This is a genomic window from Bradyrhizobium sp. SZCCHNS3002 (assembly GCF_032377435.1).
Classification (GTDB): domain Bacteria; phylum Pseudomonadota; class Alphaproteobacteria; order Rhizobiales; family Xanthobacteraceae; genus Bradyrhizobium.
Genome location: NZ_JAUHHY010000006.1, coordinates 338,994 through 448,073 on the forward strand (window position 1 = coordinate 338,994; position 109,080 = coordinate 448,073).

General features: G+C 66.3%; 92 protein-coding genes (1 of these 92 cut by a window edge). 51 read left to right on the top strand and 41 right to left on the bottom strand.

Features of this window, described 5'->3' with window-relative positions; genetic code table 11:
• Positions 1 to 994, bottom strand: partial view of an alpha/beta hydrolase gene (locus QW845_RS15650; protein WP_315802452.1) — the 5' portion only. The gene continues 533 nt to the left of window position 1, outside the view; only the first 994 of its 1,527 coding nucleotides appear in the window; its start codon is at positions 992 to 994; the stop codon falls past the left edge of the window.
• Positions 995 to 1,159: 165 nt separating this feature from the next.
• Between QW845_RS15650 and QW845_RS15655 the strand changes: the two genes are divergently transcribed.
• From QW845_RS15655 to QW845_RS15665, 3 genes are all read left to right on the top strand, one after another.
• Positions 1,160 to 1,879 (top strand): RibD family protein, encoded by a 720-nt coding sequence (locus tag QW845_RS15655; RefSeq protein WP_315802453.1) that lies wholly within the window; start codon positions 1,160 to 1,162, stop codon positions 1,877 to 1,879.
• The gene (locus QW845_RS15660) at positions 1,872 to 3,149 is read left to right on the top strand and encodes an NAD(P)/FAD-dependent oxidoreductase (RefSeq protein ID WP_315802454.1); all 1,278 of its coding nucleotides are present in this window, start codon (positions 1,872 to 1,874) and stop codon (positions 3,147 to 3,149) included. The genes QW845_RS15655 and QW845_RS15660 overlap by 8 nt, the downstream gene beginning before the upstream one ends.
• A 74-nt stretch (positions 3,150 to 3,223) precedes the next feature.
• The gene (locus QW845_RS15665; protein WP_315802455.1) at positions 3,224 to 3,610 is read left to right on the top strand and encodes a VOC family protein; all 387 of its coding nucleotides are present in this window, start codon (positions 3,224 to 3,226) and stop codon (positions 3,608 to 3,610) included.
• A gap of 24 nt (positions 3,611 to 3,634) precedes the next feature.
• Here the strand turns inward: QW845_RS15665 and QW845_RS15670 are convergent, their stop codons facing one another.
• Entirely contained in the window at positions 3,635 to 4,567 is a 933-nt protein-coding gene (locus tag QW845_RS15670; RefSeq protein WP_315802456.1) for a LysR family transcriptional regulator, read from the bottom strand.
• Between the two features lie 123 nt (positions 4,568 to 4,690).
• Between QW845_RS15670 and QW845_RS15675 the strand changes: the two genes are divergently transcribed.
• Both QW845_RS15675 and QW845_RS15680 read left to right on the top strand, forming a co-directional pair.
• The gene (locus QW845_RS15675; RefSeq protein WP_315782786.1) at positions 4,691 to 5,044 is read left to right on the top strand and encodes a protocatechuate 4,5-dioxygenase subunit alpha; all 354 of its coding nucleotides are present in this window, start codon (positions 4,691 to 4,693) and stop codon (positions 5,042 to 5,044) included.
• 5 nt (positions 5,045 to 5,049) lie between these two features.
• Positions 5,050 to 5,886, top strand: coding sequence for a class III extradiol dioxygenase family protein (locus QW845_RS15680; protein ID WP_315802457.1), 837 nt, complete (start codon positions 5,050 to 5,052; stop codon positions 5,884 to 5,886).
• Between the two features lie 412 nt (positions 5,887 to 6,298).
• Here the strand turns inward: QW845_RS15680 and QW845_RS15685 are convergent, their stop codons facing one another.
• The 7 genes from QW845_RS15685 to QW845_RS15715 all read right to left on the bottom strand — a co-directional run bounded on the left by QW845_RS15685 (position 6,299) and on the right by QW845_RS15715 (position 16,710).
• Entirely contained in the window at positions 6,299 to 6,988 is a 690-nt protein-coding gene (locus QW845_RS15685; RefSeq protein WP_315802458.1) for a PadR family transcriptional regulator, read from the bottom strand.
• Between the two features lie 122 nt (positions 6,989 to 7,110).
• Positions 7,111 to 10,188: an efflux RND transporter permease subunit gene (locus tag QW845_RS15690; protein ID WP_315802459.1), complete on the bottom strand. Its 3,078-nt coding sequence runs from the start codon at positions 10,186 to 10,188 to the stop codon at positions 7,111 to 7,113.
• Between the two features lie 34 nt (positions 10,189 to 10,222).
• Positions 10,223 to 11,338: an efflux RND transporter periplasmic adaptor subunit gene (locus QW845_RS15695; protein WP_315802460.1), complete on the bottom strand. Its 1,116-nt coding sequence runs from the start codon at positions 11,336 to 11,338 to the stop codon at positions 10,223 to 10,225.
• Complete coding sequence (locus tag QW845_RS15700) at positions 11,338 to 12,918, bottom strand: efflux transporter outer membrane subunit (RefSeq protein WP_315802461.1); 1,581 nt, start codon at positions 12,916 to 12,918, stop codon at positions 11,338 to 11,340. The genes QW845_RS15695 and QW845_RS15700 overlap by 1 nt, the downstream gene beginning before the upstream one ends.
• Positions 12,919 to 13,213: 295 nt before the next feature.
• Entirely contained in the window at positions 13,214 to 14,134 is a 921-nt protein-coding gene (locus QW845_RS15705; RefSeq protein WP_315802462.1) for a PepSY-associated TM helix domain-containing protein, read from the bottom strand.
• Positions 14,135 to 14,378: 244 nt separating this feature from the next.
• Positions 14,379 to 15,692, bottom strand: a complete 1,314-nt coding sequence (gene dctA / locus QW845_RS15710) for a C4-dicarboxylate transporter DctA (protein ID WP_315802463.1) — start codon at positions 15,690 to 15,692, stop codon at positions 14,379 to 14,381.
• A gap of 46 nt (positions 15,693 to 15,738) precedes the next feature.
• The gene (locus QW845_RS15715; RefSeq protein ID WP_315802464.1) at positions 15,739 to 16,710 is read right to left on the bottom strand and encodes an amidohydrolase family protein; all 972 of its coding nucleotides are present in this window, start codon (positions 16,708 to 16,710) and stop codon (positions 15,739 to 15,741) included.
• Positions 16,711 to 17,277: 567 nt separating this feature from the next.
• Here QW845_RS15715 and QW845_RS15720 point away from each other — a divergent pair.
• The 3 genes from QW845_RS15720 to QW845_RS15730 all read left to right on the top strand — a co-directional run bounded on the left by QW845_RS15720 (position 17,278) and on the right by QW845_RS15730 (position 21,960).
• A complete protein-coding gene (locus QW845_RS15720; RefSeq protein WP_315802465.1) occupies positions 17,278 to 18,510 on the top strand; it encodes an acetyl-CoA C-acetyltransferase in 1,233 nt (410 codons plus the stop codon).
• A gap of 252 nt (positions 18,511 to 18,762) precedes the next feature.
• Positions 18,763 to 20,550 carry a chloride channel protein gene (locus tag QW845_RS15725; RefSeq protein ID WP_315802466.1) on the top strand — a complete coding sequence of 596 codons (1,788 nt, stop codon included), beginning with the start codon at positions 18,763 to 18,765 and terminating at the stop codon, positions 20,548 to 20,550.
• A gap of 81 nt (positions 20,551 to 20,631) precedes the next feature.
• The gene (locus tag QW845_RS15730; RefSeq protein ID WP_315802467.1) at positions 20,632 to 21,960 is read left to right on the top strand and encodes a sorbosone dehydrogenase family protein; all 1,329 of its coding nucleotides are present in this window, start codon (positions 20,632 to 20,634) and stop codon (positions 21,958 to 21,960) included.
• A 43-nt stretch (positions 21,961 to 22,003) separates the two neighbouring features.
• On the opposite strand, the gene QW845_RS15735 is transcribed toward QW845_RS15730, so the two are convergent.
• Positions 22,004 to 22,771 (bottom strand): thermonuclease family protein, encoded by a 768-nt coding sequence (locus tag QW845_RS15735; RefSeq protein WP_315802468.1) that lies wholly within the window; start codon positions 22,769 to 22,771, stop codon positions 22,004 to 22,006.
• 347 nt (positions 22,772 to 23,118) lie between these two features.
• On the opposite strand from QW845_RS15735, the gene QW845_RS15740 reads away from it, so the two are divergent.
• From QW845_RS15740 to QW845_RS15750, 3 genes are all read left to right on the top strand, one after another.
• The gene (locus QW845_RS15740) at positions 23,119 to 24,150 is read left to right on the top strand and encodes a S1C family serine protease (RefSeq protein WP_315802469.1); all 1,032 of its coding nucleotides are present in this window, start codon (positions 23,119 to 23,121) and stop codon (positions 24,148 to 24,150) included.
• A gap of 1,264 nt (positions 24,151 to 25,414) precedes the next feature.
• Positions 25,415 to 26,101, top strand: a complete 687-nt coding sequence (locus tag QW845_RS15745) for an isochorismatase family cysteine hydrolase (RefSeq protein ID WP_315802470.1) — start codon at positions 25,415 to 25,417, stop codon at positions 26,099 to 26,101.
• A gap of 72 nt (positions 26,102 to 26,173) precedes the next feature.
• Positions 26,174 to 27,829, top strand: a complete 1,656-nt coding sequence (locus QW845_RS15750; RefSeq protein ID WP_315802471.1) for a regulator — start codon at positions 26,174 to 26,176, stop codon at positions 27,827 to 27,829.
• Between the two features lie 244 nt (positions 27,830 to 28,073).
• Here the strand turns inward: QW845_RS15750 and QW845_RS15755 are convergent, their stop codons facing one another.
• From QW845_RS15755 to QW845_RS15765, 3 genes are all read right to left on the bottom strand, one after another.
• Positions 28,074 to 28,565 carry a TlpA disulfide reductase family protein gene (locus QW845_RS15755; RefSeq protein WP_315802548.1) on the bottom strand — a complete coding sequence of 164 codons (492 nt, stop codon included), beginning with the start codon at positions 28,563 to 28,565 and terminating at the stop codon, positions 28,074 to 28,076.
• A 112-nt stretch (positions 28,566 to 28,677) separates the two neighbouring features.
• Positions 28,678 to 29,142: a hypothetical protein gene (locus QW845_RS15760; RefSeq protein WP_315802472.1), complete on the bottom strand. Its 465-nt coding sequence runs from the start codon at positions 29,140 to 29,142 to the stop codon at positions 28,678 to 28,680.
• Between the two features lie 64 nt (positions 29,143 to 29,206).
• Positions 29,207 to 29,644: a DoxX family protein gene (locus QW845_RS15765; RefSeq protein WP_315802549.1), complete on the bottom strand. Its 438-nt coding sequence runs from the start codon at positions 29,642 to 29,644 to the stop codon at positions 29,207 to 29,209.
• 109 nt (positions 29,645 to 29,753) lie between these two features.
• Here QW845_RS15765 and QW845_RS15770 point away from each other — a divergent pair, with 109 nt between their 5' ends.
• Positions 29,754 to 30,713 (top strand): LysR family transcriptional regulator, encoded by a 960-nt coding sequence (locus QW845_RS15770; protein ID WP_315802473.1) that lies wholly within the window; start codon positions 29,754 to 29,756, stop codon positions 30,711 to 30,713.
• A gap of 332 nt (positions 30,714 to 31,045) precedes the next feature.
• Here QW845_RS15770 and soxA read toward each other — a convergent pair whose 3' ends face one another.
• From soxA to QW845_RS15815, 9 genes are all read right to left on the bottom strand, one after another.
• Positions 31,046 to 31,798: a sulfur oxidation c-type cytochrome SoxA gene (gene soxA / locus QW845_RS15775; RefSeq protein WP_409997917.1), complete on the bottom strand. Its 753-nt coding sequence runs from the start codon at positions 31,796 to 31,798 to the stop codon at positions 31,046 to 31,048.
• 23 nt (positions 31,799 to 31,821) lie between these two features.
• Complete coding sequence (soxZ, locus tag QW845_RS15780) at positions 31,822 to 32,142, bottom strand: thiosulfate oxidation carrier complex protein SoxZ (protein WP_315802475.1); 321 nt, start codon at positions 32,140 to 32,142, stop codon at positions 31,822 to 31,824.
• A complete protein-coding gene (locus tag QW845_RS15785; RefSeq protein WP_409997918.1) occupies positions 32,142 to 32,621 on the bottom strand; it encodes a SoxY-related AACIE arm protein in 480 nt (159 codons plus the stop codon). The genes soxZ and QW845_RS15785 overlap by 1 nt, the downstream gene beginning before the upstream one ends.
• 15 nt (positions 32,622 to 32,636) lie before the next feature.
• A complete protein-coding gene (soxX, locus tag QW845_RS15790) occupies positions 32,637 to 33,083 on the bottom strand; it encodes a sulfur oxidation c-type cytochrome SoxX (RefSeq protein WP_315802477.1) in 447 nt (148 codons plus the stop codon).
• Positions 33,067 to 34,335, bottom strand: a complete 1,269-nt coding sequence (locus tag QW845_RS15795; protein WP_409997919.1) for an FCSD flavin-binding domain-containing protein — start codon at positions 34,333 to 34,335, stop codon at positions 33,067 to 33,069. Before QW845_RS15795 ends, soxX begins: the two co-directional genes overlap by 17 nt.
• A gap of 61 nt (positions 34,336 to 34,396) precedes the next feature.
• Positions 34,397 to 36,580, bottom strand: a complete 2,184-nt coding sequence (locus QW845_RS15800; protein WP_315802479.1) for a xanthine dehydrogenase family protein molybdopterin-binding subunit — start codon at positions 36,578 to 36,580, stop codon at positions 34,397 to 34,399.
• 10 nt (positions 36,581 to 36,590) lie between these two features.
• Entirely contained in the window at positions 36,591 to 37,040 is a 450-nt protein-coding gene (locus QW845_RS15805) for a (2Fe-2S)-binding protein (RefSeq protein WP_315802480.1), read from the bottom strand.
• 136 nt (positions 37,041 to 37,176) lie between these two features.
• Entirely contained in the window at positions 37,177 to 38,577 is a 1,401-nt protein-coding gene (locus QW845_RS15810) for an MFS transporter (protein WP_315802481.1), read from the bottom strand.
• 129 nt (positions 38,578 to 38,706) lie between these two features.
• Entirely contained in the window at positions 38,707 to 39,339 is a 633-nt protein-coding gene (locus QW845_RS15815; protein ID WP_315802482.1) for a GntR family transcriptional regulator, read from the bottom strand.
• Between the two features lie 120 nt (positions 39,340 to 39,459).
• Here QW845_RS15815 and bioB point away from each other — a divergent pair, with 120 nt between their 5' ends.
• The 4 genes from bioB to QW845_RS15835 all read left to right on the top strand — a co-directional run bounded on the left by bioB (position 39,460) and on the right by QW845_RS15835 (position 43,646).
• Positions 39,460 to 40,509 carry a biotin synthase BioB gene (gene bioB, locus QW845_RS15820; protein WP_315802483.1) on the top strand — a complete coding sequence of 350 codons (1,050 nt, stop codon included), beginning with the start codon at positions 39,460 to 39,462 and terminating at the stop codon, positions 40,507 to 40,509.
• Between the two features lie 100 nt (positions 40,510 to 40,609).
• Positions 40,610 to 41,755 carry an 8-amino-7-oxononanoate synthase gene (locus tag QW845_RS15825; protein WP_409997926.1) on the top strand — a complete coding sequence of 382 codons (1,146 nt, stop codon included), beginning with the start codon at positions 40,610 to 40,612 and terminating at the stop codon, positions 41,753 to 41,755.
• Entirely contained in the window at positions 41,752 to 42,384 is a 633-nt protein-coding gene (gene bioD, locus QW845_RS15830; RefSeq protein WP_315802485.1) for a dethiobiotin synthase, read from the top strand. The genes QW845_RS15825 and bioD overlap by 4 nt, the downstream gene beginning before the upstream one ends.
• On the top strand, positions 42,381 to 43,646 hold the full coding sequence (locus QW845_RS15835; protein WP_315802486.1) for an adenosylmethionine--8-amino-7-oxononanoate transaminase: 1,266 nt from the start codon (positions 42,381 to 42,383) through the stop codon (positions 43,644 to 43,646). The genes bioD and QW845_RS15835 overlap by 4 nt, the downstream gene beginning before the upstream one ends.
• Before the next feature lie 107 nt (positions 43,647 to 43,753).
• On the opposite strand, the gene QW845_RS15840 is transcribed toward QW845_RS15835, so the two are convergent.
• On the bottom strand, positions 43,754 to 44,824 hold the full coding sequence (locus QW845_RS15840; RefSeq protein WP_315802487.1) for a glycosyltransferase family 4 protein: 1,071 nt from the start codon (positions 44,822 to 44,824) through the stop codon (positions 43,754 to 43,756).
• 292 nt (positions 44,825 to 45,116) lie between these two features.
• On the opposite strand from QW845_RS15840, the gene QW845_RS15845 reads away from it, so the two are divergent.
• The 4 genes from QW845_RS15845 (at position 45,117) to QW845_RS15860 (ending at position 51,083) form a co-directional block, all read left to right on the top strand.
• The gene (locus QW845_RS15845; protein ID WP_315802488.1) at positions 45,117 to 46,880 is read left to right on the top strand and encodes an ABC transporter ATP-binding protein; all 1,764 of its coding nucleotides are present in this window, start codon (positions 45,117 to 45,119) and stop codon (positions 46,878 to 46,880) included.
• A gap of 72 nt (positions 46,881 to 46,952) precedes the next feature.
• Positions 46,953 to 49,154 (top strand): amylo-alpha-1,6-glucosidase, encoded by a 2,202-nt coding sequence (locus QW845_RS15850; protein ID WP_315802489.1) that lies wholly within the window; start codon positions 46,953 to 46,955, stop codon positions 49,152 to 49,154.
• 47 nt (positions 49,155 to 49,201) lie between these two features.
• Positions 49,202 to 49,660, top strand: a complete 459-nt coding sequence (locus QW845_RS15855; RefSeq protein WP_315802550.1) for a PRC-barrel domain-containing protein — start codon at positions 49,202 to 49,204, stop codon at positions 49,658 to 49,660.
• 97 nt (positions 49,661 to 49,757) lie between these two features.
• Positions 49,758 to 51,083 carry an MFS transporter gene (locus QW845_RS15860; RefSeq protein ID WP_315802490.1) on the top strand — a complete coding sequence of 442 codons (1,326 nt, stop codon included), beginning with the start codon at positions 49,758 to 49,760 and terminating at the stop codon, positions 51,081 to 51,083.
• A gap of 14 nt (positions 51,084 to 51,097) precedes the next feature.
• On the opposite strand, the gene QW845_RS15865 is transcribed toward QW845_RS15860, so the two are convergent.
• The 4 genes from QW845_RS15865 to fixL form a co-directional block, all read right to left on the bottom strand.
• A complete protein-coding gene (locus QW845_RS15865; protein ID WP_315802551.1) occupies positions 51,098 to 51,805 on the bottom strand; it encodes a helix-turn-helix domain-containing protein in 708 nt (235 codons plus the stop codon).
• Positions 51,806 to 51,917: 112 nt separating this feature from the next.
• Positions 51,918 to 52,322, bottom strand: a complete 405-nt coding sequence (locus QW845_RS15870) for a response regulator (RefSeq protein ID WP_315802491.1) — start codon at positions 52,320 to 52,322, stop codon at positions 51,918 to 51,920.
• 77 nt (positions 52,323 to 52,399) lie between these two features.
• A complete protein-coding gene (fixJ, locus tag QW845_RS15875) occupies positions 52,400 to 53,017 on the bottom strand; it encodes a response regulator FixJ (protein WP_315802492.1) in 618 nt (205 codons plus the stop codon).
• The gene (fixL, locus tag QW845_RS15880) at positions 53,010 to 54,533 is read right to left on the bottom strand and encodes a sensor protein FixL (protein ID WP_409997920.1); all 1,524 of its coding nucleotides are present in this window, start codon (positions 54,531 to 54,533) and stop codon (positions 53,010 to 53,012) included. Before fixL ends, fixJ begins: the two co-directional genes overlap by 8 nt.
• A 301-nt stretch (positions 54,534 to 54,834) precedes the next feature.
• Here fixL and QW845_RS15885 point away from each other — a divergent pair, with 301 nt between their 5' ends.
• From QW845_RS15885 to ccoS, 10 genes are all read left to right on the top strand, one after another.
• Positions 54,835 to 55,668 carry a universal stress protein gene (locus tag QW845_RS15885; protein ID WP_315802493.1) on the top strand — a complete coding sequence of 278 codons (834 nt, stop codon included), beginning with the start codon at positions 54,835 to 54,837 and terminating at the stop codon, positions 55,666 to 55,668.
• Positions 55,669 to 55,705: 37 nt separating this feature from the next.
• Positions 55,706 to 56,131, top strand: a complete 426-nt coding sequence (locus tag QW845_RS15890) for an HPP family protein (protein WP_315802494.1) — start codon at positions 55,706 to 55,708, stop codon at positions 56,129 to 56,131.
• Between the two features lie 271 nt (positions 56,132 to 56,402).
• Positions 56,403 to 58,049 carry a cytochrome-c oxidase, cbb3-type subunit I gene (gene ccoN, locus QW845_RS15895; protein WP_315802495.1) on the top strand — a complete coding sequence of 549 codons (1,647 nt, stop codon included), beginning with the start codon at positions 56,403 to 56,405 and terminating at the stop codon, positions 58,047 to 58,049.
• 11 nt (positions 58,050 to 58,060) lie between these two features.
• On the top strand, positions 58,061 to 58,795 hold the full coding sequence (gene ccoO / locus QW845_RS15900; RefSeq protein WP_315802496.1) for a cytochrome-c oxidase, cbb3-type subunit II: 735 nt from the start codon (positions 58,061 to 58,063) through the stop codon (positions 58,793 to 58,795).
• A gap of 18 nt (positions 58,796 to 58,813) precedes the next feature.
• Complete coding sequence (locus tag QW845_RS15905) at positions 58,814 to 58,978, top strand: cbb3-type cytochrome c oxidase subunit 3 (protein ID WP_315802497.1); 165 nt, start codon at positions 58,814 to 58,816, stop codon at positions 58,976 to 58,978.
• Between the two features lie 6 nt (positions 58,979 to 58,984).
• Positions 58,985 to 59,857: a cytochrome-c oxidase, cbb3-type subunit III gene (ccoP, locus tag QW845_RS15910; RefSeq protein WP_315802498.1), complete on the top strand. Its 873-nt coding sequence runs from the start codon at positions 58,985 to 58,987 to the stop codon at positions 59,855 to 59,857.
• A 111-nt stretch (positions 59,858 to 59,968) separates the two neighbouring features.
• Positions 59,969 to 61,450 carry a cytochrome c oxidase accessory protein CcoG gene (ccoG, locus tag QW845_RS15915; protein WP_315802499.1) on the top strand — a complete coding sequence of 494 codons (1,482 nt, stop codon included), beginning with the start codon at positions 59,969 to 59,971 and terminating at the stop codon, positions 61,448 to 61,450.
• 17 nt (positions 61,451 to 61,467) lie between these two features.
• Entirely contained in the window at positions 61,468 to 61,968 is a 501-nt protein-coding gene (locus tag QW845_RS15920) for a FixH family protein (protein WP_315802500.1), read from the top strand.
• Positions 61,969 to 61,981: 13 nt separating this feature from the next.
• Positions 61,982 to 64,183 carry a cation-translocating P-type ATPase gene (locus QW845_RS15925; protein ID WP_315802501.1) on the top strand — a complete coding sequence of 734 codons (2,202 nt, stop codon included), beginning with the start codon at positions 61,982 to 61,984 and terminating at the stop codon, positions 64,181 to 64,183.
• Positions 64,174 to 64,359 (top strand): cbb3-type cytochrome oxidase assembly protein CcoS, encoded by a 186-nt coding sequence (ccoS, locus tag QW845_RS15930; protein ID WP_315802502.1) that lies wholly within the window; start codon positions 64,174 to 64,176, stop codon positions 64,357 to 64,359. The genes QW845_RS15925 and ccoS overlap by 10 nt, the downstream gene beginning before the upstream one ends.
• Here ccoS and QW845_RS15935 read toward each other — a convergent pair.
• Both QW845_RS15935 and QW845_RS15940 read right to left on the bottom strand, forming a co-directional pair.
• Positions 64,329 to 65,558, bottom strand: a complete 1,230-nt coding sequence (locus tag QW845_RS15935; RefSeq protein ID WP_315802503.1) for an MFS transporter — start codon at positions 65,556 to 65,558, stop codon at positions 64,329 to 64,331. The genes ccoS and QW845_RS15935 overlap by 31 nt on opposite strands.
• A 92-nt stretch (positions 65,559 to 65,650) precedes the next feature.
• Complete coding sequence (locus QW845_RS15940; RefSeq protein WP_315802504.1) at positions 65,651 to 66,142, bottom strand: cupin domain-containing protein; 492 nt, start codon at positions 66,140 to 66,142, stop codon at positions 65,651 to 65,653.
• Between the two features lie 238 nt (positions 66,143 to 66,380).
• Here QW845_RS15940 and QW845_RS15945 point away from each other — a divergent pair, with 238 nt between their 5' ends.
• Entirely contained in the window at positions 66,381 to 66,662 is a 282-nt protein-coding gene (locus QW845_RS15945) for a hypothetical protein (RefSeq protein WP_315802505.1), read from the top strand.
• A gap of 85 nt (positions 66,663 to 66,747) precedes the next feature.
• Positions 66,748 to 67,467 carry a peroxiredoxin-like family protein gene (locus tag QW845_RS15950; protein ID WP_315802506.1) on the top strand — a complete coding sequence of 240 codons (720 nt, stop codon included), beginning with the start codon at positions 66,748 to 66,750 and terminating at the stop codon, positions 67,465 to 67,467.
• Here the strand turns inward: QW845_RS15950 and QW845_RS15955 are convergent.
• The gene (locus tag QW845_RS15955) at positions 67,455 to 68,351 is read right to left on the bottom strand and encodes a LysR family transcriptional regulator (protein ID WP_315802507.1); all 897 of its coding nucleotides are present in this window, start codon (positions 68,349 to 68,351) and stop codon (positions 67,455 to 67,457) included. The two genes, QW845_RS15950 and QW845_RS15955, sit on opposite strands and share 13 nt — an antisense overlap.
• A 184-nt stretch (positions 68,352 to 68,535) precedes the next feature.
• Between QW845_RS15955 and QW845_RS15960 the strand changes: the two genes are divergently transcribed.
• The 3 genes from QW845_RS15960 to QW845_RS15970 all read left to right on the top strand — a co-directional run bounded on the left by QW845_RS15960 (position 68,536) and on the right by QW845_RS15970 (position 72,936).
• Positions 68,536 to 69,357 (top strand): 3-hydroxybutyrate dehydrogenase, encoded by an 822-nt coding sequence (locus QW845_RS15960; protein ID WP_315802508.1) that lies wholly within the window; start codon positions 68,536 to 68,538, stop codon positions 69,355 to 69,357.
• A 62-nt stretch (positions 69,358 to 69,419) separates the two neighbouring features.
• Positions 69,420 to 70,574, top strand: a complete 1,155-nt coding sequence (locus QW845_RS15965; protein ID WP_315802509.1) for a patatin-like phospholipase family protein — start codon at positions 69,420 to 69,422, stop codon at positions 70,572 to 70,574.
• A gap of 238 nt (positions 70,575 to 70,812) precedes the next feature.
• Positions 70,813 to 72,936 carry a HAMP domain-containing methyl-accepting chemotaxis protein gene (locus QW845_RS15970; RefSeq protein WP_315802510.1) on the top strand — a complete coding sequence of 708 codons (2,124 nt, stop codon included), beginning with the start codon at positions 70,813 to 70,815 and terminating at the stop codon, positions 72,934 to 72,936.
• Between the two features lie 166 nt (positions 72,937 to 73,102).
• Here the strand turns inward: QW845_RS15970 and glgA are convergent, their stop codons facing one another.
• The gene (gene glgA, locus QW845_RS15975; protein ID WP_315802511.1) at positions 73,103 to 74,518 is read right to left on the bottom strand and encodes a glycogen synthase GlgA; all 1,416 of its coding nucleotides are present in this window, start codon (positions 74,516 to 74,518) and stop codon (positions 73,103 to 73,105) included.
• 339 nt (positions 74,519 to 74,857) lie between these two features.
• Here glgA and QW845_RS15980 point away from each other — a divergent pair, with 339 nt between their 5' ends.
• The 3 genes from QW845_RS15980 to QW845_RS15990 all read left to right on the top strand — a co-directional run bounded on the left by QW845_RS15980 (position 74,858) and on the right by QW845_RS15990 (position 78,444).
• Positions 74,858 to 75,925, top strand: a complete 1,068-nt coding sequence (locus tag QW845_RS15980) for a CaiB/BaiF CoA transferase family protein (RefSeq protein ID WP_409997927.1) — start codon at positions 74,858 to 74,860, stop codon at positions 75,923 to 75,925.
• Between the two features lie 231 nt (positions 75,926 to 76,156).
• Entirely contained in the window at positions 76,157 to 77,224 is a 1,068-nt protein-coding gene (locus tag QW845_RS15985) for an alcohol dehydrogenase (RefSeq protein WP_315802512.1), read from the top strand.
• Between the two features lie 140 nt (positions 77,225 to 77,364).
• A complete protein-coding gene (locus QW845_RS15990) occupies positions 77,365 to 78,444 on the top strand; it encodes an isocitrate/isopropylmalate dehydrogenase family protein (RefSeq protein ID WP_315802513.1) in 1,080 nt (359 codons plus the stop codon).
• On the opposite strand, the gene QW845_RS15995 is transcribed toward QW845_RS15990, so the two are convergent.
• The 3 genes from QW845_RS15995 to QW845_RS16005 form a co-directional block, all read right to left on the bottom strand.
• Positions 78,441 to 79,262 (bottom strand): enoyl-CoA hydratase, encoded by an 822-nt coding sequence (locus QW845_RS15995; RefSeq protein ID WP_315802514.1) that lies wholly within the window; start codon positions 79,260 to 79,262, stop codon positions 78,441 to 78,443. The two genes, QW845_RS15990 and QW845_RS15995, sit on opposite strands and share 4 nt — an antisense overlap.
• Positions 79,263 to 79,700: 438 nt before the next feature.
• Positions 79,701 to 80,096, bottom strand: coding sequence for a helix-turn-helix domain-containing protein (locus QW845_RS16000; RefSeq protein ID WP_015668220.1), 396 nt, complete (start codon positions 80,094 to 80,096; stop codon positions 79,701 to 79,703).
• Positions 80,097 to 80,103: 7 nt separating this feature from the next.
• A complete protein-coding gene (locus tag QW845_RS16005; protein ID WP_315802515.1) occupies positions 80,104 to 81,324 on the bottom strand; it encodes a LysR family transcriptional regulator in 1,221 nt (406 codons plus the stop codon).
• Positions 81,325 to 81,836: 512 nt separating this feature from the next.
• Between QW845_RS16005 and QW845_RS16010 the strand changes: the two genes are divergently transcribed.
• Positions 81,837 to 82,082, top strand: coding sequence for a hypothetical protein (locus tag QW845_RS16010; RefSeq protein WP_315802553.1), 246 nt, complete (start codon positions 81,837 to 81,839; stop codon positions 82,080 to 82,082).
• A 301-nt stretch (positions 82,083 to 82,383) separates the two neighbouring features.
• Positions 82,384 to 83,118 carry a cytochrome c biogenesis CcdA family protein gene (locus tag QW845_RS16015; protein WP_315802516.1) on the top strand — a complete coding sequence of 245 codons (735 nt, stop codon included), beginning with the start codon at positions 82,384 to 82,386 and terminating at the stop codon, positions 83,116 to 83,118.
• A gap of 6 nt (positions 83,119 to 83,124) precedes the next feature.
• Here the strand turns inward: QW845_RS16015 and QW845_RS16020 are convergent, their stop codons facing one another.
• Positions 83,125 to 84,642 (bottom strand): HWE histidine kinase domain-containing protein, encoded by a 1,518-nt coding sequence (locus tag QW845_RS16020; RefSeq protein WP_315802517.1) that lies wholly within the window; start codon positions 84,640 to 84,642, stop codon positions 83,125 to 83,127.
• Positions 84,643 to 84,886: 244 nt separating this feature from the next.
• Positions 84,887 to 86,161 carry a serine hydrolase domain-containing protein gene (locus QW845_RS16025; RefSeq protein WP_315802518.1) on the bottom strand — a complete coding sequence of 425 codons (1,275 nt, stop codon included), beginning with the start codon at positions 86,159 to 86,161 and terminating at the stop codon, positions 84,887 to 84,889.
• A 152-nt stretch (positions 86,162 to 86,313) separates the two neighbouring features.
• On the opposite strand from QW845_RS16025, the gene QW845_RS16030 reads away from it, so the two are divergent.
• A complete protein-coding gene (locus tag QW845_RS16030; RefSeq protein WP_315802519.1) occupies positions 86,314 to 87,228 on the top strand; it encodes an intradiol ring-cleavage dioxygenase in 915 nt (304 codons plus the stop codon).
• Between the two features lie 24 nt (positions 87,229 to 87,252).
• Here the strand turns inward: QW845_RS16030 and QW845_RS16035 are convergent, their stop codons facing one another.
• Both QW845_RS16035 and QW845_RS16040 read right to left on the bottom strand, forming a co-directional pair.
• Positions 87,253 to 88,983, bottom strand: a complete 1,731-nt coding sequence (locus QW845_RS16035) for a bifunctional protein-serine/threonine kinase/phosphatase (RefSeq protein ID WP_315802520.1) — start codon at positions 88,981 to 88,983, stop codon at positions 87,253 to 87,255.
• A gap of 66 nt (positions 88,984 to 89,049) precedes the next feature.
• A complete protein-coding gene (locus tag QW845_RS16040; RefSeq protein WP_315802521.1) occupies positions 89,050 to 89,883 on the bottom strand; it encodes a formate/nitrite transporter family protein in 834 nt (277 codons plus the stop codon).
• 679 nt (positions 89,884 to 90,562) lie between these two features.
• On the opposite strand from QW845_RS16040, the gene QW845_RS16045 reads away from it, so the two are divergent.
• The 10 genes from QW845_RS16045 to QW845_RS16090 all read left to right on the top strand — a co-directional run bounded on the left by QW845_RS16045 (position 90,563) and on the right by QW845_RS16090 (position 104,768).
• Complete coding sequence (locus QW845_RS16045; RefSeq protein ID WP_315802522.1) at positions 90,563 to 91,879, top strand: CmpA/NrtA family ABC transporter substrate-binding protein; 1,317 nt, start codon at positions 90,563 to 90,565, stop codon at positions 91,877 to 91,879.
• Between the two features lie 64 nt (positions 91,880 to 91,943).
• Complete coding sequence (ntrB, locus tag QW845_RS16050) at positions 91,944 to 92,852, top strand: nitrate ABC transporter permease (RefSeq protein ID WP_315802523.1); 909 nt, start codon at positions 91,944 to 91,946, stop codon at positions 92,850 to 92,852.
• Positions 92,853 to 92,862: 10 nt separating this feature from the next.
• On the top strand, positions 92,863 to 93,657 hold the full coding sequence (locus tag QW845_RS16055; protein WP_315802554.1) for an ABC transporter ATP-binding protein: 795 nt from the start codon (positions 92,863 to 92,865) through the stop codon (positions 93,655 to 93,657).
• A gap of 83 nt (positions 93,658 to 93,740) precedes the next feature.
• Positions 93,741 to 94,166 (top strand): globin family protein, encoded by a 426-nt coding sequence (locus QW845_RS16060; RefSeq protein WP_315802524.1) that lies wholly within the window; start codon positions 93,741 to 93,743, stop codon positions 94,164 to 94,166.
• A 5-nt stretch (positions 94,167 to 94,171) separates the two neighbouring features.
• Positions 94,172 to 95,386, top strand: a complete 1,215-nt coding sequence (locus QW845_RS16065) for an NAD(P)/FAD-dependent oxidoreductase (RefSeq protein ID WP_409997921.1) — start codon at positions 94,172 to 94,174, stop codon at positions 95,384 to 95,386.
• Between the two features lie 18 nt (positions 95,387 to 95,404).
• A complete protein-coding gene (locus tag QW845_RS16070; RefSeq protein WP_315802525.1) occupies positions 95,405 to 98,098 on the top strand; it encodes a molybdopterin-dependent oxidoreductase in 2,694 nt (897 codons plus the stop codon).
• 184 nt (positions 98,099 to 98,282) lie between these two features.
• Positions 98,283 to 99,122, top strand: coding sequence for an aldo/keto reductase (locus tag QW845_RS16075; protein WP_315802526.1), 840 nt, complete (start codon positions 98,283 to 98,285; stop codon positions 99,120 to 99,122).
• Positions 99,123 to 99,319: 197 nt separating this feature from the next.
• Positions 99,320 to 100,273, top strand: a complete 954-nt coding sequence (locus QW845_RS16080) for a DMT family transporter (protein WP_315802556.1) — start codon at positions 99,320 to 99,322, stop codon at positions 100,271 to 100,273.
• 267 nt (positions 100,274 to 100,540) lie between these two features.
• Positions 100,541 to 103,522: an autotransporter domain-containing protein gene (locus QW845_RS16085; protein ID WP_315802527.1), complete on the top strand. Its 2,982-nt coding sequence runs from the start codon at positions 100,541 to 100,543 to the stop codon at positions 103,520 to 103,522.
• Positions 103,523 to 103,595: 73 nt separating this feature from the next.
• The gene (locus QW845_RS16090; RefSeq protein ID WP_315802528.1) at positions 103,596 to 104,768 is read left to right on the top strand and encodes a fumarylacetoacetate hydrolase family protein; all 1,173 of its coding nucleotides are present in this window, start codon (positions 103,596 to 103,598) and stop codon (positions 104,766 to 104,768) included.
• Positions 104,769 to 105,242: 474 nt separating this feature from the next.
• Here the strand turns inward: QW845_RS16090 and QW845_RS16095 are convergent, their stop codons facing one another.
• The 3 genes from QW845_RS16095 to QW845_RS16105 all read right to left on the bottom strand — a co-directional run bounded on the left by QW845_RS16095 (position 105,243) and on the right by QW845_RS16105 (position 108,849).
• On the bottom strand, positions 105,243 to 106,505 hold the full coding sequence (locus QW845_RS16095; protein WP_315802529.1) for a 2Fe-2S iron-sulfur cluster-binding protein: 1,263 nt from the start codon (positions 106,503 to 106,505) through the stop codon (positions 105,243 to 105,245).
• A gap of 55 nt (positions 106,506 to 106,560) precedes the next feature.
• Positions 106,561 to 107,664 carry a ferredoxin gene (locus tag QW845_RS16100; RefSeq protein WP_315802530.1) on the bottom strand — a complete coding sequence of 368 codons (1,104 nt, stop codon included), beginning with the start codon at positions 107,662 to 107,664 and terminating at the stop codon, positions 106,561 to 106,563.
• Between the two features lie 777 nt (positions 107,665 to 108,441).
• Positions 108,442 to 108,849, bottom strand: a complete 408-nt coding sequence (locus QW845_RS16105; protein ID WP_315802531.1) for a hypothetical protein — start codon at positions 108,847 to 108,849, stop codon at positions 108,442 to 108,444.
• Between the last annotated feature and the right edge of the window lie 231 nt (positions 108,850 to 109,080).

Here is a 109,080-nt window from a genome sequence, read left to right on the forward strand (position 1 = left end):
GGAAATGCGTGTCGACGAATCGCAGCACGACTGGAGTGACTGCCGCGGGCACGAGCGTGGCGATCGCAAGCTGACGCGGCGGAATCGAAGGCGGCGGCGCATCGCCCTTCGGCAGCAGCGCGGCCAACGGCCAGGCCAACAGTACGATGCCGGCCAGCAGCAGCGCGATCGGGCCGCCGGTCGCCGCCACCGGCCCGCTGCTGGTGCGCCCGAACACGCGATCCAGCCAGTCGCGCGCCTCGCGCAGCGCGGTCGTCGAATACAGCACGCTCACGTGTTCGACTCCGGGCGCGACGACGGCGCGGCGTCCGCCGTTGTCCGCGGGATCGCCCACGGTGTCGCCCTCGCGCGCGGCGGGATCGGCGAGCCGGAGGTTACGCAGCGCGTCCCTGCGCAGGGCCGTCTCCCATTCGCCGGTGATGATCAGCAGATTGCGCGGCGCGCTCGGCGTGACGGCCTCGGAAAACATCGAGATCGCCACCGTTGCCCTGATCCGTGGGTCGGCCAGGGCCTGGCGTACGATGATGTCGGAAGCCATCGAGTGCCCGAGCAGGGCCACCCGGCCGTCATTGCCCGGCAGGGACAGCGCGGCGTCGGTGACGCGGCCGATCTCGCTCATCAGCTTCCTCGTCGTGCCGTCGATGCGGGTGACGTCGCCCGACATCGGCGTCGGATTGCGGCCATGCCCCTCGAAATCGAACGAGACCGCGACATAGCCGGCGCGCGCCAAGGTCAGCGCATAGGCTTCCATGAATTGGCGCGAGCCCGCAAAGCCGTGGGCAATGACGACGACGGGCGACGCAGCCGCTCCGTCGCGCCGATAGACGGTGACGGGAGTGGAGCCCGCCTGCAGCGGGGTGATCGAGATGCCCATGCGCTCGGCTTCGAGGCGCCAGAGTCCGGCGACGCAGAGCGCGAGGCCGGCAAGCGCTGCAGCCAGCAGGGCTGCCCCGCGCAAACCGATGGCGTCCCGTCTGCGCGTCGCAGCGTCCATGATCGGCTCCGTTTGCAGCCGAAACTAGCGCAGGAATGTGCGCCATAACAACGACGGCGCAGGCGAGCGGCGTGGCCGCGATCGAACGAAACGCACGCCGCTTCGTTGACAACGCCGCCGCACCGATATTCGGTGACCCCCGTTTGGCGGCGACAAGGAGGATGCATGAAACCGGAAGTCATCTGCCTGATGGCGTCGAGCGTCGACGGCCGCACGTTGCCGAGCCGCTGGCGTCCGAAGGGATCGGGCGATCTGTTCGAGCAGGTGCATGACCAGCTCGGCGGCGACGCCTGGCTGATCGGCCGCGTCACCGGCCAGGAATTCGCCAAGGGCTCGGCCTATCCCGCCGAGACCACCGAGCGCTTCCCGCGCACCCATTGGATCGCGCGGCGCGGCGCCAAGGCCTACGGCATCGTGCTCGATCCCCATGGCAAGATCTGCTGGGGCCGCTCCGACATCGGCGGCGATCCGATCGTCGTCGTGCTGACCGAGGCCGTGTCCGATGCGCATCTCGCGGGACTGCGCGGCGAAGGCGTGTCCTACGTCTTCGCCGGCCAGTCGAAGCTCGATCTCGAGCTCGTGCTCGACATCGTCGCGCACGAGCTCGGCGTGAAACGGCTGCTGCTCGAAGGCGGCGGCGGCGCCAACGGCGCGTTCCTGCGCGCCGGTCTGGTCGACGAGTTCAACCTCGTTCTGTGTCCGGCGGTGGATGGCGCCAAGGGGGCGCCCAGCGTGTTCGATTCGACGGAAGCCGAGTCCGGCATGCGCGCGCCGATCACGGCGATGACGCTCGAAAGCAGCACGGCGCTGGAGGGCGGCGCGCTGTGGCTGCGCTACAAGATCACCAACGGCTCGGCCATGCCGGCCCAGGCGAGTCATGGCTGAGCGGCCAATGCACATCATCATCGTCGGTGCCGGTGCCGCAGGCCTGATGGCGGCGCGCGAGCTGGCCCGCGCCGGCCAGCGGGTGACGCTGCTGGAAGCGCGTGACCGCTGCGGCGGACGCATCCATCCGCTGCCCGCGAGCAGGTTCGGATATCGCGCGGATGCCGGTGCCGAATTCATCCATGGCGAGGCGCCGGTCACCCACGCGCTGATGGCCGAGGCGGGGCTGGCCTCGACGCCGGTCGATGGCGCGCGCTGGTACGTGACGGACGGCGCGTTCTCGCGCGACGATCCCGCCGATCGGCAGATGCGCCAGTTGCACCGCGTGGCGCGGCAACTCGACGAGGACATGACCGTGACGGCGCTGCTCGACCGGCATTTCGCCGGTGCGGAGTTCGTCGCCCTGCGCAAATCCGTGCTCGGGATGGTGCAGGGCTATGACGCCGCCGATCCTGGCCGTGCCAGCGTGTTCGCGCTGCGCGACGAATGGATGGGCGGCGAGCGCGGCGCTCAGGCGCGCATCGTCGGCGGCTACGCGGCGCTGCTCGATCATCTCCTGGCGGAGTGCCGGGCGCATGGCGTGGCGATGCAGCTCGAGGCGGTGGTGCGCGCGGTGGAGAGCGCCGATGATGGTGTCGTCGTGCGCTGCGCCGACGGCCGCGCGCAGCGCGGCGATCGCGTCATCCTGACCGTGCCGCTGCCGCTGCTGCGAACCATCGCGCTGCCGCCTTCCATGCGTCCGCAATTGGCCGCCGCCGAAACCATCGGCTTCGGCAACGTCATCAAGCTGCTGCTGCGCTTCGAGCGGCGGTGGTGGCGCGAGGCCCGGACCGAGGATCTTTCGGACATGCTGTTCGTGCTGTCCGATGCCGACGTGCCGGTGTGGTGGACGCAGCATCCGAACGATGACGCGGTGCTGACCGGCTGGCTCGCCGGGCCGCCGGCCGCTGCCTTCGCTGCGTGCGACGAGGACGCGCTGATCGAAAGAGGGCTTTCGGCGCTCGCGGACATCTTCTCACGGCCCGTGGGCTCCCTGAAGCGGCAGCTCGTCGCGTCGCATGTCACGGATTGGGCGAAGGATCCGTTCGCGCGCGGCGCCTATTCCTACGCGACGCTGACCTCGCGCGAGGCGCAGGATACGCTTTCGCGCCGGGATGGCGGACGGGGGCTGATCTCCGGCGAGGCGTTGTATCGCGGCCGCGACATGGGAACGGTCGAGGCGGCGCTGGCGAGTGGGCAACGGACGGCGCGGCGCATCCTCGCGATGTGAGCGTGCCGCGTGCATCGTTGCGCCGTCCTGCCGGCGGAGCTAGCATTCGGCCGTCATCATCGATGAGGATCGCCATGCTCGACCACGTCGGCTTCCCCGTTTCCGACTTTGCCCGCGCCAAGGCGTTCTATGCGGCGGCGCTGGCGCCGCTCGGCTACGTCCTGATGATGGAGATCACCGACGCGCAGACCGGCGGCCACGGTGATCACGCCGGCTTCGGCGACGGCCGTCCGGATTTCTGGATCGGCACCGGCGGGACGGCCGCGACCTCGACGCATGTCGCGTTCCACGCCAAGGATCGCGCCACGGTCGATGCGTTCTATCGGGCGGCGATCGCGGCAGGCGGACGCGACAACGGGGCACCCGGGCTGCGGCCGCATTATCACGAGAACTATTACGGCGCGTTCGTGCGCGACGCCGACGGCAACAACATCGAGGCGGTGTGCCATACGCCGGGGTGAGGGCCGCTCACCTCTCGGGATGAGTCACGCCATGATGGGCATGTGCTCGGCCGCAGCGGCGAGGCTCGGCGCGACCACGATCTCGAGCTGCTGGCGCAGCCAGCGGTGCATCGGATCCTCGTGGTGGCGCAGGTGCCAGACCATGTACATCGGCATCGCCGGGCAGGGGACCGGCACCGGCGCGACCGCGAGGCCGCGCAGCATGTAGGCGCGCAGCAGGCTCGGCAGGGTCGCGATCATGCGGCTGCCGCGCAGGAACGGCCCGATGCCGCCGAAGCCGGGAACCTGCGCCGCGAAGCGCCGGACGATGCCGCGCTCGGCGAGGACCTCGTCGATGTCGAGCCGGCGTCGCGGCTCGTACAGCACGGTGGCATGGTCGCTGGCGAGATAGTCTTCCAGGCTTTCCGGCGGCTCGCGCTGGCCCGCATCGTAGAACACGCGATAGCTGTCCTCGAACAGCCGCTTCTGCAGGATGTCGCTGCCCTCGGGCGGGCGCGGCGTGATGATGAGCTGGCAGTGCTCTTCGCGCAGCATTTCCGGCACCGGTGCGCCTGAAGGGATCACCCGCAGGCTGAGGCCCGGCGCCTGCGCGCGGGCGTAGCGGAGCAGGGACGGCAGCAGCAGGTCGCGCTGCAGATCATTGGCCGCGATCGTCACCTGCGCGGAGATCTTCGCCGGTTCGAACGCAGCGGTATGCGAGAAGCTCCGGAGATCGTCGAGCAGCGCGCGGGCGCGCAACGCCAGGAGCTGCGCATGCGCGGTCGGCACGATGCCGCGGCCGGACTTCACGAACAACGGGTCGCCGGTGATCGCGCGCAGCTTGTCGAGCAGATGGCTGACGGCCGACTGCGTGACGCCGAGCCGCTGCGCGGCGCGCGTCACCGAGCCTTCCTCGATGACGGCGAGCAGCAGCTGCAGCAGATGGCCGTCGAGGTCCAAATGATCGAATTGGCTCATGGATCAGATCGGTCGCGCGGCCTTTATCGGCGGTGTCATCAGACGATACTGGCGGGCACGAACGGCGCCGCGTTTGATCCAGATCAAGCGCGGCCGTCCGAAACACGAACAGGGGAGGCTAAGATGTCCGCCACATCAGCCCGGCAGCCCGTGCCCGGCACCACCATCTTCGACGGCGAGCAGGCGCGCAAAGGCTACGCGCTCAACAAGATGTGCTACTCGTTCAACGATGCCGCCAACCGCAAGGCCTTCGTCGCCGACGAGGACGGCTATTGCGCCAAATATGGCCTCAATGCACAGCAGCGCGCGGCGATCAAGAACCGCAACGTGCTGGAGCTGATCGAGGCCGGCGGCAACGCCTACTACCTCGCCAAGTTCGCCGGCATTTTCGGGCTCGACATGCAGGACATCGGCGCGCAGCAGACCGGGCTGACGAAAGAGCAGTTCAAGGCCAAGCTTCTGGCGGCGAGGGGGTAATCGTCATGGCAAAGATCGTCGGTTGCATCACCACCTCCCACGTTCCGGCCATCGGCGGCGCAATCGCCAAGGGTCTGCAGCAGGATCCGTATTGGAAGCCGTTCTTCGACGGCTTCCCGCATGTGCGCGAATGGCTCGCCAAGGTGAAGCCGGATGTCGTCGTGCTCGTCTACAACGACCATGGCCTCAACTTCTTCCTCGACAAGATGCCGACCTTCGCGGTCGGCGCGGCCGACAGCTACAGCAATGCCGACGAGGGCTGGGGCATTCCGCAGACCGCGCCGTTCAAGGGCGACAGCGAATTGTCGTGGCACCTGATCGAGCATCTGGTGAAGGAGGATTTCGACCTCACGACCTGCCAGGAGATGGTGGTCGATCACGCCTTCACCCTGCCGATGGCGCTGTGCTGGCCGGATCAGAAATGGCCGGTGCGGGTGGTGCCGGTCGTCGTCAACACGGTGCAGGCGCCGCTGCCATCGGCTGCACGCTGCTACAAGCTCGGTCAGGCGCTGGCGCGGGCGATCGAATCCTGGCCTGGGGATGAGCGCGTCGTCGTGATGGGCACCGGCGGCCTGTCGCACCAGCTCGACGGCGAGCGGGCCGGCTTCATCAACAAGGATTTCGATGAGAAGTTCATGGCCAGCATGATCGACGATCCCTCGTGGGCGACGAAGTATTCGACCACCGAGCTGGTCGAGCTGTCGGGCACCCAGGGCGTCGAGTTGCTGAACTGGATGGTGGCGCGCGGCACCTTGCCGGAGAAGGTCCGCAAGGAGCATTCCAACTATCACATCCCGATCTCCAACACGGCGACGGGACTGATGGTGCTGGAGCCGGTGTAGCGGCTCTTGCGGGATCCTGGTGCGGACGGTGATGACCGAGAGCCGTTCCGCCAATGACCATCACGCGGTACGGGTCCCGGCGCAAGGCCGGGACGACAGCAGTGTGTTTGGCTCGACTAGGCCGCATCAACGGTGTCGTCCCGGCGAACGCCGGGACCCATACCGCGGATGCTATCGAGGAACGTCGCTATCAGTCGCCTGTCTCATCGCGACCCGATGTTAGCAGTCTTGGCTAAAGGCCGGGACGACAGCAGATGTTTTGGATGAGGGGAGTATGGTTTCTCAACCGACGCTTCCCGCGTGGCTGCCCCTCTCCCCGTGAAGAACGGGGAGAGGGAGCGCACCGTCTGCGCGGCGCGAGCACGGATATCAATTCCGGCTGCTACGCCTCCGCTCCTGGCTGATGTTGATGTCAGCTCGCCGCGCCGTCGTCGTCGCCCTGGATCTCGGCGATGGCGCGGGTGAGGATGTCGCTGACGCGCTTGGCCTCGTCCTCGCTCCAGCCGGGGCGGTGCATCTTGAGCGCCATCTTCAGCGTCTGCACGCTCTGCAGCACCTGCTCCGGCGGACGCATGCCGCCCATGGTGCGGGCCATGATGCGCAGCCGGCTGAGCAGACCTTCGATCGCCGCCTCGTCGTCCTTCAGCGCCTGGCGTCCGGCGTCGGTGATCGCGAACAGCTTCTTGCCACCCTCGCTTGAGGCGGCTTCGATCTGGCCCATGTCCTCGAGCAGATTGAGGATCGGATAGACCGAGCCCGGGCTCGGCGAATAGGCGCCGCCGACCAGCTGCTCGACCGCCTTGATCAGCTCGTAGCCATGGCGCGGCTTCTCGCCGATCAGCCACAGCAGCAGGCTGCGCAGGTCGCCCGGGCCGAAGAAGCGCCCGCCGCCACGTCCGAATTCCTCGCGCCCGCCACGGCGACCGTCCCGTTCGAACAGGCCGGGACCGCGATGGCGGCCGAATCCGGGGCCGCGCCCGCTGAGCCGGATGTCCTCGCAGGTCTCGCCGAAGCCATGCCGCTCATGCCGTCCGCGTTGCGCCCAACCGCGCTCTTCGTCGTCGCGGCGAGAAGGTCCGAATTTCCAATGATGATGTCTCATACGATATGATCTCCCGTTCGTACAAACGATATATCGTTTACGTATATCGTTTGTCAATGCCGGGCTGCTCGATTGTCGGGTCTTCGTCTAAGCTTCTGATATTTCGTTGTTTTGTAAGCCGTTTAAGGAGCGGCTGTCGCCCCGGCAGCCTGGGCCGGCGTCTCGTGCGCCGTACCCCGATGGGCGATCAGCGCATAGGCGACGGGGACCACGAACAGCGTGAACAGGGTGCCGATGGCGAGCCCAGTGGCGATCACCAGCCCCATGTTGAAGCGCGACACCGCGCCGGCGCCGCTCGCGGCGATCAGCGGGATCACGCCGAGCACCATTGCCGCCGTGGTCATCAGGATCGGGCGCAGGCGGACGGTGGCCGCGTCGATGATCGCCTCGGTGCGGCCCTTGCCGTGTTCGCGCAGCTCGTTGGCGACCTCCACCATCAGGATGCCGTGCTTGCTGACGAGGCCCATCAAGGTGACGAGGCCGACCTGGGTGTAGATGTTGATGCTGGCGCCGCCGATGCCGAGGCTGATGAAGATCAGCGCGCCCGCCAGCGACATCGGTACCGACACCAGGATGATGACCGGATCGACGAAGCTGTTGAACAGCGCGGCGAGCGCCAGGAAGATGATGATCAGCGCGAACACGAAGGTCGTGACGAAACCGCCGGACTCCTGCTCGAGCTGCCGCGACGCGCCGCCATAGTCGATCGAGTAGCCCGATGGCAGCGACGTCGCGATCTCCTTCAGGGTGGCGAGCGCGTCACCCATCGCGATGCCCGGCATCGCCACGCCGGAGATGGTCGCCGCGTTGATCTGCTGGAAGTGGTTGAGCGACTCGGGGATCGTCTTGCGCTCGAGCCGGGCCACCGTCGACAGCGGCACCATGGCGTTGCCGCTGGTGCGGATCGAATAGTCGAGCAGCTGCGTGTCGGTCAGGCGGTCGTTCTGCCGGACCTGCGGGATCACCTTGTAGGAGCGGCCCTCCAGGCTGAAATAGTCGAGATAGTTGCCGCCGAGCATGGTCGCGAGCGCGCCGCCGAGATCGCTCATCTTGAGGCCGAGATCGGCGGCCTTGTCGCGGTCGAACACCACGGTGGTCTGCGGCTTGTCGATCTTCAGGTCGCTGTCGAGGAAGATGAATCTGCCGCTCGCCAGCGCCTTGGTCATGAAATCGCGCGACACGTCGTTGAGCTCGTTGAAGGACCCCGTGGTGCCGATCACGAACTGGACCGGCAGGCCGTTGCTGCCCGGCAATGGCGAGGGCTGGAAAGCGACGGAACGGGCGCCGGCGATGCTGTTCAAGAGCTGCTGGAATTCCGGCTGCAGGGTCTTGGTCGTCGCCTTGCGCTGATCCCACGGCTTCAGCACCCAGCCGCCGATCGCCTGCGTCGGGGTGTCGATCTGGAATACGGTGCGTGTCTCCGGCCGCTGCGCGATCAGGCCGTAAAGCTGCTGGCCGTAGAACTGGCGCTGCTCGAGCGTGGCCGAGGGCGCGGAATTCGTCAACGACAACACGATGCCCTGATCCTCGTCCGGCGCGAGCTCGCTGGTGGAGCTGACATAGAGCCAGGGGATCATCGCGAGCAGCAGCAGCGCGAACACCACCACCACCGGCTTGGTCGCGAACACACTTTCCAGCCCGCGGCGGTAGCCGTGGGCGAGACGTTCGAGCACGCGGTCGATGGTGCGGACCAGCCGAGCCTCCAGCGTCGTGGCATCGCGCTCGGTCCGGCGCAGCAGCCAGGCGCAATTCATCGGCGACAAGGTCAGAGCGATCACCGCGGAGACGGTGACGGCGCCGGCGAGGGTGAAGGCGAATTCGGTGAACAGCGCGCCGGTGAGGCCGCCCTGGAAGCCGACGGGAACATAGACCGCGATCAGCACCACGGTCATCGCGATGATCGGGCTCGCCAGCGCCCGCGCCGACTGGATCGCCGCCTCGACCGGCGGCACGCCCTCGTCGATCAGGCGGTGCACGCTCTCGACCACGATGATCGCGTCGTCGACGACGAGGCCGATCGCGAGCACCAGGGCCAGCAGGGTCAGCAGGTTGATGGAGAAGCCCATCAGCAGCATCAGGCCGAAGGTGCCGATCAACGACAGCGGAATGGCGATCACCGGGATCAGCACCGAACGCCATGAGCCTAAGAACATGAAAACCACGACGATCACGATCCCGATGGCCTCCACCAGCGTGTGGATCACCTCGTCGATCGACGAGTTCACGAAGTCGGTGGAGTCGTAGAGGATCTCGCTGGTGATGCCGTTCGGCAATTGCCGCTGCAGCTCCGGATAGACAGCCTTCACGCCGTTGATGACGTCGAGCAGGTTCGCGGTCGGCGCCACCTGGACGCCGATATAGACCGCGGTCTTGCCGTTGAAACGCGTCGCGCTGTCGTAGTCGTCATTGCCGAGCGTGACATTGGCGACGTCGCGCAGGCGGATGATGGCGCCATTGACCTGCTTGACGACGAGGTTGCGGTATTGCTCCAGCGAATGCAGGTTGGTCGCGGCGGCGAGGTCGACCTGCACGAGGCGGCCCTTGGTGGTGCCGAGCCCGGAGATGTAGTCGTTGCCCGACAGCGCCGTCGACACGTCGGTCGCCGTCAGGCCATAGGCCGCGAGCTTGTCGGGATCGAGCCAGGCGCGCAGCGCGAACTTCTTGGCGCCGAGCAATTCGGCGGTCTGCACGCCGGAGACCGCCTGCAGCTTCGGCTGAACCACGCGCGTCAGATAGTCGGTGATCTGGTTCGGCGCCAGCACGTCGCTGGCGAAGCCGATATACATCGCGTCGATGGTCTGTCCGACCTTCAGGGTCAGGGTCGGCTGCTGCGTGCCGGTCGGCAACTGGTTCAGCACCGAGTTCACCTTGGCGTTGATCTCGGTCATCGCCTTGCCGGAATCGTAGTTGAGCCGCAGGTTCACCGTGATGGTGCTGCTGCCGGTGACGCTGGTCGACGTCATGTAGTCGATGCCGTTGGCCTGGGCGATCGCATTCTCCAGCGGCGTGGTGATGAAGCCGGCGATGATATCGCTATCGGCGCCGGCATAGGCCGTGCTGACCGTGACGATGGCGTTCTGCGTGCGCGGATATTGCAGGATGGCGAGCGTCGTCATCGAACGCAGGCCGAGCACGAGGATCAGCGCGCTGACCACGAGCGCCAGCACCGGCCGACGGATGAAGATGTCTGTGAAGCGCATGGGCGGGCTCTGAAGGTCGGAGGCTTTTCGCGAATTACTGATCGACGACGTCAGGCGCGGCCTCGGCGACCGGGACGTGCGAGTTGTCGATTCTCACCGGGCTGCCGTTGCGCAGCTTGATCTGGCCCGCGATCACCACCGTCTCGCCCGGCTTGATGCCGTCGGTGATCGCGATCCGGTCGCCCTTGGCCGGCTTGCTCTTGACGAAGGTCTGCCGCGCTCTGCCCTGGCCGTCCTTGAGATCGTCGACGACATAGACGAGGTCGCCATAGGGATTGCTGACGACAGCCGTCAGCGGCAGGGTGACGAGCTGCTCGGGCTGTCCGGTCGCGATCTCGACCTTGGCGAACATGCCCGGCAGCAGCCGCGCCGCCGCGTTGTGCAGCGTGGCGCGGACCTGGACGTTGCGGCTGGTGGAATCGACCTTGGCGTTGATGGCCGAGATCTGGCCGGCGAAACGCTCGGCAGGGAAGGCATCGACCACGATGGTGATGTCCTGGCCGATGCGGATGTCGGCGAGCGATTGTTGCGGCAGATAGAAGTCGACGAAGATGGGATCGAGGCTCTGCAAGGTCACGATGGTGGTGCCCGCGCTGAGAAATTGTCCGAGATCGACGGCGCGGATGCCGAGGCGGCCGGCGAACGGCGCCTTCAGGGTCTTCTGCTCGACGACCGCCTTCTGCTGCGCGACCAGGGCCTGCGCGTTCTTCAGGTTGGCGCGGTCGCTGTCGAGCGTCGCCTGGCTGACGGCGTTGAACTTGATCTGCTCCTCGTCGCGCTTGACGACGATGGCGTTGTTCTCGGCGGTCGCCTGCAGCGATTGCAGCTTGGCGACGTCGTCGGTGGCGACCAGTTGCAGCAGGGACTGGCCGGATTCGACGGCATCACCCGAATTGAACTGGATGCTCTGTACGATGCCCGAGACCTGCAGTGACAGATCGGCGCCGTTAACGGCGCGCAGCGAGCCGACTGCGGTGAGATTGGAGCGCCACGGCGCGGTCGCCGCGACCGTGGTCGAGATCGTCTGCGGCGGGTTCGCCATGGCGCCGATCGCCTTGGCGATCATGATGCCCTTGAAGGTCTGGAAGCCGTACAGGCCGCCGAACAGAGCGGCCATGGCGGCCAGCACGATGACCATGCGCTTCTTCATTACATTGCTTCCTGGGTCGTACGATTGGGACCGGCGAAATAGCCGGGATTGGCGCGCGGCAGCGCCGCCGGTGTCTCGTCCTGCCGATTCCACCAGCCGCCGCCGAGCGCCTGGAACAGCGCCGCGGTGTCGGTGAAGCGCGTGGCCTGCGACTTGATGCGGGAGACCCGGGCGTTGAGATAGGATTGCTGCGCGGTGATGACGTTGGCGTAGGGAACGGCGCCGGTCTTGAACTGCTCGACCGACATTGCAAGGCTGTCGGCCGTGGCCTTCTCGGCGGCGGCCTGCGCCTTCAGCGCCTCGGCGTCGTACTGGATGGCGCGCAGCGAATCCGCGACGTTCTGGAACGCCGTGATGACCGTGCTCTTGTAGAGCGACAGGTCCTGCTCGAAGGTGGCGACGTCGGCCTCCTTGGTGTGGTACAGCGTGCCGCCGTCGATCAGCTTCTGGCTGACGCTCGAGGCGGCATCCCATACCAGCGTCGTCGGCGAGAACAGCCGCTCCGGCCCGCTCGCGCCGTAGCTGCCGGACAGCGTCACCTGCGGCAGCAGGTTGGCGATCCCGACGCCGACGGTCGCAGTCGCCTGGTGCAGGGTCGCCTCGGCCTGCCGGATGTCGGGACGCTGCCGGACGAGCGACGAGGGCAGGGAGACCGGCAGCTTGCGCGGCAGCTTCAGCTCCGCGAGCGTCACGTGCTCGCCGCGGTCCTGGCTCGGCAGCCGGCCGAGATAGGCCATCAGTTGATTGCGCTGTTGCGCCAGTTGCTTCTGCAGTGGTGCCAACGTCGCCTTGGCCTGCGCCAGCGTTGCCTCCTGCGCCAGCACGTCGGATTTGGAGATCGCGCCGACGTCGAACTGGCGCTGGATGCGGCCGAGCTGATCGGTCTCGGCCCTGATGATCTCCTCGGTCGCCGCGATCTGGTCGCGCAGCGAGGCGTCGGTGATCGCGGCGGTCACCACATTGGCGGTCAGCGCGAGATACGTCGCCTCCATCTTGAACCCCTGGTAGTCGGCCTGGGCCTGCAGCGCCTCGACCTGGCGCCGCGTACCGCCCCATAGGTCGAGCGCGTAGCTGACGCTGACGGAGCTACCGTAGAGCGTGTAGAGCGACGTCTGGCCAGGCCATTGTCCCTGCTGCGTGCTGGAGGCCTGCGTACGCTCGGCCGACCCGCTCGCGCTCAGCTGCGGAAACAGCGCGCCCTGCTGCGACAGCGCGTTCTCGCGCGCAGCACGCAGCGCCAATTGTGCGGCCTCGATGTCCGGGTGGTTGCGAATCGCCTCCTCGACGAAGGCGTTCATCTGCCGGGAATGAAACAGCGCCCACCAAGTGCCGGGCAGATCGCCTCCGGGCGCGAAGCTCTGCACATTGCCGCCCGGTGTCGAGGCGTTGGCGGTCGCGGCGAGCCGACGTTCGGCCACATAACCGGTTGCGGCCGGCGCGTCGGGAGACATGAAGTCCGGACCGACGGCGCAGGACGCGAGCAGCATGCTCCAGCCGAGCAGGCCGAGCCGCAAGGGCAATGCGCTGCGTCTTGGGACTGGTCCCGAACAGCCGTGAAACAATTGGACATCATCAGACATGAAACTAAACCGTTTCGTTTTCTGCTGGTGACGATGCGTGGCAGTACCGATCTGGTCAAGTCACGTTGATGACAGGACGGGCTTGCTCACACCTTGACGTCTCGCGCACGGTCCGTGCGGCGTCGGTGCCCGCCTGCGCCGGACGCGCATGACAGTTCTGAGACGAACGCCGAGAACGCCGCTGCCCGTCCCGTACCAGGCCGCGGCGACGAACCGGGCCGCGCAGATCGCGCAGAAGGTCGTAATTGGAAGCCGGCCCGCAGGGCGGGCCGGCTCCATGCGATGATCGCAATCGTCAGGACGGCATCGAGGATGCCACGGCGGTCTTCGCCGGCACGTCGCGCGCGCGGCTCGGGCGCCGCAGCCGGCGCTGCGTCCAGATCAACACGCCGGTGACCAGCAGCGCGAACAACGCGACCGAGATCAGAATGTTGGCCGCGCTTCCGATCAGAGACCAGTTGCCTTCGTGCAGCAGGCGCGGCCAGTTGCGCGGCAATGCGGAGAGCCCGTCGGACGTGACCGCATAGGCCCTGAGCTCATCGTCCTCGATGATCCTCGCCATCATCCGCCCGCCGCGATTGCCGATCGAGTTCACCGACGACAGGTCGTGGTCCCTGGAGACGATGCTGACGGCCTCAGGCAGCGAGATGCGCTTGGCCGCTGCGGGCGGCGCGCTGCCTGCGAAGGTGAGGCCGAGCTCGAGGCAGAGTCCGGTGAGCGGGCTGAGCAAAATCAGCGGCAGCGTGAACCAGGCCGTGCCCTTGTGCCAGCCGGACAGCGTGTTGCGTAGCCGCGGCAGTCCCATCAGGATGCCGATGATCATGATGCCGACCATGGCGACGGTCGAGATCAGGGTGAGGCCGGGGATTCCGATCAGATGCTCGTGGGTCCTGCGCGCCCACGAGAAGACGCTGGCCATCGCCGGCCTCTCGACCGCGGCGCCGGTCGTCATGTCGACCTCGGTGCCTGGCGCCCCCTGCAAGGTCAGGTGCTGCATGGAGGCGTCGATTGACAGGCCGCGTGCCTTGCCGTCGGGATCGTACTGCTTGATCAGCGCGACCACGCGCGCCGGATCGACGCTGTGCGGCTTGACGGCGGCGACCTGTGCCATCGGCTCGAAGGAGAGGATCATCCCGGTCACGATGATGACAAGCAATGGCAGCGCGAAGACGAGGCTGATCCAACGGTGAAGTTTGAGCAGAAGCTGCTTGTTCATGATCGTCTCCGATTGATCGTCTCGCGCACGGTGTCATGCGGGACCGGTGGTCCTCAGGCGCTTGCTCCGTGAACGTTTCTGATCGTTCTTGCTGGACGACGCGGGGATATCGACACGTCGTCCGCTGCGCTTCATTAGCTGAGCACAGCAGCGAGACGAAAGAAGACAACTATTAATTTTAGGTCATGCGCCGTTTGATCGGCGTCAATGCGGCGAGACTCGCTTCACGTCTGCTTCAATGATTTCAATTTGCATCAGATGCCGTCATGACGCCATCGAGCACCTCGCGCAGGCGCGTCGCGTCCAAGCCATTCTCCCACCTCGCGATGACGATGGTGGCGACCGCGTTACCTATCAGGTTCGTCGGCGTCAGCCCCTGCGACATCAGCCGGTGAATGCCGAGCACCAAGGCGACACTGGCGACCGGAATCGTTCCGGTCGCGGCCAGCGTTGCGGCCAGCACGACGAAAGCGGCGCCGGCGATGCCGGCTGCGCCCTTCGATGTCACCAGCAGGATCAGCAGCAGCCCGATCTGGTGACTGACGTCGAGATGCGTGTTGGTCGCCTGCGCCAGGAACACCGCGGCGGTGGCGAGGTAGAGGCAGGTGCCGTCGAGATTGAACGAATAGCCGGTGGGGATGACGAGACCGACGATGCTGCGTTCGCAGCCGGCGGCTTCGAGCTTCGCCAGCATGCGCGGCAGCACGGTCTCCGATGACGTGGTGGCGATGCAGACCAGCACCTCGTCCCTGAGGTAGCGGATCAGCTTCCACAGGCTGAAGCCGGTGAAGGCGGCGATCGGTCCGAGCACGGCGGCGATGAAGATCAGGCAGGTCAGGTAGAAGCTGCCGAGCAGCAGGCCGAGCTTGGCGAGCGAGCCGATGCCGAACTTGCCGACGGTGAAGGCGATTGCCCCGAAGGCGCCGAGCGGCGCTGCCCACATCACGATCCGGACGACGCCGAAGATCATCTGCCCGGCGACCTCGATCACGTCCGTCACCGGCTTGGCGCGATCGCCGAGCCAGATCAGCGCAAAGCCTGACATCACCGAGATGAACAGCACCTGCAGGATATTGCCCTCGGCAAAGGCGCCAACGAAGGTCTGCGGGATGATGTTGAGCAGGAACGGCACGAAGCCGACCGCAGCGGTCTGCTTGACATAGGGCTCGACCGTTGCGGAGTTGATCGTTGCCGGGTCGACGTTCATGCCGACGCCGGGTTGAAACAGGTTCACCGCGGTCAAGCCGATGATCAGCGCCAGCGTCGTGATGGCCTCGAAATAGATCAGCGCCTTGATCGCGACGCGGCCGACCTTGGCCATGTCGGCCATGTGGGCGATGCCGTTGACCACCGTGCAGAAGATGATCGGCGCGATCAGCATCCGGATCGCCTTGATGAAGGCGTCGCCGAGCGGCTGCATCTGGGCGCCGAGATCCGGCTTGATGGCACCGAGCAGGATGCCCGCTACCATCGCGATCATGACCTGGACCCAAAGCTCCTTCCACCAGCCTCGGCGGGCGCCTGGCTTGCTGTCGGCGGTGAGGGTCGTGGCGGTCATGATCGGTCCTGTCGCTGAAAGGTTCGAAGTCGCAGCTGGCGGTGACTCAGCTCTTGGGCTCGAACTTGAACAGCCGTTCGGGATTGCTGACAAGCAGCTTTCGCTGCATGGCCGGATCCGGGGCGTAGAGTGGGATCAGATCGACCAGATCGCCGTCATTGGGCATGATCTTGACGTTCGGATGCGGCCAGTCGGTGCCCCAGATGACGCGATCCGGCGCGTTGTCGATCAGCTTGCGGGCGAACGGGACCGCGTCGTGGAATGGGGGGCCGGAGGCCGAAGCGCGCTCGGGACCGGTGATCTTGATCCAGCACTTGTCGTCGCTCGCCTGCAGGTCGAGCAGCGCCTTGAACCCGGCATCGTCGATCCCCTTGGCGGCGCTGATCGTGCCCATGTGGTCGATCACATAGGTGACCGGCAGCGCCTTCAGGATCGGCACGAATTCCTGGATCGTTCCGGCCTCGAGATAGATGTCGACGTGCCAGCCGATCGCCGCGACGCGGTCCACCAGGCTGCGGAAGACGTTCATGTCGCCGACGCCGCCGAGGCGGCGGAGGAAGGCGAACCGGCAGGCGCAGATGCCGGCCTTGCCGAGCGCCGCGAGGTCGGCATCGGACATCGCCGCATTGATGTTGGCGACGCCCTTGTAGTTGCCGTTGCTCTGCGCGATCGCATCGGTCACGACCCGATTGTCGGTGCCGTGGACGGTGGCGTTGACGATGACGGCGCGCTCGACGCCGATCTTGGCGTGCAGCGCCCGGAACATCTCCAGCGATGCGTCGGGCGGCGTGTAGGGGCGGGTGGGCGAGAACGGATAGGTCGCGGCCGGTCCGAAGATATGGGTGTGGGTATCGACGCTGCCCGGTGGCGCCCTGAAGCTTGGGGTCTTCGGTGCCGGATCCGGTCCGGCGATGTTGGGGATCTTGGCCTCTTCGGCGGAGAGTTGCGCAGGGACCGCGCCGAGCACGCTCGCCGCTCCCAGTCCGGCCATGGTGGCCAGCAGGTCTCGTCTCAACATCAGAGCGTCCTCCTCGGGATGGCCGCGGTCACGGCAGGCGTCGCCTGCCAGGAGCCGGCATCGTTCGTGTTTGCTATCGTCACGCCACAATGGCGAGGTCAGGCGACCTCTCAACGTGGCGTCGTGATCATGAGTGCTCCGGATCCGGAGCCGGCGGATCGCTGTGATCCCGGTCGTTCCCGATCGAGGATCTTGCAGCCTCTGCGGCACGACAAGAAGCATTGGGTGAACGGACAGTTCGCTTGCTTGGACAATGCTCCGCAGTCCAACTGCCAACGTTGCCGAGACCCTCCGTTCGAGCTGCGTTGCAGCGCGGCTGGGCGAGGTCGGCTGCTCTTCAACCAGTCTGCGAGAAGGCCGCGTGAGCGCGCAGATCCGCGGAATTGTTCGTGCGACGGAAAGGTGAGTTGCATCAACGCCATGGCGTGCGTTTTGGTCATGCGCCGGCAGCTTCAAGCGCCGTTGTGAAGACCGCATGCGCAATGCTATGCGACAACAAAGAGAGCGTGCGGCCGCCGAGACGCTGCGCGCTGTCAGCGCACAGCAACATCGGGCAAAGGAAACACCATGGTCGACGCGCTCATCATCGATGCCTGCAGGACGCCGCGCGGTATCGGCAAGGCCGGCAAGGGCGCGCTCGCCGGGCTGCATCCGCAGCATCTCGGCGCCACCGTGCTGCGTGCGCTGGCCGAGCGCACCGGCATCGACACCGGCGATGTCGACGACATCATCTGGGGCTGCTCGTCGCAGCGCGGCCCGCAGAGCGGCGACCTCGGCCGCATGTCGGCGCTCGATGCCGGCTACGACATCCGCGCCTCCGGCGTCACGCTCGACCGCTTCTGCGGCTCCGGCATCACCAGCGTCAACATCGCCGCCGCCTCGATCATGGCAGGGCAGGAGGATCTCGTCGTCGCCGGCGGCTGCGAGATGATGTCGATGGAGGGCCGGCGCGGCGAGGGGCCGCTGATGATGGATGCCGGCAATCTGCATCTGCGCGCGCTGCACCCGCAGTCGCACCAGGGCGTCTGTGCCGACGCCATCGCCACCATGGAAGGCATCACCCGCGCCGATGTCGACGCGCTCGGGCTGGAGAGCCAGAAGCGCGCGGCGGCGGCGATCGCTGCCGGCCACTTCAAGAAGAGCCTGGTGCTGGTACGTCGCGAGGACGGCAGCCTCGCGCTCGACCACGAAGAATATCCCAGGCCGCAGACCACGGCGGAGGCGCTCGCCGGGCTGAAGCCGGCGTTTCCGGCGATCGCCGACTACGCGCTTGACGAGAAGGGCACGACCTATCGCAACCTGATCCTGCAGCGCTATCCCGACCTCGAGATCGACTTCGTCCATCACGCCGGCAACTCCTCGGGCGTGGTCGACGGTGCGGCAGCGATCCTGCTGGCGTCGCCGTCTTATGCCAAGGCTCATGGTCTGAAGCCGCGGGCACGCGTCGTGGCGATGGCCAACATGGGCGACGACCCGACCCTGATGCTGAACGCCCCGGTGCCGGCGACGCGCAAGGTGCTGGCCAAGGCCGGGCTCAAGCTTGATGACATCGACCTGTTCGAGATCAACGAGGCGTTCGCCGTCGTCGCCGAGAAGTACATCCGCGACCTCAAGCTCGATCGCGCCAAGGTCAATGTGAACGGCGGCTCGATCGCGCTCGGACATCCGATCGGCGCCACCGGCTCCATCCTGATCGGGACGCTGCTCGACGAACTCGAGCGGCGCGATCTCAAGCGCGGCCTGGTCACGATGTGCGCGGCCGGTGGCATGGCACCCGCGATCATCATCGAGCGGGTCTGAACGGTCGATCTCCTCGATTTGAGTTGCACGCGCCCGTTGCGGAGTCTCCCGTGGCGGGCGCCGTCGTTTTAAACTTGGGCTGCTTGTGACCTCAGCGGTGCCGCGCGGAGGCGTAGGATCGCGCGGGCCGCGGCGGTTCCACTTTCCGGACCGGTCAACCACGTTTCGACTGGACAGGAATTCGCGCTTGTTCCGCTAGTTGCGACGGGTTATTGCCACGGCGAGGCCTCATCGTAGAAGAAATGGCTCTCCGTGCTGTCGACGCTGTCGCATATCATCGATCGCAAGGCTTCGAACCGGGTGGTCACGCGGCTGCGGGCCCTGCTGCGCAGCAACGAGTTCTACCTGATACCGCTGGCGCTGGTGATCGGCGTCGCGACGGGTGCGATCGTGACGGTGATGAGCCTGATCGCGCAGGTCGCGCATGTGGTCATCTATGGCATTCCGATCGATGTCCGGCTCAGCGCTCATACCTGGGTCAACCCGGCGGTCGCGCTGATCGCACCCGCCTGCGGCGGCCTCGCGCTCGGGATCATGGAATGGCTGCGGCGGCGCTGGAAGATCGCGGCCGCGGTCGACCCCGTCGAGGCCAATGCGCTGCGCGGCGGACGGCTGTCGATGCGGGACAGCATCGTGGTGAGCGGCCAGACCCTGGTTTCCAACGGCTCCGGCGCGTCGGTCGGGCTTGAGGCCGGCTACACCCAGATCGGCGCCGGCGTCGCCTCGCTTCTCGGGCAGTATCTCACACTCCGCCGCAACGATCTGCGCCTCATCCTCGGCTGCGGTGCGGCGGCAGCCATTGCGGCCGCCTTCGGCGCGCCGATCACCGGCGCGTTCTATGCCTGTGAGCTGATCGTCGGCGTCTACTCCGTGGGCAGCGCGGCGCCGATTCTGGCGGCGTCGCTGGCAGGTGCGCTGACCTCGCAATATCTCGCCGGCGCGCCGTATTCGCTGGAGATCGCCAAGGTCGGCGCGGTCGGCTTCGAGCAATACATCGCGCTGTTCGTGCTGGCGCTCCTCGTCGCCGGCATCGGCATCGTGGTGATGCGCGCCTCGCCGGCGGTCGAGCGGCTGTTCGTCCGCATCCCGGTCTGGCTGCGCCCGGTGATCGGCGGGGTCTGTGTCGGCGCCATGGCGATCGTGACGCCGCAGGTGCTGGCGGCTGGCCACGGCGCGATGCTGCTCGATCTGCATCGCGAGATGGCGGTCGGCATGATCGCCACCATCATCGTGCTCAAGCTCGCCGCCTGCCTGATCTCGCTGGCCTCGGGCTTCCGCGGCGGTCTGTTCTTCGCCTCGCTGTTCGTCGGCAGCCTGCTCGGCAAGCTGTTTGCGGGACTGCTCGCGCTGGCCGGCCTCGGGCTCGCGATCGACCCGCTGGTGGCGATGCTCACCGGCATGGCGACGCTCGGTGTCGCCATCGTCGGCGGGCCGCTGACGATGTCGTTCCTGGTGCTGGAAATGACCCGCAGCGTCGACGTCACGGCCGTCGTGCTGGGCGCCTGCATCGTGACGTCGGTGTGCGTCCGCGTCCTGTTCGGCCACTCGTTCTCGACCTGGCGACTGCATCTGCGCGGCGAGACCATCCGCAGCGCCAATGACGTCGGTTGGCTGCGCAACCTCACGGTCGAGCGGCTGATGCGCTCCGACGTCGCCAAGGTGCCGACCACGACCAGCATCGCGGCCTGTCGGCGCGAGTTCGCGCTGGGCACGCGCCAGGCGGTGGTGGTGGTGAACAACAGCGACGATTATTGCGGGCTGGTCTCCTTGCCCGATTTGTTCTCGGGCGAACTGGACTCCATTGCCGACGAGATCCAGGTGGTCGAGCTCGCTAAATATTTCGACGTCGCGCTGTTGCCCGAAATGAACGTCAAGACGGCGATGAAGATCTTCGACGATTCCGGCGCGGAAGAGCTGGCGGTGCTGGAATCGGAGAACAGCCGCAAGGTGATCGGCTTCCTGACCGAGTCCTTCGCGCGCCGACGTTATGTCGAGGAGATCGACCAGGCGACGCGCGGTGTGCTCGGGGCGCTGTCGTGATCGCGTCCCATCGCGGCGACACGTGATCGCCGGTCCTCGATCGGGGTAGACTGCCGGCCGTTCGAGACGCGCGAGGACTGCATGACGAGACTGATGAGCACGGCTGTCGTGGCGACCTTGAGCGCGTTGGCGGCGACCGCCGCCGCAGCCGAACCTGCTGTGCTGAAAGGCAAGGACGCGTTCGGCAGCTGGCAGGGTGATGCACCGGGCACGATCAGGCTGATCCGCCCTGAAGACCTGCCCAAGCCGGGGGCGACGGCGTCCGCCGCGAACGTGTCCCGCGTGGTGCAACGACCGGCCTCCGCCGTGCCGAAGGTCGTCGACGGTTTCAAGGTCGCGCTGTTCGCCGAGGGGCTGAACGGGCCGCGCATCCTCCGCACCGCGCCGAATGGCGACATCTTCGTCGCCGAGACCCGGGCCGGGCGCGTCCGCGTGCTGCGCCCGAGCGAGGACGGCAGCAAGGTCGCCTCCAGCGAGATCTTTGCCGACCGTCTCGGCCATCCCTTCGGCATCGCGTTCTATCCGAGCCGCGATCCGCAATGGGTCTATGTCGCAAGCACCGAGCGCGTCATGCGCTTTCCCTATCGGGCTGGCGACATGAAGGCGTCGGCCGCGGCCCAGACGATCGCCGATCTGCCGGCCGGCTACGGCCATTCGACGCGCGATATCGTCTTCACCAGGGACGACAAGCGCATGCTGGTGTCGGTCGGCTCCGCCGGCAATGTCGGCGAAGCGCTGGGAGAGCCAGCCGGCGGAATCAGTGCCTGGATCAAGGCGCATCCGCTCGGCGCGGGCTGGGGCGGAGAGACCGACCGTGCCGGCGTGCTGGCATTCGATCCCGACGGCCAGAACCGCAGCCTGTTCGCCACCGGCATCCGCAACTGCGTCGGCCTCGCCATCCAGCCGGCAACCGGAGCGCCGTGGTGCTCGACCAACGAGCGCGACGGGCTCGGCGACGATCTGGTGCCGGATTATGTCACGCGGGTGAAGGAGGGCGGCTTCTATGGCTGGCCCTGGTACTACATCGGCGACAACCCCGACCCGCGCCATGCCGGCGAGCGCCCCGACCTGAAGGGCAGGATCACCGTGCCCGACGTGCTGCTGCAGCCGCATTCGGCCTCGCTCGGTCTGACGTTCTACGACGGAAATCTGTTTCCGCCGGAGTATCGCGGCGATGCCTTCGCCGCCGAGCACGGCTCGTGGAACCGGTCGAAGCGCACCGGCTACAAGGTGATCCGGATCAGGCTCAAGGACGGCGCGCCCACCGGCGAATACGAGGATTTCGTCACCGGATTCGTCGTCAACGATCGCGAGGTCTGGGGGCGGCCGGTCGGCGTCACCGTGGCGCGCGACGGCAGCCTGCTCATCTCCGAAGACGGCAACGGCACGATCTGGCGCGTCAGCCGCTGATGGACCAGCTGATGCGGCATTGAGAAGCACGAGCGGGCCGTCCTCACTTCTTCGGTGCGCGGCAGTTGAACGCACGGCGGAAGCCGGCGGCGCGTGCGTCGTCCTCCGAGCAGAACCAGCGGTCGGGCTCGGTGGTCGCGGGATAGCTCGGGCAGCCCTGCAGATGGTAGATGCCGATGTTGCCGGTCACGCGGGCGCGCACCGCGAACTTGCCCTTGATGCTGCAGCCCGGCGGCGCGCTCGGCGCGTCCGGGAACAGCACCGCACGGATCTCGCGGTCGCGGTCGGCGCGGCAGGCGGCGCCGAGCAGGGCGCCGTCCTTCTTGTCGGCGCGGAACTCCGAGGGCGCGACGAAGCATCCCTTCCACAGCCCGCGCACCGCCTCCTTGGCCGCGGCGACATCGTCCTTGGCGCGATACTTGATCGCCGGATCCGCGCTCATGGCGTAGCCCGCGCGCGCGACCTGTTGGTTGAGGCTGACCTTGTCGCCGTCGATGGTGCAGAGGCCGATCCTGCGGGTCTTGAGCGGCTTGTCGGGACCGAGATCGTCGCAGCGCACCGAGCGCCCGCCGATCAGCTTGCCGAGCTGCTCGCGCGCCTCGACGCCGCAGCTCCAGGAATCGGCGTGATCGTCGATGCAGAGCTGGTCGACCTCCGGCGCATCGATGCCGTCGAGCCGGAACACAGTGTCGCCGAGCTGGATCGTGTCGCCGCTGCGCACCGTGGCGCTCGCCGCCAGCGATGCGCCGGTCATGCCGGCTCCCAGCACAATGGCCCCACACAACGACAACAGCCGGTCTCGCAGCCGCATGTTTTCTCCCGCAATCAATTGCATCAAATATCCGCGTCCAGTCCTATCACATCGCTCGTGAGTCACGGCAAGTGCGGCTTGGGATCCGGCGTCTCGGCCTCATGGTTCGAGACGCACCGCCATCTGGACCGACTGCTTGGCTCATTTTGGCGTGCGGCGCTTCTCACCATGAGGGTTTGAGATATTGCCGCGCAGCCGGTCCTCGTCCTGAGGAGCCTGCCGGAGGCGGGCGTCTCGAACGACGGCCGCAAGTGCGGATCAGCTCGCCCGCCTTGCGAACGGGACAGACCGCCACCTTGCGCCGGGGCAGGCTGCTACCCATCTGAGCGGCCGAAGGAAATCTTGCCATGTTGGACTTTACCTCCGATCTCGCCGGCGACGCGCTGTCGCCGGCGCAAGCGTCGTCTGCTGCCCCGGCCGATGACCGGGCGCTGCTCGACGCCTATTCCAATGCCGTCATCGACGTCACCGAGCGCGTCGGCCCTGCGGTCGTGCGTGTCGAGACTGGCCCCAAAGCCGGCTCCCGCGCCGAGCGCGGCGGCCTCGGCTCGGGCATCGTGATCTCGCCCGACGGGCTGGTGCTGACCAACAGCCATGTGGTCGGCTCGTCGAAGGCCATCCGGCTGCGCGACGTCGAGGGCGTCGTCACCGATGCGCAGGTGCTGGGCGTCGATCCCGACACCGATCTCGCTTTGCTGCGCGCCAATCACGCGCGCGACCTGCGCTACGCCGCGCTCGGCAACTCCAAGAGCCTGCGGCGCGGCCAGCTCGTGGTCGCGATCGGCAACCCGCTCGGCTTCGAATCGACCGTGACGGCCGGCGTGGTGTCGGCGCTGGGGCGCTCGATTCGCTCGGTCTCGGGCCGGATGATCGAGGACGTCATCCAGACCGATGCGGCGCTCAACCCCGGCAATTCCGGCGGGGCGCTGGTGTCCTCGGCCGCGGAGGTGATCGGCATCAACACCGCCATCATCCAGGGGGCGCAAGGCATCTGCTTTGCGGTCGCGAGCAACACCGCGCAGTTCGTGCTGTCGGAAATCATCCGCCACGGCTATGTCCGCCGCGCCTATATCGGCGTCTCCGGGCAGACCGCGCCGGTGCCGCGGCGTCACGCGCTGCTCGCCGGCGTCGAGAACAAGATGGGCGCGCTCTTGATGCAGATCGAGCCGGATGGCCCGGCGGCGCGTGCCGGCCTGCTGCCGGGCGATGTCGTGATCAGCCTCGACGGCGCCGACATCAACGGCGTCGACGACCTGATCCGCGTGCTCGACCGCGATCGCATCGGCCGCACCGTCGCGATGGATGTGCTGCGGCTGGGAAGGCTGCGCGGCATCGACATCCACCCGGTGGAGCGCAAGCCGGCGAGGCAGGCGTCCTAGTTTGCGTGAGAGCAGAGCTGTCTCGACAGCCACCGCTGTCGTCCCGGCGAACGCCGGGACCCATACCCCCGGGGAGCGGTTTGAGGCAGGCTGGTCATTGGCATTGTGCTCATCACGACTGCTGCGGCGTATGGGTCCCGGATCGGCGCCATGCCGCGCTGGCGCGCGTCATGGCTTGTCCGGGACGACAGCGGAGGGTGAGGCGACTGCATGCGAGCAAAGGACGGCGGTGGAGTTTGTAGTCCGTAGTCTGTAGGTGGGCAAAGCGGACGCCCGCAGGGCGGTCGCGTGCCCACTGTGCATCAGCGTGCTCGACAGCTATGGTGGGCACGGCGTGGGAAGGAGCTTCGCTGGCAACGCAGGTCCAGGGCGCGCCTTTGCCCACCCTACGGCAGCGTCGCTTGTGGTCGGTTTCACAGTCTCAAACAGCACGGACATGACATCGCAATCTCGCGGCGCGTCGCGCCCGAGGCATGCATTGAAACTGTCCCTCGCAAATCATGCAGAGGGCGCAGGGAATGCCGGGTGAAGGCCTCACCCATGGCCCGCCTGCGAAAAAAATGCAGGCGGCAGGTACCACAGGCAAAGCCGAACACTCCGGCATTCCCTGCGCGACGGTCTTCACGCTTATACGCAGTCTCCCTGGTGCGCCGGGCTTGTTGGCCACCATGCCGCGACAATGCTTGCGCATTGCGCGGGTGACACCAGCGTCGGGGTGTCAGGACGCTGCGACTTCACGTCCGCAAGCCATCGTTCGTCCGCGCCCTCGAAAGAGGACGCTGCGATCTCTCGCGGCCATCGCTTCCCCGCCTCGCGTGTCGTGACGATCGCGCGCTACGCCCCTCTGCGATGAGGCGGGATGCGCATAGACAATCATGATTTCCGAAAAATAGCAAGAAGATTATTTTTATCGGAAGGTGATGTGACGTTCTCCCGCCGTCGTCCCGGGCTTGACCCGACATTTGTCGGTTTGGCGCGATCGGTGGCATGCTGCGCACAGGCGGGACGAGGTGAAGCTCAATCTCCTTCCTTGGCGCAAGGCGATGCAGCATGGCGATCATTGCATGCAATGATCGCTCATGAAATGGGCTGAGTTCGCGCCGAACGAGCCTGCCCAGCAACCGGGCAATGTCGGCCATCTTCTCAACCCCTTGAATTAGTTCGTGCTTCGCCAGGGCCGTCGCGCCTCGCCGCATTGTACACAATGGCACACCGCTTGCTTCATCAGTTGCGAGACATTCTCGCGGGGAGGCAGGCGGCTGACATGGCGAACTCATCTGCAGCGGCAACCGCGACGATCATCGCCGAGCCGGAGCCGATCACGCTCGATCTGTCCAAGACCGCGCTGGTCATCATCGACATGCAGCGCGACTTCATGGAGCCGGGCGGGTTCGGCGAGACACTGGGCAATGACGTGTCGCAGCTTGCCCGCGCGGTCGAGCCGATCGCGAATGTGCTGGCGGCGGCACGCGAGGCCGGCATGCTGGTCATTCACACCCGTGAGGGCCACGAGCCGGATTTGTCGGATGCGCCGCCGGCCAAGGTCGAGCGCGGCGCGCCGTCGCTTCGCATCGGCGATCCCGGTCCGATGGGGCGCATCCTCATCCGCGGCGAGGCCGGGCACGACATCATTCCCGCGCTCTATCCCGTCGATGGCGAGGTCGTGATCGACAAGCCGGGGAAGGGTGCCTTCTACGCGACCGAGTTGGGCGAGGTGCTGAAGCTCCATGGCATCGCCAATCTGCTGGTGTGCGGCGTCACCACCGAGGTCTGCGTCAACACCACCGTACGCGAGGCCAATGACCGCGGCTATCGCTGCGTCGTCATCTCCGATGGCTGCGCGTCCTACTTCCCGGAATTCCACGAGATCGGGCTGAAGATGATCAAGGCCCAGGGCGGCATCTTCGGCTGGGTCGCGGACTCGGCCGCGGTGCTGAAGGCCATGATCTGAGAGACGAGCTGAAAGATCTGAGACGGATGAGTTTGATCATGTAGTCGCTGCAGGCAACAGGGGAGCAAGGCGATGAGCGGAAGCGGGACGGCAAGCTCGACAAGTGCGGATTTCAAACCGGTGCTCTGGACACAAGGGGACTGGAACGCGTTCTTCGGTTTCGGCACCAACATCCTCGTCAACATGCTCGTCCTCACCGGGCTGTTGCGTTTCGTGCTGAAGATGCCGGACAGCCTGGTGTTCGGCCGCATCCTGCCGGCGCTCGGCCTGATGATGTGCCTGTCGACCTTGTACTACGCGTTCCTCGCCTATCGGCTGGCGCAGAAGACCGGACGCAGCGACGTCTGCGCGCTACCCTCGGGCGTCAGCGTCCCGCACATGTTCATCGTGACCTTCGTGATCATGCTGCCGGTCACCTTGAAGACCGGCGATCCCCTGAAGGGCTGGTCGGCCGGCCTCGTCTGGGTGTTCTTCCAGAGCTTCATCCTGATGATCGGCGGTTTCGTCGCGCCCTATATCCGCAAGATCACGCCGAGGGCGGCGCTGCTCGGCACGCTCGCCGGCGTCTCGGTCACCTTCATCTCGATGCGGCCGGCGCTCGAGATGTACATGACGCCGCAGATCGGGCTGGTGTGCTTCGCGATCATCCTGGTCAGCTGGTTCGGCGGCGTGAAATATCCGAAAGGCCTGCCGGCCGGTCTCGTGGCGATCGCGGTCGGCATGGTCATCGCCTGGGGCTCCAACCTGTTCGGCCTCGGCCTCGGCGGGCTCAGCGTGAAGGGCGTCGGCGATGCCTTCGCCAACTTTGGCTTCTCGGTGCCGCTGCCGGCGTTCGGCACGGTGTTCTCCGGCTTCGAATATCTCGGCGTGATCCTGGTGACCGCGATCCCGTTCGGCATCTACGACCTCGTCGAGGCCATGGACAATGTCGAGAGCGCGGAAGCCGCGGGCGACGAGTATCCGACGACGCGCGTGCTGACCGCCGACGGCGTCGTCAGCCTGATCGGCTGCATGATGGGCAATCCCTTCATCAACGCCGTCTACATCGGCCATCCCGGCTGGAAGGCGATGGGCGGCCGCATCGGCTACTCCGCGGCGACCGGGCTGATGGTGATCGTGCTGTCCTGGCTCGGCATCATCTCGGTGCTGCTGGCGCTGGTGCCGGTGGTCGCGATCTCGCCGATCCTGCTCTACATCGGCATGCTGATCGGCGCGCAGGCGTTCCAGACGACGCCGGTCAAGCACGCGCCGGCGATCGTGCTCGCGTTCACGCCGCATCTCGCCGCCTGGGCCAAGCTGCAGATCGACACCATGCTGGCCTCGACGGTGACGGCGGCGCAGGCTGTCGGCGGGCTCGCTGCCGACAAGGTGGACGCGGTGAAGACCGCCGCGATCGCCGCGCTGCCGCAGCAGGGCGTGCTGTATCACGGCCTGGAAGTGATGGGTGGCGGCTCGATCCTCGCCGGCCTCGTGCTGGGCGCCATCGGTGTGTTCGTCATCGAGCGCGACTTCACCAAGGCGGCGGCGTTCGCGCTCGCCGGTGCGGTCATGACCTATTTCGGCTTCATGCATGGTGAGGCTGTCGGCATCGGCGGCGGCTTCGGTGTGACGCCGGCGGTGGCGCTGGCCTATGTCGTGGTCGCGGGCGGGCTGTTCTGGCTGGGACGGCTCGGCATGTCCGAGAGCTACGTGCCGCATGCCGACATGCAAGCGGCGCCGGCGGAGTAGGCCGACTGCGGCACGAAAGCCAAGTTGGTTCAGACGGTCATTCCGGGGCAATCGTCAACTCGACGTCGCGAAGCGGCGGCGGGTTGGCGATTGAACCCGGAATCTCGAGCTTGTTGAAAGCCGACGCAAGACAACATCGAGATTCCGGGTTCACGGCCTGTCGGCCTTGCCCCGGAATGACGTTGTGGTGAGGCAAATGCCTGCACCGTCTCACCAGTCCGGCCGCCGGATCTGTCTTCGACCGTCACGTGGCCGGCTGATCGAGATAGTAGCGCAGCAGCGCCTCACCGGGCTCGGACAGCCACTCTGCCGCACCGGTCACATCGCCTTCGATCAAGCCGCTTATCCCGATCAGATAGGTGATCGGCATCGCCGGCGTGGCGAAGACGGAGGCGTCGGCATTGGCTGGATTGGTCGCCTGCGCATGCGGGTCGGCGAAGGACAGACGGGGCATCGCGACCGTTTCCGCGTATCGGCGGATGGTCTTGATGTCGCGGCGGTCGGTGCAGATGGTCCAGACGTCGAGCGCCGGCATCCGGACGCGGTCCAGTGCGGCGAGCGTCGGCAGGTCGGTCTTGCAGGCCGCGCACCACGTCGCCCACAGGTTCACCAGCGTGACATGGCCTGGCTTCGGCGCGAGCGTCACGTCCTTGCCGCTCAAGTCCTGCAGCTTCAACGGCGGCAGCGGATTGCGCGGCCGCTCGACGATGAACTGGCTGCGGCCGCTGCGGAACAGCGGCGGCCTCGGATCATCAGCCGCGGCGCGGACGCGCGGCGAGGATACAAGGAGGGCGGTGGCGGCTCCCAGCAGCGCTGTGCGGCGCGTGAGGGCGCTGAAGGAAACAGTCTCAGCCATGGATGTAGGCCCAGCCCTTGCGCTGCAACTCGACGACGCGGCCGATGCCGAATGGCACGAGCTTCGCGCCCTCGATCAGCTCGATCATCAGATTCTCCTTGCTCTCGGCGATCGCCTTCGACGAGGCGCACATGCTGAAGCCGATATGCGGATACATCTGGCGCAGTGCGGCGATCGGCTCCTTCAACGGAGATTTGTCGGCGCGGAAGACATCGATGCCGCTGCCGTTGGCGACGACCTCGATGATGGGCGTCTGTCCGAGGCTGGCGAAATGCCGCGTGAGATTCCCCGAATAGCTGATGGCGTGGCCCATCACGTGCGGATCATTGCGATCGATCAGGATGACGATGCCGGCGCGATGCTGGGCGACGGCCGGCACGGCGGGGGTTGGAGTGCCGAGGGCCGTCGCGCCAGCGACGAAGCCGCGACGGGAGAGATCTTGAACGGGTTCGCTCATCGCTGCTTTCTCGTCGCAAGGGAAACCGTCGGCCGTGGCGATTCCAAGGCCGGTGGTTGCCGGGTCAGTTGCGCGGCCGGATCGGCGCCTTGTTGTTGCGGCCCCACAGCACGAACAGCGACAAGGCGAGCAGCAGGATATTGAGCGGGGTGACGGCGGCCTCGCCGCGGGAAAGATGAAAGGCGAGGGCGAACACCTGGAGCGTGGCGCAGCCGAGCGCGGCGAGGACGGTCAGGCGCGGCATGATGCGGGTTAGCGACGGCAGGATGATGCCGAGCGCGCCGGCGAGATCGACCAGCCCGATCGCGCGCACGAAAACCTCGGAATACTCACCTGCCCACGGCATCATCGCCGCAAGCTGCGGGATCGGCGTGAACAGCTTGGTCAGGCCGGCTCCGCCAAAGGCCACGAAGATCAGGGCCTGTGCGGTCCACAGGCCGATGCGCAGCGCGAGCGAGGGCCGAAGCGGGGTGAGATCGGTGGTCGATGCAGTGGTGGACACGATGGAAGTCTCCAAACGAGTGGGGGCTGGTCGGCGCAGGTTGATGATTTCTTCTGGATTGATCATTATGCCTCCCGTTGAGAAATCATTTCTTGCTGGTTGATGATCAATGGACTCCCTCGTCAGCATCCGGGTGTTCTGCCAGGTCGCCGAGCTCAAGAGCTTCGCTGCGGCGGCCGAGCGGCTGAGCCTGTCACCCGCCATGGTCTCCAAGCACGTCATGGAGCTGGAGCGGCGGCTGTCGACCCGGCTGCTCAACCGCACCAGCCGCCGCGTCGGGCTGACCGAAGCCGGTGTGGTCTATTTCGAGCAGGTGCGTCAGCTGCTGGAGCAGCTCGACGACGTCGAGGCTGATGTCAGCGAGGCCACCGTGCTGCCGCGCGGCACGTTGAAGCTCAGCGCCTCCGTGTGGTTTGCGAATTCGCTGTTCGCCGACGTGCTCGCCGCCTATCGCTCGCGCTATCCGGAGGTCGTGCTCGATGTCGACCTCAGCGGCCGGCTCGTCAATCTCATCGACGAGGGTTTCGATCTCGCGCTCCGCACCTCGGCCTCGCCCGGTGACGGACTGATCGCCCGTCCGCTACCCTCGATCCTGATGCAGTTCGTCGCTGCGCCACGCTATCTCGCCGCGGCGGGCCGGCCGACGGCGCTGGCCGATCTCAATGGCCATGCGTTCCTGAGATATGCGCTGATCCCCACGCGCGCGATGACGCTGCCTGGTCCCGACGGCGAGGTCATGCCGGCTTTCAAGGACGTGCTGATCAGCGGCAACGAAACGCTGCTTCACCATGCCGCCGTCGCTGGCATGGGCATTGCCGTGTTGCCGCGCTGGCTGATCATGGATGATCTCGCGACAGGCCGGCTCGAGACGGTGCTGCCGGAGGCGTTGACGCTCAAGGCGCCGCTGATGGCGGTCTATCCGAGCCGCAAATATCTCTCGGCCAAGGTCCGCACCTTCATCGACTTCATCGCCGCCGATCCACGCCTGAAGCAGGTCTCGGAAGGGCCGCCGCCTGCGATCGATACGATCAGGGCGCGCGGGCGGAAGCGGCGGAAGACAGGGGCGTGATGCGCGTGGCGGCCTTGGCAGCTCGCGATCTGAGCTGGGGTGTGCTCATCGCTGGCTATCAATTTCTACAAGTTCGACTCGATGTACAGCAGCATGATGTTGTTGAGCTCTCGCGGCAGTGAAGGTGCACCTCGCCCCGCCAGGGCGAAGCGAAGCTTCGCTAGGGCGGGGAGAGGTCGGATTGCATCGAAGATGCAATCCGGGTGACGGGGACAGGTCTCTCCACGAACACTTCCCGTGCGTCTGCTCACCCCAACCCTCTCAGCGCGAGCAAAGCTCGTTGCGGCCCCGTGACGAATGGGAAGAGGGAGCGCACCGATGGTGCCCCACGTTCACGGTCGCACGGCCGGCGCGTCCATCGTCATGCCGCGTGCCCGCGACATCAGATAGAGCTCGAGTGCGATCACGTCCGGCGCGTCGAAGTCGAAGGCTTGCGCGCGCACGCCGGTCATGCAGCCGCGGAGGCGGCGCTGCAGCGAGCCCATGCCCTGCCATTCCAGGCGATAGATCGGATAGCCGGTCGGCTGTCCCTGTGTGATCGATGAGCCCGCGAGATGCCTGTCCCAATTATCGTCGTGGCAGTTGGCGCAGGCGAGATTGAGCTGGCCCTGGCGCTGAAAGAACAAGTCGCGGCCGCGTGCGATCGAGGACGCCAGCCGCGGGTCGTTACCGGCGGTGATCGGCATCCCGCGCGATTGCTTCGCGATCAGCGCCGTCAGCGCCAGCAGCTCGCGGCTCTCTGCTGCGAACGGCGCGGCCTCCTGATGCTGCCTGCGGCAGAGATTGACGCGCTGGCCGAGATCGACCGGCACACCGCTCGCGGCATTGAAGGCGGGATAGCGCGCAGCGACGCCCTTCATGCTGACATCGACCGCGCCGTGACAATCGCCGCACGCCTTGTTGGCCGTGCCTGCCTTCGTCGTCCACAGCGCCTCGCCGTCGAGCACCGACAGCATCGCTGGATTGGCGGTGTCGTCGTCCTGCATCGCCTTGGTGTCCGACGACATGAAGTCATAGCCGGAGCGGCGCGCGGACTCTGCAATCTCGCCGGCCAGCACGGGCAAGGTCAGGGCGATCATCGTCATGACAGTGAGAAGCGCCGGCCGCATCAGTCGACCGTGATCGTCGCCGCGGCGGTAGCGACGAAGCCGTTGTCGCCGATCCACTCGAAGGCGAAGCGGCCGCTCTCGGTCGCCGTGGTGAAGAACGACAGGAACGGATTGGCGGCGATGGCCGGATAGAGGTCGGCGCGGAAGATCTCGGCGCCATTGAACCTGCAGGTGAAGCTCGTGATGATGTCACGGGGGATGGCCTCGCCTGCGGCCGTATGGCGATAGCCCGGCTCCATGACGTGGCTCATCAGCGTCTTGATCTCGATGACGGCGCCGCGCCTGGCCTTGGCGGGAACGTTGACGAGGGCGGCAGGCATCACGGCATCTCCTCGGTGCAGGCGGCCAAGGTCACGATGACGTCGACGCTCGCCGACCAGAACGTGCCGTCGGACAGTTTCGCGATCGCCACCACCTTCTGGGTGTCGGCGAGCCGGATGCGCGTCGTGACCTGGGCGCGGCCGGCGCTCGCCGTCAGGTGGAAACTGGCGACGTTGGGCTGCGGGTTCTTCTCGTTGAAGACGTGGATGCTCTTGACGAAATTGTCAGGCGTCATCGGGTGATCGACGCTGACCGTCATGGGCACGGTGTTGCCGTTCTCCACCAGCGGCGGGATGTCGAGCCGGACCTTGCCGACCGTCACCTTGGCCTCGCCGACGAGGTTGCGGATGGCGGACGCCAGCATCGCCGGCGTCGCCTGCGCCGGCCGGACCGTGATCAGCGGCAGCGCGCTGGCCGCGGTGAGCGTTCCCGCCAGTTGCAGCAAATGGCGGCGCGAGATGTGGGATCGTTCGAACATGCCGGTCATATGGGCTCACTCGCGCAAGGTCGCGAGATAGGCGACGATGTCTTCGATCTGCTCCGCCGACAGGATCGGCTTGTCGCGCCAGGCGGAACCGACGCGCGTCAGTCCGTCAATGCGATAATAGGACGGCATGATCGTTGCCGGATTGAGCCTGGAGGCATCGACCAGCCGCAAGCGGAGCTGCGGCATCGTCGAACGGCTGCCGGCGCCGGCAAGGCTGGGCGCGAGATCGCCCTGGAAGCGCGCTTCCGGGAACGGGCCGGAATGGCAGAGGATGCAGGTCGAGCTGCGTGCGAGAACGAGCGCACGGCCGCGCGCGGCGTCGCCGGGCTGGCCGGTGAGCGATTGCGCGATGCCGTCGCCGCTGATCGTATACGGCGCGAGCTGCTGCGCGGCGGCGGTCGCGGGCAGGGCGATGATGAGGATCGCGATGAACCGGCTAGCCGAACGCATCATGGGTCAGCGCCTTGAACCAGGCCGTTGTCGCCTCTGCCTCGTTGGCACGCGCCGCAGGTGGGGCATCGAGGGGGCTGGTCCTGCTGCCCTCCACCTCGGCGAACAGGTCTCCCTTCGGCTGATACACGCCCGACAACGAGAACGCGTAGTCCGGCGCGACGAGGCTGTAGCAGACGCCGGTCAGCGGCGGCGGCTCGATCCGACGTGCGATCAGGTCGCGCGCGATCACGGCCGCACAGGCTTTCCCCTGCGCCTGCGCCGCGCCGGCTGATTTCGGTATGCCGCCGCCGAGACAGGCGTCCCCGATGACGTGGACGTCGGGGACGAGCGTCGAGGCGAAGGTCGCGGCGTCGATCGGGCACCAGCCGGTGCGGTCGGCGGCGCCGGCGATCACGGCGATGCGGCCGGCCTTCTGCGGCGGGATGATGTTGGCGACATCCGGATTGTAGTTGCCGAACTCGGTGATCACGGTGCGCGTGCCGACTTCGACGCCGGTGACGCGGCCTCCTTGCGACAACGGGATGCGCTCGATCATCCCTGGGTAGAGCTCCTGCCAAGCCTGCTCGAACAGCTTCTGCTGCGAGAAAGTATCCTTGGCGTCGAGGATCAGCACCTTCGACTTCGGCTTGTGGGCCTTGAGGTAATGCGCGATCAGGCTGGCGCGCTCGTAGGGCGCCGGCGGGCAGCGCGACGGATTAGCGGGGACGGCGATCGCCACCGTGCCGCCATCCGGCATCGCCTCGATCTGCTTGCGCAGCAGCAGCGTCTGTTCGCCGGGCTTGTAGGCATGCGGCATGACCGTCGAGGCAGCCTCGTCGTAGCCTTGCAGGGCCGTGAAATCGAGATCGATGCCGGGTGCCAGCACCAGGCGGTCATAGGCCAGCGTGGCGCCGTCGGCGAGCGCCACCTTGTGTGCAGCCGCATCGATGGCGGTGGCCGCCTGTAGCACGACGCGCACGCCTTCGGCGGCGACCTTGTCGTAGCCGAACTGCTGCGCTGTGATATCGCGCAGGCCGGCAATGACCTCGTTGCTCAGGGGGCACGAGGTGAATGTCTTGTTGGTCTCCACAAGCGTGACGTCAAGCTTCGCGCCGGCCTGGCGCAGGGCGCGGGCGCAGCTCGCGCCACCAAAACCGCCGCCGATGATGATCACGCGCGCCGTCGTCTGCGCGCGCAGCACCGCCGGCGCGGCGAGCAGGGCTGCGCCCGCCGCGATCAGGCCGCCGACCTCTCTGCGGGTGCGCTGGCTCACTCTCATCCATTCAGAATAGCATGGCGGCGGCCATGGTTCCCAACGGCTGCCGCCACGCGGATCATGCGAAGGTGATGTTCTGGTCGCGCAGTGGCACCGAGCGGATGCGCTTTCCCGTAGCGGCAAAATACGCATTCAGCACCGCCGGCGCGGCGACGCCGATGGTCGGCTCGCCGACGCCGCCCCAGAAGCCGCCGCTCGGGATCATGATCGCGTCCACCTTCGGCATCTCGGCGATGCGCATCGAGTTGTAGGTGTCGAAATTGGTCTCGACGATGCGCCCGTCCTTCACGGTGCAGCCGCCGTAGAACAGCGCCGACAGGCCGTAGACGAACGAGCCGGCGATCTGCCGCTCCACCTGCGCCGGGTTGACGACATAGCCCGGATCGGTCGAGGCGACGATACGGTGGATCTTGATCTTGCTGCCGTCGATCACCGAGATCTCGGCGGCGCCCGCGACGTAGCTGCCATAGCCGTGCAGCTGAGCGAGGCCACGGTACACGCCGTCCGGCGCCGGGGTGCCCCAGCCGATCTTCTCCGCGACGGCGTTCAGCACCGCGAGATGCTTGGGATGGTCGGCCATCAGCTTGCGGCGGAACTCCAGCGGGTCCTGGCCGGCCGCATCGGCGAGCTCGTCCATGAAGCATTCGAGATAGATCGCGTTCTGGTTCACGTTGACGCCGCGCCAGAAGCCCGGATTGATGTGCGGGTTGCGCATCGAATGCTCGATCAGCAGGTTCGGCACGGAGTAGCCGATCGTCGCCTCGCCCGATGGCGCCAGCCCCTGGAAGGTCGCGGGATCCTTGCCGTTGACCAGCGCGTCGGGCCGCAGGCTGAACAGGATCGACTGGCCGGAGATGCGCATGTGCAGCGCCGTCAGATTGTTGTCGGCGTCGAAGCCGCCGGTCAGCTTGCACTGCGTGATCGGGTGATAGCGGCCATGCGTCATGTCCTCCTCGCGCGACCACAACAGCTTGATCGGGGTGCCCGGCATCTCCTTGGCGATCTTCACCGCCTGGCGGACATAGTCGGTCTGGCCGCGCCGGCCGAAGCCGCCGCCGAGGATCAGCTTGTGCACCTCGCATTTGTCGGCGGGCAGCCCTGAGGCTTCCAGCACTGCGGCGAACGCCGCCTCGCCGTTCTGCGTGCCGCACCACACCTCGCATCGCTCGGGCGTGTAGAGCGCGGTGGCGTTCATCGGCTCCATGGTGGCGTGGTTCTGATAGGGATAGTTGTAGGTAGCCTCGACCTTCTTCACCGCGCTTGCCAGCGCCGCCTTGGCGTCGCCGTTCTCGTTGCCGACGAAGGCGGGGCCGGACTCCAATCCTTCCGCGAGCCATTTGGCGATCGAGGCCGAGGAGACCTTGGCGTTCTCGCCTTCGTCCCACAAGATCGGCAGCGCATCGAGCGCGGTCTTGGCGTGCCACCAGGTGTCGGCGACCACGGCCACGGCGGTGCCGTCGATCGCGACCACCTTCTTGACACCCTTCATGCCGGCGATCTTGGCCTCGTCATAGCTCTTCAGCTTGCCGCCGGTGACCGGACAGTCCTTGATCGCGGCGTTGAGCATGTTCGGCAGCTTCATGTCGGCGCCGTAGATCATCGCGCCGGTGACCTTGTCGGCGGTATCGAGCCGTCTCACGCCCTTGCCGATCAGGGTCCAGTCCTTCGGATCCTTCAGCTTCACGTCGGCTGGCGGCGTCAGCTTCGCGGCGGCCTCGGCCACCTTGCCGTAGGTCGTGGTCCGGCCCGAGGCCTTGTGGGTGATGACGCTATTCGCAGCCGTGCATTCGGCCACCGGCACCTTCCACTCGTCGGCGGCGGCCTGGATCAGCATCATCCGCGCGGCGGCGCCGCCCTTGCGGACGTAGTCCTGCGACGCGCGGATGCCGCGGCTGCCGCCGGTGGAGAAATCGCCCCACACGCGCTTGCGGGCGACGTTCTGGCCCGGCGTCGGATATTCGGTCGTGACCTTGCTCCAGTCGCAAGCCAATTCCTCGGCGACGAGCTGGGCGAGACCGGTCAGCGAGCCCTGGCCCATTTCCGAGCGGGCGATGCGGATCACCACGGTGTCGTCGGGGCGGATCACGACCCAGGCGTTGACCTCGGGCGAGCCATCCGCGGCGCGCACGATCTGCGGCCCGCCGAAGGGAAGGTCGAGGCCGAGGGCGAGGCCGCCGCCGAGCGCGGCGGTGCCGATGACGAAGGACCGGCGGTCGAGGCGCGGCGTCACATGCTGGTTCATGCCGTCCTCCTCAGGCGTTGGCGGCGGCGTGGATCGCCTCGCGCACCTGCGCGAAGGTTCCACAACGGCAGATGTTGGTGATGGCGTCGTTGATGTCCTGATCGCTCGGCTTCGGATTGTCCTTGAGCAGTGCCGCGACGGCCATGATCATGCCGCTCTGGCAGTAGCCGCATTGCGGAACGTCGTTCTCCACCCAGGCCTGCTGCACCTTGTGCAGGCCGGTGTCGCTCGCGAGCCCCTCGATGGTGGTGATCTGCTTGCCCAGGGCCTCGGAGACGGTGACGCCACAGGAGCGCACGGCCGCGCCGTCGAGATGCACGGTGCAGGCGCCGCATTGTGCAATGCCGCAGCCATATTTGGTGCCGGTCAGTCCGGCGTTCTCGCGGATCGCCCACAGCAGCGGCGTGTCGGGCTCGACGTCCAGAGTATAGGATTGTCCGTTGATCGTGAGGTTTGCCATCGCAGATCCCTTTCGTTCAACGCGCCAGTTGAACAGAGGGCGGCACTGTGGCGCGAACGTTTGCATCCTTCAAATCAAGAATATGCGTTTGCCGCGCGCAGGATTTGTGATGGGCCCGGCTTGTAGTTGCGTCGGCTCATGGGCCGCGCGGCGGAGCGACGGCAAGCCGCAGGAAGCTCATCACGCTGCCGAGCGCGGCGAAACCGGCGCCGAGGGCCAAGGCAAGGGTGGCTCCTTGGTGCCCCGCAAGGCTGAAGCACAAGGCGGCGAGCGCCGCGCCGGTGGTCTGGCCGGTCAACCGGGCCGTGGCGACGATGCCGCTGGCGCCGCCGCTGCGGTGCGGCGGGGCGCTTGACATGATGGCCTTCATATTCGGCGCCTGGAAGAAGCCGAACCCGATGCCGCAGATCAGCATGCGCCAGACGATGTTCGCGATGCTCGGGTTCTCCGGCAACATGGCGAGCAGCGCCATGCCGGAGCCGAGCATCACCAGGCCGATGCCGCCGAGCAGGCCGGCGGGAAAACGGTCCGACAGCCGGCCGGCGATCGGCGCCATGATCGTGACTGCGAGCGGCCAGGGCGTCATGAAGAACCCGGTCTCGACCTGCGAGCGCTGGAGAATGTCCTCGAAATAGAACGGCAGCGACACGAAGCCGAGGCCCTGCACCGAGAACGAGCACACTGCGGTCGCGGCCGACAGCGCGAACACCCCGCGGCGGAACAGGTCGATCGGCAGCATCGGCGCCGGGTGGTCGGCCTGGCGGCGGGCCAGGATGACGCCGAGCACGAGCGCTGCGACCAGTTCGGCGACCACCATGGCCGGCGTCGCGCCGTGCGCGGCGCTGCCGATGCCGGTGATGAACAGGCCGAGGCAGAGCGCAGCGAGGGCGGCGCCGAGAAAGTCGAAGTCGTGCTCGGCGCGCGGCGTCCGCGGCAGCATCCTCATGCCGATCGCGATCGCGATCAGGCCGAACGGCAGGTTGATCGCGAACAGCCACGGCCAAGAGCCGAGCGAGAGAATGGCGGATGCGATCGTCGGGCCGAAGGTGAAGGAAATGCCGACGACGAGCGCGTTGTGGCCGAGGCCGCGTCCCAGCATCTTGCCGGGATAGACGTAGCGCACCAGCGCGGTGTTGACGCTCATGATGCCGCTGGCGCCGAGGCCCTGCAGCGCGCGGGCGATCACCAGCGTTGGCAGCGACCACGCCAGCGCGCAGCCGACCGAGGCCAGCGTGAACAGCAGGAGGCCGCCGAGATAGATGCGCTGATGGCCGACGATCTCGCCGAGCGCGCCGAGCGGCAATAGCGTGGCCACCAGTGCGATCTGGTAGATGTTGACCACCCAGACCACCTCGGCCGGGGAGACGTGGAGATCGGCCGAGATCGACGGCAGCGCGATGTTGGCGATGGCGACGTCGAGCGAGGCCATCGACAGCGCCGTGAAGATCGCGGCGATGGCCCAGGGCCGCTTGCCGGGCGGCAGGCCGTCGGTGGTGCCGTCGCCGGCGAGCTTCGAAGCGTGGTGGCGGTCGGACATGAGACCTTTGGAGACCTTCGGTTCGCGGGGCGCGTCCGGATCAGCGTGTACACGGGAGCAGGCGAGCGCCCCAGCCGTCGCGGGCGCATGGCGGTATGCGCCCGGTCGCAAGGAACGGGTCGAAGCCGGCTACACGCCCGGCCTTGCCAGCCGTTCGATCGTCTGGTTGTGCCGCGTCAGGAGCTCGCAGGCGTGGCCGATCTGGCGGGCGCGCAGGGCCTGCAGGATCAGCCGGTGATCCTGGTTGGTGCGCGGACGCCAGCCGGCATTGCGGGCCATCGCCAGCACCAGCCGTGAATTCGCCAGGCGCAATCCGTCGAGGCTCGCCAGCAGCCGCGGCATCGCGCAGGGCGCGACCAGCGCGCGGTGGAAGGCGCGGTTTGCGGTCTCGAACTCCTGGATGGTCTCGGCATTGTCGGCCTCGATCAGCGCGAGCTCGATCGCGGCGAGATGCGTCGGCGTGTAGCGCGGCGCGGCATTGCGCAGCGCGATCACCTCGAGCGCGACGCGCATCTCGACGATCTCCCTGGTCGACTTCGCATCGAGCGGCGCCACCCGCACGCCGCGCCGCGGTGCCGCGACCACGAGATACAGCGCCTCGAGCTGCCGAAATGCCTCGCGCACCGGCACGTGGCTGGATTTGAACTCGCGCGCGACGTGGTCCTGCCGCAGCGGCGCATCCGGAGGGAGCGCGCCACTGACGATCCGTTCGGTGATGGCCTCGGCGATGCGGTGGGCCGTGGTGAGATTCTCGTCCTGCATGGCGATAGATTATCTATCGAAAAAACCGATGCGAGGAAAGCCGCTGTGCCCTACGGTGCTTTAATACGGATTTTCATAGATAATATCTTTGAAAATCTATAATCCGCGTGAGGTGTCGAAATGCCCGTTCCAAGCAGCTTGTCCGATCGCCCCGACAACGACGCTGCCGTCCGTCACGACTGGACCCGGGACGAGGCCGAGGCGCTCTACGGCCTGCCATTTCCGGATCTGATGTTCCTGGCGCAGTCGGCGCATCGCCGGCAGTTCGATCCCACCCGCGTGGAGACCGCGAGCCTGCTCAGCATCAAGACCGGCGGCTGCCCGGAGGATTGCGGCTACTGCTCGCAGAGCGCGCATTACGACACCGGTCTCAAGGCGACGAAGCTGATGGACCGCGATGCGGTGGTCGCCACCGCGCGGCGCGCGAAGGCAGCGGGAGCCGAGCGCTTCTGCATGGCCGCCGCCTGGCGCAGTCCCAAGGACCGCGACCTCGATCAGGTCTGCGACATGGTCAGCGCGGTGAAGGATCTGGGCATGGAGACATGCGTGACTCTGGGCATGCTGACGCCGCCGCAGGCGCAGCGGCTGAGAGAGGCCGGGCTCGACTTCTACAACCACAATGTCGACACCTCGCCCGAGTTCTACGACCGCATCATCACCACGCGCACGCTGCAGGACCGCATCGATACGCTCGCGCATGTGCGCGAGGCCGGCATCAAGGTGTGCTGCGGCGGCATCATCGGCATGGGCGAGGAGATCGACGACCGGCTCGGCATGCTGGTGCTGCTCGCCAACCTCGCTGAGCATCCCGACAGCGTGCCGATCAACATGTGGAACGAGGTGAGGGGCGTGCCGGTCCACGAGACGGCCACGCGGCCCGATCCGATTGCGCTGGTGCGATTGATCGCGGTCGCGCGCATCCTGATGCCCCGGAGCGTGGTGCGGCTGTCGGCGGGCCGGCAATACATGAGCGACGAGCTGCAGAGCCTGTGCCTGCTCGCCGGCGCCAATTCGATCTTCATCGGTGACGTGCTGCTGACCACGGCCAATCCCCAGGCACAGCGCGACGCTGATCTGCTCGCGCGGCTCGGCATGACCTCGTCGCTGTCGGCGCGTCCGGTCGCACCGGCCGCCGCCAGCGAAAGCGCAGACGCATCGTCCCCGGCCTGATTCGAACCTCATCGCGAGTTCGGCGCGACCGCGCCCACGGAACTGCCTGGTCGTGCCGGTCCACGCCCGCGGCTGACCGAAACAGAGCGGAGCCATGTCCATGCTGTCCGACAGGTTGGCGATCTATTCCGACGGCCTGCAGAGACTCGCGGCCGATGACCGGTTGCGGCAGCTCAGTCCACCGGCCGGTCTCGATTTCTCCTCCAACGACTATCTCGGACTGGCGCAGGCGCCACGCATCAAGCGCGCGGTCGCCGCGGCCATGGAGGCCGGCACGCCGGTCGGCGCCGGCGGCTCGCGCCTGCTGCGCGGCAATTGCGACGAGCACGAACGGCTCGAGGCGGAGGCCGCGCGCTTCTTCGGCGCCGAGCGCGCGCTGTTCTTCGGCTCCGGCTACATGGCGAATTTCGCCGTGCTCACCACATTGCCGCAGCGCGACGACCTGCTGGTGCTCGATGCGCTCGTTCATGCGAGCACCCATGAGGGCGCGCGTGCCGGTCGCGCCGAGACGTGCCAGTTCATCCACAACAGCGCGCAGTCGGCCGAGGACGCGATCCTGACCTGGCGCAGGGACGGCGGTGTCGGCCAGCCCTGGATCGTCGTCGAAAGCCTCTACAGCATGGACGGCGATCTCGCGCCGCTGGCGGATTTGATGGCGATCGCCGAGCGCCACGACGCCTTTCTGCTGATCGACGAGGCCCATGCGACCGGGGTCCACGGCGCGCAGGGCCGCGGTCTTGCCGCAGCCTATGAGGGACGCGAGAGCGTCGTCACCGTTCACACCTGCGGCAAGGCGTTGGGCGCGGCCGGCGCATTGGTCACCGCAAGCGGCGTGCTGTGCGACACGCTGATCAATCGCTGCCGGCCTTTCGTCTTCAGCACGGCGCCGTCGCCGCTGATGGCGGTGGCGGTGCTGGAGGCGCTTGCGATCCTGCGCGACGAGCCGGAGCGGCAGCAGCGGCTGGCGCAGCTCGTCGGCTTCGCCCATCGTGAGATCGCCGCGCGCTTCGGTGAAAGCTGGTCGCCGTCGCAGATCATTCCCTGCGTGATCGGCGACAATGCGCGCGCGATGAGCCTGGCTGCCGCGCTGCAGGCGCGAGGCTTCGACGTCCGCGGCATCCGGCCGCCGACGGTGCCGCCTGGCACGGCGCGGCTCCGGCTGTCGCTGACCTTGAACGTCGACGAGGCCGCGATCGTGGCGCTGCTCGATGCGCTCGCCGCCGAGATCGGGAGGCCGGGGGCATGACGCCACGCATCGTGGTCACCGGCACCGATACCGGGATCGGCAAGACGGTGTTCGCCGCCGGCCTCACGGCGCTGCTGAGGGCCCGCTATTGGAAGCCGGTCCAGGCCGGCCTTGCCGAGGAGACGGACTCCTGCCGTGTCCAGCGGCTGGCCGAGCTCGCCGACGATCGCGTGCTGCCCGAAGCCTATCGTTTGCCGGAGCCGGCCTCGCCGGATCGCGCGGCCCGCCTCGCAGGCGTCAGCATCGATCCGCTCAGCCTGCATCCTCCGCAGTCCGTCGGCCGGCCTGTCGTGATCGAGGGGGCCGGCGGGGTCATGGTGCCGCTCGATTCCCAGACGCTCTATCTCGATGTCTTCGCGCGATGGCAATTGCCGGTCGTGCTCTGCGCGCGCACCAGCCTCGGCACCATCAATCACTCGCTGCTGTCGCTGGCGGCGCTGCGCAGCCGCCGCATCGGCGTGCTCGGCATCGCCTTCATCGGCGACGGCCATGCCGACAATGAGGAGACGATCTGCCGGCTCGGCGAGGTGAAGCGCCTGGGCCGGCTGCCCTGGATCACGCCGCTCACGGCGCGATCGCTGCAGTACGTGTTCGCCACGCAATTCCAGCGCAGGGATTTCGAACCATGATGCGCAAGGCAACCTCGCCAATCTGGCATCCCTTCACGCAGCATGCGCTCCAGCCCGAGATGACGCCGGTCGCGCGCGGCGAGGGCGCCTATCTCTTCACCGCCGACGGCCGGCGGATCATCGATGCGATCGCGTCGTGGTGGGTGGTCACGCACGGCCATTGCCATCCGCATATCGTGCGCGCGATCCAGGACCAGGCCGAGCGGCTGGATCAGGTGATCTTCGCCGGCCATAGCCATGAGCCGGCCGAGCAGGTTGCCGCCGGGCTGCTCGCGCTGGTGCCGCCGAGCCTTGCGCACGTGTTCTTCTCCGACAGTGGCGCCACCAGCGTCGAGGTCGCGCTGAAGATGGCGCTCGGCTATTTCAGGAACATCGGCGAGCCGCGCTCGCGCATCGTGGTGATGCAGCATTCCTATCACGGCGACACCATCGGCGCGATGTCGGTCGGCGCGCGCGGCGTGTTCAATGACGCCTATGAGCCGCTGCTGTTCGACGTTATCGTCATCCCGTTTCCGTCGCAGGGCAGGGAACAGGCAACTTTGGACGCGCTCGCTGCGCTGTGTGAGAGCGACCGGCCGGCCGCCTTCATCGTCGAGCCGCTGGTGCTCGGCGCCGGCGGCATGCTGATGTATCCGGCCGCGGTGCTGCGCGAGATGCACCGGATCTGCAAGGCGTTCGGCGTGCTGTTCATCGCCGACGAGGTCATGACTGGCTGGGGCCGCACCGGCACGTTGTTCGCGTGCGAGCAGGCGGACATCGCGCCCGACATCGCCTGCTACGCCAAGGGGCTGACCGGAGGCGCGGTGCCGCTTGCGGTGACGCTGTGCAGTCCGGCGATCTACGAGGCGCACTATTCGACCGACCGCGCCCGCACGTTCTTTCACTCCAGCTCCTACACGGCCAATCCCATCGCCTGCGCGGCGGCCAGCGCCAATCTCGAGCTATGGCGGCAGCCGCAGACGCGGGCCCGGATCGCCGCCGTCGCGGCCGCGCAGCAGCGCTGTCTCGACCGCTTGCGTTACGACGAGCGATTTTCCGCGCTGCGGCGTTGCGGCACCATCACGGCGCTCGATCTCCATGCCGACGAGCCGGGCTACCTTGCCGAGGTTGGTCCCAGGCTGCTGGCGTTTTTCCGCGACAGCGACGTGCTGCTGCGTCCGCTCGGCCATACCATCTACGTCATGCCGCCATACTGCGTCACCTCCGGCGACCTCGAGGCGGTGTATACCGCGATCGACGAGGCGGTCGACCACGTGCTCTGATGTCGCCGATGGACGAGTTCCAGCGCATGTTCGCCGGAGTAGGCTGCTGTCAGCTGAGATGATCAGGAGGCCGGGCAGCTCAGTGCCCGGTCTCGGATTCGATCTACTTATTCAGCGCTGCTGACGAGACGGATGCGCGGCTCCGCCATCTCGATCAGGCTGCGATACGCCGCGAGATAGTCGAGCGCCATGCGGCGTGCGGTGAAGCGGCGTTCGAACTGCTCGCGCACGCGGGCGCGGCTCAGGCCGGACAGGCGACTGACCGCTGCGACCGCGCTAAGCTCGTCCTCGACGACGAAGCCGGTCACGCCGTCGTCGATCACCTCGGGAACCGAGCCGCGATTGTAGGCGATCACGGGCGTGCCGCAGGCCATCGATTCGATCATCACCAGGCCGAACGGCTCCGGCCAATCGATCGGCAGCAACAGGCCGAGCGCACCGGACAGGAATTCCGGTTTCTCGTGGTCGCCGATCTCGCCGATATAGTCGACCAAGGGATTGTCCTTGATCAGGGGATGGATCAGCTCGTCGTAGTAATCCTGGTCGGCGCGGTCGACCTTGGCGGCGATCTTCAGCGGAATCCCACAGCGCATCGCGATCTTGATGGCGCGGTCGACTCCCTTTTCCGGGGCGATGCGTCCGAGCACGGCCAGATAGCTCGGCGTCACAGGCTTGGGCATCAGCAGCCGTTCGGGAAGCCCATGCAGCACGGTGCGCACCCAGTTCGCATTCGGCACCGGTCGGCGCTGCGAGTCCGAGATCGAGACGACGGGAACATCCTTGAAGACCGAAAATACCGGCTGATGCTCCGGCAGGTCGAGCCGGCCGTGCAGGGTTGTGAGGAAGGGGGTGGGTTGCCGGTGGAACAGGGAGAACGGGTAGTAATCGAGATGGAAGTGCAGGATGTCGAACTGTTCGTCGTCGCATTGCTGCCGTACGTTTTCGAGCATCACCATGTGAAGCGCGTTCGGATCCCTTACCGAGCCGTCGAGGCGCAGAGCCTTCGGCCATGTCGGAGAGAGTTTCGCCGACGTCTGCGAATCGCCGCTGGCGAACAGGGTGACGTCGTGTCCGAGGGCCACGAGCTCCTCGGTCAACCAATGAACGACCCGCTCAGTGCCGCCGTAGAGCTTCGGAGGCACAGCCTCCGTCAATGGAGCTACCTGCGCAATGCGCATCTCGTCGTCTCCTATTCGTGATCATGGATGAAGCCCCCTACCGAATGGCACCGGCACTGCCGAAGCGGGAACGTTGTCGCATGTGCGAAGTTCCCTTGCCCTGATCACTCTTTCTTCGACACAACGTGTTCCTCGGCGTCTCATTGATGCCATCCCTGATCCTCAACGCTGCTGCCGTCATTGTCGAAGGGCAGGGTTGCAGCGCGGCAGCGCAAGGAACCGGACAAACTGTTCATCGTTCAACTCGCCGCAACAGGTGTCGCAACGACGCGCTCATCTCAATGGGAAGATCATGGATCAGCTTTCAGGCTACGCGCACCGGCCCTTTCCTTTCGTGTTGCGCTATCTCATGAGGCGCCCTGCAGCGCATCTCATTATCCTGCTGTCCGTCGTCGGTGCAGTTGCCTGCTCGGTGGGCACGCAATATGGTGTGAAGTCGCTGGTCGACGCTCTCTCCTCCGGGCCGTCGCGTGACAGCAATGTCTGGACCGCGTTCGTGCTGCTGATGGCGCTGATTGCGACCGACAACATTCTCTGGCGCGTCGCGAGCTGGATCGCGAGCTCCACCTTCGTGCGCGTGACCGGAGATCTTCGGCGCGACATCTTCCGTCATCTCACTGGGCATGCGCCGAGCTATTTCGGCGATCGCCTGCCGGGAATGTTGTCGAGCCGGATCACGGCCACGTCGAACGCGGTGTTCACCGTCGAGAACATGTTCATGTGGAACGTGCTGCCGCCATGCCTCGCCACGGTCGCGGCCATCTGCCTGATCGGAACCGTGAGCGGTCCGATGGCGATCGGCCTGCTGCTGATCGCGGCCATGATGGTGGTGGCGATGTTCCGTCTGGCCGCCGCCGGCAAGCCGCTGCACGACGATTTCGCCGACAAGGCGGCGATGGTCGACGGCGAGATGGTCGACGTGATCTCGAACATGCCGCTGGTGCGCGCCTTCTGCGGCCTGCGCCACGAGCACGACCGGTTCGACGCGACCATCGACAGGGAGCTCGAGGCGCGGGGGCGCAGTCTCCGCTACCTCGAGAAGCTGCGCATTCTGCACGCCACGGTGACGATCGTGCTGACGGTCGCGCTCATGGCCTGGGCGATTTCGCTGTGGCAGCGGGGCGGGGCGACGACCGGCGACGTCGTGCTGGTCTGCACGCTCGGCCTTTGCATTCTCAACGCGACGCGCGATCTCGCGGTCGCGCTGGTCGACGTCACCCAGCATGTGGCGCGCATGAGCGAGGCGATCGCGACCCTGTTGCAGCCGCACGAGCTGCGCGATCACCCCGAGGCCGAGCCGCTGGTCAAGAGCGGCGCGGCGATCGCGTTCGACAACATCACCTTCCACTATCCGGGCGGCCACAAGCTGTTCGAGAATTTCACGCTGCGGCTGCAGCCCGGCCAGCGCGTCGGCCTGGTCGGTCAGTCCGGCGGCGGCAAGTCGAGCCTGTTCACGCTGCTGCAACGGTTCTATGATCCGCAAGCCGGTCACATCACGATCGACGGCCAGGACATCGCCAAGGTCACCCAGCAGAGCCTGCGCGAGGCGATCTCGGTGGTGCCGCAGGACATCTCGCTGTTCCATCGCTCCATCCTGGAAAACATCCGCTACGGACGTCCGAGTGCGACCGACGATGAGGTGTTGCGGGCGGCGATCGCGGCGCGTTGCGACTTCGTCGAGACGCTGCCGGAGGGGTTGCAGACAATGGTCGGGGATCGCGGCGTCAAGCTGTCGGGCGGACAGCGCCAGCGCATCGCGATCGCGCGGGCCTTCCTCAAGGACGCGCCGATCCTGCTGCTCGACGAGGCGACGGCAGCGCTCGACAGCGAGTCCGAGGAGGCCATCCGTGAGGCGTTGAGCCGCCTGATGCGCGGCCGCACCGTCATCGCGATCGCGCACCGCCTCGCGACATTGCGGAATTTTGACCGCGTGGTGGTGCTGAAATCGGGCAGGATCATCGAGGACGGCGCGCCCGACCGGCTGATGCAGGACGAAGGCCCGTATCGGGACCTCGTGACCCAGGAGATGAACCGGCTCGCCAAGTTCGCCGCCTGATCGTTGCGTCGGATCGCGTCGAGAACGTGCACTCTCGGTTGTCCGGGCACTTCAATATCGCATGAGGCCAACATGTCCGCCGAAGTCGCAAGCACACTGTCGTTGATCACCCGGACGGACGAGCCTGCCGAGCAGCCGTTCTACATTCCCATGACGGGGCCGGCGGCACGGCCGCGGCGCTCGCTCAAGCATGACGATACGTTCATCGTCCTCGACGGCCATGGCGACATCGGCGCCTCGGCCGGCGGACCGGACGGTCTCTTCAACGCCGATACGCGCTATCTCGCGCGCCTCGAATTGACGCTGGACGACGTTCAGCCCCTGCTGCTCGGCTCGAGCCTGCGTGACGACAACTCCGCGCTGACCGTCGATCTCACCAATCCCGACATCTACAGCCAGGGCCGCCTGGTGCTGCCGAAGGACATGCTGCACATCGTGCGGACGATCTTTCTCTGGCATGGCACGGCCTATCAGCGCATCGGGCTGCAGAACCATGGTGATCGCCACGCCAGCTTCGATCTCAAGCTCACGTTCGACAACGATTTTGCCGACCTGTTCGAGGTGCGGGGCTCGGTGCGGCCCCGCCGCGGGGTCGGCTCGAGCCGGCTGGTCGATCCAGGCGAGGTCGTGCTTCACTATCGTGGGCTGGACAATGTCACACGCACCACGGATATGAGCTTCGATCCGCGTCCGACCAGTCTCACCACCAATGTCGCGACCTATCATTTCGATCTTGCGCCGCAGGAATCTGCGTCCCTGTTCGTGGCCGTGATGTGCAACGCCAAGGCCGGCGAGCGGCCGGGGCGCTTCTTTCGGAGCCTGCTCGCCCATCGGCGCGAGATGCGCCGCTGCACGCACGGCGCCACCACCATCGAGACCTCCAACGACATCCTCAACGAGGTGCTGTGCCAGGCGGCGGCCGACCTCAACATCCTGATGACCGACACGCCGGAAGGACGTTATCCCTATGCCGGCATTCCCTGGTACTCGACGACGTTCGGCCGCGACGGGCTGATTACGGCGATGCAGATGCTGTGGGTCGATCCGCGCATCGCCCGCGGCGTGCTGCGGCGGCTCGCCGTGCATCAGGCGCGCACGACCGATCCGCTGGCCGATGCCGAGCCCGGCAAGATCCTGCACGAGATGCGCGGCGGCGAGATGGCGGCGCTGCGCGAGGTGCCGTTCGCCTGCTACTACGGCAGCGTCGACTCCACCCCGCTGTTCGTGCTGCTCGCCGGCCTCTACATCGAGCGCACCGGCGACATCGACACCCTGCGCGAGCTTTGGCCGGCGATCGAGCTGGCGTTGCGCTGGATCGACGGACCCGGCGATCCCGATCGTGACGGCTTCGTCGAATATCAGCGCGCCTCCGAGCAGGGCCTCGCCAACCAGGGCTGGAAGGATTCCTACGACGCGGTGTTCCATGCCGACGCCCGCCTCGCGGAAGGTTACATCGCGCTTGCGGAGGTGCAGGGCTATGTCTTTGCCGGCAAGCAGCTGGCGGCGCGTTGCGCCCGTCGGCTCGGCAAGGCCGAGATGGCGGACCGGCTCCAGGCCGAGGCCGCCCGTCTCGCGGAACGGTTCGAGGACGCCTTCTGGTGCGAGGATCTGAACACCTATGCGCTGGCGCTCGACGGCCACAAGCAGCCGTGCCGGGTGCGGACGTCCAACGCGGGGCAGCTCCTGTTCAGCGGCATGGTGCGCGAGGACCGCGCCCGCAAGCTCGCCGCTGACCTGCTGCGGCCGCATTTCTTCTCGGGCTGGGGCATCCGCACCGTGGCCTGCGGCGAAGCGCGCTACAATCCGATGTCCTATCACGATGGATCGATCTGGCCGCATGACAACGCGCTGATTGCGCTCGGCCTGTCGCGCTATGGCCTCAAGCATGCGGTTGAGCAGGTGTTCGGCGGCCTGTTCGAAGCGGCGTCCTACATGGATCTGCGCCGGCTGCCGGAGCTGTTCTGCGGCTTCCGGCGGGAGAAGCATCGCGGCCCGACGCTCTATCCGGTGGCCTGCGCGCCGCAGGCCTGGGCCAGCGCGACGCCGTTCACCTTGCTCGAAGCGGCCCTCGGACTCGAGTTCGACGCCGAGCGCGGCCAGATCCGTCTGCGCAATCCGCGGCTGCCGCCTTTCCTCGACTGGGTTGTGCTGCGCGATCTCCGGCTCGGCAGCTCGACGATCGACCTGCGCATTCGCCGCCACGGCGAGGATATCTCGATGGAGGTGCTGCGGCGGCGCGGTCAGATCCAGGTCTCGCTGGTGCTGGCGCAATGATGACGCTGAAACACACTCTTCGCCGGGCTGCTCGCAGTTGCCTCGTCATGCTGCCGCTGCTGATCGGTTCGTATGCAGGCGATGGGCATGCGCAGCAGCCGTCGCCGACACCGCCTGCCAGGGACGCAGCGGCGCCCGCAAAGGAGCCGGCACCGCCGCCCTCGGTCACGATCCTCGGCGCGCGCGACGCGCATGGCGTGCTCGGCCGCGACGTGCGCAGCTCGACCGGCGAGGACATGGGCCACATCGTCGATGTCATCGTCGATCCCACCGGGACGGTGCGCGCCGCGGTGATCGATTTCGGCGGCTTCCTCGGCGTCGGCAGCCGCAAGATCGTGGTCGACTGGACCGCGCTCGACTTCAAGCACATCGCGGAGAAGAGCGACCAGGTCACGCTCGACCTTACCAAGGAGCAGGTGAAGGCCGCGCCCGAATACAAGGAGGACAAGCCCGTCGTCGTGCTCGGCGCGTCCGGCAAGCTGTCACCCTGGGATTTCGATCATTGAGTTGATGCGTGAGATTGCCGGTCCGGCCTGCGCGTGCAGCGGAACACGGTGGGGGATGTTCTGTCCCGTCAGCCTCATGAGTTGAGAATAGAAAGCCATGCCGATTGCACGGCCGTCGAGATCACCTGACCGGGAGCCCGAGCCTGACGGCGCGGCAGAGGCGGGCGCGCGTCCGGATGCAGGGCAGGATCATGGCCCGACGATTGCGAGACCTGCGCCGTCGCGGCAGAGCCTGCGCGGGCTGGACTGGTTCATCTTCTTCCTGGCCGATGTGCAGACCGGCTTCGGTCCCTTCATCGCGGTCTATCTGACGACGCAGAAATGGACGCAGGCCCAGATCGGCCTGGTGCTGTCGATCGGCGGCATCGTCGGGCTGATCGGGCAGATGCCGGGCGGCGCGATCATCGATGCGGCCCGGTCCGAGCGCCGCGTCGCCGGTCTTGCCATCGCGACCATCGGCTGCTGCGCACTCGCCTATGCCGCTTGGCCGATCTTTCCCGTGGTCGCGGGTGCCGCGACGCTGCATGCGGCGGCGAGCTGCGTGCTCGGACCTGCGATCGCGGCGATCAGCCTCGGCCTGGTCGGGCCGCGCGGCATGGCGGAGCGGCTCGGCCGCAATGCGCGGTTCGCGTCGCTCGGCAACGGCGTGGCTGCGGCCGTGATGGGCACCTGCGGCTATCTGCTGTCCAGCCGCGCCGTGTTCCTGGTCACCTTCATTCTCGCCTTTCCGACGCTGATCGCGCTGTCGCGCATCCGCGAGCGCGAGATCGACGTCGCGCGGGCGCACGGCCAGGCCGATCACGAGGACAAGGAGGTCGCGCGGCTGTCGAACCTGCTCGGCCTGCTGCGCCCGCGCGCGCTGCTCGTCTTCGCGCTCGGCGTGTTCCTGCTGCAGCTCGCCAATGCGGCGATGCTGCCGCTGATGGCCGGCGTGGTGACGACGAAATCGAGCGAGTGGGCGCCGATGCTGATCGCGTTCTGCATCGTGGTGCCGCAGGCGATCGTGGCGCTGACCTCGCCTTCGGTCGGCGCGGTCGCGCAGCAATGGGGCCGCAGGCCGCTGCTGATGCTGGGGTTTGCCGCGCTCGCGACGCGCGGCGCGCTGTTCGCGGTCGTGCACGATCCCTACGTGCTGGTGGCGGTGCAGATCTTCGACGGCGTCACGGCGGCCGTGTTCGCCGTCATGATTCCGCTGACGGTGGCCGACGTCGCCTTCGGCAGCGGACATTTCAATCTGGCTCAGGGAATCGTCGGGACGGCATCCGGGATCGGCGGATCGCTGTCCACCGTGGTCGCCGGCTTCGCCAGCGACCGCTACGGCAGCGCCACTGCATTCATGGGTCTGTCAGGCGTGGCGCTGACAGGTCTTCTCTTGATCGCGCTCTTGATGCCGGAGACCGGGCAGCGCGAGCGCAGGGCATGAACGGGCAGGGCGCGTCAGGCGTCCATGCTGCGCAGGCGCTGGCGGTTGCGCAGCACGATCTGGCGGGCACCGGAGAAGCCGAGAACGCCCTGGCTGTGCAACTGCGACAGCGCGCGCGACACGGTCTCCAGGGTCAGGCCGAGATAGTCGCCGATATCGCGGCGGCACATCGGCAGCGCCATCATGCCGGCGACGGCGAGGCGGCGGTCCATCTCGAGCAGGAAGGTCGCGACGCGCTCCATCGCGGTCTTGCGGCCCAGCAGCAGCATGTGGTCCTCGGCATGGCGGAGATCGCCGGCCGTCATGGTCCAGAGCTTGCGGGCGACCGCGACGTCGACACCTGCGGCCTGTTCGAGGCTGCGGCGCTTCACCAGGCGCACGGTGGTGTCGATGATGGCTTCGGCGGCGAGACGGTGCATCGAGCCGAATTCGAGGCCGAAAACGTCACCGGGAAGATGGAAGGCGCCGATCTGGCGGCGGCCGTCGGAGAGCAGCTTGTAGCTGCGAACGGCGCCGGAGATCACCTGGTAGACGTACTCGGCCGGCTCGTCCTCGCCATAGATCTCCTCGTCCTTCTTGTAGGAGAACTCGCTGGCGATCAGCCCGGCATGACCGGTGATCTCGGCAAAGGGATTGGCGGCAGGAGAAGGGACGACAGCAGAGGGGACGGCGTGGGGGGCGTTGGTGGTGACGACCGGGTGGGTAATCGACTGATTGAGCATGACCATCTCCTTGCGGCGGATGGCGATGTGGTACATTGCGGCCCCCGTTAAGGACATTTCGGCCGTTATCTTAAGGGGGGTCCCTTACGTAGATGTACGTAGGCCGGCCGGGTCAGACGACGCGCTGGGCGGTACCGGAATGGTCGTTGGTGATCGCCTTGCGGATCCGCTTCACCAGATTGTCGTCGAGCAGCGGCTTGAGCAGGAAATCCTGGATCCCGACGGCCGCCGCGCGCGCCGCAAGCCGGTCATCGTAATGGCCGGTGATCAGCACCACCGGAGCGGTGGCCCCCTGCTGACGCAACCGTTCGGCGAGCTCGACCCCGTTGATCTCCGGCATCTTGTAGTCGACCACGAAGCAGTCGACGGACGCGTGGTCGGACGCCTTGAGCAGCGCGGTGCCGCTGCGAAACGTGCGCACGTCGAAGCCGTCGGCCTCCAGCAGAAAGCGCAGCGAGCCGAGGACATCAGCATCGTCGTCGGCCACGTAGACCGTGAGTTTTGTGTGAGCCGACATCGCACGTGCCGCGAGAATGTGATGTTGAACCGAGGCACAACATAACACTCGATTCTGTCAAGGTAGCTTGATCTAGCTCAATCCTTCAGCGCGCCTGCGCGCATCGCCAGACGCACCAGCTCGGAGAGGCTGTTCGCTCCCATCTTGGTCATCACGTTGGCCCTGTAGACCTCGATGGTGCGCGGGCTGATGTCGTATTCGCGCGCGATCAGCTTGTTGGAGAGGCCGGCCATCAGCCCATCCATCACCTGGCGCTCCCGGGGGCTCAGGCTGGCGACGCGCGCCAGGATGTCCTGCGTGACCGATTCGTTCTTCGCGGCCGGCTCGGCCTGCTGGATTGCCGTTTCGATCATGGCGACCAGTCGCTCGTCCTCGAACGGCTTCTCCAGAAAATCGATCGCGCCGAGCTTCATCGCTTCGACCGCGAGCGGCACATCGCCATGGCCGGTCATCACCAGGATCGGAAAGCTGCTGCCGGCGGCCTTCATGCGCTTGAGCAGCTCGATGCCATCGATGCCGGGCATCCGCACGTCCGAGACGACGCAGCCGAAAGGGAGCATCGGCAGTCGGCCGAGGAAGACCTCCGCGTTCTCGAACAGCGTGACGTCAAAGCCTGATGAATCGAGCAGGAAGTTCAGCGAGTCCCGCATCGCCTCGTCGTCGTCGATCACATAGACCTTGGCCTGTTCAGCCATCGTGCTCAACCTTGGTTGGGGCAGCCGGCAGGGTGAAGCGGAACGTCGCGCCGCCCGCTTCGTTGTTCTCGGCCCACATGCGCCCGCCATGGGCCTCGATGATGGACCGGCTGATCGAGAGGCCGACTCCCATTCCGGTGTCCTTGGTGGTGAAGAAGGTCTTGAAGAGGTTGGGCATGACGTCGTCGTGGAATCCCGTTCCGGTATCGGACACCGCAACCTCGATCAAGTCGTCGCTGATCTTGCGATTCGTCGCACTGAGCTCGCGGCGTGCGGAATGAGACATCGCCTCGAGCCCATTGCGGAACAGATTGACCAGGACCTGCTGAATCTGGACCCGGTCGGCGAGCACGAGATCGGCATCCGGATTGAGTTGGAAGCGCAGCTGGACGTTCTGCTCGCGGGCGCCGGAAAGGCCGAGCGCGCCGGCTTCCTCGATCAGCTTCGACAGGCTCTCGACCCGCTTCTCCGATTCGCCGCGCGAGACGAAGTCGCGCAGACGGCGGATGATCTGGCCGGCGCGAATCGCCTGCTCGGCGGCGCGCTCCATCGCGCTCTCGATCTTGGGCGTGTTCGGATCGCTGCTGCCGGCCAGCAGCCGGCGCGAGCCTTTCATGTAATTGCTGATCGCGGCGAGCGGCTGGTTCAGCTCATGGGCCAGCGCCGAGGCCATCTCGCCCATGGCGCTGAGGCGCGACACGTGGACCAGCTCCGACTGCAGTTCGCGCAGCCGTGCCTGGGTCTGCTGATGCTCGGTGAGATCATGGGCGAAGCCGGTGAAATAGGGCTTGCCGCCGGACTGCATCTCGCCGATCGACAGATGCATCGGGAACGTCGTGCCGTCGCGGCGGCGGCCGGTCACGATGCGGCCGATGCCGATGATACGGCGCTCGCGGCTGGCATGGTAGCGGGTGAGGTAGCCGGCATGGCGCGAGCGGTCCGGCTCGGGCATCAATTCGCTGACGTCGAGGCCGACCGCTTCTGCCTCGGTGAGGCCGAACATCCGCTCCGCCGCGGAGCTGAAGAACTGGATCGTGCCGCTGCCGTCGATCACGATCATCGCGTCCGGCACGGTGTCCAGGATCGAGCGGAAATGCTGCTCGCGCAGCCGCAGCGTCTCCTCCAGCCGCTTCTCCTGGTCGATGTCGAGGGCGATGCCGCGCAGATGATGCGGCGTGCCGGCCTCGTCGGGCACCACGCCGGCAAGCACGCGAATCCAGTGCCCGCCGCCGGACACCTTGAACGACATGTCGAATCCGGTGCTCCGATGGCGCGAATCCTCGATCGCCGCCTCGACCGGCGCGCGATCCTCGGGCGCGAGCAGCGCCAGGAAGGAGCCGTAGGTCACCGGCTGATCGGCCGCCACGCCGAACAGCTTCCGCGTCGTCACCGACCAGTAGAACTCGCCCGAGGCCAGATCGAGATCCCACGCGCCGAAGCCCAGCCTCCGAGCGTCCTCGGGAGCGTCCTCGGGCCTGGCGGATGCATCCGGGAAGGGGTGGGTGAAGTCGCGCAATTCGAAGCCTTTGATCGATTCGCCGTTATCCGATTCGCCGTTATCCGATTCGCCGTTATCCGATTCGCCGTTACCGCCGCAGCCGGGAGGCCGACCACCGCGGTATCCTATACCAGATTGCGCCGTTGCAACCCGGGCCGACTTAAACTTTGGTTCGACAATTCAAGGCTTTCTCCGATCCTGGGTCGGGTTGCAACGGTGTCCTGCCGTCCATGCTCCCGCGCCGCACCTTGATCTATCTCATCACGGCAGGCGATTTCACCTCTAAGAGTTGCATGGAAGCAATGTTTGGAGAGGCGGGATGACGTTCGCGACTGTCATGGTGAGCCTTGCGCTCAGTCAGCCGAATGAGGCCCGCCTTCGGGTCGCGGCCGACCTGGCGGCGCGCTTTGACGCAGCTGTCATCGGCGTTGCGGCCGCGGAATTCGCGCCGCCGCTGTACTTCACGACCGGCGAGCAGGCGCAGGATCTGATCGAGCAGGGTGAGGCCGCGCTGCGGAATCGACTGGCCGAGCTCGAGCAGGAGTTCCGCACCGCAGTGGGTGACCGGGCTGCGTCGTTGAGCTGGCGCAGCGCCGTGGATTTCCCCGCGCGCTACGTGCTGGCGCAGGCCCGTGCCGCCGACATTCTCGTCACCGGCGGCGTGCCGCCCGGGGTGTCCGATGCGTTCGCGGTGGCCAATCCCAAGGATCTTGTCATGCAGGCCGGGCGCCCGCTGCTCGTGGTGCCGGACAACGTCAGCAGCCTCGATCTCGGGACCGTGCTGGTGGCCTGGAAGGAGACACCGGAGGCGCGCCGCGCTTTGGCCGATGCCCTGCCGCTGCTCGCCAGGGCGAGCGGCGTCGTGGTCGCCGAGATCCCGGAGAACACCTCGGAATATGACGCCTGCGAGGCGCGTCTTGCGGACGTTGTCGCATGGCTCGGCCGTCACAAGATCGTCGCATCGGCGCGCATCGCGGAACCGGGGCCGGGGCGCAACGTTGCGGCTACGCTCGACGCCGTCGCCGCCGATGTTTCGGCCGGTCTCGTCGTGGCGGGCGCCTATGGCCATTCCCGATTCCGCGAGCTCGTGCTCGGCGGGGTCACCGAGCATCTGATGACGCGCAGCGAGCGTTGCGTTCTGCTGTCGCACTGAAATTCGACCCGCTTCATTCGAGAACAGGATTGCCGCCTTGTATAGATTTCTCGAGGAAACCGCCGGCAACTACATGACGCGGAACGTCACGACCGTGACCCGGGAGACGACGATCCGCGAGCTCGGCGAGATGTTCGACCGCGACGATTTCAACACCTACCCCGTCGTCGAGAACGACGAGGTGATCGGCATCGTCACCAAGTTCGACGTGCTGAAATGCTTTGCGTTCACGCCAAATCAGATGCTGCCGCGCTATACGGACCTGATGAACCGGACGGTCGCCGACGTGATGACGTCCGAGTTCATCTATGTCAGGCCGGATACGAAGCTGACGCGCGTGCTGCAACTGATGGTCGAGCATCGTATCCGCAGCCTTCCCGTGACCGACGGCGACAACAGGGTCGTCGGGATCGTCGCCCGCGAGGATATCGTCAGGGCTCTGGCCGCCGCCGCCAAGGAATGATCGCGAGGACCTGATCTGAAGACCTGATCTCAGGCCTTGTGCCAACGTCTGGAAGATGAGGCCCGCACGTGTGCCGCGTGCGGGCCTCTCTGGCTCTTTGCATCGGATCATGCATCGCCGGGATCGTACTCTGCCGCGGTCCTGGTTCCCTCCGGCTGGTTCTGCAACATTCCCAGTCTTTACGGCGAGCCGGTCGCAAAGTTGATTTCGATCAATTCCACGTGTGAACGATTGTGGTTGCTGGGCTCGTGTTCTTTCAGCGAGATTCCGCATGAGCGCGTCCTCATCCACAAAATCCATGACCATCGGCGAAAGTGGCTTGTCGCTCACTTTTGCCGTCACCGCCTTCCTGTGCGTCTTCGCTGCGGCGAAGGCACTGGATACGGCCTTCGCGTTCCACGCCTCGCTCGCGGCTGCCGCCAGCGCGGCGTCCGTCTTCTTCATCCTCAACCGCTACTTCGAGCGCGGCGAGCTGCCGCCGCAGGAGATCAATGGCCGACCGAACTACAATCTCGGTCCGATCAAGCTCGGCGCGATCATGGCGATGTTCTGGGGCATTGCCGGCTTCACCGTCGGTCTCATCATTGCCTCGCAATTGGCATGGCCGGCGCTGAACTTCGATCTGCAGTGGATCAGCTTCGGTCGCCTGCGCCCGCTGCACACCTCGGCGGTCATCTTCGCCTTCGGCGGCAACGTGCTGATCGCGACCTCGTTCTACGTCGTGCAGCGGACCTGTCGGACCCGTCTGGCCGGCGACCTCGCGCCGTGGTTCGTGGTGCTGGGCTACAACTTCTTCATCGTGATCGCTGGCACGGGCTATCTGCTCGGCGTTACGCAGTCGAAGGAATATGCCGAGCCGGAGTGGTACTCCGACCTGTGGCTCACCATCGTCTGGGTGGTCTACCTCCTGGTGTTCCTGGTGACGGTCATCAAGCGCAAGGAGCCGCACATCTACGTGGCGAACTGGTTCTACCTTGCCTTCATCGTCACGATCGCGATGCTGCATCTCGGCAACAATCCGTCGCTGCCGGTGTCGCTGTTCGGCTCCAAGTCCTACATCGCCTGGGGCGGCATACAGGATGCGATGTTCCAGTGGTGGTACGGCCACAACGCGGTCGGCTTCTTCCTGACCGCCGGCTTCCTCGCCATCATGTACTACTTCATCCCGAAGCGGGCGGAGCGTCCGGTCTATTCCTACCGGCTGTCGATCATCCACTTCTGGGCGCTGATCTTCCTCTACATCTGGGCCGGCCCGCACCACCTGCACTACACGGCGCTGCCGGACTGGACGCAGACCCTCGGCATGACCTTCTCGATCATGCTGTGGATGCCCTCCTGGGGCGGCATGATCAACGGCCTGATGACGCTGTCGGGCGCATGGGACAAGCTGCGGACTGACCCCGTGCTGCGCATGCTGGTCGTGTCGGTCGCCTTCTACGGCATGTCGACCTTCGAAGGTCCGATGATGTCGATCAAGGTTGTCAACTCGCTCAGCCACTACACCGACTGGACCATCGGTCACGTGCACTCCGGTGCGCTCGGCTGGGTCGGCTTCGTGTCCTTCGGCGCATTGTACTGCATGGTGCCGTGGATCTGGAACCGCAAGGGTCTCTACAGCCTCAAGCTCGTGAACTGGCACTTCTGGACGGCCACGCTCGGCATCGTGCTCTACATCTCCGCGATGTGGGTCTCGGGCATCCTGCAGGGTCTGATGTGGCGGTCCTACACGGCGCTCGGCTTCCTCGAGTACTCGTTCATCGAGACCGTCGAGGCGATGCATCCCTTCTACATCATCCGCGCAGCCGGCGGTGCACTGTTCGTCATCGGCTCGCTGATCATGGCCTACAATCTCTGGATGACGGTCCGTGTCGGTGAGGAAGAAGTTCAGTCGCCCGTCGCCCTTCAGCCGGCGGAGTGAGGTAACCAATCATGTCTTTCTGGCAACGACACCAAGTCTTCGAGAAGAACTCGATCATCCTGGTCATCGGCATCCTGCTGGTGGTCGCGATCGGCGGCCTCGTCGAGATCACTCCGCTCTTCTACTTGAAGAGCACGATCGAGGCGGTCGACGGCGTCAGGCCCTACACGCCGCTCGAGCTGGCCGGCCGCAACATCTATGTCCGCGAGGGGTGCTATCTCTGCCACTCGCAGATGATTCGTCCGCTGCGCGACGAAGTGGAGCGTTACGGCCACTTCTCGCTCGCCGCGGAGAGCATGTACGACCACCCGTTCCAGTGGGGCTCCAAGCGCACGGGGCCTGACCTCGCCCGCGTCGGCAACAAGTACTCCGACGATTGGCATGTCACCCATCTGACCAACCCGCGCGCCATCGTTCCGCAGTCGATCATGCCCGGCTATCCCTTCCTGAAGGAGACCGAGCTCGACGCGGACAACATCGCCGACCATCTGAAGACGCTGCGGATGGTTGGGGTGCCCTACACCGACGACCAGATCGCCAACGCCGCCGCCGACCTCAAGGCGCAGGTCGATCCGGACGGTGCCGGCGCGGAGGCGCTGGTCAAGCGCTATCCGAAGGCGGTGGTGCGCAACTTCGACGGCAAGGCGGGTGCGCCGACTGAAATGGATGCGCTGGTGGCCTACTTGCAGATGCTCGGCACGCTGGTGGACTTCAAGATCTACAACGAAAAAGCCAATCTGCGCTGAGATCGAGAGGCGAGCATCATGAAGCCCATCATTGCAGTGGAAAACATCGCGTCGTCACTCGTGACGACGCTGTGGACCCCGATCTTCGTCGCGATTTTCCTCGCGATCGTGACCTATGCCCTCTGGCCTCGCAACAAGGCCGCTTTCGACGAGGCGGCGAGCATGCCGTTGCGGGAGGAGTAATTCATCATGGCTGACCACAACGAAGTTGACAGCGTCACGGGCACGGCCACGACCGGCCACGTCTGGGACGGCATCAAGGAGCTCAACACCCCGCTGCCGCGGTGGTGGGTGATCACCTTCTACATCACCATCGTCTGGGCGATCGGCTACTGGATCGTGTATCCGGCCTGGCCGCTGATCTCCAGCAACACGCAAGGCATGTTCGGCTACTCGTCCCGTGCGGACGTGGCGGTCGAGCTTGCCAATCTCGAGAAGATCCGCGGCGCCAAGATGGCCGCGCTCGCGACGGCCTCGCTCGCCGACATCGAGAAGGATCCGGCGATGCTTGCCCTGGCGCGTGCCAAGGGCAAGACCGTGTTCGGCGACAACTGCGCCGCCTGCCACGGTACCGGCGCGGCCGGTGCGAAGGGCTTCCCGAACCTGAACGACGACGACTGGCTGTGGGGCGGCTCGCTGGAGCAGATCCAGCAGACCCTGCTGTACGGCGTGCGCTCGGGGCACCCGAAGACCCGCGAGGGCCAGATGCTCGCCTTCGGCAAGGACGGTGTCCTGAAGCCGGCGGAAATCATCACGGTCGCCAACTACGTCCGCGAGCTGGCGGGCCTGCCGACCCGGCCGGGCTATGACGCCAAGGCCGGCGCCAAGATCTTCGCCGAGAACTGCGCGGCCTGCCATGGCGACAACGCCAAGGGCAATCCGGAGCTCGGCGCGCCGAACCTCACGGACAAGATCTGGCTGTACGGCTCCGACGAGGCGACCTTGATCGAGACCATCACCAACGGTCGCGCCGGTGTCATGCCGGCCTGGGAGGGCCGTCTCGACCCGACCACGATCAAGGCGATGGCGGTCTATGTCCACTCGCTGGGCGGCGGAAAGTAACGGAAATCCAACGGAACTTTCCCTTCAATTGAGCTGGATCAACTGAGCGGCCGGAGGTGGACATACCTTCGGCCGCAACTGCGAGAAGACCCCAGCCATGATCCGCCAGCCATGAACCAGACGGTAAAACCGGACGACCTGCAGCCCCAAGATCTGCAACAGGTGGACGATTACGGTCCGCTCTATGCTGCGCACAAGAAGGTCTATCCGCAGAGCGTCTCGGGCACTTTCCGCCGGATCAAATGGGGCCTGATGGGCTTCTGTCTCGGCGTCTATTATTTCCTGCCGTTCGTGCGCTGGAATCGCGGTCTCGGCGCGCCCGACCAGGCGGTGCTGATCGACTTCCCGAACCACCGCTTCTATTTCTTCTTCATCGAGCTGTGGCCGCAGGAGGTGTACTACTTCACCGGCCTCCTGATCATCGCCGCCATCGGCCTGTTCCTGATGAACGCGATCGGCGGCCGCATCTGGTGCGGCTATCTGTGCCCGCAGACAGTGTGGACCGACCTGTTCTATGCCGTCGAGCGCCTGATCGAGGGCGACCGCCGGGAGCGCATGAAGAAGGATGCCTCCGGCGACCCGATGAAGCTGGAGCGGATTTCGGAGCTCGTGCTCAAGCATTCGATCTGGCTGATGATCGCGTGGTGGACCGGCGGCGCCTGGGTGCTGTATTTCAGAGATGCGCCTACGCTCGTGAAGGATCTCGTCACCTTCCAGGGGCCGATGCTGGCCTATGTCTGGATCGCGATCCTGACCGCGACGACCTACACGCTCGCCGGCTTCATGCGCGAGCAGGTCTGCGTTTATATGTGCCCGTGGCCGCGCATCCAGGCGGCGCTGACCGACGAATGGGCGCTCAACGTCACCTACCGCTATGACCGCGGCGAGAGCCGCATGTCGGTCAAGAAGGCCGCCGAATTGCGCGCGCTCGGCCAGCCTGCCGGCGACTGCATCGATTGCAAGCAATGCGTGGCGGTGTGCCCGACCGGCATCGACATCCGCGACGGCGCCCAGATGGACTGCATCCAGTGCGGCCTCTGCATCGACGCCTGCGATACCGTCATGACCAAGATCGGCCGCCCGACGCGGCTGATCGGCTATGACAACGACATCAACATTCATCGCCGACAGGAAGGCAAGCCGCCGATCTACAAGCTCGTGCGCCCGCGGACCATTGTCTATGCCGCGATCATCGCCGTGGTCGGCGGTGCCATGGTCTACAAGCTCGCGACCCGGTCGCTGCTCGAGGTCAACGTGCTGCACGATCGCAACCCGATCGCGATCAAGCTGTCCGACGGCTCGATCCGCAATGCCTATACGGTGCGCGTCCTCAACAAGCACGGCTTCGATCGCGTCATCGCCATCGACATCGAAGGGCCGGCCAACGCCGCCGTCCACGTCGTCGGCGCCGATTCCGTGACCCCGGACCGGCCGATGATCGTGATCGGACGCGACCAGACCGAGGAGCTGCGCCTGCTGGTGACCGCGCCCGAAGAGAGCAATCCCGAGAAGTCGATTCCGGTGAAGTTCCATGTGACGGATATCGGTCTCGGCGTCGTCGCCTCCGCCACCGACAATTTCGTCAGCCCGTAGAGCAAGGGAGCCCGTCAATGGCCAGCCGTTCCAATCCTTCCTTCCAGCTGACCGGAGGCATGGTGCTCGCGATGCTTCTCGCCTTCTTCGGGACGGTGATCGGCGTCAACGTCTACATGATGACGGCGGCGATCTCGACCCTGCCAGGCACCGAGGTCGACAGCGCCTACAGCGCCAGCCTCGGCTACGAGAACGAGATCGCGGCGGCGCGCGCCCAGGAGGCGCGGCGCTGGCAGGTCGAGGCGCATATCGAGCGCGGCGCAGGCGGTGCGGCGGTGGTGCAGGTCAACGCACGCGATGCGAGCGGCAATCCGCTGTCTGGCCTGATCTTCCAGGGCCGGCTCGAGCGTCCGGCCGACAAGCGCGCCGACCAGGAGGTCGCGCTGGCCGAGATCGGCGGCGGCATCTATCGCGGCACCGCGGAGGCGATCGCGCCGGGCCAGTGGGACCTCGTGCTCGAAGGCGATTCCAGCGGCCGCCGCCTGTTCCTGTCGAAGAACCGCGTGCTGCTGAACTGAAGGACGTCCGATCATGCATGTGACGCGTGACTTCTCCCATTACGTCAAGGATCTCGGCGCCGGCCTGAAGCACATCGACCTCGCGGTCGAGGGTGTCAGCTGCGCCGGCTGCATGGCCAAGATCGAGCGCGGCCTCTCCGCGCTGCCCGACGTGACGCTTGCGCGCGTCAATCTCACCGACCGCCGTGTCGCGCTGGAGTGGAAGCAGGGCACGCTCGATCCGGCCAGGTTCATCGATCGCCTCGCCGAGCTCGGCTACAAGGCCTATCCGTTCGAGAAGGCGAGCGCCGAGGCCACCGAGGCGGAGGAATCGCGCTTCCTGCTGCGCTGTCTCGGTGTCGCCGCGTTCGCGACCATGAACGTGATGATGCTGTCGATCCCGGTGTGGTCCGGCAACGGCAGCGACATGCTGCCCGAGCAGCGCGACTTCTTCCACTGGCTGTCGGCCGTGATCGCGCTGCCGGCCGCGGCCTATGCCGGCCAGCCGTTTTTCCGCTCGGCGTGGCGCGCCTTGAAGACCGGCAACGTCAACATGGATGTGCCGATCTGCATCGGCGTGATCCTGGCCTTGGGCATGTCGATCGTCGAGACGTTTCATCACGCCGAGCACGCCTATTTCGACGCCGCGATCATGCTGCTGACCTTCCTGCTGGTCGGCCGCTATCTCGACCAGAGCATGCGGCGGAGGACCCGCGCGGTCGCTGGCAATCTCGCCGCGCTGAAGGCGGAGACCGCGACCAAGTTCATCGGTCCCGACGAGATTTCGGAGGTGCCGGTCGCCGCCGTCCGCGCCGGCGATCTAGTGCTGCTGCGGCCCGGCGAGCGCTGCGCCGTCGACGGTGTCGTGGTCGAGGGCCGCTCCGAGATCGACCAGAGCCTGATCACCGGCGAGACGCTGTACGTACCGGCCGAGCAGGGGACCGCCGTCTATGCCGGTTCGCTCAACATTTCCGGCACGCTGCGTGTCCGGGTTTCCGCCGCCGCCGAGGGCACCTTGCTCGCCGAGATCACGCGCCTGCTCGACAACGCGCTGCAGGCGCGCTCGCGCTACATGCGGCTCGCCGACCGCGCCTCGCGGCTCTATGCGCCGGTCGTGCACGCGACGGCGGCGCTCACCGTGCTCGGCTGGGTGCTGATGGGCGCGAGCTGGCACGATGCCATCGTCACCGGCATCGCGGTGCTGATCATCACCTGTCCCTGCGCCCTCGGGCTTGCGATTCCCACCGTGCAGACGGTGGCGTCGGGCGCGATGTTCAAGTCCGGCGTGCTGCTCAATGCGGGCGATGCGATCGAGCGCCTCGCCGAGGCCGATCACGTCATCTTCGACAAGACCGGCACCTTGACGCTGCCGGAGCTCGAGGTCGTCAACGCCGCTGACATTCCTGCAGACGTGTTCGCGCTGGCCGCCCAGCTCGCGCTGTCGAGCCATCATCCGGTGGCCGCGGCGGTGGCCCAGGCCGCCAATGCGCGGTCGCCGCTGATGGGCGCGGTCGAGGAGCCGGGCCAGGGTGTCCGGGCCGTCGTCGACGGCGTCGAGATCAGGCTGGGACGTCCGGCCTTCTGTGGCGCCGAGGCGCTGGTTGCGCAGACCAAGGGCGTCGATCCCGAGGCCTCGGTGGTGGCCTTCAGCCGCGGCGATAGCAGGTACCTGTTCTCGGTGCGCCAGGGCCTGCGCCCTGACGCCGCCAAGATCGTCGCCGGCCTGCAGCGGCGCGGCATCAAGGTCGAGATCCTCTCGGGCGATCGCGAGGCGGCGGTGGCCGCGGCCGCCAAGGCGCTCGGCATCGGCGCGTGGCGCGCGGGCGTCACGCCGGCCGACAAGATCGCTGTTATCGAGGAGCTGAAGCGCGCGGGCGTCAAGGTCATGATGGTCGGCGACGGCATGAACGACGCGCCGTCGCTCGCCGCCGCGCACGTCTCGATGTCGCCGATCTCGGCCGCGCATCTGAGCCAGGCCACCGCCGATCTCGTCTTCCTCGGTCGTCCCCTGGCGCCGGTGCTGGCCGCGATCGACTACGCGCGCAAGGCGCTGCATCTGATGCGGCAGAATCTATGGCTCGCAGTCGGCTACAACGTCCTGGCGGTGCCGCTTGCGATCAGCGGCGTCGTCACCCCGCTGATCGCGGCAGCCGCGATGTCCGGCTCCTCGATCATCGTCATGCTGAATGCGCTACGTGCCCGCAAGGTGGCCGGGGAGGCCGCGTCATGGAAGTGATGATCATTCTCGTCCCGCTCGCTCTGGCGCTCGGCCTGGCCGGCCTGGTCGGCTTTCTCTGGTCGCTGAAGAGCGGCCAGTATGAGGATCTCGAAGGGGCGGCCTGGCGCGCCATCGCCGACGACGATGAGCAGGCCCCGCCGTCTCAGCCCGAGCCGGCGCCGAGCCGGTCCTGAGCGTCCGGCGGCGTCAACCAGCGCGCCAGGTATCCCGCGATCCCCAGCGCGGCGGCGATGCCTGCGACGCAGGCCGTCCAGCCGAACCGGTCGAACAACTGCCCGAGCACGGCCGTGCCGACGATGCCGCCGGCGAAATAGCTGGCGAGGTAGAGTCCGCTGGCGACACCCTGATCGTGCGTGGCGGCCTTTCCGACGAAGCCTGTGGTCACCGCCTGGGCGAAGAACGTGCCGGCGCCGACCAGCACCATGCCGGCCAGCACCGCCCCGAGCCGTGACGACAGCATCAGGACGAGGCCGAGGCCTGCGGTCGCGAGTGCGCCCCAGATCGCGCCCTGTGTGCCAATCCTTGCGACCATCCGGCCCGCCAGCAGCGTGGTGGCGATCGACGGCAGGAAGACGAAATACACCAGTCCGACCTCCATCATGCCGAGCGACAGCGGCGGCCGCACCAGCACGAAGTTCACGAAGGTGAAGGCGCCGATGAAGGCGAACAGGACGCAGAAGCCGACGCCGAAGGCCGCGCGCAGGCGGCGGTCGCGCAGGTGGTCGATGATGGCCGCGCCGCGCAGCCGCGTTGCTGCCGCCGCAGGCATGGCCGCGCCGCCGATCGCGAACGCGGCGAGCAGGGCGCCGCAGACATTGAGCGCGGCGAAGACGTAGAAGGTCGGCTTGAGGCCGAGGGCGCCGGTCAGACCGGCCGAGAGCAGCCGCCCGACCAGATTGCTGGCGACGTTGCCCGTGATATACGCCGCGAAGGCGCCGCCGGCCTCGCCGGCGCTGCACTGCTCGCCGAGATAGGCCAGGGTGAGGGCGAACGCCGAGGCCATGCAAAGGCCCTGCAGGATGCGCAAGCCTGCGAAGATGGAGAGGTCCGGCGCGCTGCCGAGCAGTGCGGTGAAGCCGGCGAGCAGGGCAAGGCTGGCAACGATGCCGATCCGGCGATCGATCAGCGGGCTGAGCAGGCCGATGACCAGGCTCGCGATCGCCATTCCCAGCGTGCAGGCGTTGACGGCGAGCCCCATCTCGGCCGCGCTGACCTGATAGTAGCGTGTGAGGACCGGCAGCATTGCCTGCGCCGCGAACAGATCGACGAGGCTGAAAAAGGCGAGCAGGCCGACCAGGACCGCGCGCCGCGCCGCCGTTCGTGCATTCACATGGCCGGCTCCAATCGGCAACCGTGCGGACATATCCGTCATCGCAATCTCCTCGGCTCGACAGCGCAACGCGGCCGTGTCCGGATCGCCTGCCTGAAGGGGCGATCCGAAGGCGGCTGGCGGAGGTACGCGATCTACATGTTATGGTCGTGCGGATCCTTGCGAACGTCGCCGACATAGAGGATGACCGTCTCGTTGCCGTCGTTCTTCCACCAATGCGACGTGCCGAACACCTCGGCTCTCAGATCTCCGGCCTTGTGCAGGATCGGCTCGGCGCAGTTGCTGGCATATTCGACGATCTCGCCCTGCTGAACGAAGATCAGCGCCGGGCGATCGTCATGGCTGTGCCACGGCACGATGCCGCCCGGCGCGATGGTCAGCTTGCGGAAGCGCAACTCGCGGTCCTTGAGATTGGCGGGCTGCTTGGCGAGATCGATCGCGCCAAGGGTGACGTCGGTCACGCCGACCGCCTTGACGTCGGTTTTCTCGCGCACGCCGGCCTTGATCTTGTCAGCCGGACACTCGCCGGCGCGGGCGCCGGACGCCGCGATCACCGTCGTAGCAACGGCCAGGACGAAAGCAGCGCTCAGGCGGCGCGTGCGTATAGCTGCGATCTGCATCAACATGTCATGGTCTCCTCTGATGGAACAGCGGCCCGCGCCGAGCGGGCATCGCGAGGCGCACCATCGGGGAGCAGAGCACGTGATGGAAATGCATACTTTCTCTGGAGCCGATAGACCGCCGCTATCGATAGGCGGGCGCTATCCTCGCGATTGGACAACGGCATTTCTCAAGCAGGGCAGCTCACGCTTGTAATGCGAGCGCCCGATGACGGGCGACAGCATTCATGAGGAGGAGATATCCATGACCCGCCTGTCCAAGACCTTGATTGCCGCGGCCGTGGTCGCGGTCTCTGCCACCGCAGCCGTCGCGCAAGGCGGCCTCGATCTCGCGCCCGGCATGGCCTATGTCTACAGCGCCGGCAAGACCAGCATGATGACGATGGCCACCGGCGACGCCAATCATCGGGCCATGATGCGCCACGCCAGGAAGGTGCCGAACAACACTGTCTTCTTCATGAGCGACGGGCAGCTCTATTCGACGTCCGGCATGCTCGATCCCACCGGCAATTTCTACCGGCCCTGAGCGCGGCAGCCGGGCAGGCCGCCCTTGTGGTCGGCTTGCCCGGGAAACTATCATGGTTGGGGTCCTGAACGTGCCGGAGCAGCTCATGACAGTGCTTTCACCCGCGGATGCCGAGCGGCTCAGACAGGCCTTCCTGCAATGCAGGGAGATACAGGGCACCCTGCGACAGCAACTCGAGGCCTATGCCGCTGCGGGTCGCGAGATCTTTCCGGCCTATGCGTCCGCCGTCGACCGCCTGGTGGCGCGGCTCGGAGAAAACGGTGGCGGCGAGACTGCGCCGCGGCCCGGTGAGACGATGCCGCCCTTCGTCCTGCCCGATGAGGCTGGCCGCCTGGTGAGCCTGCAATCCTGCCTCGTCCGGGGGCCGGTCGCCGTGATGTTCTTCCGCGGCCATTGGTGTCCCTATTGCCGGCTCAACGTTCGCGCGGTGATCAAGGCGCAGCAGCGCATCGACGCCGCGGGCGGCGCGATCGTCGCGATCATGCCGGAGCTCCAGGCGTTCACGCAGCAGTTCAAGTCGGACGCCGGCGCCACCTTCCCGGTGTTGACGGATCTCGACAACGGCTATGCCTTGTCGCTCAACCTCGCGATCTGGCTTGGTCGTGAGATCCAGCAACTGCTGGCGCACCAGGACCTGGCGAGCTTCCACGGCAATGACGGCTGGGTGTTGCCCATCCCGGCTGCCTTCGTGGTCGGGCGTGACGGCCTCGTGAAGGCGCGCTTCGTCGATCCTGATTTCCGCAAGCGGATGGAGATCGACGATCTGGTCGAAGCGCTTCGCCAGGCCGCAGCTCAGGACAGCTGACCGAGCCATTCCTGCCAGTTCCTGCCGCGCAGCATGCGCATCACGGTCGAGGCAACCGCCGTGCGTTCACGTCCGGCAACGCCGTAGAGATGCACGGTGCGCCGCACGTCGAGTCCGTCGACGGTGGCCCGATGCAGGGTCTCCGGCAGCGCGGTCGTTTGCGGCACCACACCGATGCCGACTCCGGCTTCCATCAGCGCGATCAGGTCGCGTTCGGAGTGGACGTCATGAGTTCGTCCGAGGTCGACGCCGCGCTCGCGGAGCAGCGTGCGCAACCTGTCCGCATGTTCGCAGTAGTTGCGGCAGAGCAGCGCGTCGCCACTGAGATCATCGATCGTGATCGCGTCCTGCCCCGCCAGCCGGTGCCGGCTGCTCACGGCGAGCGCGAAGTCCTCCGTGAAGAGAGGCCAGACATCCAGCCGATCCCAGGTCTCGTCGATCTCCGAGGCGATGCCGAGCTCTGCTTCGCCGTTCTTCAGATGCTCTGCGATCATGCGGCTGCTGCCGCGCAGAAACCTGAGCTCGAGCTGGTTGAACTGGCGCTGCAGCTGATCGAGCAGCGGGATCAGCAGCGCAAGGTCGACCGAGTCGGCGAGCGCGATCCGGAGCGTGCCGAGCTCTCCGCTCTTGAAGGACGAGGCCAGGGTTCGCGCGCCGACGGCGGCCTCGTAGCACTGCTTCAGCAGTGGGTGCATGCGCTGGCCAAGCTCTGTGAGTTGCGCGGCCGGCCGCTCACGCCGGAACAAATCGCCGCCGAGCTCGGCTTCGAGCTGCTTGATCGCACGGGTCAGCGACGGCTGCGTCACGTTGCATTCCTCGGCCGCGCGCGTGAAGTGCAGCAGCCGGGCAACGGCAAGAAAATACCGAACCTGATGCATTTCCATGGGAGAGCTCCGTTCGACCGGGCCGACGTCCCGGATCAATATCCTAGCAGACCGCGCATCGCATCAACGATCGCGATAGCGAAACCGTATCGTGGGGCGAGCCAAACGGCATTTCCATTCGTCGCGACAGCCCGGCAGTTTGTTCTCGCATCGAGCAATCTTCGAAACGGATGAAGGAACGTCCATGGCTGCAGATACGATGACGACCCCGCCCTCGTTACGTCCGTTGTCCGGCAAGGTGGCGGTGATCACGGGTTCGACCAGCGGCATCGGCCTTGGCATCGCGCGGGCGCTCGCCGGCGCGGGAGCACATGTGGTGCTGAACGGCTTTGGCGCGCCGCAGGACATCGATCGGATGCGGTCGGATATTGCAGCCGAGTTCGGTGTGCGGACCGGCTATGCCGCGGCCGACATGATGCAGCCCGCGGCAATCGAGCAAATGATCAACGATGCCCTGCATGAGTTCGGTCGTATCGACGTACTGGTCAACAACGCCGGCATTCAGCACGTCGCGCCATTGGAGGAGTTTCCGGTCGACAAGTGGAATGCCATCGTCGCGATCAACCTCTCGTCGGCGTTCCACACGATCCGGCTGGCGCTGCCGTCGATGCGGCGGAACGGCTTCGGCCGCATCGTCAACGTCGCCTCGGCGCATGGCCTCGTCGCGTCGCCGTTCAAATCGGCCTATGTTGCTGCCAAGCACGGCATCATCGGCCTCACCAAGGTCGCGGCGCTGGAGGCGGCCGAGATCGGCATCACCTGCAATGCGATCTGTCCCGGCTACGTCTACACGCCGCTGGTCGAGGCGCAGATCGACGGGCAGGCGAGGTCGCACGGCATCTCCCGCGATCAGGTCATCCGCGATGTCCTGCTGGCGCAACAGCCGAACAAGCGCTTCGCAACGGTGGAGGAGATCGGTGCGCTTGCCGTCTTTCTCGCCAGCGATGCCGCCGCATCGATCACGGGTGTCGCCCTGCCGGTCGATGGTGGTTGGACCGCACATTGACGGTCGGGCGATGTAACAACGACCTGAAGTCTGCGAACAGGACAATGCACCAGGAGGGAAACATGGCCGAGATCGACGATACGATGCGCGCGATGATCGATCGCGGCAAGCTGCCCGGGCAGGTGGTTCTCGTGCTGCAGGGCGGGGGCGCGCTCGGCTCTTATCAGGCCGGCGTCTATCAGGCGCTGCACGAGGCCGGCCTGGAGCCGGATTGGGTGATCGGCACCTCGATCGGCGCCATCAATGCCGCGCTCATCGCCGGCAGCCCCGTGCAGGAGCGCATGACGCGGCTGCGGGAGTTCTGGAAGCGGATGCACCGGCGGCCAGCCTGGACGGTACGCACGGCCTTTCCGGATTTCAACGAGCGGCTGTCCTATTGGACGACCGTGACGCACGGGATTCCGGGCTTCTTCCGTCCCAACGCCCTGGCGCATGCCGGGGAGGCCTATCCGCTCGGCGCCGAGCAGGCCGGCTACTACTCGACCGCTCCGCTGCAGGAAACGCTGCAGGAACTCGTCGACTTCGATCGTCTCAACAATGGCGGTCTACGCCTCACCGTCGGGGCGGCGCACGTCAGGACAAGCCGGATGCGCTATTTCGACAGTCGCGACGACGTGCTCGATGTCCGCCATATCCTGGCATCGGGCGCGCTGCCGCCGGCGTTTCCGGCCGTTCGCATCGACGGCGAACTGTATTGGGACGGCGGCATCCTGTCGAACACGCCGACCGAGGTGGTGTTCGACGACAATCCGCGAAAGAACTCGCTGATCTTCGCGGTGCATCTGTGGAATCCCGAAGGCGCCGAGCCGACGACCATGGCGGAGGTGTTCAACCGCCACAAAGACGTGCAGTATTCGAGCCGGATCTCCAGCCATATCGCGCGCCAGCAGCAGACGCATCGGCTGCGCCATATCATCAATCAGCTTGCGGTCCATTTGCCCGAGTCGACCCGCAACGATCCGGCGGTCCGCGATCTCATCAGTCACGGCTGCCAGACGCGGATGCATGTCGTCCGGCTGCTGGCTCCGCAGCTTGATCGCGAGAGCCATACCAAGGATATCGATTTCACCGAGCGGGGCATCATCGCACGCTGGACTGCGGGCTATCAGCACACGCGATCGGTCCTGCAGCGCAGGCCCTGGTCGGGCGAGCACGATCCGCTCGCCGGCGTGGTGTTGCACGATCCCTCGATCGAGCTTGCAGCGGCTGCCGAGTAGCAGGCCGATGCGCTGACCCGATCCCAATAGTGCAGCATTTCGGCATTCCGATACCGCATGGAACAACTTGGTTTAAGGGATTAGTCGTCATTCGTTATTAATCATCATGGCGCGGCAGCGTCGCCGCGATCTTGTTTGCCGACCGTGCGGGAACGTCGCCGAAGGGCAGCTGCGCAAGCGCGTATCAGCCGATACGCGCGCGACCGGCCGGGCAACGGTAATTGATTGGGAATAACCAATGTCCTCGCGCGCGGTGCTGCACAATGAGACGGTCAAGCCGGAGACCGGCGCGGTCAGCCTGAAATGGAAAATTCTCGCCGGCAATCTGCTGACCGGTTTCTTCGCCATGGCCTTTGCGTTCGTGCTCGCATGGAGCGGGTGGGGAGATCTGGTCAAGCGCGAGCAGGCGCGACGCGTCCTTGACGCTTTCGAGCTGGCGATGAAGGTGAACGCCCAGATCCCGCTCGAACGGAATATCTGGAATCTGCTGGCTGCTCCGGCGCCCGCTTCGGCCGACGATGCTGCCAAGCTCGACAAGACCATCGCGAGCACCGACGATCTGCTCAACCAGGCCAAGTCATCCGCCAAGGCGGCGGGGTTGGCGACCAGCAGCATCGACGCCGCCGAGCAGACCCTTCGCGGTATCCGGTCGGCGGCTCGCGGTGCCGTGGGGCTGCCCTTTGCGCAGCGTCCGGCCAACATCCAGGCGGCAACGATCGACGGCCTCGGCCGCGCCGCCGAGTCATTGAATGCCGCGATCGACGCGACCGCAATCGAGCTGTCGCGCGTCGGTGGCGACGTCGAGAACCTGCTGCCGTCGGGCCAACTGGCGCAACTGTCGCAATCGATGCGGACGGTGAATGGTGCGCGCTCCGCGGTTCTTCGCTTCTTCATCCAGAGCCTGAACTGGACGCCGGCACGCCTCGCCGAGGTCACCGAACAGAGCGGGCAGGTGACCCTGTTGTGGCAGCAGATGGAGCTCGCGGCCCGCAGCGTGCGCGACAATCCGGACGTCAGCTCTGCGCTCGAACATGTCCGCTCGACGCTGATGGGCGACGGCGAGCGCCGCTATCGTCAGATCGTCACCGCGGCGCGCGACGGTCAACCTTCGCCGGTCACCCCCGAGGAGTGGGGCCGCTGGACCACGCCGATGCTGAACAATGTGATCGTGCTGCGCGATGCGGCGCTGACGTCGGCGCACCAGGCCATCGATCAGTCGATCGAGGCCGCGCGGCTGCGCCTGTTCACCGCTCTCGGAATCCTGCTCGTTGTCGCGCTGGTGTCGGTGGCGGTGGTGCTCGGCGTCGTCCGTGGCGTCATCGGCCCGCTGGTCGGGCTGACCGGCGTGACCCTGCGCCTCGCCAATGGCGAGCTGAGCGCCGACATTCCGAACGAGTCCCGCAAGGACGAGATCGGTGCGATGGCGCGCGCGCTCAAGATCTTCAAGGACGCGCTGATCGCCAAGAAGGATTCGGACGAGGCCGCGCAGCGCGACGCGCAGGCGCAGATCGATCGGGCCCGGCGGCTGGATGCGCTGACGCGCAACTTCGAGTCGACGATTGCCGACATCGTCAACACCGTGTCGTCGGCGGCCTCGGGGCTCGAAACCTCGGCGGATACGCTGACCAACACGGCGAACCGATCGCAGGAGCTCAGCACGGTGGTGGCGGCTGCGTCGGAGGAAGCGTCCGCCAACGTCCAGTCGGTCGCCTCCGCCACCGAGGAGCTGTCCTCGTCGGTGACCGAGATCAGCCGTCAGGTCCAGGCGTCGGCGCGCATGGCCGGCGACGCCGTGCAGCAGGTGCGCCAGACCAATGGGCGCGTCGCCGATTTGTCGCAGGCCGCAGCCCGCATCGGCGACGTCGTCGAGCTCATCAACAGCATTGCCGGACAGACCAATCTCCTTGCACTCAACGCCACCATCGAGGCGGCGCGGGCCGGCGATGCCGGCCGCGGTTTCGCGGTGGTTGCGACCGAGGTGAAGGCGCTCGCCGAACAGACGGCGAAGGCGACCGAGGAGATCTCACAGCAGATCTCAGGCGTGCAGGCCGCGACGCAGGAATCGGTGACTTCGATCCAGGCGATCAGCTCGACGATCGAGCGGCTCGCCGAGATCGGTGCCGCGATCGCGGCGGCGGTCGAAGAGCAGGGCGCGGCAACGCAGGAAATCTCGCGCAACGTGCAGCAGGCCGCCCACGGCACCCAGCAGGTCTCGTCCAACATCACGGACGTGCAGCGTGGCGCCTCGCAGACCGGCTCGGCCTCCGCCGAGGTGCTGTCGTCGGCCAAGTCACTGGCTGGAGATTCCAACCGCCTCAAGCGAGAGGTCGGCAGCTTCCTGGAAGCGGTCCGCGCGGCGTAAGAAGCCAACCTTTCAAGCGCCAAATAACAAAAGCCCGGACGATGTCCGGGCTTTTGTTATTTGGCCGTAGCCCGGATGAGCGCAGCGATATCCGGGGTCTGCTCCGAACGTTGAAATCATCCCGCATGTCGCTCCGCTCATGCGGGCTACGACAGCCGGTCTCGGCTTAAGACGCCAGCATCTTCCGGTACAGCGCATTGTAGCAGGCTGCCGACAGGTCCCAACTGAACGAGCGGGCCATCGCCGAAAGCCGCATCTCGTTCAGCCGTTCGGTGCTGGTGAACGCCGAAAACGCGCGCTTCACCCCGCCGAGGAAGGATTCCGCCGACGGCTTCTCGAACAGGAATCCGGTCTCGCCATCTGTGATGGTCTCGGCGAGGCCGCCGGTCTGGTGCCCGATCGGCAGCGAGCCGAAGCGCTGGGCATACATCTGGCTCAGGCCGCAGGGCTCGAAGCGCGACGGCATCAGGGTGAAGTCGCTGCCGGCGAAGATGCGCCGCGCCTGCGCATCGTTGAAGCCGATGGCGACCCCGATCGCGTCCGGCCGGCGGCGGTGCGCCTCCATCAGCGCGCGCTCGATGGCCGGCTCGCCGGTGCCGGTGACCACGATCTGGCCGCCGGCGCCGACGATCTCATCGGCGGCTTCCAGCACCAGGTCGATGCCCTTCTGGTGAACGAGGCGCGCGACGATGCCGAACATCGGACCGCGCGACACGGCCAGCCCGAACTGCTTGCGGACGTAGTCGGCGTTGGCCTTCTTGCCCTTCCAGTCGCCCGCGGCGAAGGGCTGCGCCAGCTGCTGGCAATAGCGGGGATCCCAGCTCTCGTCGATGCCGTTGAGAATGCCGGTCAGCTCATGGGCATTGGAGCGCTGCCGGAGCAGGCCCTCCAGCCCGCAGCCGAGCTCGGGCGTCGTGATCTCCTGGGCATAGGTCGAGCTGACCGTGGTGAGATGCGACGCATAGACCAGACCGCCCTTGAGAAAGGACAGTTTGTCGTAGAACTCCAGACCATCGATGTGGAACGAGGATTCCGGAGCGCCGATCCGGCGCAGCGACTCCCGCGGGAACAGGCCCTGATAGGCGAGGTTGTGGATGGTCAGGATCGACGGCACGTCGACCCCGCGCCACGCCAGATAGGCCGGCACCAATGCCGCCTGCCAATCATTGGCGTGGACCAGATCGGCTGCCCAGTTCTTGTCCAGCGTGCCCGCCGCGAGCTCGGCGGCAGCGGCGGCGAGACGGCCGAAACGGATGTCGTTGTCCGCCCAGTCCTGCCCGTTCTCGTCGCCGTAGGGGTTGCCCGGCCGGTCATAAAGCTCGTCGCAGAGCAGGACGTAGACCGGCAGGCCATCGCGGGTCGACGACCGTCCCAGTGCGCAGCCCGGCATCTCTGCCAGAGGCGCACATTGGCCGACGATCTCGATGTGAGTGAGTTGCTCGATCACGTCCCGGTAGCCGGGCAGCATGATCCTGACGTCGGTATGTGAGCGCAGTGCCCGGGGAAGTGCCGCCGAAACGGCAGCCAGTCCGCCCACCCGGACGAAATCGTCCATTTCGGTCGTAACGAACAGAACCCGCAAGAGATGTCCTCGATCAAGCCCCATGTTCGTCCTATGCAAGAAAAGGTCCAAATTCAGTCATGAAGAAAAGCGTTGCCGCATTGCGGCGAAAGGCCAAACGCTTTCGACATCGAATGGTTCGATCTAGAAACGACCTGCACGACGATCGATGGCTTACGCTTTGTGAATCGGCGACGGCAAAGCGGAGCTTCGGCCTCGGTGCCGAGCGAGAAGAGTTCAAACCAGGGAGCTGCCAGGGTGAGTCTAGTGGGAAACGATGAGAGCCGTTTGACAGGATGTTTCGAGGGACTGCGCGTCCTCGACTTCTCGACCACCATCGCCGGCCCGCACTGTGCCCGCATGCTTGCCGATATGGGAGCGGAGGTGATCAAGATCGAGTCAGTCGAAGGTGAAACCATGCGCACCCGGCCTCCGATGCGTCATGGCTGCTCTACCGCTTTCGGTCAGCTCAACGTCGGCAAGAAGAGCGTCGTGCTCGACCTCAAGTCGCGCGACGGTGTCGCCGCGGTGTGTCGGCTGGTCGCCGAGGCCGATATCCTGGTCGAGAACTTCCGCCCGGGCGTGATGCAGCGGCTCGGGCTCGACTACGCGGCCTTGAGCGCGCTGAACCCGCGGCTGATCTACTGCTCGATCTCGGGTTACGGCCAGACCGGCCCATCGGCGGAACTCCCGGCCTATGCCCCGGTGATCCATGCGGCTTCGGGCTACGACATGGCGCATCTCGCCTACCAGCCGGGGCGCAGCCGGCCCGATTATTGCGGCATCTATCATGCCGACGTCGTCACCGGGACCTACGCGTTCGGCGCCATCGCCTCCGCTCTGTATCAGCGCGAGCGCAGCGGGCGCGGCCAGCACATCGACTGCTCGATGCTGGAATCGATGCTGAGCCTGACGCTGAACGAGATCCAATGGTCGCAATTTCCCGTCGCGCAGCCGTCGCGGCCGACCTTCGGCCCGGCGGAGTGTCGCGACGGCTATGTGATGATCGCCATCGCCAGCGAGAAGACGTTCCAGAACCTGATGACCGTGATCGGCCATCCGGACTGGGTCGATGATCCCAGATTCGCAAAATATTCCGACCGGCGGGCAAACTGGGGGGCGCTGATGGATGGCGTCGAAGCCTGGTCGCGCCGGCTCGACGTCGCCCAATGCCTGGACGCCTTGAACGCGGGCGGCGTACCCAGCTCGGCCTACCGCAGCGTGGCCGATGCGCTGGCTGATCCGCAGATCGCGCATCGCGGCGCGCTGGCCGATGTGGAGGATGCAGCCGGCAACTTCAAGGTCGTCAACCTGCCGTTCCGGATGTCGGAGGCGAAAGTTGCGGCCGGCCCCCGGGCCGCGAGCCTCGGAGAGCACACCGAGGACATCCTGCGCGAGGCTGGCGTCAGCGACGCTGCAAAACCTTGAGCTCGCTGAGGCAAAACGCTGCAGGGCTGCCATGACCGCACATGCTGCGCGCAGCCTTGCCGCTCCACGCGTTTCCAGCCAATGTCGCGACATCGCAAGAACAGTCCGGACCAGCCGGACGCGCTCATGCCGGGAGGAGGTCGAAAGGCGCCGTTGCCGCGCGCAGCCGCGCCGCTCGTCCCGTCGATGCGCCGTCCGGTCCTGGCCGCGCCGGACGACGGGAGTGAAAGCATGAAGAGCTTCAAGGTCACCGATTTCAATGCGCCGCTGACCGAGGTCGACGAGCCGACGCCGCAGCCGTTCGGCAAGCAGGTGCTGATCAAGGTGAAGGCAGCCGGCGTCTGCCACAGCGATCTGCACATCTGGGAGGGCGGCTATGATCTCGGCCACGGCCGCAAGCCGCTCTCGCTCAAGGATCGCGGCGTGTCGCTGCCGCGGACCATGGGCCATGAGAGCGCCGGTGAGATCGTGGCGTTCGGGCCGGAGGTTACCGAGGCGGAGAAGGGCGGGCTGAAGGCCGGCGACGTCGTGCTGGTCTATCCCTGGATCGGCTGCGGCAAGTGCGCCACCTGTCTCGCCGGTGACGAGAACATGTGCCTGAAGCCGGCCTCGCTCGGCGTCTATTGCGACGGCGGCTATGCGGACCACATGACCGTGCCGCATCCGCGCCACCTGATCGACCTCAAGGGCCTCGATCCGGTGACGACCGCGCCCTACGCCTGCTCGGGCGTCACGACCTACAGCGCGCTCAAGAAGGTCGAGAAGGACTTCGACACGCCGATCGTGATCTTCGGCGCCGGCGGCCTCGGGCTGATGGCGCTGTCGCTGTTGAAGGCCATGGGCGGCAAGGGCGCGATCGTGGTCGACATCGACGCGCGCAAGCGCGAGGCGGCGCTGGCGGCCGGCGCACTGGCGGCGGTCGACGGCAAGGCGCCGGATGCGCTGGAGCAACTGAACAAGGCCGCAGGCGAGCCGATCCGCGCCGTCATCGACCTGGTCGGCAATGCCGCCACCGCGCAGCTCGGCTTCGATTGCCTGACCAAGGGCGGCAAGCTCGTCATCGTCGGCCTGTTCGGCGGCGGCGCGCCGTGGGCGCTGCCACTCATTCCGATCAAGGCGGTCACCATCCAGGGCAGCTATGTCGGCAATCTCCGCGAGACCAAGGAGCTGCTCGATCTCGTCCGCGCCAAGCACATCGCCCCAATCCCGGTGACGCCGATGCCGTTGTCCAAGGCCAACGATGCCTTGCACGATCTGCAAAAGGGTCAGCTGGTCGGCCGTGCGGTGCTGACGCCGTAAATCGCAACTCCGTCCGCTCGTCATGGCCGGGCTTGACCCGGCCATCCACGTCTTTGGCGCCGCGGCGTTAGAAAGTCGTGGATGCCCGGGTCAAGCCCGGGCATGACGGCTCATTGATGTCGTCCTCGAAAGCGTCGCCCATGCCCTCGACCAATTCACTCCACATCGCAGTCCTCCCCGGCGACGGCATCGGTCCTGAAGTCATGGCGCCCGCGCTTGAGGTGCTGCGCAAGGTCGAGGCCAAGGCCGGCCTGTCGTTCCGCTTCACCGAGGCCCAGGCCGGCGCCAACAACTATCTCGCAACCGGCGTCTCGATCGCCGACAGCACGATCCGGCTGTGCGAAGAGGCGGACGCGATCCTGCTCGGCGCCTGCGGGCTGCCCTCGGTGCGCTATCCCGACAACACCGAGATCGCGCCGCAGATCGAGCTGCGCTTCCATTTCGACCTTTATGCCGGCGTGCGGCCGGCGCGGCTGATCCCGGGCGTGCCGAGCCCGATCGTCGGCGCCGCCGAGCGCGGCATCGACTTCGTCGTCATCCGCGAGTCCACCGAAGGCCTGTTCGCCTCGATGGGCAAAGGTGTGGTGACACATGAGGAGGCGCGCGAGACCCTCGTCATTACCCGCAAGACATCCGAGCGGCTGTTCAACTTCTCCTTCAAGCTCGCCGCCCGGCGCCGCGCGCGCGGCCGCTCGGGAACTTTGGCCTGCGTCGACAAGGCCAACGTCTTCAAGGCCTTCGCCTACTTTCGCAAGATCTTCGACGAGGTCGCTCAACTTCATCCGGACGTGAAGACGGACCGCCTCTACATCGATGCCTGCGCGCTCATGCTGGTGAAGCGCCCGTGGGATTTCGACGTCCTGGTCACCGAGAACATGTTCGGCGACATCCTGTCCGATCTCGCCGCCGGTCTCGTCGGCGGCATGGGCATGGCGCCGTCGGCCGACATCGGCGACCGCCACGCCGTGTTCCAGCCCTGCCACGGCACCGCGCCCGACATCATGGGGCAGGGCAAGGCCAATCCGACCGCGATGATCCTCTCGGCCGCGATGATGCTGGACTGGCTGGCGGACACGCATGGCATCGAGGGCGCAGCCGAAGCGGCGCAGCGGATCGAGCTGGCCGTCGACCGGGTCTATGCTTCCGGCCTCAAGCCGTTCGAGTTCGGCGGCAAGGCCGGCACGATCGACGTGACCAAGGCGGTGCTGGAGGCGCTCTAGCGTCCCTTGAAGGCCGGCTTGCGCTTCTCCATGAAGGCGCGGCGGCCCTCGCGGAAATCCTCCGAATCCATGCAGGCGTCGCCGATCCGCTTGATGGCTTCCATGTCGCGCCGGCTTTCGTCCTTCAGCACTTCGGCGATGGTGATCTTGGCGGCCTTGACCGCCAGCGGCGCATTGCCGGCGATGGTGCGGGCGATCTCCAGCGTCGCCGGCAGCAGCTCGTCGTTGGGGATCATCCGATCGATGAGGCCGATGCGCAGCGCCTCCGCGGCATCGATCCGCAGGCCCGTATAGAGCAGCAGCCGCGCCTGCGACGGGCCGACCAGTGACACCAGGTTGCGCAGGCCGTCATAGCCATAGGCGATGCCGAGCCTGGCGGCGGGGATGCCGAACTGGCTGTCCGCGGCGGCGAAGCGCATGTCGGTCAGCATCGCGATCTGCAGGCCGCCGCCGAGGCAGAAGCCGCTGACGCAGGCGATCGTCGGCTTCAGGTAGCCGGCGAGCAGCGCCCGCTGGGCGGCGCTGCGCTCGGCATAGGCCTCCGAGGCCGCGGCGTTGTGGCGGCTCTGCTCGAACTGGCTGATGTCGGCACCGGACACGAAGGCCTTGCCGCCGGCGCCGGTCAGCACCACGACCCGGATCGCGTCATCGTCGCGCAGCGCGACCAGGGCCTGGCCGAGCCCCTCCCACATCTCCAGCGACATCGCATTGCGCTTATCCGGGTTGTTGAAGGTGATGATGCCGACGCCGTCGCTCGCTCTGGTCATGAGGATCTTGCCCTCGGCGAAGGTGGTGGGGAGCTCGGAGATGGTCGGCATGAGGGTCCGTCGGCAGGGAGGGCAAGGCGGCCGGCATCGTTCACCGCGCCGGTGACGGCGTCAATGTGAGTTCAGGCCACGATGGGCAGGCAAGAGGACGTCGGAGCCGATGCTCTCGACTGTGCACGGGTGGCCCAGGAGAGGACGCGCAGCGTTCATGATCAGCGTCGGCCGACGGGACCGAAACGCCGCCATGCCGCCACTTCCTATGACGGCAGAGAGCACGAGAATACAAGGGCGACGGAGCCTCAGACCGCGCAGCGATCGCTGGGCGGACGAGAAGGGCCGGTGTGCCGGCCGCGCCGATCACTCGGCCTCGAGCCGAGGCAGTGAACTCGCCCGAGCTGGCAAAGCCTGGCGCCCCCAAGTTGCGCCCTCGAGCGAAGATGGTCCATATCCATCACGGGCAGATCTGTCTGACGGATCAGACAGCCTTGCCTATTCTTCGTTCGCTGCGATCGATTCCATCAAGGATACCAGCTGACGTTGTACGGTCTGGTCCTTGATCTTGCTGTAGGCGCGCAGCAACCGCAGGCTGAAGGCTGAGTCCAGGAACAGGAGGCTCTCGACCTCGCGCGCCTTGCTGTCGCCGTCGTAGAAGAACGTCACGGGCACGTCGAGCGCGGTGGCGATCTGCTGCAGACGCGCAGCGCCGACCCGGTTGACGCCCTTCTCGTACTTCTGGACCTGCTGGAAGCTCACGCCGAGCTTCTCGCCGAGTTCAGCCTGCGAGATCTTCTGCTCTACACGCCGGAGGCGAATCCGCTTGCCGAGCTCGATGTCGGGCTTGCCCGCACTGCGCTGCTTCATTTTCTTTGCCGCTGATTTGTTCATACTGATTTTACCGTCCTTCCATCGGAAAGCCCCCGAATAGATGGGTCAGGGGTTCACCCATATATACTGTTTTAAGTTGCTGTGGATGAATGAATTCGTCTTTAAACCACGGGTATTTGCCAGGGTTAAAGGCCTCGACCAGCCAGTCGATCATGTGACGCACCCTAGGGATGCGTCCGGTGGTGGCATGGTAGGACAGCCAGATGTCGTAGGACCACTTGAGGTCAACCTCAAGTGGTATGATCTTCCCGCCCAGGGCACTCGCATAGGTTGGGAAGACCCCGATGCCGGCGCCGTGCGCCACGGCCCAGTAATTGGCGCTCGAGACATTGGTGGTCATCGCGATCAGGTCCCGCTGCTCGAAACCGGGAAAGATGGTGGCGAAGGCGGCGTTGGCGGCGGCTTCGTCCGCCACCTGCAGAACCAAGCGATGTTTGACGAGATCGTCAATCGTCTTTGGGATGCCAAATATCTCCAAATATTTCTCGCTCGCAAAGCACATCAGGTGCATGCGGCCGAGCCGGACCAGCTTGACGTCGAGCGCCGCCGGCCGGGAGAGATGGATGGCCACGTCGGCCTCGTGGCGTGACACGTCGGCCGAGCGCATCGCGCAATAGAGGTCGACCATGACGTTGGGAAAGCTCTGCTGAAATTCGACCAGCCGCGGCGCCAGCCAGAACGTGCCGAGCCCCTCGGTCACCGCGACCCGGACCTCGCCCGACGCAGCGCCGGCGAGACCATCGCCCGCGCGCAGCAGCTCGAATGACGCGGCCTCCATGCGTTCGACGGCAGAGACCACCAGTGCGCCTTCGTCGGTCAGCCGAGCGCCGTGGACGTCGCGTGTGAACAGCGTCGCGCCGATCTGCCGCTCGAAATCATCGATGCGTCGCCGTACGGCATTGATCGAGAGCGTCAGCCGCTCTGCCGCGGAGCGGAAGCTGCCGGCCCTGACAACCTCGAGGAAGATCCGCGCTGCATCCCAGTCGGTGAGGCTTGCCAGCGCCGATTTGCTCACGGTCGACTTGGCCGGGGCGGCCCGGCCCGTCGCAGTTTTTGCCGGCTTGCTCGCCGTTGCGCCCTTGGCGCCGCCACTCTCTCGGCTCAGTTCAATGCTCGATCCTGCCGCAGCAGACGAGTCGCCGTGCTCCCCTGGCGCCAGCGTCGCAGGGGTCTCGGCTAGGTCCTGGCGTTCCTTCTGAGGAACGCCCCGTTCCGCCGCAACGCGCATACAAGCTCTCTCCGCCTGCTAGAGTGATTCCGATAAATTACGGGCAGGGCACGTTCGTGCCATGATTTGGTTGAGCGATCGAGGGTCGATGAGTCTGCCACGTTCAGTTCTCTGCAGCATGGTCTTACCGCCAGCAGACGCGCGGTCTGACACATCATGTAGGACAGAGACACGCTTAGCGCGAGTCGAACCTAAGATCGACGGTTTTTGCCTCGACTGCAATGAAATGGTATTCGAAGATGGTCCGTTGTCATGCTATCTTGATGAACGGATCGTGGCGCTAACTCATCGAATGCCGGGGAGCGGTGATGTGTCTTCACCATGCGCCATGCCAGGACGTCGTCGTGCCGTCCCAGGGGGTGGGCGCGCGGCTCGGATGAGCCGCATGGGCAAAGCGCAGGGGAGCTACGACATGACGTATTTGGAAGCCATCCGCGAGTCGGGAGTTGCTCGGCTCCATCTCGTCGCACGCTAGAACGGAAACGACGCCTGTGGCCAATTCAGACGAACAAATGCTTGCAGTGCTTGCATCCCTGGAGCAGTGCCGCGCCACGCTCGCGGCGACGGGCAATCGCGAATCGGCACATTTGGTCTCGGTTGCCATCCTCGACCTGCGTATGAAGCTGAACCGTCTGAGCGAGGACGATCTGAGATCGCTCTGCGATGAGATGGTTCAAGCTGACAATCCCGACAAGCTGCGCGATCCGAAGCTGCAGCCGGGTCAGCGCAGGCAGCCTTTGCTTCGAGTGGTGAAATAGCACAGTTCGATGTGTGCACAAAGGTGCATTTAGCGCATTTGTGATATGTCGTGATCCCGCGGTGATGCGCGCGCGGCTCGCGGACGAGCCGGTTGGAACGGGTGGACGTGCCGCATCCGGGCGGGACTTTGCCGACGAGGCTCTGATCCGGGGACGTCGGGCTCAATCCTAGCGAAGGCCTGCAGGCGGTGATCATCGTTGAGCGCCGTAACTTCGGCACGTCTGTTGCGTATTCCCCGTATCGGCGGCAAGAAGCGTCGTGCCCCGGCTTGCGCCTGGAGGGGCGTATCGCGGGACTCGCATGATCCAGAACGTATCGATTCCGGCCGCGTTCATTGCTGGCCTGGTCAGTTTTCTTTCGCCCTGCGTGCTGCCGCTGGTTCCTCCGTATCTGGTCTATCTCACCGGCGCCACGATCGAGCACATCGAGAGCGAGGAGCCTCCGGCCGCGTCGCGCCGCGCGGTGATGATCTCGGCCGCACTGTTCGTGCTGGGCTTCTCCACCGTGTTCGTCATGCTGGGGGCGAGCGCCTCGCTGATCGGCGGCCTGATCCGGGCCTGGTCGGAGCAGTTGTCCATTCTCGCCGGCATCGTCATCATCGTGATGGGCCTGCACTTCCTCGGCCTGACCCGGATCGCGTTCCTGATGCGCGAAGGGCGGCTGCCGATCCCCAAGCCGGTCGGCCTGTGGGGCGCCTATGTCATGGGGCTCGCCTTCGCCTTCGGCTGGACGCCGTGCATCGGGCCGATCCTGGCTGCGATCCTCTCGATCGCAGCCGCGGAGACGACGGTCGCCAAGGGCGCCGGGCTCCTTGCCGTCTATTCCGCCGGCCTCGGCATTCCGTTCCTGGTCGCGGCGTTCATGATCGAGCAGTTCTCGGCGCTGTTCATGCGCATGCGTGGCCATCTCGTGAACATCGAGCGCGCGATGGGCGTGCTGATGATCGCCACCGGCATCGGCTTTCTCACCGGCGCGGTCTCGACCTTCAGCATCTGGCTGCTCGAGACGTTCCCGGCGCTGCAGAGGTTCGGCTGACGCGGCTCAATCGTCGAGCTTGCAGGTGATGGTGTAGACCACGCCCGGCGGCAGGAAGTCGACCGTGGCCTCGCCGCCGAGCTGATCGCGCGCGCTGCGCTCGATCAGGCGGGAGCCGAAGCCGCGCTGGATCGGCGCCGAGACCACCGGGCCGCCGGTCTCCTGCCACACCAGCCGCAGCCGTGCCGGCAGCTTCTTCGCGGCGTCGGCCGCGCTCGTCAGCTCCCAGGACAGATCGACCGTGCCGGTGTCGTTCGAGAGCGCGCCATATTTGGCGGCGTTGGTTGCGATCTCGTGCACGATCATCGACAGCACGACCGCGAGCCGCGGCGACAGCGCCACCTTCGGGCCGGAGATCCTGATGCGGTCGGGCGTGTTGAGGCGGTAGGGCTTGAGCACGCGCTCGATCACGTCCTGCAGCTCGGAGCCCTGCCATTTCTCCTTGCTGAGCAGATTATGCGCCTCCGCGAGCGCGCCGAGCCGGCCCTCGAACTTCTCGCGCTCATGGCGGCTGGCGCTGCGGAAGGTCTGCACCGCGATCGCCTGCAGGATCGCCAGCGTGTTCTTGACCCGGTGATTGAGCTCCTCGATCAGCAGATCGTGCAGCATCTCTGCGCGCGCGATCGTCGTCGCCATCCGCACCGCGAAGGCCAGGCCGATCGCCAGCATGATGCCGCCGAGCAGGCTGGTAACGGCGAGGTTGCGCCACAGCGGCGCCACCAGCGAATCCTCGGCGATGCCGGCGCCGATGGTCCATCCGGTCAGGGTGGAATGGGTGAAGCTCGACAGCAGCGGCACACCCTCGAGCGATACGCTCGACAGCGTCGCCTCCTGCTCGCTGCGCATGCGATCGAAGACCGAGGGCGAGGCCTGCTTGCCGATCGTCTTCGTCGGATTCGGCACGCGTGCGAAGACGGTCGCCTGGCGGTCGAGCAGCGACAGGGTCCAGTCCGGGTTCGGCCGCTGCTTTTCCAGGATGGTCTGGAACATCTCGATCGGCGGGCTGAACGAGATGTCATAGACGACCTCGCCGTCGCGAAAGACGGGAACCTCGACGGTGACGATCAGGCTCTTCTTCACGACGCCGTAGAACAGGTCGGAATATTGCGGCTGCCTGGTCTCGAACACGCGGCGGGTGATCTCGCGGTTGTTGCGCGGCGGCAGGTGAGCCGTATCCGGCGTCGCCGACGAGAACAATTGGCGTCCCTCGCGGTCGGCGACCACGATCGTGCCGTTCTTGCCGTACTGCTCGAGGAAGCCCATCGCGATCGGCCGGAAGCGTTCGAAATCGCCGGTGGTCAGCGCATCGGTCAGCGCCAGCACCTGGACGCCGCCGGTCATGCGCTGCATTTCGGCATCGAGCGTCAGGCGGATGCTGCGCACCGTCTCCAGCACGCGCTGGCGGGCGTCGCTGCGGTCCTGCATGTAGTTGTGCAAGACGATCCCGCCTGCGAACAGGATGAGCGGCAGCGTGGTCCCCGCGACCAGAAGAGCAAGCCGGATCGGCAGGGAGAGTTTTGGCACGGATGCCCCGTTTGAGCTGGCGCTGCTGATTGCCGTTGGGACTGACGTCGGCTGGGGAGATGCGTCGGGCGCAGGCGAATGTATGCAGCGAGCGCATATCAGGCTGGAGCGGCTGCGTCCGCAAGGTCCCGGCGGTTGCAGCCGTTCACATCGTTGTCAGCATAGGAGAGCGGTGCAAGCGCGCCAAGCGCAATGCGCGGGGATCGTCGGTTCCCTGAGCGGCTTTGCCGCCACAGCGCCTCTCCTAAACGTTGCTCTCGGTGATGGCCGCGTACACCATCGTGCGCAGCTCGCGGCGGATCGGGTAGGCGCTCGAGGGCAGCACCTGGGTCATGAAGATCGTGATCAGCTCTTCGGCCGGATCGATCCAGAACGCGGTGGAGGCCGCGCCGCCCCAGGCATATTCGCCGGCGCTGCCGGGGATCAGCGTCTTGGCCGGGTCCATCGTCACCGAGAAGCCGAGACCGAAGCCGATGCCGTTATAGGCCGCTTCCGCGAACATCGAGCGCGACAGCGCCGGCAGGTCGACGCCGCCGGGCAGATGGTTCGAGGTCATCAGCTTCAGCGTCTTCGGCCCGAGCAGCCTGACGCCGCCGAGCTCGCCGCCATTGAGCAATGCGCGGCAGAACGTCAGATAGTCGGCCGTGGTCGAGCACAGGCCGCCGCCGCCGGAGATGAAGTCGGGCGGGTTGAGGAAGGTGCTGGTCGCCGGGTCGTCCTGCAAGGTCAGGCCGCCCTTGCGATCGGCGGCGTGAAACGACAAGGCGCCGCCGGCGTCGGCCGAGTAGCACGCCGCCAGCCGGTGCGCCTTCGCCGCGGGAACGTGGAAGTCGGTGTCGCTCATGCCGAGCGGATCGAAGATGCGCTGTTTCAGGAATTGCTCGAACGGCTGGTCGGCGATCTTGCCGACGAGATAGCCGACCACGTCGGTGGACACCGAGTAGTTCCAGGCCTCGCCCGGCGAGAACTCGAGCGGAATCCGCGCGAGGTCATCGATCATCGACTGCAGGGTGCCGGCCTTTTCGACCGCGCCGATCTTGGCGTCGCGATAGGCGGCATCGACGTTCGAGCGCTGCTGGAAGCCATAAGTGAGGCCCGAGGTGTGGCGCAGCAGGTCGACGATCAGCATCGGCCGCGCCGGGGGCCGGCTGACGAAGGCCGGTGCCGTGCCGGCGACGAACACGCCGAGATTCTTCCACTCCGGAATGTATTTCGCGACCGGCTCGTCGAGCGCAACCTTGCCCTCCTCGACCAGCATCATGAAGGCGACCGAGGTGATCGGCTTGGTCATCGAATAGATGCGGTAGATCGTGTCGTCCCGGACCGGGACCTTGCGCTCGACGTCGGCAAAGCCGAGCGAGCTCGCGTGCACGATCTTGCCGCGGCGATAGACCATCAACTGCGTGCCTGGAAAACGGCCTGCCTCGACATAGCGCCGTTTCAGGTGGGCATCGATGCGGTCGAGCGCGGCTTGCGACATGCCGACGGTTTCGGGCGAGGCGGGAGTGGGGGCGAGCATCGGCGTCTCCGCTGTCGTTCGGTTTTCGTGGCCCGCGCGGACGGCTTGCGCGAAGGCGATGGAGCTGGAGCTGGGTGATAGCGGAAAATCGCCGCGCTTCCAATGGCAGCGCCCGTCGGGCTGATGTAGCCTTCGCCGCAGGAGGACCGCCCATGACGCAATTCAACGAAGCCGAGCTCACGGATGCCGTCGTCAAGAGCTTCGAGGGGACACCCGACCCACGGGTCAAATTCCTCATGCAGGAATTGGTGGCCTCGCTGCACGACTACGTCCGCAAGACCAATCTCACGTTCGACGAATGGGCCGCCGCCATCGACTTTCTCACCCGCACCGGCCAGACCTGCACCGCGAGCCGGCAGGAGTTCATCCTGCTGTCCGACGTGCTCGGCGTGTCGATGCTGGTCGACGCCATCAATCATCGCGACCGGGCAGGGGCGACGGAGACGACCGTGCTCGGTCCGTTCTACGTCGGCGAGCACAAGGTGACGCCCCACGGCACCGACATCTCGGCGGATCTCAAGGGCGAGAAGATGTTCGTCCAGGGACGGGTGACCGATCTGTCGGGTGCTCCGCTGGCGGGCGCCACGGTCGATGTCTGGCATGCCGACGACGAGGGCTTCTACGATTCGCAGCGGCCGTCCTATGAAAGCGATGGTCCGTCGTCGCGGGCGCGCTTCATCACGGATGCGGATGGTCGCTTTTTCTTCCGCACCATCCTGCCCTGCAGCTATCCGATCCCGACCGACGGTCCGGTGGGACGGATGATCCTCGAGACGAAGCGTCATCCGATGCGCCCGGCCCATGTGCATTTCCTGGTGGACGCCAAGGATTACGAGCCGCTGATCACCCACGTCTTCGTCGGCGGCGACGAATATCTCGACAGCGACGTCGTCTTCGGCGTCAAGGACGACCTCGTCGCCCAGGTGCAGCGGCGCACCGATGCGGTGATGCCGGACGGCAAGCTGGCGGCCGGGCCGTGGCACTTGATGAGCTATGATTTCCGCATGAAGCCGGGAGCAGGCGTGGCGCCGAGGCCGCTCGGCGCGATCGCGCCTGAACCCGCCTGATCCTGCGGCGAGCGCCAGTCCCGCCTACCAGCCGCCGTGGCGAGCCGCGAGCAGGATGACGACGGCGATCGCGAGCAGCGCCGTCGTTGCCTTCCAGAACAGCAGCGGATTGCGCTCGATCAGCGGTGTCCGGTCGCCGCCGACATAGGCCGGATTGGGGTGCCGAAGGTCGAAGACGAATTCCGAGAGGCTCTCGTAACGTTTGGCAGCGACCGGATGGACGGCGCGGCGAAGTGCGCCGTCGATCCACAGCGGGACGGTTTGGTCATCGCCCGAGGCCGGCTGATAGCGCACCTTGCGAAACTGTGCCGGGGTTCTCGCGCGCGCCATCTGCGCGCCATAGGGCAGCCGGCCTGTCAGCATCTGGTAGGCGATCACGCCGAGCGAGAACTGATCGGACCATTCGGAGCCGCCCTCGCCGAGAAAGTATTCCGGCGCCGTATATTGCTGGGTGCCGAGGATGCTGTCGTGGTCGGCGGCCGGGTCGGCCTCGACCACGCCGCTGACGCGCACCGATCCGAAATCGATGATCTTCGCCGTCCGGGTCCGGTCGATCATGATGTTTGCAGGCCGCAGATCCTGGTGCAGCATTTCCTTGCGATGCAGCGCCTGCAGTCCGTTGGCGATCTGCTCGATGATGTCTCTGACAGTATCGAGATCGGCTTTCGGATGGTCGATCATCCATTGCGCCAGGGTCTGGCCTTCGACGAATTCGGTGACGACGTAGAGATGATCGCGGCGGCGCGTCGATGGGAAGGCCTTCAGCACGTGCGGATTGTCGATCCGTCGCGCGATCCACTCTTCCATCAGGAAACGCTTCAAATAGGCCGGGTCGCCGCGCAGGTCGATCGAAGGCACCTTGATGGCGACGGGGAGCTCCGTCTCGACGTCGACCGCCAGATAGATGTGGCTGCGGCTGCTGGAATAAATCTCGCGCAGGATCCGGTAGCCCTCGAAGATCATCCGCGCGTCCAGCAGCGGCGCCGGCGGCAGCTGCTCGGCCTGGACCGGAATCTCGGCGGCGTCGCCGACACCGAGCTCGTCGATCCGCACGATCTGGATGGTGAGATTGTCCGCGCTGCCCTGCGCCAGCGCCTCGGCGACGATGATGCGGGCCGCCTGGTCGAGGTCGAGGGAATTCTCTTTCAACACGTTGGCGACAAAACGCTTGCCGACATGCTCGTGAACGCCGTCGGTCGCGAGCACGAAGATGTCGCCGCGCTCGATCCTGACAGCCTGATAGTCGATTTCGACCTGAGGGTTGACCCCGAGCGCGCGCCCCAGATAGCTCTGCTGCGACGAGATCATGACGCGATGATCGTCGGTGAGCTGCTCGAGCGAATGGCCGGCGAGGCGTGAGATGCGGCAGTCGCCGACATGGAAGAGATGCGCGGTGGCCGCCTTGATCACGATCGCGCTGAGCGTGCAGACGTAACCTTTGTCGCGGTCATAGGCGTATTGGCTGGCTCTGGTCTGGGCATGAAGCCAGGAGTTGGCGGCCGTGATCACGCGTCGCGCCGACGTCTTCACCGACCAGGCATCCGGCGTGCAGTAATAATCGGTTAGGAAGCTCTTGACCGCGGACTCGCTCGCGATGTGGCTGACCTCGCTGCTGCTGATGCCATCGGCGATGGCGACCGCGATGCCTTTCAGGCTGAGCGCAGGCTCATCGGGGATCAGGGCGCCGTGGAAGTCCTGGTTGCCCGGCTTCTGCCCTTTGTCGGAATGCGCTCCGATTGTGATCCGCAATGGCATTTGGCTGTGGGGCGAAGGCGAGGGAGCCCGACCTTAGCGCGGGCGGGCTCCCAAGGGAAAATGAAATCAGGCGGCTGCGCGAACGGAGACCTTGGCATCGCGCTTCCGCTGCGTCCTGATATGGGTGGCATAGAGCGTGAGGCCGGTAAAGGAGAGGCCGCCGACGAGATTGCCGAGCACGGTCGGGATCTCGTTCCAGATCAGATAGTCCATGATCGAGAACTTCGCATGGAGCATCAGCCCCGACGGGAACAGGAACATGTTCACCACCGAATGCTCGAACACCATGTAGAAGAAGACCAGGATCGGCATCCACATCGCCAGCACCTTGCCTGGCACGGTGGTCGAGATCATCGCGCCGACCACGCCGGTGGAGACCATCCAGTTGCACAGCATGCCGCGGATGAACAGCGTCGCCATGCCCGCGGCGCCGTGCGCCGCGTAGCCCAGCGTACGGCCTTCACCGATATTGCCGATGACGGCGCCGACCTTGTCCGGCTCCTGCGTGAAGCCGAACGTGGTCACGAATGCCATCATGAAGGCCACGGTCAGTGCGCCGGCGAAATTGCCGATGAAGACGAGTCCCCAGTTGCGCAGCACGCCCGCGATGGTCACGCCCGGACGCTTGTCGATCAGCGCCAGCGGCGACAGCACGAACACGCCGGTCAGGAGATCGAAGCCGAGCAGGTAGAGCATGCAGAAGCCGACCGGAAACAACAGGGCGCCGATGATCGGCTGGCCGGTATTCACATTGATCGTGACGGCAAACCAGGCCGCGAGCGCCAGGATAGCGCCCGCCATGTAGGCGCGGATGACGGTGTCGCGGGTGGACATGAAGATCTTGGACTCGCCTGCGTCCACCATCTTGGTCACGAATTCGGAAGGCGCGAGATACGACATTCAAACGTCCTTTGCTTGCTCTCGGGAATGGATTGCGAGCTGCCTTGCGAGAGGGTCTGGCTCTCGAAGGACATCGCCACGGGCAGGCGGATCGGATGTCGAATGCGGGAAGGGCGTCACGACGACCGCGCCGAGAAGACCTCGGTCGCGTGCGCGCGTCCGTCCCGGATAATCAGGCCCCATCGGCCTCGACAGTCCAGCGAACCGCAGTCATCGTTGACTTGCCGAATTGCAAGCAATGCCTGTGCCAAATCTGGCGCCAGTATAAAGATGAGTAGTTTCAATTGATTGCGCTTGGATGTCGTCGCCGCGGATGTTTCGAAGGGCTGCTTTGATGCCCGGATGCTCATGGAACAATCGTGCTATGCCCACTTGGTGTGCGGCGCACACAAAGTGGGCGAATCGCAAATTTTGGATGCGACCTCCTGCGTCTGATGCATTGCTGTGCATGGCTAAGCGTTTGAATTCGCTTCGAAACTAAAAATCGGCGCGTTGGCACGAAGCTTGAAAGAGCGTTTGCGACGCCATCGATGCCGTCCGCGCAACCCTCATCCGAATCGTGACGCTGCCCCTTCCGAGGCCATCTCGGAACACGCCCTTTCGTGCGTGGCGCGGCGACCCGCAACGGACGGCCATTCATCCATCGAGCGCTCTTCTCAGACAAAGGACGACAGCACTCATGACGAAGACTGCCAATCCTGCTCGCCGCAACGGCCTCAGCCGTCGCCAGCTTCTCAAGGCCGGCGCAGGCACGGCCGCGCTGCTCGCGGCCGCGAGGTTGGGCTTTCCTGGCGGCGCTTTTGCCCAGGGGGCGGGGCCGGAAGTCACCAGCGCCAAGCTCGGCTTCATCGCGCTGAGCGACGCCGGTCCGCTGTTCGTCGCCAAGGACAAGGGCATCTTCGCCAAATACGGCATGCCGGATGTCGATGTGCAGAAGCAGGCCTCGTGGGGCACCACGCGCGACAACCTCGTGCTCGGCTCCGAGGGCAACGGCATCGACGGCGCGCACATCCTGACGCCGATGCCGTACCTGATCTCCGCGGGCAAGGTGACGCAGAACAACCAGCCGACGCCGATGTACATCCTGGCGCGGCTAAATCTCGATGCGCAGTGCATCTCGGTCGGTAAGGAATATGCGGACCTGAAGCTCGGCCTCGATACCGCGCCCTTCAAGGCCGCGCTGGAGAAGAAGAAGGCGGCCGGCAAATCGGTGAAGGCGGCGATGACCTTCCCGGGCGGCACCCACGACCTCTGGATCCGCTACTGGCTCGCGGCCGGCGGCATCGACCCCGACAAGGACATCGAGACCATCGTGGTGCCGCCGCCGCAGATGGTGGCGAACATGAAGGTCGGCACGATGGACTGCTTCTGCGTCGGCGAGCCGTGGAATGCGCAGCTCGTCAACCAGGGCATCGGCTATACCGCGGTCACTACGGGTGAGATCTGGAACAAGCATCCCGAGAAATCCTTCGCGATGCGCTCGGCCTATGTCGACAAATATCCGAAGGCCGCGAAGGCGCTGACCATGGCGGTCATGGAAGCCCAGCAGTGGTGCGACAAGATGGAGAACAAGCAGGAGCTTGCGACCATCATGGCCAAGCGGCAGTGGATGAACTGCCCGGTCGAGGACGTCGCCGGACGCACCGCCGGCAAGTTCGACTACGGCACCGGCAAGGTGGTCGAGAACTCGCCGCACATCATGAAGTACTGGCGTGATTTCGCCTCCTATCCGTTCCAGAGCCACGACCTCTGGTTCATCACCGAGGACATCCGCTGGGGCAAGTATGAAGCTGGCTTCGACGCCAAGTCGCTGATCGCCAAGGTCAACCGCGAGGACATCTGGCGCGAGGCCGCCAAGGAGATGAACGTCGCGGTCGCCGAGATTCCGACCTCCAAGTCGCGCGGCAAGGAGACGTTCTTCGACGGCAAGGTGTTCGATCCGGAAGATCCGGCGGCCTACCTGAAGTCGCTGTCGATCAAGCGGATCGAGGCCTGATCAGGACCTCCCGCCGCGCGTGCAAAACGCGCGGCCCCTCTCATTGCACGGAGAAAGGTTTCCGATGTCCATGCCAGCGTTGATCAACGATAGCGCTCCGAAGGTCGTGCCGACCGCGTCCACGTCCGTGTCCGCGTCCATCGTGACCATGACTCCCAAGCAGCAGCCAAAAGCCGAGGGCTACGTGAAGATGGCGCGCGACGTCGCGGTGCGTGTCGTCCCGCCGCTGATCGTGCTGATGCTGTTCCTGCTGATCTGGGAGCTGGTCTGCCGCCGGGCGGGCTCGGCGCTGCCGCCGCCCTCCCGGGTGTTCAGCGATACCCGCGAGCTGATCCTCGATCCGTTCTTCGACCACGGCGGCATCGACAAGGGCCTGTTCTGGCATCTCGAGGCCAGCCTGCGCCGCGTCGCCTTCGGCTACGCAATCGCCGTTGTCGTCGGCGTCGGTGTCGGCACCTTGATCGGCCAGTCGGTGTGGGCGATGCGCGGCCTCGATCCGATCTTCCAGGTGCTGCGCACGATCCCGCCGCTCGCCTGGCTGCCGCTGTCGCTGGCTGCCTTCCGCGACGGCCAGCCGTCGGCGATCTTCGTGATCTTCATCACCTCGGTCTGGCCGATCATCATCAACACCGCGGTCGGCATCCGCAACATTCCGCAGGACTACCGCAACGTTGCGGCGGTGGTGCAGCTCAATCCGCTGGAGTTCTTCGCCAAGATCATGATCCCGGCGGCGGCCCCCTACATCTTCACCGGCCTGCGCATCGGCATCGGCCTGTCCTGGCTTGCGATCGTCGCGGCCGAGATGCTGATCGGCGGCGTTGGCATCGGCTTCTTCATCTGGGACGCGTGGAATTCCTCGCACATCAGCGAGATCATTCTCGCCCTGTTCTATGTCGGCATCATCGGCTTCGTGCTCGACCGCCTGATCGCGGTCTTGGGCAAGGTCGTCACCCGCGGCACCGCGACGAACTGAGAGGGAAGGGATCATGGCCTATCTGAAGCTCGATCACGTCGACAAGACGTTCACCCGCGGCAACGCCACCACCGAAGTGTTGAAGGGCATCAACCTCTCGATCGAGAAGGGCGAGTACGTCTCGATCATCGGCCATTCCGGCTGCGGCAAGTCGACGATGCTCAACATCGTCGCAGGCCTTACCACGGCGACCACCGGCGGCGTATTGCTGGAGGAGCGCGAGGTGAATTCGCCGGGACCCGACCGCGCCGTCGTGTTCCAGAACCACAGCCTGCTGCCCTGGCTCACGGTCTATGAAAACGTGCGTCTCGGCGTCGACAAGGTGTTCGCCAAGACCAAGACCCGGGCCGAGCGCGACGCCTGGACCATGCACAACCTCAACCTCGTGCAGATGGCCCACGCCAAGGACAAGCGCCCGAACGAGATCTCCGGCGGCATGAAGCAGCGCGTCGGCATTGCGCGTGCGCTGGCGATGGAGCCGAAGGTGCTGCTGCTCGACGAGCCGTTCGGCGCGCTCGACGCGCTGACCCGCGCGCACCTGCAGGATTCGGTGATGGCGCTGCATCAGAAGCTCGGCAACACCATCCTGATGATCACGCACGACGTCGACGAGGCCGTGCTGCTGTCGGACCGCATCGTGATGATGACCAACGGCCCGAGCGCGCATATCGGCGAGGTGCTCGAGGTCGCGCTGCCGCGGCCGCGCAAGCGGCTCGAGCTCGCGACCAACCCGACCTACGTGAAGTGCCGGCAGCGCGTGCTGGAATTCCTCTACGAGCGCCATCGCTACGTCGAGGCGGCGTGACGATTGGAAAGCGGAGAGCGGATCGAACCGCTCTCCGCGTCGGGCGACTAACGGGTTCTCGTTTCCATCATCGAAGGATTCCCATGACGCCGTCTCAGATCGCATTGGTTCAGGACAGTTTTGCCAAGGTCGCGCCGATCTCCGATCAGGCCGCGACCATCTTCTACGATCGCCTGTTCGAGGTCGCGCCGCAGGTGCGTGCGATGTTTCCGGACGACCTCACCGAGCAGCGCAAGAAGCTGATGGCGACCTTGGCGGTCGTGGTGAATGGATTGACCAACCTGCCTGCGATCCTGCCGGCGGCAAGCGCGCTCGCCAAGCGCCACGTCGATTACGGCGCCAGGCCGGAGCACTATCCGGTGGTCGGCGCCGCGCTGCTGTGGACCCTGGAAAAGGGCCTCGGCGACGGCTGGACGCCCGAGGTCGCCGCCGCCTGGACCGCGGCCTATGCCACGCTGTCCGGGTACATGATTGCGGAAGCCTATGGCAAGGCGCAGGCGGCGGAGTAGGCGCTTTGGGTGAACCGCTCGTCATCGTCGGCAACGGCATGGCCGCCGCAAAGCTGGCGGAGGAATTGTCGCAGACTGCGCTCGGCCGCTACGCGATCGCCGTCATCGGCGAGGAGCCGCGGCTCGCCTACAACCGCGTGCTGCTGTCGTCGGTGCTGGCCGGCGAGGCTGCGTCCCACGAGATCGAGCTCAAGCCGGCCGCCTGGTGGCGCGAGCGCGGCGTGACGCTGAAATACGGTGCGCGCGTGACCGGCATCGATGTCGGCCGGCGCGAGCTGCAGATCGAGAACGACGAGAACGTGGCGTTCTCGCGCCTCGTCCTCGCCACCGGCTCGCTGCCGCTGCGGCTTCCGGTGCCGGGCGCCGATCTGCCGGGCGTGCACACGTTCCGCGACAGCCGCGACACCGACGTGCTTCTGGCGCTCGCGGCCAAGAGGGCCAGCGTGGTGGTTGTCGGCGGCGGGCTGCTCGGGCTGGAAGCGGCCTATGGCCTGGCGCGCGCCGGCGCCAAGGTGACGCTCCTGCATCTGATGGACCGGCTGATGGAGCGGCAGCTCGACGCGCCGGCGGCTGCATTGCTCAAGTCACTGGTGGCGCGCAAGGGCATCGAGGTTCTGCTCAATGCCAGCACCGCTTCCATCCACGGCGACGGCCGCGTCGAAGGCGTCGAACTGGCCGACGGGCGGCGCCTCGCCGCCGACGCGGTGATCTTTGCCGCCGGCATCCGGCCGAATGTGACGCTCGCGAAGGAGGCAGGGCTCGCCGTCAACCGCGGCATCGTCGTCGACGATGCGATGCAGACCTCGGCGCCTGGCATCTTCGCGCTCGGCGAATGCGCCGAGCACCGCGGCACCTGCTACGGCCTGGTCGAACCGGCCTACGAGCAGGCGCGGGTGCTGGCGCAGCATCTGGCCGGACGCAAGGCGGCCTATGGCGGCAGCGTCGTCGCGACCAATCTGAAAGTGTCGGGCGTATCAGTGTTCTCGGCCGGCGATTTCGTCGGCGCCGAGGGCAGCGAGACGATCGTGCTCAACGACGCCAGGCGCGGCATCTACAAGAAGCTCGTCATCGCCGACGGGCGCCTCACCGGCGCCGTGCTGATCGGGGAGACCAGGGATGCTCTGTGGTATCGCGACCTGATCCGCAGCCGCGAGCCGGTCGCATCGATCCGGACCGAGATGATGTTCGGCCGCGCCGCGGCGCGGCCACGGGCAGCGTGAGAGAGGGGACCTCGCACGATGACGACTGTTGATCCCAAGTTGCGCACGGTGCGCACCGCCTGTCCGTATTGCGGCGTCGGCTGCGGCGTGCTCGCCACGCCCGACGGCAGCGGCGGCGCGGCGATCTCCGGCGATCCGTCGCATCCGGCCAATCTCGGCCGGCTCTGCTCCAAAGGCTCGGCGCTCGGCGAGACGCTCGGGCTCGAGAGCCGGCTGCTCTATCCGATGATCCGCTGCAAGGGCGGCATGGAGCGGGTGGCGTGGAGCGATGCGCTCGATCATGTCGCGAGCCGCCTCAAGCACATCGTCGCCCGCGACGGCGAAGACGCCGTGGCGTTCTATCTCTCGGGCCAGATGCTGACCGAGGACTACTACGTCGCCAACAAGCTGATGAAGGGCTTTCTCGGCTCGGCCAATGTCGACACCAATTCGCGGCTGTGCATGGCCTCGTCGGTCGCCGGCCACCGCCGTGCCTTCGGCGCCGACACCGTGCCCGGCACGTACGAGGACCTTGATCAGGCCGATCTGCTGGTCTTCGTCGGCAGCAATGCCGCCTGGTGCCATCCCGTGCTGTATCAGCGCATGCTGGCGAACAAGCAGACGCGCGGCGCCAAGTTCGTGGTCATCGATCCGCGCCGCACCGATACATCGAGCGAAGCCGATCTGTTCCTGGGATTGAGACCCGGCACGGATGCGGCGCTGTTCTCCGGCCTGCTGGTGCATCTCGCCGACAGCGGCGCGCTCGACGGCGACTACATCGCGCGCCATACGTCTGGCTTCGACGAGACCCTGGCGCGCGCGCGCAATCTCGCCGGCAGCAGCGCGGCGACCGCGCTCGCCACCGGCCTGTCCGAGCCCGATGTCGCCGCCTTCTTCAAGCTGTTCCGCGACACGCCAGAGGTCGTCACCCTGTATTCGCAGGGCGTCAACCAGTCGGCGCAGGGCACCGACAAGGTCAACGCGATCCTCAACTGCCATCTCGCGACCGCGCGCATCGGCAAGCCCGGAATGGGGCCGTTCTCGCTGACCGGCCAGCCCAATGCAATGGGCGGCCGCGAGGTCGGTGGCCTCGCCAACCAGCTCGCCGCGCATATGGGCTTCACGCCGCCGGACATCGATCGTATCAGACGCTTCTGGAAGGCGCCCGACATCGCCACCCATGAGGGATTGAAGGCGGTCGCGATGTTCGAGGCGATCGCGCGCGGCGAGATCAAGGCGCTGTGGGTGATCGGCACCAATCCGGCGGTGTCGCTGCCGGACGCCGATCTGGTCCGCGCCGCGCTCAAGAAGCTCGAGCTGTTCGTCGTGTCCGAGAACGTCCGCTCCAACGACACCGTCGATGCCGGGGTGCACGTGCTGCTACCGGCGCAGGCCTGGGGCGAGAAGTCGGGCACCGTGACCAACTCCGAGCGCCGCATCTCGCGCCAGCGCGCCTTCATGGCGCCGGCCGGCGAGGCCATGCCGGACTGGTGGATGCTGAGCGAGGTCGGCAAGCGGCTCGGCTTCGCCTCCGCCTTCAACTACACGTCCGCCGCGGACATATTCCGCGAGCACGCCGCGCTGTCGGCGTTCGAGAACGACGGCAGCCGCGACTTCGACATCGGCGCGCTGGCGAGCCTCAGCGACGACGAATACGACACGCTGGCGCCGGTGCAGTGGCCGGCGCGCGCGGGCAAGCCGCCCGCGCCGCGCTTCTTCGCCGACGGCGCCTTCTTCACCGGCGACCGCAAGGCCCGCTTCGTCGCGCCGGAGGTGCCGGCGCTGCGCAGCGAGACCAATGCCGCGCGGCCGCTGCGGTTGAACACCGGGCGCATCCGCGACCAATGGCACACCATGACGCGCACCGGCTTGAGCCCGCGGCTATCAGCGCATCAGCCGGAGCCGTTCGTCGAGGTGCATCCGGACGACGCGCTGCGCTACGGCCTGATGCATGACGGCTTCGCCAAGGTGACGACCGAGCACGGCCAGTGCATCCTCAAGGTCGTCGTCAGCGAGCGCCAGCAGCGCGGCATGCTGTTCGCGCCGATCCATTGGAACGCGACGAACTCATCGCATGGCCGCGTCGGCGCGCTGGTCGCCTCCCACACCGATCCGTTCTCCGGCCAGCCCGAGGCCAAGGCGACGCCGGCCGCGATCAGTCCCTACGAGTATGTATTCCGCGGCTTCATTCTGGCGCGTAGCGAGCTCGCGCTGCCGTCCCATCTGTGGTGGGCGCGGGCGACCGTCTCGGGCGGCTTCGGCTATCTGTTCGCCGACAATGGCGACCTCATGCGCTGGCCGGCCTGGTTCAAGGCGCGCGCCACCGACGACGTCACGGACTACATGGATGTCGGCGGCGGCGTCTATCGCGCGGCGTCCTTCGCCGGCGATCGGATCGAGACCTGCGTCTTCGTCGGACCGGGCCACGATGCCGGCGACTGGAACGTCGTGAAGACGATGTTTTCAGCCGATCGTCTCGACGACGACCAGCGCCGCACGCTGCTGTCCGGCCGCGCGCCCGATGGCGTCGGCGGCGGCCCGATCGTCTGCGCCTGCTTCGGCGTCGGCCGCGACACCATCTGCGACGCGATCGCCGGCGGCGCGCGCACGCCCGCCGCGATTGGCGCGCAGCTCAAGGCGGGAACGAATTGCGGCTCGTGCATTCCGGAGATGAAGCGGCTGATCGCGCAGACGCCGGCGCAGGCCGAGGCGTCGGTGAAGGTGGCGAGCTAGCCAAGCCCGCCGTCATTCCGGGGCGAGGCCGCAAGGCCCCGAACCCGGAATCTCGACATGGCGGAAACGAGCCGGTGCAAACCAAGTTCGAGATTCCGGGTTCGACGCTGACGCGTCGCCCCGGAATGACGTTCCTGGGGAGCGCCAATCGACGCCGCGCTGCGCGTCCTCTATGCTCCCGCCCATGAAGCACAAGACATTCGGAACCGGCAGCGCCGGCGTGTCCGTTATCGGGCAGGGCACCTGGTATCTCGACCACGCCGACCGCAGCCGCGCCATCGCCACGTTGCGGCGCGGCCTGGATCTCGGCATGAGCCACATCGACACCGCGGAGATGTATGGCGATGCCGAGCTCGTCATCGCCGAAGCCATCGCCGGCCGGCGCGACGACGTGTTCCTGGTGTCGAAGGTGCTGCCGAGCAACGCCTCCCGCCGTGGCACCATCACCGCCTGCGAGCGCTCGCTGAAGCGGCTCAAGACCGACCGGCTCGACTGCTATCTGTTGCACTGGCCCGGCTCCTATCCGCTCGCGGAGACGGTGGCAGCGTTCGAGGAGCTCAAGGCGGCCGGCAAGATCGCAGCCTGGGGCGTCAGCAATTTCGACGTCGACGATCTCGACGAGCTGCTGGAGGTCGCCGGCGACGGCAAGATCGCCTGCAACCAGGTGCTCTATCACCTGCAGGAGCGCGCCATCGAGCACGCCGTCATCCCGTGGTGCGGCCAGCACGGCGTCGCCGTCGTCGCCTATTCGCCGTTCGGCCATGACGACTTTCCGGAACGCCGCAGCGCCGGCGGCGAGGTGCTGCAGCGGATCGCGGAGCAGCACGGCGCGACGCCGCGCCAGGTCGCGCTCGCCTTCCTGACGCGGGCGTCGTCGCTGTTCGCGATCCCCAAGGCGTCGCGGCCCGAGCATGCCGAGCAGAATGCGGCGGCCGGCGACATCGAGCTCACCGCGGCCGAGATCGCCGCGATCGATCGCGCCTTTCCGCGCGGGCCGAAGCCGCGTGGGCTGCCCATGCTGTAGCGCAGCATCACGGAAAATTACGGATGTTTGCTACCTCGGCGCGTAGCCAGCGCATATCGGCTGCCCGCTTTCCATGGGTTGTCCCGCGGCCGTGATTGGCGTTTTGTCGCCACTCACCGAATCGTCGCTTCTGCCAACCTTCGAGTTCGACCGTGACCCCGCCCCCGAGTGCGGCCGCCGCCGCGCGCCTCGACGACGTGCCGACGTCCGTGCAGGACAAGCCGCAGGCCCGGCGCAAGCGCGCGCCCGCCCGCGCCGACCGGCCGTTCCGCGGCATTGCGCTGATCCTGCTGTCGACCGTGTTCCTCGGCACCTCGGACGTGACGGCGAAATATCTGTCGAAGACGCTGCCCTCGATCGAGATCACCTGGATCCGCTTCGTCGTATTCGCGCTCATCATGGTGCCGGCGATGATCCCGGGCTCGCCGCTGTTCGCGATGCGCACCGCGCAGCTCAAGTTTCAGTTGCTGCGCGGCGTCGCGCTGCTCGGCTCGTCGCTGATGTTCATCACTGGTTTACGCTACCTGCCGATCGCCGAGGCCTCCGCCACCGGCTTCGTCGCGCCGCTGTTCGTCACCGCGCTGTCGATCATCTTCCTCAGCGAGAAGGTCGGCCTGCGCCGCTGGGTCGCCACCGCGGTTGGCCTGTTTGGCGTGCTGGTGATTCTTCGCCCCGGCACCGGCGCGTTCCATCTTGCCGCGCTGTTTCCGATCGTCTCGGCCTTCGCCTGGGCCTGCACCCTGATCATGACGCGGATGATGAGCGGGCGCGAGCACGCGATCACGATCATGACCTATTCGTCGATCGCCGGCGTCTGCGTGCTCACCGCGATCGTGCCGTTCGTCTGGACCACGCCGTCCTGGCAGGACATCGCCTTCGGCGTGCTGGTCGGCGTCGCTTCGACCATGGGGCAGTGGATCGTCGTGCTGGCATTCCGCTATGCCGACGCCTCGGTGCTGGCGCCGTTCTCCTACACCCAGTTGCTGTGGGTCAGCATCCTCGGCTTCCTGGTGTTCGGCGAGGTGCCGGACGTCTGGACCATCGTCGGCGCCGCCTTCATCGTTTCCAGCGGCCTCTACACTGCCCATCGCGAGCGCGTCCGTCGCTCGCAACTGCTGCAGGTCGCCGGCGAGAGCTCGCCGAATCCGTGAGCCATCGGTCGCACGTCCCCCAGGCCATTGCGGGGGGCGACTTTTTGGGTGGATGCGTTGCGCGCCCGCTACAACCGCGATCAAACGCGTAACGCGCTGATTTCAAATAAGAAACAGGGACGCCGTCGATCTCGGCGGGCGCCGAGCGCCTGCTAGGTCTTGGATTGCATCAGGGGGTGCAGAGCAAGATCGGGGGATTGCGTGCAGAGGCGGGTCGAAACGGCGGGGCGTCCGACGGCGCGAGGCGTGTGGGGCGCGCTGGGGCTCATGCTCGGGCTCTTCGGGCTCGGGCCGACGACGTCGGCGCAGGCCCAGACCGACTACACCTGGGGCGGCACCGGCTCTTCGACGGCGACCTCCGACTACAACCTCTCGACCAACTGGGAGACCCCGCCGGCCGGCGCGCCGCCCGCATCGAGCGGCCAGCGGGCGCTGTTCGGCGCCACCGGCGCATCGACCATCACGGTCACCGCGCCGCTCAATCCGGATTCCTGGATTGTCCTCAGCAACGCCCAGTCCTATGCGATCGGCGGCGCCGACGTGAATTTCGGCGTCGCCGGCTCCGGCTGGGGCTTCATCAACGACGCCAATTCCGGCCAGACCATTACCATCGGCAACAACCTCGGCGAGACGGTTGCCGGCGTGCGCGCCGAGCTGCTCGGCAACAGCACCACCATCCTGCTCGGCAACAACTCCTATTCGGGCGGCACCTTCATCGGCAACGGCGCGACCTTGCAGCTCGGCGACGCCACCCACACCGCCCGCATCATCGGCGACGTGTCGAATTTCGGCATCTTCAACGTCGTCAGGGCCGATACGTCCGGGATCGTCTCGCTCACCAATGATGGCGGCACCACCAACTTCCTCGGCGCGAGCTCCGCCGGCACGATGACGATCGTGAACCAGTCGATCGCCACGACGGCGTTCGGCGTCGCCGGAGGCACCGATACGGCGACGGCGGGGAACGCCGTGATCACCAACCATCAGGGCCGCACGCTGTTCAACGCCAACACCAGCGCCGGCAATGCGACGATCACGAATGATACGTTCAGCCTGGTCGCGTTCGTCAATGCCGCGACGGCCGCCAACGCGGTCATCACCAATGGCGGCAATTCCTACCTGATGTTCGGGATGGGCTTCGGCAGCGACACGCCGTCCGCGGGCAACGCAGAGATCACCAACAACATGGACGGGCATATCCAGTTCAACGCCCATTCCACCGCGGCGAATGCGACCATCACCACCAACGACGGCGCTTCCACCCTGTTCTTCGACCATGCGACCGCAGGCTCCGCCACGATCATCACCAATGCCGGTGGTCGCACCCGTTTCCTCGACAATACGACCGGCGGCGCCGCGCAGTTCGTGACCAACGGCACCGGCGTGGTCGACTTCTCCGGCAGCACGGGGGCCAATGGCGACGGCCGCATCACCGCCGGCTCCCTGGCGGGATCCGGCAACTATTACATCGGCGCCTTCAACACGCTGGTGGTTGGCGGCAACAATCTCTCGACCGAGGTCTCCGGCGTGATCAGCGACTACGACCCGTGCGAGTGCGGCACGGTCGGACCGGGCGCGCTGACCAAGGTCGGCAGCGGCAAGCTGATGCTGTCCGGCATCAACACCTACACCGGTGCGACCACGGTCGATGGCGGCATCCTCGCCGTCAACGGTTCGATCGCCGGCAGCAGCGTGACCGTGAATGCCGGCGGCACGCTCGGCGGCAACGGCATCGTCGGCAGCACGCTGGTCAATGGCGGCGCGCTGGCGCCCGGCAATTCGATCGGGCTGCTGACGGTGCAGGGCAATCTCGTGTTCACGGCTGCCGCGAGCTACATGGTCGAGGTGTCGCCGGCCAATGCCGACCGGGTCAACGTGACGGGCACCGCGACGCTGGGTGGCGCCACGGTGCAGGCGGCGTTCGCCCCCGGCAGCTACGTCAACAAGCAGTACACGATCGTCAACGCCGCCGGCGGCATCAGCGGCACCTTCAACACGCTGGTCAACACCAACCTGCCGGCCAACTTCTCCTCGAGCCTGAGCTACGACGCCAACACCGTCTATCTGAACCTGACGCTCGGCACGTCCGGGACCAATACCAACCAGCAGAACGTCACGGACACCACGACCGGCTATTTCAACCGCACCGGCGGCATCCCGGTCGCCTTCGGCGCGCTGACCCCGGCCGGCCTGACGCAGGCGTCCGGCGAGATCGCCACCGCCTCGCAGCAGGCGATGTTCGACTCGATGAAGATCTTCCTTGGCCTGATGTCCGATCCCTTCGTCGCCGGGCGCAGTGCGAACCCATCGGCTCCGGCGGCGGCGTTCGCCGACGCAGGGCAGGGCGCCGCACCGCGCGATGCCTTCGCGCGCATGCCGGTCAAGGCCGCTTTGGCCCGGCGCTTCGACGAGCGCTGGAGCACCTGGGCGGCGCCGTTTGGGGGTGGTTCGTTCACCGATGGCAATGCCGCGCTCGGCTCGAACGACACCACCATCCGCGAGGTCGGCTTCGCCGCCGGCGCCGACTACATCGTGTCGCCGAACTGGCTGGCCGGCTTCGCGCTGTCGGGCGGCGGCACCAGCTTCAGCGTCAATGGCGGCGGCAGCGGCCGCTCCGACCTGTTCCAGGCCGGCGCCTTCGCCCGCTATCGCAACGGCCCGGACTATCTCTCCGCCGCGCTCGCCTATGGCTGGCACGACGTGACCACCGACCGCACCGTGGCCGTCGCGGGCGTCGACCAGCTCCGCGCCCGCTTCAATGCATCGGCCTATTCCGCCCGCCTCGAGGCTGGCCGCCGCTACGCCACGCGATGGGGCGGGGTCACGCCCTATCTCGGCGGGCAGGCGACGGCTTACGTGTTGCCGTCCTATGCCGAGCAGGTGCTCTCCGGCGCGGGCACCTTCGCGCTGAGCTATGCCGGCAAGACCGTGACGGATGCGCGCGCCGAGCTTGGCGCGCGCGTCGACCGGTCGTTTGCGCTCGCCGACGGCGTGCTGTCGCTGCGTGGCCGCGCCGCCTGGGCGCACAATTTCAACCCGGATCGCACCATGACCGCCAGCTTCCAGGCGCTGCCAGGCACGAGTTTCATCGTCAACGGCGCCGCGCAGTCGCGCGACCTCGCGCTCACCACGGCCTCGGCCGAAATCGCCTGGCGCAACGGCTGGTCGGCGGCCGCGACCTTCGAAGGCGAGTTCTCGACCATCAGCCGCTCCTACGCGGGCAAGGGCGCGGTGCGCTACAGCTGGTGATCGCGCGCTCCCATCTTGGATCGTTCTCGCAGCAATGCTACGGCTGCCTCAACGAGACACCAGGGAGAACGCCATGATCAATCTGACGCCCGAGACCATGCTGCCCGACGACGGCACCCAGGGAACGCTGGTCGGCCGGGTCTGGCGACCCGACGTCGATGGTCCGGCCGTTGTGGCGGTGCGCGATGACGGCGTCTACGATGTCACCTCGGCCTTCCCGACCGTCAGCGCGCTGTGCGAGCACGACGATCCCGCGGCTGCACTGCGCGGCATGGGCGGGCAGCGCATCGGCGACCTCGCCGCCATCCTCGCCAACACGCCCCCCGATCGCCGTGATCCCGCCAAGCCGTGGCTGCTGGCGCCGGTTGATCTCCAGGTGCTCAAAGCGGCCGGCGTCACCTTCGCGATCTCGATGCTGGAGCGCGTCATCGAGGAGCGCGCGCGCGGCAATCCGGCCTCCGCCGAAGCGATCCGGACAGAGGTGGTGCGTCTCGTCGGCGACGATTTCTCCAAGCTGAAGCCCGGCTCCGACCAGGCCATGCACCTCAAGCAGGTGCTGATCGAGCAGAACGCCTGGAGCCAGTATCTCGAGGTCGGCATCGGCCCCGACGCCGAGGTCTTCACCAAGGCGCCGACCATGTCGTCGGTCGGCACCGGCATGGATGCCGGGCTGCATCCGAAATCGACCTGGAACAACCCGGAGCCGGAGGTGGTGCTGGCGGTGTCGAGCCGCGGCCAGATCGTCGGCGCGATGCTCGGCAACGACGTCAACCTGCGCGACTTCGAGGGCCGCTCGGCGCTGCTGCTGTCCAAGGCCAAGGACAACAACGCCTCCTGCGCGATCGGACCGCTGCTGCGCCTGTTCGACAAGAGCTTTTCGCTCGACGACGTCAGGAAGATGGACGTCGCGCTGAACGTGACCGGCAGCGACGGCTTCGTGCTCGACGGCCATTCCTCCATTAGCAAGATCAGTCGCGATCCGACCGATCTCGTCGCCCAGACCATCGGCGCCGTGCATCAATACCCCGACGGCTTCGCGCTGTTCCTCGGCACGATGTTCGCACCGGTCAAGGACCGCGATGCGCCGGGCCAGGGGTTCACCCACAAGCGCGACGACATCGTCACGATTTCAGCTCCGCAGCTCGGCCGCCTCGTCAACCGCATGCGCAACAGCGACGAATGCGAGCCGTGGACGTTCGGCGTCGGCGCCCTGATGCGCAGCCTCGCGCGGCGGAAGCTGATTTGACGACGGGCTGCCTCTCCATCCTCGCCGTCATTCCGGGGCGCGCGCAGCGCGAGCCCGGAATCCATACGCCGCAGCCGTCGTGAGTCAGACGGCTCTCAGTGATCGTGCTCCACCACGTCTATTCGTGGCTATGGACTCCGGGCTCGCTCGCTTGCGCGAGCGCCCCGGAGTGACGACCGGTGTGCATCGAGGCATTTGGGGCCTCGTGGTTTGAGACGCGCCGCGATGCGGCGCTCCTCACCATGAGGGGCAAGTGGCGGAGCAACCGCTACATACGGGACCATGAACACGCTGCTAGCGCGTTCATGGAGAGGGTTTGAAGCTCTTGAGGATCGCGCCGCACACTCAGCCCTCGTCCTGAGGAGCCCGTCGGAGGCGGGCGTCTCGAAGGACGGCTGCACGGCTCTGCCGGCTCTACGCCCCTTCATGCTTGCGAGCGCGACGTTGGGAATTGGAGCGGCCGCCTCACTCGCTTCACACATGCCCCGACGCCATTTCGCCGGCGACGCGGCGCGGGCGCTCCTGCAGCTGGGCGGGATCGCCGCGCGCGGCGCGCTCGCGGACCAGCGAGAGCGCGTGGTCGCGTTCGGCGGCCGGGCTGCGCCGTGGCTCCGACCGGCGCAGGCCGAGATCGTCGTCGATCGGATCCTTCGGCACCAGCGACAACGCCCGCTCGAACGGATCGAGCGACGCGTCACGCCCCCTGCCGCCGTCACGGCCCGGCTCAGGCTCGGGCGGACGTCGCGCCACGAGCGTCTTGATGCGCCCGATCAGGCCGGATGGCGCTTCCGGCGGCGCTGAATCGAACGGGTCGGCATAGAACGTCGCGCCGGCCTTCTCGACCATGCCGGCAAGTGCGGTGACCATGCGCGGCGAGCCGCAGGCATAGACCACGTCGGAGGACGTCAGCGTCGGCATGTGCGGCTCGATCCGCCCGGTGCGGATCGACGGATGGTTGATCGGGCCTTCCTCCACGGTCGGAATGATCGTGACATTCGGCAGCCGCGCGAGCTGCGCCAGGATCGGCGTCATGTAGAGCTGCGGCAGCTTCTTGGCGCCGGCGATGATCACCATGGGACGGCTGCGGTTCTCGCGCAGCGCCATCGCCGCGATCGCCCAGATCGGCGCGAAGCCGGTGCCGCTGCCGGCGAGGACGAGACGGCCGGTGCCGCCCGGACGCAGGAACGCGTGACCATAGGGCCCCTGGATGCGCAGCCGATGGCCGGGCCGGATGCCGCTGCCGAGCGCTTGCGTGACGCGGCCGCCACGGACCTTCTTGATGTTGAGATGGATGACGCGGCCGCCGATGCGGCCGTCGAACGAGGCGGTCGGGCTGTAGGCGCGCGCCGGATAGCCGGCGAAGGTGAACTTGAAGTACTGGCCCGGCAGATAGCTGATGCTCTTCTCGGGCGCGATCATCAGCTCCATGATATCTGGCGCGACCTCGCGCAGGCCGACCAGCCGTGCCTTGCTGATATCGATCTCCGGCACGTCCTCCACGTCGACGTCGAGGTCGGAGACGACGCGCGCCTGGCATGCATAGATCATGCCCTGCGTATGCGTCTCGCCGCACACCGTCTGCCCCTTCGAGACGTGAACCATGCAGGTGCCGCAGGTGCCGGCGCGGCAGTCGAACGGAATCTCGACGCCGTTGGCGAGCGCGCCATCGAGCAGCACGTCACCCGCGCGGACGCGGAACTGGCGGCCCTTGACGGTGACGGTCCTGAAGTTCGACATGGTTTACTCCTCGATCGGATACGCTGTGACGATGGTGGGACGAGACCGCGGGGCTTCACGCCTTGCCGGGCGACACGCGGATGAGATTCTTGTTGGCCGTGCTCTCGAATCGGCTCGACCAGTAGTTCGACGCCATCACCGGCCGCTTCAGCCAGCTCACCTTCGGCGAGCGCAGCACCAGGAACCAGAAGAAGAATGGCGTCGTGATGAGATGCGAGACCAGCGGAAACCAGTCCGGCAGTAATGACGCCGGGCCGGGCAGGCGATACCAATAGTAGGTGCTGATCGCGGCCGCCGCGAAGATGCGATGCATCCGGGTGCGGGCGGCCGGCCTGTAGCGCAGGATGCGCTCGCCGACCCTGAACACGACGTAGCTGACGAGCGCGGCGCCCAGCGGCCACACATAGGCGGTGATGATCGCGGCCTGGTCGACCTGCTGCGGCGGATAATCCGGCACTTGATACCAGCCCCAGACGAAGCCGGGGAAGCTGCCGATCAGGAAGTTGCCGAGGAACTGCTGGACTTTTGTGGGCACGCCGGCGGTCGGCGTCAGCTCCGGCGTGGAGTCGGGGCACGGATTGCTGCAGGCCTCGCAGATGTTGCAGCGGGCATTCTTGAAGGTCAGCGCCGGGTTGGTGCCGTAGAGCCGCTCGACCGGATGGATCGGGCACAGCGAGGTGCACCAGCCCGAGCGCATCTCGAACACCGAGCCCATCGCGAACGCCATGACCGCGGCCGACAGCAGCATGACCGCCGTCAGCGGGCCATCGACATTGAGCCCGATGCGCCGCATCGGTACCACGACGAAGAGAAGCGTCACGCTGATCACCGCCAGCGTCGCCGCGCCCCATTCCGGCATCCTGATGTTCTGCGAGATGCCCATCTTGTTCGGCAGCAGATGGAATGTCGCCATCGGACAGATGTTGCGCCACAGGCCGGGCGAGATCGTCACCAAGGCGGGCGCGACGGGAATCAGCAGATTCCACATCAGCGCGATGCCGAGCGCAGGAAAGAACAGCAGCAGGTTCACCAGCAGCACGCCGACGGCCAGCATCACCGTCTGCATCGTCAGCCAGAACCGCCGCTCGCCGCGTCCGGTGCTGCGGCTGCCGGGCTGTGCGGCCGGCTGATACCGGGCCGGTGCCACGTTCACGGCCACGTGGGCGAGTGGCCGGGTCTGTCGTTGGTGGGAAGCATAATCGTGTTGAGCCGAACGTTGAGCGCTGTTGTTTCGCATTGCTTTCCAGGACGCTGGTTTCTCTGTACGGGCGCGCTGGTGTGACGATTTCGGGCCGGACGTGTTGGTCCGCCGTGCCTGTTAGTTCGCGTCATCAGCGCATGCTGTGCCGCAGAATCTGACGGCGAGATGTGGCGCTTTTTGACGGCCAATATGGACGTGTCTGGGCCATGCTGCGGTAGGCGTGCGGCCGTTTGATCTGGATCAAATCGAGGAACATCAAGGATTTGATCCGGATCTGGGGTGTGTTTTTGAGGGCGTTTGATCTGGATCAATGACGGCCTTCGCTGTGACGCATCGCAGGCGCGATCAAGGCGGTGAGTATGCGGTCTCATCGTGGGCCTCATGGTTCGAGACGGCGCTTCGCGCCTCCTCACCATGAGGGTTAGCTTCGAAGCCGGAGTTGAACATGGGTCATCATCTCCAACCTCACGAGAGCCCACGATCGCCGTGTTGGCCACTGACTACTTAGTCCCGCGGCAAGCCTCCTCTCCTCACCCTGAGGAGCCCGCCGAAGGCGGGCGTCTCGAAGGGCGAGGTCCCTGCTCGGACCTCGTGGCTCGCCCGGCGATGCGCAGCATCGTCCGCAGACGCGCCTTCGGCGCTCCTCACCATGAGGGTTAAGCTCCGAAACCGGCGCGGCACCCGGCCGGTCGGCGTCGCGGAGTGCGACGGCGCTATGGCTGCCCGACGGGCAAATCAGATCGCGCGTGAAAATCCTGTCCAGCCCTCCGCTGAAAAATAATCCACTTGCCGATTTCGCAAAATCAGCATTAGAGTCCGGCCCGTTCCGTTGCGTCGGAGGGGACGTATCGCGGTCGTCATGGACGTCGGCAGCGGAATGCGATGGGCGTGTGTCGTTGCAGCGTGATCATTCGCGCGGACGAACGGCGATGCACGCACGGTCAAGTCGCGCGGTCCTGACACCCCGATGCTGGTGTCACGCTTGCGCCGGCGCTCACGCGCCGCGCAGGCAACGGTGGCCAAAAGCCGGTGCGCCGGGGAGAACGCGAAGCAGCCGTCAAAACCATCGCGCAGGGAGGGCCGGGCGTATTCGGCCAGACCTGTGGTACCTGCCGCCTGCATTTTTTTGAGCAGGCGGGCCACGGGCGCGGCCAGCGCCCGGCCTTCCCTGCGCCCTCTTTGATGAGAGGGCGAAAAATCAAAGCTCGGGCGCAAAACGTGTCGCGAGGTCGCGAAACTATATTCTCATGCATCAGAAAGTGCTGTCGGACAACGTGAGCACGGCAGACAGTACGGGCGTCATTGCGAGCGCAGTGTTTAGCCCGGAGACATAGCTTACACCTGTTCGGGGACATGGTTGACACTTTTGGGGTC

What these genes read in the sequence shown, in the direction of transcription:
- QW845_RS15655 (WP_315802453.1), top strand. Translation starts at nt 1,160, where the DNA reads ATGAAACCGGAAGTCATCTGCCTGATGGCGTCGAGCGTCGACGGCCGC.
- QW845_RS15660 (WP_315802454.1), top strand. Translation starts at nt 1,872, where the DNA reads ATGGCTGAGCGGCCAATGCACATCATCATCGTCGGTGCCGGTGCCGCA.
- QW845_RS15665 (WP_315802455.1), top strand. Translation starts at nt 3,224, where the DNA reads ATGCTCGACCACGTCGGCTTCCCCGTTTCCGACTTTGCCCGCGCCAAG.
- QW845_RS15670 (WP_315802456.1), bottom strand. Translation starts at nt 4,567, where the DNA reads ATGAGCCAATTCGATCATTTGGACCTCGACGGCCATCTGCTGCAGCTG.
- QW845_RS15675 (WP_315782786.1), top strand. Translation starts at nt 4,691, where the DNA reads ATGTCCGCCACATCAGCCCGGCAGCCCGTGCCCGGCACCACCATCTTC.
- QW845_RS15680 (WP_315802457.1), top strand. Translation starts at nt 5,050, where the DNA reads ATGGCAAAGATCGTCGGTTGCATCACCACCTCCCACGTTCCGGCCATC.
- QW845_RS15685 (WP_315802458.1), bottom strand. Translation starts at nt 6,988, where the DNA reads ATGAGACATCATCATTGGAAATTCGGACCTTCTCGCCGCGACGACGAA.
- QW845_RS15690 (WP_315802459.1), bottom strand. Translation starts at nt 10,188, where the DNA reads ATGCGCTTCACAGACATCTTCATCCGTCGGCCGGTGCTGGCGCTCGTG.
- QW845_RS15695 (WP_315802460.1), bottom strand. Translation starts at nt 11,338, where the DNA reads ATGAAGAAGCGCATGGTCATCGTGCTGGCCGCCATGGCCGCTCTGTTC.
- QW845_RS15700 (WP_315802461.1), bottom strand. Translation starts at nt 12,918, where the DNA reads ATGTCTGATGATGTCCAATTGTTTCACGGCTGTTCGGGACCAGTCCCA.
- QW845_RS15705 (WP_315802462.1), bottom strand. Translation starts at nt 14,134, where the DNA reads ATGAACAAGCAGCTTCTGCTCAAACTTCACCGTTGGATCAGCCTCGTC.
- dctA (WP_315802463.1), bottom strand. Translation starts at nt 15,692, where the DNA reads ATGACCGCCACGACCCTCACCGCCGACAGCAAGCCAGGCGCCCGCCGA.
- QW845_RS15715 (WP_315802464.1), bottom strand. Translation starts at nt 16,710, where the DNA reads ATGTTGAGACGAGACCTGCTGGCCACCATGGCCGGACTGGGAGCGGCG.
- QW845_RS15720 (WP_315802465.1), top strand. Translation starts at nt 17,278, where the DNA reads ATGGTCGACGCGCTCATCATCGATGCCTGCAGGACGCCGCGCGGTATC.
- QW845_RS15730 (WP_315802467.1), top strand. Translation starts at nt 20,632, where the DNA reads ATGACGAGACTGATGAGCACGGCTGTCGTGGCGACCTTGAGCGCGTTG.
- QW845_RS15735 (WP_315802468.1), bottom strand. Translation starts at nt 22,771, where the DNA reads ATGCGGCTGCGAGACCGGCTGTTGTCGTTGTGTGGGGCCATTGTGCTG.
- QW845_RS15740 (WP_315802469.1), top strand. Translation starts at nt 23,119, where the DNA reads ATGTTGGACTTTACCTCCGATCTCGCCGGCGACGCGCTGTCGCCGGCG.
- QW845_RS15745 (WP_315802470.1), top strand. Translation starts at nt 25,415, where the DNA reads ATGGCGAACTCATCTGCAGCGGCAACCGCGACGATCATCGCCGAGCCG.
- QW845_RS15750 (WP_315802471.1), top strand. Translation starts at nt 26,174, where the DNA reads ATGAGCGGAAGCGGGACGGCAAGCTCGACAAGTGCGGATTTCAAACCG.
- QW845_RS15760 (WP_315802472.1), bottom strand. Translation starts at nt 29,142, where the DNA reads ATGAGCGAACCCGTTCAAGATCTCTCCCGTCGCGGCTTCGTCGCTGGC.
- QW845_RS15770 (WP_315802473.1), top strand. Translation starts at nt 29,754, where the DNA reads ATGGACTCCCTCGTCAGCATCCGGGTGTTCTGCCAGGTCGCCGAGCTC.
- soxA (WP_409997917.1), bottom strand. Translation starts at nt 31,798, where the DNA reads ATGACGATGATCGCCCTGACCTTGCCCGTGCTGGCCGGCGAGATTGCA.
- soxZ (WP_315802475.1), bottom strand. Translation starts at nt 32,142, where the DNA reads ATGCCTGCCGCCCTCGTCAACGTTCCCGCCAAGGCCAGGCGCGGCGCC.
- QW845_RS15785 (WP_409997918.1), bottom strand. Translation starts at nt 32,621, where the DNA reads ATGTTCGAACGATCCCACATCTCGCGCCGCCATTTGCTGCAACTGGCG.
- soxX (WP_315802477.1), bottom strand. Translation starts at nt 33,083, where the DNA reads ATGATGCGTTCGGCTAGCCGGTTCATCGCGATCCTCATCATCGCCCTG.
- QW845_RS15800 (WP_315802479.1), bottom strand. Translation starts at nt 36,580, where the DNA reads ATGAACCAGCATGTGACGCCGCGCCTCGACCGCCGGTCCTTCGTCATC.
- QW845_RS15805 (WP_315802480.1), bottom strand. Translation starts at nt 37,040, where the DNA reads ATGGCAAACCTCACGATCAACGGACAATCCTATACTCTGGACGTCGAG.
- QW845_RS15810 (WP_315802481.1), bottom strand. Translation starts at nt 38,577, where the DNA reads ATGTCCGACCGCCACCACGCTTCGAAGCTCGCCGGCGACGGCACCACC.
- QW845_RS15815 (WP_315802482.1), bottom strand. Translation starts at nt 39,339, where the DNA reads ATGCAGGACGAGAATCTCACCACGGCCCACCGCATCGCCGAGGCCATC.
- bioB (WP_315802483.1), top strand. Translation starts at nt 39,460, where the DNA reads ATGCCCGTTCCAAGCAGCTTGTCCGATCGCCCCGACAACGACGCTGCC.
- QW845_RS15825 (WP_409997926.1), top strand. Translation starts at nt 40,610, where the DNA reads ATGCTGTCCGACAGGTTGGCGATCTATTCCGACGGCCTGCAGAGACTC.
- bioD (WP_315802485.1), top strand. Translation starts at nt 41,752, where the DNA reads ATGACGCCACGCATCGTGGTCACCGGCACCGATACCGGGATCGGCAAG.
- QW845_RS15835 (WP_315802486.1), top strand. Translation starts at nt 42,381, where the DNA reads ATGATGCGCAAGGCAACCTCGCCAATCTGGCATCCCTTCACGCAGCAT.
- QW845_RS15840 (WP_315802487.1), bottom strand. Translation starts at nt 44,824, where the DNA reads ATGCGCATTGCGCAGGTAGCTCCATTGACGGAGGCTGTGCCTCCGAAG.
- QW845_RS15845 (WP_315802488.1), top strand. Translation starts at nt 45,117, where the DNA reads ATGGATCAGCTTTCAGGCTACGCGCACCGGCCCTTTCCTTTCGTGTTG.
- QW845_RS15850 (WP_315802489.1), top strand. Translation starts at nt 46,953, where the DNA reads ATGTCCGCCGAAGTCGCAAGCACACTGTCGTTGATCACCCGGACGGAC.
- QW845_RS15855 (WP_315802550.1), top strand. Translation starts at nt 49,202, where the DNA reads ATGCTGCCGCTGCTGATCGGTTCGTATGCAGGCGATGGGCATGCGCAG.
- QW845_RS15860 (WP_315802490.1), top strand. Translation starts at nt 49,758, where the DNA reads ATGCCGATTGCACGGCCGTCGAGATCACCTGACCGGGAGCCCGAGCCT.
- QW845_RS15865 (WP_315802551.1), bottom strand. Translation starts at nt 51,805, where the DNA reads ATGCTCAATCAGTCGATTACCCACCCGGTCGTCACCACCAACGCCCCC.
- QW845_RS15870 (WP_315802491.1), bottom strand. Translation starts at nt 52,322, where the DNA reads ATGTCGGCTCACACAAAACTCACGGTCTACGTGGCCGACGACGATGCT.
- fixJ (WP_315802492.1), bottom strand. Translation starts at nt 53,017, where the DNA reads ATGGCTGAACAGGCCAAGGTCTATGTGATCGACGACGACGAGGCGATG.
- QW845_RS15885 (WP_315802493.1), top strand. Translation starts at nt 54,835, where the DNA reads ATGACGTTCGCGACTGTCATGGTGAGCCTTGCGCTCAGTCAGCCGAAT.
- ccoN (WP_315802495.1), top strand. Translation starts at nt 56,403, where the DNA reads ATGAGCGCGTCCTCATCCACAAAATCCATGACCATCGGCGAAAGTGGC.
- ccoO (WP_315802496.1), top strand. Translation starts at nt 58,061, where the DNA reads ATGTCTTTCTGGCAACGACACCAAGTCTTCGAGAAGAACTCGATCATC.
- QW845_RS15905 (WP_315802497.1), top strand. Translation starts at nt 58,814, where the DNA reads ATGAAGCCCATCATTGCAGTGGAAAACATCGCGTCGTCACTCGTGACG.
- ccoP (WP_315802498.1), top strand. Translation starts at nt 58,985, where the DNA reads ATGGCTGACCACAACGAAGTTGACAGCGTCACGGGCACGGCCACGACC.
- ccoG (WP_315802499.1), top strand. Translation starts at nt 59,969, where the DNA reads ATGAACCAGACGGTAAAACCGGACGACCTGCAGCCCCAAGATCTGCAA.
- QW845_RS15920 (WP_315802500.1), top strand. Translation starts at nt 61,468, where the DNA reads ATGGCCAGCCGTTCCAATCCTTCCTTCCAGCTGACCGGAGGCATGGTG.
- QW845_RS15925 (WP_315802501.1), top strand. Translation starts at nt 61,982, where the DNA reads ATGCATGTGACGCGTGACTTCTCCCATTACGTCAAGGATCTCGGCGCC.
- ccoS (WP_315802502.1), top strand. Translation starts at nt 64,174, where the DNA reads ATGGAAGTGATGATCATTCTCGTCCCGCTCGCTCTGGCGCTCGGCCTG.
- QW845_RS15935 (WP_315802503.1), bottom strand. Translation starts at nt 65,558, where the DNA reads ATGACGGATATGTCCGCACGGTTGCCGATTGGAGCCGGCCATGTGAAT.
- QW845_RS15940 (WP_315802504.1), bottom strand. Translation starts at nt 66,142, where the DNA reads ATGTTGATGCAGATCGCAGCTATACGCACGCGCCGCCTGAGCGCTGCT.
- QW845_RS15945 (WP_315802505.1), top strand. Translation starts at nt 66,381, where the DNA reads ATGACCCGCCTGTCCAAGACCTTGATTGCCGCGGCCGTGGTCGCGGTC.
- QW845_RS15950 (WP_315802506.1), top strand. Translation starts at nt 66,748, where the DNA reads ATGACAGTGCTTTCACCCGCGGATGCCGAGCGGCTCAGACAGGCCTTC.
- QW845_RS15955 (WP_315802507.1), bottom strand. Translation starts at nt 68,351, where the DNA reads ATGGAAATGCATCAGGTTCGGTATTTTCTTGCCGTTGCCCGGCTGCTG.
- QW845_RS15960 (WP_315802508.1), top strand. Translation starts at nt 68,536, where the DNA reads ATGGCTGCAGATACGATGACGACCCCGCCCTCGTTACGTCCGTTGTCC.
- QW845_RS15965 (WP_315802509.1), top strand. Translation starts at nt 69,420, where the DNA reads ATGGCCGAGATCGACGATACGATGCGCGCGATGATCGATCGCGGCAAG.
- QW845_RS15970 (WP_315802510.1), top strand. Translation starts at nt 70,813, where the DNA reads ATGTCCTCGCGCGCGGTGCTGCACAATGAGACGGTCAAGCCGGAGACC.
- QW845_RS15980 (WP_409997927.1), top strand. Translation starts at nt 74,858, where the DNA reads ATGCTTGCCGATATGGGAGCGGAGGTGATCAAGATCGAGTCAGTCGAA.
- QW845_RS15985 (WP_315802512.1), top strand. Translation starts at nt 76,157, where the DNA reads ATGAAGAGCTTCAAGGTCACCGATTTCAATGCGCCGCTGACCGAGGTC.
- QW845_RS15990 (WP_315802513.1), top strand. Translation starts at nt 77,365, where the DNA reads ATGCCCTCGACCAATTCACTCCACATCGCAGTCCTCCCCGGCGACGGC.
- QW845_RS15995 (WP_315802514.1), bottom strand. Translation starts at nt 79,262, where the DNA reads ATGCCGACCATCTCCGAGCTCCCCACCACCTTCGCCGAGGGCAAGATC.
- QW845_RS16000 (WP_015668220.1), bottom strand. Translation starts at nt 80,096, where the DNA reads ATGAACAAATCAGCGGCAAAGAAAATGAAGCAGCGCAGTGCGGGCAAG.
- QW845_RS16005 (WP_315802515.1), bottom strand. Translation starts at nt 81,324, where the DNA reads ATGCGCGTTGCGGCGGAACGGGGCGTTCCTCAGAAGGAACGCCAGGAC.
- QW845_RS16010 (WP_315802553.1), top strand. Translation starts at nt 81,837, where the DNA reads ATGCTTGCAGTGCTTGCATCCCTGGAGCAGTGCCGCGCCACGCTCGCG.
- QW845_RS16015 (WP_315802516.1), top strand. Translation starts at nt 82,384, where the DNA reads ATGATCCAGAACGTATCGATTCCGGCCGCGTTCATTGCTGGCCTGGTC.
- QW845_RS16025 (WP_315802518.1), bottom strand. Translation starts at nt 86,161, where the DNA reads ATGCTCGCCCCCACTCCCGCCTCGCCCGAAACCGTCGGCATGTCGCAA.
- QW845_RS16030 (WP_315802519.1), top strand. Translation starts at nt 86,314, where the DNA reads ATGACGCAATTCAACGAAGCCGAGCTCACGGATGCCGTCGTCAAGAGC.
- QW845_RS16035 (WP_315802520.1), bottom strand. Translation starts at nt 88,983, where the DNA reads ATGCCATTGCGGATCACAATCGGAGCGCATTCCGACAAAGGGCAGAAG.
- QW845_RS16040 (WP_315802521.1), bottom strand. Translation starts at nt 89,883, where the DNA reads ATGTCGTATCTCGCGCCTTCCGAATTCGTGACCAAGATGGTGGACGCA.
- QW845_RS16045 (WP_315802522.1), top strand. Translation starts at nt 90,563, where the DNA reads ATGACGAAGACTGCCAATCCTGCTCGCCGCAACGGCCTCAGCCGTCGC.
- ntrB (WP_315802523.1), top strand. Translation starts at nt 91,944, where the DNA reads ATGTCCATGCCAGCGTTGATCAACGATAGCGCTCCGAAGGTCGTGCCG.
- QW845_RS16060 (WP_315802524.1), top strand. Translation starts at nt 93,741, where the DNA reads ATGACGCCGTCTCAGATCGCATTGGTTCAGGACAGTTTTGCCAAGGTC.
- QW845_RS16070 (WP_315802525.1), top strand. Translation starts at nt 95,405, where the DNA reads ATGACGACTGTTGATCCCAAGTTGCGCACGGTGCGCACCGCCTGTCCG.
- QW845_RS16075 (WP_315802526.1), top strand. Translation starts at nt 98,283, where the DNA reads ATGAAGCACAAGACATTCGGAACCGGCAGCGCCGGCGTGTCCGTTATC.
- QW845_RS16085 (WP_315802527.1), top strand. Translation starts at nt 100,541, where the DNA reads ATGCTCGGGCTCTTCGGGCTCGGGCCGACGACGTCGGCGCAGGCCCAG.
- QW845_RS16090 (WP_315802528.1), top strand. Translation starts at nt 103,596, where the DNA reads ATGATCAATCTGACGCCCGAGACCATGCTGCCCGACGACGGCACCCAG.
- QW845_RS16095 (WP_315802529.1), bottom strand. Translation starts at nt 106,505, where the DNA reads ATGTCGAACTTCAGGACCGTCACCGTCAAGGGCCGCCAGTTCCGCGTC.